Annotated in this window: 115 protein-coding genes and 1 tRNA gene (1 of these 116 running past the window's edge); 44 read left to right on the forward strand and 72 right to left on the reverse strand. The window is 65.6% G+C overall.

Going from position 1 to position 110962, the window contains the following annotated elements; genetic code table 11:
- The first annotated feature begins 60 nt into the window (after positions 1-60).
- Positions 61-1389, forward strand: a complete 1329-nt coding sequence (locus tag JN302_RS08490) for an IS4 family transposase (protein ID WP_202331169.1) — start codon at positions 61-63, stop codon at positions 1387-1389.
- A gap of 188 nt (positions 1390-1577) precedes the next feature.
- Here the strand turns inward: JN302_RS08490 and JN302_RS08495 are convergent, their stop codons facing one another.
- From JN302_RS08495 to JN302_RS08510, 4 genes are all read right to left on the reverse strand, one after another.
- Positions 1578-2513, reverse strand: a complete 936-nt coding sequence (locus JN302_RS08495; RefSeq protein ID WP_202332586.1) for a prephenate/arogenate dehydrogenase family protein — start codon at positions 2511-2513, stop codon at positions 1578-1580.
- Positions 2514-2517: 4 nt separating this feature from the next.
- A complete protein-coding gene (gene hisC / locus JN302_RS08500; protein ID WP_202332587.1) occupies positions 2518-3627 on the reverse strand; it encodes a histidinol-phosphate transaminase in 1110 nt (369 codons plus the stop codon).
- Positions 3628-3754: 127 nt separating this feature from the next.
- On the reverse strand, positions 3755-5590 hold the full coding sequence (locus JN302_RS08505) for an ABC transporter ATP-binding protein/permease (RefSeq protein ID WP_202332588.1): 1836 nt from the start codon (positions 5588-5590) through the stop codon (positions 3755-3757).
- A gap of 117 nt (positions 5591-5707) precedes the next feature.
- Entirely contained in the window at positions 5708-6442 is a 735-nt protein-coding gene (locus tag JN302_RS08510; protein ID WP_202332589.1) for a class I SAM-dependent methyltransferase, read from the reverse strand.
- Positions 6443-6538: 96 nt separating this feature from the next.
- Here JN302_RS08510 and gloB point away from each other — a divergent pair, with 96 nt between their 5' ends.
- Positions 6539-7306, forward strand: coding sequence for a hydroxyacylglutathione hydrolase (gene gloB / locus JN302_RS08515; protein ID WP_202311220.1), 768 nt, complete (start codon positions 6539-6541; stop codon positions 7304-7306).
- 69 nt (positions 7307-7375) lie between these two features.
- Here the strand turns inward: gloB and JN302_RS08520 are convergent, their stop codons facing one another.
- The 3 genes from JN302_RS08520 to JN302_RS08530 all read right to left on the reverse strand — a co-directional run bounded on the left by JN302_RS08520 (position 7376) and on the right by JN302_RS08530 (position 9625).
- A complete protein-coding gene (locus JN302_RS08520; RefSeq protein ID WP_202332590.1) occupies positions 7376-8038 on the reverse strand; it encodes a class I SAM-dependent methyltransferase in 663 nt (220 codons plus the stop codon).
- A gap of 23 nt (positions 8039-8061) precedes the next feature.
- Complete coding sequence (locus JN302_RS08525; protein ID WP_202332591.1) at positions 8062-8730, reverse strand: lysoplasmalogenase; 669 nt, start codon at positions 8728-8730, stop codon at positions 8062-8064.
- Positions 8731-8797: 67 nt separating this feature from the next.
- Complete coding sequence (locus JN302_RS08530; RefSeq protein WP_244846252.1) at positions 8798-9625, reverse strand: DUF3108 domain-containing protein; 828 nt, start codon at positions 9623-9625, stop codon at positions 8798-8800.
- Between the two features lie 232 nt (positions 9626-9857).
- On the opposite strand from JN302_RS08530, the gene rpmB reads away from it, so the two are divergent.
- Complete coding sequence (gene rpmB / locus JN302_RS08535) at positions 9858-10154, forward strand: 50S ribosomal protein L28 (RefSeq protein WP_202311224.1); 297 nt, start codon at positions 9858-9860, stop codon at positions 10152-10154.
- Between the two features lie 90 nt (positions 10155-10244).
- Positions 10245-10925, forward strand: coding sequence for a queuosine precursor transporter (locus tag JN302_RS08540; RefSeq protein ID WP_202311225.1), 681 nt, complete (start codon positions 10245-10247; stop codon positions 10923-10925).
- Between the two features lie 264 nt (positions 10926-11189).
- Here the strand turns inward: JN302_RS08540 and JN302_RS08545 are convergent, their stop codons facing one another.
- From JN302_RS08545 to JN302_RS08560, 4 genes are all read right to left on the reverse strand, one after another.
- Positions 11190-12200, reverse strand: coding sequence for an esterase-like activity of phytase family protein (locus tag JN302_RS08545; RefSeq protein WP_202332593.1), 1011 nt, complete (start codon positions 12198-12200; stop codon positions 11190-11192).
- Entirely contained in the window at positions 12197-14095 is a 1899-nt protein-coding gene (gene cobT, locus JN302_RS08550) for a cobaltochelatase subunit CobT (protein ID WP_202332594.1), read from the reverse strand. Before cobT ends, JN302_RS08545 begins: the two co-directional genes overlap by 4 nt.
- 13 nt (positions 14096-14108) lie before the next feature.
- Complete coding sequence (cobS, locus tag JN302_RS08555) at positions 14109-15095, reverse strand: cobaltochelatase subunit CobS (protein ID WP_202311231.1); 987 nt, start codon at positions 15093-15095, stop codon at positions 14109-14111.
- Between the two features lie 79 nt (positions 15096-15174).
- Positions 15175-15792 carry a J domain-containing protein gene (locus JN302_RS08560; RefSeq protein WP_202311234.1) on the reverse strand — a complete coding sequence of 206 codons (618 nt, stop codon included), beginning with the start codon at positions 15790-15792 and terminating at the stop codon, positions 15175-15177.
- Between the two features lie 144 nt (positions 15793-15936).
- Here JN302_RS08560 and JN302_RS08565 point away from each other — a divergent pair, with 144 nt between their 5' ends.
- Positions 15937-16239 carry a BolA family protein gene (locus tag JN302_RS08565; protein WP_202332595.1) on the forward strand — a complete coding sequence of 101 codons (303 nt, stop codon included), beginning with the start codon at positions 15937-15939 and terminating at the stop codon, positions 16237-16239.
- A gap of 94 nt (positions 16240-16333) precedes the next feature.
- Here JN302_RS08565 and JN302_RS08570 read toward each other — a convergent pair whose 3' ends face one another.
- The 4 genes from JN302_RS08570 to JN302_RS08585 all read right to left on the reverse strand — a co-directional run bounded on the left by JN302_RS08570 (position 16334) and on the right by JN302_RS08585 (position 19236).
- Positions 16334-16567, reverse strand: a complete 234-nt coding sequence (locus JN302_RS08570; protein ID WP_202332596.1) for a type II toxin-antitoxin system Phd/YefM family antitoxin — start codon at positions 16565-16567, stop codon at positions 16334-16336.
- 73 nt (positions 16568-16640) lie between these two features.
- On the reverse strand, positions 16641-17510 hold the full coding sequence (locus tag JN302_RS08575) for a transporter associated domain-containing protein (RefSeq protein ID WP_244846253.1): 870 nt from the start codon (positions 17508-17510) through the stop codon (positions 16641-16643).
- Positions 17507-18616: a 3-dehydroquinate synthase gene (gene aroB, locus JN302_RS08580; RefSeq protein ID WP_202311240.1), complete on the reverse strand. Its 1110-nt coding sequence runs from the start codon at positions 18614-18616 to the stop codon at positions 17507-17509. The genes JN302_RS08575 and aroB overlap by 4 nt, the downstream gene beginning before the upstream one ends.
- On the reverse strand, positions 18613-19236 hold the full coding sequence (locus tag JN302_RS08585; protein WP_202332597.1) for a shikimate kinase: 624 nt from the start codon (positions 19234-19236) through the stop codon (positions 18613-18615). The genes aroB and JN302_RS08585 overlap by 4 nt, the downstream gene beginning before the upstream one ends.
- Positions 19237-19364: 128 nt before the next feature.
- On the opposite strand from JN302_RS08585, the gene JN302_RS08590 reads away from it, so the two are divergent.
- The 5 genes from JN302_RS08590 to JN302_RS08610 all read left to right on the forward strand — a co-directional run bounded on the left by JN302_RS08590 (position 19365) and on the right by JN302_RS08610 (position 23252).
- Positions 19365-19514, forward strand: a complete 150-nt coding sequence (locus tag JN302_RS08590; RefSeq protein WP_202311242.1) for a histidine kinase — start codon at positions 19365-19367, stop codon at positions 19512-19514.
- 3 nt (positions 19515-19517) lie between these two features.
- Positions 19518-20444 carry a site-specific tyrosine recombinase XerD gene (locus tag JN302_RS08595; RefSeq protein WP_202332598.1) on the forward strand — a complete coding sequence of 309 codons (927 nt, stop codon included), beginning with the start codon at positions 19518-19520 and terminating at the stop codon, positions 20442-20444.
- A 104-nt stretch (positions 20445-20548) separates the two neighbouring features.
- The gene (locus tag JN302_RS08600) at positions 20549-21499 is read left to right on the forward strand and encodes an acetyl-CoA carboxylase carboxyltransferase subunit alpha (protein WP_202311244.1); all 951 of its coding nucleotides are present in this window, start codon (positions 20549-20551) and stop codon (positions 21497-21499) included.
- Between the two features lie 197 nt (positions 21500-21696).
- Entirely contained in the window at positions 21697-23016 is a 1320-nt protein-coding gene (locus tag JN302_RS08605) for a L,D-transpeptidase family protein (RefSeq protein WP_202332599.1), read from the forward strand.
- A gap of 2 nt (positions 23017-23018) precedes the next feature.
- Positions 23019-23252 (forward strand): sulfurtransferase TusA family protein, encoded by a 234-nt coding sequence (locus JN302_RS08610; protein ID WP_202311248.1) that lies wholly within the window; start codon positions 23019-23021, stop codon positions 23250-23252.
- A gap of 115 nt (positions 23253-23367) precedes the next feature.
- Here JN302_RS08610 and JN302_RS08615 read toward each other — a convergent pair whose 3' ends face one another.
- On the reverse strand, positions 23368-24597 hold the full coding sequence (locus JN302_RS08615; protein ID WP_202332600.1) for an MFS transporter: 1230 nt from the start codon (positions 24595-24597) through the stop codon (positions 23368-23370).
- Positions 24598-24664: 67 nt separating this feature from the next.
- On the opposite strand from JN302_RS08615, the gene JN302_RS08620 reads away from it, so the two are divergent.
- Positions 24665-25117, forward strand: a complete 453-nt coding sequence (locus JN302_RS08620) for a helix-turn-helix domain-containing protein (RefSeq protein WP_202314612.1) — start codon at positions 24665-24667, stop codon at positions 25115-25117.
- Positions 25118-25421: 304 nt separating this feature from the next.
- Here JN302_RS08620 and JN302_RS08625 read toward each other — a convergent pair whose 3' ends face one another.
- Both JN302_RS08625 and JN302_RS08630 read right to left on the reverse strand, forming a co-directional pair.
- Positions 25422-26543 carry a CobW family GTP-binding protein gene (locus JN302_RS08625; protein WP_202311252.1) on the reverse strand — a complete coding sequence of 374 codons (1122 nt, stop codon included), beginning with the start codon at positions 26541-26543 and terminating at the stop codon, positions 25422-25424.
- 7 nt (positions 26544-26550) lie between these two features.
- Positions 26551-27684, reverse strand: a complete 1134-nt coding sequence (locus tag JN302_RS08630; protein ID WP_202311254.1) for a D-alanyl-D-alanine carboxypeptidase family protein — start codon at positions 27682-27684, stop codon at positions 26551-26553.
- 214 nt (positions 27685-27898) lie between these two features.
- Here JN302_RS08630 and JN302_RS08635 point away from each other — a divergent pair, with 214 nt between their 5' ends.
- On the forward strand, positions 27899-29062 hold the full coding sequence (locus tag JN302_RS08635; RefSeq protein WP_202332601.1) for a M20 aminoacylase family protein: 1164 nt from the start codon (positions 27899-27901) through the stop codon (positions 29060-29062).
- Positions 29063-29182: 120 nt separating this feature from the next.
- Positions 29183-29259, forward strand: a tRNA-Arg gene (locus JN302_RS08640).
- 30 nt (positions 29260-29289) lie between these two features.
- On the opposite strand, the gene JN302_RS08645 is transcribed toward JN302_RS08640, so the two are convergent.
- Genes JN302_RS08645 through JN302_RS08655 form a run of 3 tightly spaced genes read right to left on the reverse strand, consistent with a single transcriptional unit; the run spans position 29290 to position 31586 of the window.
- The gene (locus JN302_RS08645; RefSeq protein WP_202311258.1) at positions 29290-30924 is read right to left on the reverse strand and encodes a TPR end-of-group domain-containing protein; all 1635 of its coding nucleotides are present in this window, start codon (positions 30922-30924) and stop codon (positions 29290-29292) included.
- 49 nt (positions 30925-30973) lie between these two features.
- Positions 30974-31225 (reverse strand): hypothetical protein, encoded by a 252-nt coding sequence (locus tag JN302_RS08650; protein ID WP_202311260.1) that lies wholly within the window; start codon positions 31223-31225, stop codon positions 30974-30976.
- The gene (locus tag JN302_RS08655) at positions 31218-31586 is read right to left on the reverse strand and encodes a hypothetical protein (RefSeq protein ID WP_202332602.1); all 369 of its coding nucleotides are present in this window, start codon (positions 31584-31586) and stop codon (positions 31218-31220) included. Before JN302_RS08655 ends, JN302_RS08650 begins: the two co-directional genes overlap by 8 nt.
- 450 nt (positions 31587-32036) lie before the next feature.
- Between JN302_RS08655 and JN302_RS08660 the strand changes: the two genes are divergently transcribed.
- The 6 genes from JN302_RS08660 to JN302_RS08685 all read left to right on the forward strand — a co-directional run bounded on the left by JN302_RS08660 (position 32037) and on the right by JN302_RS08685 (position 38743).
- Positions 32037-33647, forward strand: a complete 1611-nt coding sequence (locus JN302_RS08660) for a DUF1254 domain-containing protein (protein ID WP_202311264.1) — start codon at positions 32037-32039, stop codon at positions 33645-33647.
- Positions 33648-34095: 448 nt separating this feature from the next.
- Positions 34096-34347, forward strand: coding sequence for a DUF982 domain-containing protein (locus JN302_RS08665; RefSeq protein WP_202311266.1), 252 nt, complete (start codon positions 34096-34098; stop codon positions 34345-34347).
- 161 nt (positions 34348-34508) lie between these two features.
- Positions 34509-35729 carry a helix-turn-helix domain-containing protein gene (locus tag JN302_RS08670; protein ID WP_202332603.1) on the forward strand — a complete coding sequence of 407 codons (1221 nt, stop codon included), beginning with the start codon at positions 34509-34511 and terminating at the stop codon, positions 35727-35729.
- A gap of 10 nt (positions 35730-35739) precedes the next feature.
- Complete coding sequence (locus JN302_RS08675; protein WP_202332604.1) at positions 35740-36378, forward strand: Vgb family protein; 639 nt, start codon at positions 35740-35742, stop codon at positions 36376-36378.
- Between the two features lie 176 nt (positions 36379-36554).
- Positions 36555-37133, forward strand: a complete 579-nt coding sequence (locus tag JN302_RS08680; RefSeq protein WP_202311273.1) for a dioxygenase family protein — start codon at positions 36555-36557, stop codon at positions 37131-37133.
- Between the two features lie 287 nt (positions 37134-37420).
- Positions 37421-38743, forward strand: a complete 1323-nt coding sequence (locus tag JN302_RS08685; protein ID WP_202311275.1) for an MFS transporter — start codon at positions 37421-37423, stop codon at positions 38741-38743.
- Between the two features lie 39 nt (positions 38744-38782).
- Here the strand turns inward: JN302_RS08685 and speB are convergent, their stop codons facing one another.
- From speB to JN302_RS08720, 7 genes are all read right to left on the reverse strand, one after another.
- On the reverse strand, positions 38783-39739 hold the full coding sequence (gene speB / locus JN302_RS08690) for an agmatinase (RefSeq protein ID WP_202311277.1): 957 nt from the start codon (positions 39737-39739) through the stop codon (positions 38783-38785).
- Positions 39740-39752: 13 nt separating this feature from the next.
- The gene (locus tag JN302_RS08695; RefSeq protein ID WP_202332605.1) at positions 39753-40523 is read right to left on the reverse strand and encodes a creatininase; all 771 of its coding nucleotides are present in this window, start codon (positions 40521-40523) and stop codon (positions 39753-39755) included.
- 12 nt (positions 40524-40535) lie between these two features.
- On the reverse strand, positions 40536-41243 hold the full coding sequence (locus JN302_RS08700) for an SDR family NAD(P)-dependent oxidoreductase (RefSeq protein ID WP_202332606.1): 708 nt from the start codon (positions 41241-41243) through the stop codon (positions 40536-40538).
- Positions 41237-41992 (reverse strand): SDR family NAD(P)-dependent oxidoreductase, encoded by a 756-nt coding sequence (locus JN302_RS08705; protein ID WP_202332607.1) that lies wholly within the window; start codon positions 41990-41992, stop codon positions 41237-41239. Before JN302_RS08705 ends, JN302_RS08700 begins: the two co-directional genes overlap by 7 nt.
- Positions 41989-42762, reverse strand: coding sequence for an ABC transporter ATP-binding protein (locus JN302_RS08710; RefSeq protein ID WP_202332608.1), 774 nt, complete (start codon positions 42760-42762; stop codon positions 41989-41991). Before JN302_RS08710 ends, JN302_RS08705 begins: the two co-directional genes overlap by 4 nt.
- A gap of 10 nt (positions 42763-42772) precedes the next feature.
- The gene (locus tag JN302_RS08715) at positions 42773-43555 is read right to left on the reverse strand and encodes an ABC transporter permease (RefSeq protein ID WP_244846254.1); all 783 of its coding nucleotides are present in this window, start codon (positions 43553-43555) and stop codon (positions 42773-42775) included.
- A gap of 85 nt (positions 43556-43640) precedes the next feature.
- Positions 43641-44633, reverse strand: coding sequence for an ABC transporter substrate-binding protein (locus JN302_RS08720; protein ID WP_244846255.1), 993 nt, complete (start codon positions 44631-44633; stop codon positions 43641-43643).
- Between the two features lie 115 nt (positions 44634-44748).
- Between JN302_RS08720 and JN302_RS08725 the strand changes: the two genes are divergently transcribed.
- On the forward strand, positions 44749-45693 hold the full coding sequence (locus JN302_RS08725; RefSeq protein ID WP_202332610.1) for a LysR family transcriptional regulator: 945 nt from the start codon (positions 44749-44751) through the stop codon (positions 45691-45693).
- A 333-nt stretch (positions 45694-46026) separates the two neighbouring features.
- On the opposite strand, the gene JN302_RS08730 is transcribed toward JN302_RS08725, so the two are convergent.
- From JN302_RS08730 to JN302_RS08800, 15 genes are all read right to left on the reverse strand, one after another.
- Positions 46027-46542, reverse strand: coding sequence for a DUF1269 domain-containing protein (locus JN302_RS08730; RefSeq protein WP_202332611.1), 516 nt, complete (start codon positions 46540-46542; stop codon positions 46027-46029).
- A gap of 252 nt (positions 46543-46794) precedes the next feature.
- Positions 46795-49179, reverse strand: coding sequence for a phosphoketolase family protein (locus JN302_RS08735; RefSeq protein WP_202311296.1), 2385 nt, complete (start codon positions 49177-49179; stop codon positions 46795-46797).
- A 274-nt stretch (positions 49180-49453) separates the two neighbouring features.
- On the reverse strand, positions 49454-50539 hold the full coding sequence (locus tag JN302_RS08740; protein WP_202311298.1) for an ABC transporter ATP-binding protein: 1086 nt from the start codon (positions 50537-50539) through the stop codon (positions 49454-49456).
- Positions 50540-50553: 14 nt separating this feature from the next.
- Positions 50554-51381: a carbohydrate ABC transporter permease gene (locus JN302_RS08745; RefSeq protein WP_202311300.1), complete on the reverse strand. Its 828-nt coding sequence runs from the start codon at positions 51379-51381 to the stop codon at positions 50554-50556.
- Entirely contained in the window at positions 51378-52250 is an 873-nt protein-coding gene (locus JN302_RS08750; protein ID WP_244846256.1) for a carbohydrate ABC transporter permease, read from the reverse strand. Before JN302_RS08750 ends, JN302_RS08745 begins: the two co-directional genes overlap by 4 nt.
- 27 nt (positions 52251-52277) lie before the next feature.
- A complete protein-coding gene (locus JN302_RS08755; RefSeq protein ID WP_202311314.1) occupies positions 52278-53558 on the reverse strand; it encodes an ABC transporter substrate-binding protein in 1281 nt (426 codons plus the stop codon).
- A gap of 63 nt (positions 53559-53621) precedes the next feature.
- Positions 53622-54365: an SIS domain-containing protein gene (locus tag JN302_RS08760; RefSeq protein ID WP_202332613.1), complete on the reverse strand. Its 744-nt coding sequence runs from the start codon at positions 54363-54365 to the stop codon at positions 53622-53624.
- Entirely contained in the window at positions 54362-55120 is a 759-nt protein-coding gene (locus JN302_RS08765; protein ID WP_202311318.1) for a GntR family transcriptional regulator, read from the reverse strand. The genes JN302_RS08760 and JN302_RS08765 overlap by 4 nt, the downstream gene beginning before the upstream one ends.
- Before the next feature lie 133 nt (positions 55121-55253).
- Positions 55254-56747, reverse strand: coding sequence for an FGGY-family carbohydrate kinase (locus JN302_RS08770; protein WP_202332614.1), 1494 nt, complete (start codon positions 56745-56747; stop codon positions 55254-55256).
- A gap of 80 nt (positions 56748-56827) precedes the next feature.
- Positions 56828-57568, reverse strand: a complete 741-nt coding sequence (locus JN302_RS08775; protein ID WP_202311323.1) for a GntR family transcriptional regulator — start codon at positions 57566-57568, stop codon at positions 56828-56830.
- Positions 57569-57984: 416 nt separating this feature from the next.
- A complete protein-coding gene (locus tag JN302_RS08780; protein ID WP_202332615.1) occupies positions 57985-59172 on the reverse strand; it encodes a hypothetical protein in 1188 nt (395 codons plus the stop codon).
- A 24-nt stretch (positions 59173-59196) separates the two neighbouring features.
- Positions 59197-60780 (reverse strand): N-acyl-D-amino-acid deacylase family protein, encoded by a 1584-nt coding sequence (locus JN302_RS08785; RefSeq protein ID WP_202332616.1) that lies wholly within the window; start codon positions 60778-60780, stop codon positions 59197-59199.
- 8 nt (positions 60781-60788) lie between these two features.
- On the reverse strand, positions 60789-61799 hold the full coding sequence (locus tag JN302_RS08790; protein ID WP_202332617.1) for a succinylglutamate desuccinylase/aspartoacylase family protein: 1011 nt from the start codon (positions 61797-61799) through the stop codon (positions 60789-60791).
- 7 nt (positions 61800-61806) lie between these two features.
- Entirely contained in the window at positions 61807-62151 is a 345-nt protein-coding gene (locus JN302_RS08795; protein WP_202332618.1) for a RidA family protein, read from the reverse strand.
- A gap of 44 nt (positions 62152-62195) precedes the next feature.
- Positions 62196-63533, reverse strand: a complete 1338-nt coding sequence (locus tag JN302_RS08800) for an alanine racemase (RefSeq protein ID WP_202332619.1) — start codon at positions 63531-63533, stop codon at positions 62196-62198.
- Between the two features lie 85 nt (positions 63534-63618).
- Here JN302_RS08800 and JN302_RS08805 point away from each other — a divergent pair, with 85 nt between their 5' ends.
- A complete protein-coding gene (locus JN302_RS08805) occupies positions 63619-64563 on the forward strand; it encodes an amidohydrolase family protein (RefSeq protein WP_202332620.1) in 945 nt (314 codons plus the stop codon).
- Here JN302_RS08805 and JN302_RS08810 read toward each other — a convergent pair.
- From JN302_RS08810 to JN302_RS08825, 4 genes are read right to left on the reverse strand one after another with little or no spacing between them, the layout of a single operon-like run.
- Positions 64528-65511 carry an ABC transporter permease gene (locus JN302_RS08810; RefSeq protein ID WP_202332621.1) on the reverse strand — a complete coding sequence of 328 codons (984 nt, stop codon included), beginning with the start codon at positions 65509-65511 and terminating at the stop codon, positions 64528-64530. The genes JN302_RS08805 and JN302_RS08810 overlap by 36 nt on opposite strands.
- Positions 65508-66473 carry an ABC transporter permease gene (locus JN302_RS08815; RefSeq protein WP_202332622.1) on the reverse strand — a complete coding sequence of 322 codons (966 nt, stop codon included), beginning with the start codon at positions 66471-66473 and terminating at the stop codon, positions 65508-65510. Before JN302_RS08815 ends, JN302_RS08810 begins: the two co-directional genes overlap by 4 nt.
- Entirely contained in the window at positions 66470-67978 is a 1509-nt protein-coding gene (locus JN302_RS08820; protein ID WP_202314614.1) for a sugar ABC transporter ATP-binding protein, read from the reverse strand. The genes JN302_RS08815 and JN302_RS08820 overlap by 4 nt, the downstream gene beginning before the upstream one ends.
- A gap of 21 nt (positions 67979-67999) precedes the next feature.
- The gene (locus JN302_RS08825; RefSeq protein WP_202332623.1) at positions 68000-69112 is read right to left on the reverse strand and encodes an ABC transporter substrate-binding protein; all 1113 of its coding nucleotides are present in this window, start codon (positions 69110-69112) and stop codon (positions 68000-68002) included.
- A gap of 240 nt (positions 69113-69352) precedes the next feature.
- Between JN302_RS08825 and JN302_RS08830 the strand changes: the two genes are divergently transcribed.
- The 6 genes from JN302_RS08830 to JN302_RS08855 all read left to right on the forward strand — a co-directional run bounded on the left by JN302_RS08830 (position 69353) and on the right by JN302_RS08855 (position 75232).
- A complete protein-coding gene (locus tag JN302_RS08830; RefSeq protein ID WP_202332624.1) occupies positions 69353-70153 on the forward strand; it encodes an IclR family transcriptional regulator in 801 nt (266 codons plus the stop codon).
- Between the two features lie 466 nt (positions 70154-70619).
- Positions 70620-71885: an ABC transporter substrate-binding protein gene (locus JN302_RS08835; RefSeq protein WP_202332625.1), complete on the forward strand. Its 1266-nt coding sequence runs from the start codon at positions 70620-70622 to the stop codon at positions 71883-71885.
- A gap of 3 nt (positions 71886-71888) precedes the next feature.
- Entirely contained in the window at positions 71889-72752 is an 864-nt protein-coding gene (locus tag JN302_RS08840; RefSeq protein ID WP_202311341.1) for a branched-chain amino acid ABC transporter permease, read from the forward strand.
- A gap of 13 nt (positions 72753-72765) precedes the next feature.
- Complete coding sequence (locus tag JN302_RS08845; protein WP_244846257.1) at positions 72766-73803, forward strand: branched-chain amino acid ABC transporter permease; 1038 nt, start codon at positions 72766-72768, stop codon at positions 73801-73803.
- Positions 73800-74522, forward strand: a complete 723-nt coding sequence (locus tag JN302_RS08850) for an ABC transporter ATP-binding protein (RefSeq protein ID WP_202332626.1) — start codon at positions 73800-73802, stop codon at positions 74520-74522. The genes JN302_RS08845 and JN302_RS08850 overlap by 4 nt, the downstream gene beginning before the upstream one ends.
- Positions 74519-75232 (forward strand): ABC transporter ATP-binding protein, encoded by a 714-nt coding sequence (locus JN302_RS08855; RefSeq protein WP_202332627.1) that lies wholly within the window; start codon positions 74519-74521, stop codon positions 75230-75232. The genes JN302_RS08850 and JN302_RS08855 overlap by 4 nt, the downstream gene beginning before the upstream one ends.
- A 147-nt stretch (positions 75233-75379) precedes the next feature.
- Here JN302_RS08855 and JN302_RS08860 read toward each other — a convergent pair whose 3' ends face one another.
- Positions 75380-75862: an SRPBCC domain-containing protein gene (locus JN302_RS08860; protein WP_202311347.1), complete on the reverse strand. Its 483-nt coding sequence runs from the start codon at positions 75860-75862 to the stop codon at positions 75380-75382.
- A gap of 50 nt (positions 75863-75912) precedes the next feature.
- On the opposite strand from JN302_RS08860, the gene JN302_RS08865 reads away from it, so the two are divergent.
- On the forward strand, positions 75913-76236 hold the full coding sequence (locus JN302_RS08865) for an ArsR/SmtB family transcription factor (protein ID WP_202332628.1): 324 nt from the start codon (positions 75913-75915) through the stop codon (positions 76234-76236).
- Positions 76237-76278: 42 nt separating this feature from the next.
- Here JN302_RS08865 and JN302_RS08870 read toward each other — a convergent pair whose 3' ends face one another.
- Both JN302_RS08870 and JN302_RS08875 read right to left on the reverse strand, forming a co-directional pair.
- Positions 76279-77184, reverse strand: coding sequence for an isocitrate lyase/PEP mutase family protein (locus tag JN302_RS08870; RefSeq protein WP_342215932.1), 906 nt, complete (start codon positions 77182-77184; stop codon positions 76279-76281).
- Positions 77087-78166: a saccharopine dehydrogenase family protein gene (locus JN302_RS08875; protein WP_202332630.1), complete on the reverse strand. Its 1080-nt coding sequence runs from the start codon at positions 78164-78166 to the stop codon at positions 77087-77089. The genes JN302_RS08870 and JN302_RS08875 overlap by 98 nt, the downstream gene beginning before the upstream one ends.
- Positions 78167-78267: 101 nt before the next feature.
- On the opposite strand from JN302_RS08875, the gene JN302_RS08880 reads away from it, so the two are divergent.
- A complete protein-coding gene (locus JN302_RS08880) occupies positions 78268-78909 on the forward strand; it encodes a TetR/AcrR family transcriptional regulator (protein WP_202311356.1) in 642 nt (213 codons plus the stop codon).
- 191 nt (positions 78910-79100) lie between these two features.
- On the opposite strand, the gene JN302_RS08885 is transcribed toward JN302_RS08880, so the two are convergent.
- The gene (locus JN302_RS08885) at positions 79101-79907 is read right to left on the reverse strand and encodes an MBL fold metallo-hydrolase (protein WP_202332631.1); all 807 of its coding nucleotides are present in this window, start codon (positions 79905-79907) and stop codon (positions 79101-79103) included.
- 194 nt (positions 79908-80101) lie between these two features.
- Between JN302_RS08885 and JN302_RS08890 the strand changes: the two genes are divergently transcribed.
- The 5 genes from JN302_RS08890 to JN302_RS08910 all read left to right on the forward strand — a co-directional run bounded on the left by JN302_RS08890 (position 80102) and on the right by JN302_RS08910 (position 82876).
- The gene (locus JN302_RS08890) at positions 80102-80851 is read left to right on the forward strand and encodes a YebC/PmpR family DNA-binding transcriptional regulator (protein WP_202311359.1); all 750 of its coding nucleotides are present in this window, start codon (positions 80102-80104) and stop codon (positions 80849-80851) included.
- A 36-nt stretch (positions 80852-80887) separates the two neighbouring features.
- The gene (locus tag JN302_RS08895) at positions 80888-81178 is read left to right on the forward strand and encodes a SelT/SelW/SelH family protein (protein WP_202311360.1); all 291 of its coding nucleotides are present in this window, start codon (positions 80888-80890) and stop codon (positions 81176-81178) included.
- Between the two features lie 68 nt (positions 81179-81246).
- Positions 81247-81849 carry a hypothetical protein gene (locus JN302_RS08900; RefSeq protein ID WP_202311361.1) on the forward strand — a complete coding sequence of 201 codons (603 nt, stop codon included), beginning with the start codon at positions 81247-81249 and terminating at the stop codon, positions 81847-81849.
- A gap of 221 nt (positions 81850-82070) precedes the next feature.
- On the forward strand, positions 82071-82403 hold the full coding sequence (locus JN302_RS08905; protein WP_202311362.1) for an ArsR/SmtB family transcription factor: 333 nt from the start codon (positions 82071-82073) through the stop codon (positions 82401-82403).
- The gene (locus tag JN302_RS08910) at positions 82400-82876 is read left to right on the forward strand and encodes an SRPBCC domain-containing protein (RefSeq protein ID WP_244846258.1); all 477 of its coding nucleotides are present in this window, start codon (positions 82400-82402) and stop codon (positions 82874-82876) included. Before JN302_RS08905 ends, JN302_RS08910 begins: the two co-directional genes overlap by 4 nt.
- A gap of 38 nt (positions 82877-82914) precedes the next feature.
- On the opposite strand, the gene JN302_RS08915 is transcribed toward JN302_RS08910, so the two are convergent.
- Complete coding sequence (locus JN302_RS08915; protein WP_244846259.1) at positions 82915-84504, reverse strand: gamma-glutamyltransferase family protein; 1590 nt, start codon at positions 84502-84504, stop codon at positions 82915-82917.
- A gap of 107 nt (positions 84505-84611) precedes the next feature.
- Between JN302_RS08915 and JN302_RS08920 the strand changes: the two genes are divergently transcribed.
- On the forward strand, positions 84612-85040 hold the full coding sequence (locus JN302_RS08920) for a GlcG/HbpS family heme-binding protein (RefSeq protein WP_202311363.1): 429 nt from the start codon (positions 84612-84614) through the stop codon (positions 85038-85040).
- 94 nt (positions 85041-85134) lie between these two features.
- Here JN302_RS08920 and JN302_RS08925 read toward each other — a convergent pair whose 3' ends face one another.
- The 3 genes from JN302_RS08925 to JN302_RS08935 form a co-directional block, all read right to left on the reverse strand.
- A complete protein-coding gene (locus JN302_RS08925) occupies positions 85135-85542 on the reverse strand; it encodes a hypothetical protein (protein ID WP_202332632.1) in 408 nt (135 codons plus the stop codon).
- Positions 85543-85689: 147 nt separating this feature from the next.
- A complete protein-coding gene (gene rpmF, locus JN302_RS08930; protein WP_202311366.1) occupies positions 85690-85872 on the reverse strand; it encodes a 50S ribosomal protein L32 in 183 nt (60 codons plus the stop codon).
- Positions 85873-86056: 184 nt separating this feature from the next.
- A complete protein-coding gene (locus tag JN302_RS08935) occupies positions 86057-86815 on the reverse strand; it encodes a biosynthetic peptidoglycan transglycosylase (protein ID WP_202334233.1) in 759 nt (252 codons plus the stop codon).
- A 98-nt stretch (positions 86816-86913) separates the two neighbouring features.
- On the opposite strand from JN302_RS08935, the gene JN302_RS08940 reads away from it, so the two are divergent.
- Both JN302_RS08940 and JN302_RS08945 read left to right on the forward strand, forming a co-directional pair.
- A complete protein-coding gene (locus JN302_RS08940; protein WP_202334234.1) occupies positions 86914-87831 on the forward strand; it encodes a polyprenyl synthetase family protein in 918 nt (305 codons plus the stop codon).
- A gap of 120 nt (positions 87832-87951) precedes the next feature.
- Entirely contained in the window at positions 87952-90291 is a 2340-nt protein-coding gene (locus JN302_RS08945; RefSeq protein WP_202332633.1) for a response regulator, read from the forward strand.
- 22 nt (positions 90292-90313) lie between these two features.
- On the opposite strand, the gene JN302_RS08950 is transcribed toward JN302_RS08945, so the two are convergent.
- The 5 genes from JN302_RS08950 to trpB all read right to left on the reverse strand — a co-directional run bounded on the left by JN302_RS08950 (position 90314) and on the right by trpB (position 96867).
- Entirely contained in the window at positions 90314-91192 is an 879-nt protein-coding gene (locus JN302_RS08950) for a lytic transglycosylase domain-containing protein (RefSeq protein ID WP_202311371.1), read from the reverse strand.
- Positions 91161-92414: a flavodoxin-dependent (E)-4-hydroxy-3-methylbut-2-enyl-diphosphate synthase gene (gene ispG, locus JN302_RS08955; protein WP_202332634.1), complete on the reverse strand. Its 1254-nt coding sequence runs from the start codon at positions 92412-92414 to the stop codon at positions 91161-91163. Before ispG ends, JN302_RS08950 begins: the two co-directional genes overlap by 32 nt.
- 211 nt (positions 92415-92625) lie before the next feature.
- Entirely contained in the window at positions 92626-94509 is a 1884-nt protein-coding gene (locus JN302_RS08960) for an MFS transporter (protein WP_202332635.1), read from the reverse strand.
- 253 nt (positions 94510-94762) lie between these two features.
- Positions 94763-95614, reverse strand: a complete 852-nt coding sequence (gene trpA / locus JN302_RS08965) for a tryptophan synthase subunit alpha (RefSeq protein WP_202332636.1) — start codon at positions 95612-95614, stop codon at positions 94763-94765.
- A gap of 2 nt (positions 95615-95616) precedes the next feature.
- Positions 95617-96867: a tryptophan synthase subunit beta gene (trpB, locus tag JN302_RS08970; RefSeq protein ID WP_202332637.1), complete on the reverse strand. Its 1251-nt coding sequence runs from the start codon at positions 96865-96867 to the stop codon at positions 95617-95619.
- Positions 96868-97105: 238 nt separating this feature from the next.
- On the opposite strand from trpB, the gene JN302_RS08975 reads away from it, so the two are divergent.
- Both JN302_RS08975 and JN302_RS08980 read left to right on the forward strand, forming a co-directional pair.
- Entirely contained in the window at positions 97106-98047 is a 942-nt protein-coding gene (locus tag JN302_RS08975) for an AraC family transcriptional regulator (protein WP_244846260.1), read from the forward strand.
- A 171-nt stretch (positions 98048-98218) separates the two neighbouring features.
- A complete protein-coding gene (locus JN302_RS08980) occupies positions 98219-98923 on the forward strand; it encodes a GntR family transcriptional regulator (RefSeq protein WP_202332639.1) in 705 nt (234 codons plus the stop codon).
- A gap of 170 nt (positions 98924-99093) precedes the next feature.
- Here the strand turns inward: JN302_RS08980 and JN302_RS08985 are convergent, their stop codons facing one another.
- The 5 genes from JN302_RS08985 to ykgO form a co-directional block, all read right to left on the reverse strand.
- Positions 99094-99264, reverse strand: a complete 171-nt coding sequence (locus tag JN302_RS08985; protein WP_202332640.1) for a hypothetical protein — start codon at positions 99262-99264, stop codon at positions 99094-99096.
- A 178-nt stretch (positions 99265-99442) separates the two neighbouring features.
- Complete coding sequence (locus tag JN302_RS08990) at positions 99443-99844, reverse strand: hypothetical protein (protein WP_202332641.1); 402 nt, start codon at positions 99842-99844, stop codon at positions 99443-99445.
- Positions 99845-99962: 118 nt separating this feature from the next.
- Positions 99963-101024, reverse strand: a complete 1062-nt coding sequence (locus JN302_RS08995; protein WP_202311382.1) for an alpha/beta fold hydrolase — start codon at positions 101022-101024, stop codon at positions 99963-99965.
- 76 nt (positions 101025-101100) lie between these two features.
- Positions 101101-101691 (reverse strand): tetratricopeptide repeat protein, encoded by a 591-nt coding sequence (locus JN302_RS09000; RefSeq protein WP_202311384.1) that lies wholly within the window; start codon positions 101689-101691, stop codon positions 101101-101103.
- A gap of 99 nt (positions 101692-101790) precedes the next feature.
- Positions 101791-101916 (reverse strand): type B 50S ribosomal protein L36, encoded by a 126-nt coding sequence (gene ykgO, locus JN302_RS09005; protein WP_202311386.1) that lies wholly within the window; start codon positions 101914-101916, stop codon positions 101791-101793.
- Between the two features lie 211 nt (positions 101917-102127).
- On the opposite strand from ykgO, the gene JN302_RS09010 reads away from it, so the two are divergent.
- The 3 genes from JN302_RS09010 (at position 102128) to JN302_RS09020 (ending at position 103794) form a co-directional block, all read left to right on the forward strand.
- Positions 102128-102835, forward strand: coding sequence for a DUF805 domain-containing protein (locus JN302_RS09010; protein ID WP_202332642.1), 708 nt, complete (start codon positions 102128-102130; stop codon positions 102833-102835).
- Positions 102836-102925: 90 nt separating this feature from the next.
- On the forward strand, positions 102926-103315 hold the full coding sequence (locus JN302_RS09015; RefSeq protein ID WP_446720718.1) for a DUF6152 family protein: 390 nt from the start codon (positions 102926-102928) through the stop codon (positions 103313-103315).
- 11 nt (positions 103316-103326) lie between these two features.
- Complete coding sequence (locus tag JN302_RS09020; protein WP_202332643.1) at positions 103327-103794, forward strand: hypothetical protein; 468 nt, start codon at positions 103327-103329, stop codon at positions 103792-103794.
- 58 nt (positions 103795-103852) lie between these two features.
- On the opposite strand, the gene leuB is transcribed toward JN302_RS09020, so the two are convergent.
- Entirely contained in the window at positions 103853-104959 is a 1107-nt protein-coding gene (gene leuB, locus JN302_RS09025; protein ID WP_202311390.1) for a 3-isopropylmalate dehydrogenase, read from the reverse strand.
- A gap of 162 nt (positions 104960-105121) precedes the next feature.
- Here leuB and JN302_RS09030 point away from each other — a divergent pair, with 162 nt between their 5' ends.
- Positions 105122-106096 (forward strand): M23 family metallopeptidase, encoded by a 975-nt coding sequence (locus JN302_RS09030; RefSeq protein WP_202332644.1) that lies wholly within the window; start codon positions 105122-105124, stop codon positions 106094-106096.
- Positions 106097-106167: 71 nt separating this feature from the next.
- Here the strand turns inward: JN302_RS09030 and JN302_RS09035 are convergent, their stop codons facing one another.
- The 3 genes from JN302_RS09035 to leuD all read right to left on the reverse strand — a co-directional run bounded on the left by JN302_RS09035 (position 106168) and on the right by leuD (position 108084).
- Positions 106168-106551 (reverse strand): RidA family protein, encoded by a 384-nt coding sequence (locus JN302_RS09035; protein ID WP_202311393.1) that lies wholly within the window; start codon positions 106549-106551, stop codon positions 106168-106170.
- Positions 106552-106559: 8 nt separating this feature from the next.
- Positions 106560-107390 (reverse strand): hypothetical protein, encoded by an 831-nt coding sequence (locus JN302_RS09040; protein ID WP_202332645.1) that lies wholly within the window; start codon positions 107388-107390, stop codon positions 106560-106562.
- An 88-nt stretch (positions 107391-107478) separates the two neighbouring features.
- The gene (gene leuD / locus JN302_RS09045; protein ID WP_202311396.1) at positions 107479-108084 is read right to left on the reverse strand and encodes a 3-isopropylmalate dehydratase small subunit; all 606 of its coding nucleotides are present in this window, start codon (positions 108082-108084) and stop codon (positions 107479-107481) included.
- A 163-nt stretch (positions 108085-108247) separates the two neighbouring features.
- On the opposite strand from leuD, the gene JN302_RS09050 reads away from it, so the two are divergent.
- The gene (locus JN302_RS09050; RefSeq protein ID WP_202332646.1) at positions 108248-108556 is read left to right on the forward strand and encodes a TFIIB-type zinc ribbon-containing protein; all 309 of its coding nucleotides are present in this window, start codon (positions 108248-108250) and stop codon (positions 108554-108556) included.
- Between the two features lie 171 nt (positions 108557-108727).
- Here JN302_RS09050 and JN302_RS09055 read toward each other — a convergent pair whose 3' ends face one another.
- The 3 genes in view from JN302_RS09055 to JN302_RS09065 are tightly spaced (at most 52 nt apart) and all read right to left on the reverse strand, a layout consistent with a single transcriptional unit that may run on beyond the window.
- Positions 108728-109360 carry a hypothetical protein gene (locus tag JN302_RS09055; RefSeq protein WP_202332647.1) on the reverse strand — a complete coding sequence of 211 codons (633 nt, stop codon included), beginning with the start codon at positions 109358-109360 and terminating at the stop codon, positions 108728-108730.
- Between the two features lie 49 nt (positions 109361-109409).
- Positions 109410-110804: a selenium-binding family protein gene (locus JN302_RS09060; protein ID WP_202332648.1), complete on the reverse strand. Its 1395-nt coding sequence runs from the start codon at positions 110802-110804 to the stop codon at positions 109410-109412.
- Positions 110805-110856: 52 nt separating this feature from the next.
- Positions 110857-110962, reverse strand: partial view of a hypothetical protein gene (locus JN302_RS09065; protein WP_202332649.1) — the 3' portion only. The gene runs 53 nt beyond the window's last position; the window shows 106 of its 159 coding nt (coding positions 54-159); the start codon falls outside the window, past its right edge; its stop codon occupies positions 110857-110859.

The following is a 110962-nucleotide window of genomic DNA, read 5'->3' on the forward strand; positions in this document are numbered from 1 at the left end:
GACTGTGGCACTGTTGCGTCTTGGACACTTCAGCGACCTGCGCCTGCAAAAAAGGGGGACATGGTGCTGGAGCGCGTATGCACGCGGATCAGCACGAGCCTGCGTCAGTTGGCCGACACACGCGCCGAAAAGATCGCGTTCACGCGCTTCTTTGGCAATCCGCGCGTGAGCCCGCTGGAGATCCTGCGCACCGCGGCGGCCCGAGCCGGCGAAGCGGCGGCCGGGCGTCACGTGCTGATCATCGAGGATACCAGCGAGATCAACTATCAGGCCAAGGCCTTGCGCAAGCGCGGCCTTGGCCGGGTCGGCAACGGCACCGATGTCGGCCTGTTCGTGCATCCGGCGCTGGCTGTGGATGCCGCCGACGGCAGCGTGCTGGGCCTTGCCGGTGCCACGATCTGGCGGCGCACCAAGCCCAAGCAGGCGAACTATCAGGCGCTGCCGATCGAGGACAAGGAAAGCCACAAATGGCTCGCCACCGCCCAGGCGGCGCGCCGGGCCTTGCCCGAGACGCCGCTTGCCACGGTGATCGCCGACCGCGAGGGCGACATCTACGAAGTGTTCGCCCGGCTGCCCGACGCGCGCACGCATGTGCTGATCCGCGCCACCAAGGATCGGGCGCTTGCCGAGCACGGCCGCCTGTTCGCCGAAATCGCCAAACAGCCCGAAGCCGGCCGTCTCGTCTTCGAACTGGAGGCCCGCCCCGGCCGGCCGGGACGCACCGTCACCCTCGCCGTCCGCTTTGGCCAGGCCAGCATACGCCAGCCCAAGACCGGCGCCGACCGGCGCGATCCGCGCTCGCTCAGCCTCAACATCGTGGAGGTGCGCGAGATCGATCCGCCATCGCCCAAGGAGGCGGTGATCTGGCGGCTGCTGACCACCCACAGCGTCACCACGCTGGCCGATGCCGCCCGCATCGTCGACCTCTACCGCCGGCGCTGGACCATCGAACAGCTGTTTCGAACCCTGAAGTCGCAGGCCATCGATGTTGAGGAAAGCCTGCTTGCCGACGGCGAGGCGCTCGAACGACTGGCTGCAACCACGCTGGTCGCCGCCACAAGGGTCATGCAACTCGTCCATGGCCGCGATGCGGCCGGCGCCGCCTTCGAGGCGGCGCGGCTGTTCGATCCGGCCGAGATCACCGTCCTCGAGGCGCTGATCCGCAGGCTCGAAGGCAGGACCGAAAAGCAGAAGAACCCGCACCCCCGACACAGCCTCGCCTGGGCCGCCTGGGGCATTGCCCGGCTCGGCGGATGGACCGGCTATGCCAGCGAACGGCCCCCGGGCCCCATTACATTCACCCGTGGCCTCCGACGCTTCCACGCCATCGCCGAGGGTTTTGCCTTGGCCAGAAGCCTTCAACCACAGATAGATGTGTGCGCACGCTAGCCCACAGGGGGAGAAGGCTGGAGTCCAGTTTAGCCGGCGCTGCAAATCGCCAGCGTTTGCGACTGGCCGAGACGTTGCTGCAAGCGTTCCCTTCTCCCCCTGTGGGCCCCCTGTGGGAGAAGGTGGCCTCGCGAAGCGAGGTCGGATGAGGGGTAATCCCGCGAAGCCGAGACGAGCGTAACGCCGACCTACGCCTTCGCCGGATGCTCGATCGCCTGGCGGCCGAAGTCGGGCGCGTCGATTTCCTGGCCGGCCTCGATGATCGAACGCCGGATGGCGCGGGTCCGGGTGAAGAGATCGAACAGCTTCTCGCCGTCGCCCCAGCGGATTGCCCGCTGCAGCGAGGCGAGGTCTTCCGAGAAGCGCGCAAGCATCTCGAGGATCGCATCCTTGTTGTGCAGGCAGACGTCGCGCCACATGGTCGGGTCCGATGCGGCGAGGCGGGTGAAGTCGCGGAAACCCGAGGCCGAATATTTGATGACCTCGGACTTGGTCACCGTCTCCAGGTCGTCGGCCGTGCCGACGATGTTGTAGGCGATGATGTGCGGCAGGTGGGAGACGATGGCGAGCGTCATGTCGTGATGGGCCGGATCCATCGTGTCGATGTTGGAGCCGCAGCGCCGCCAGAATTCGGAGAGCTTCTCCAGCGCCTCCGGCTCGGTGCCGGGCAGCGGCGTGAAGATGCACCAGCGATTGTCGAAGAGGTCGGCGAAGCCGGCGTCCGGTCCCGATTTCTCCGTGCCGGCGAGCGGATGGCCGGGGATGAAATGGACGCCGGCCGGGATGTGCGGCGCCATCTGCGCAATCACGGACGCTTTGGTCGAGCCGACATCGGTGACGATGGCCCCCTTCCTCAGGGCCGGAGCGATCGCTTCCGCGACCGCGCCCGAAGAGCCGACCGGCACGGAGACGATCACCAGGTCGGCGTCCCGCACCGCTTCGGCGAGGTCGGTCGAATAGGAATCGCCGAGCTTCAGCTCCTCGGCGCGCGCCAGCGTGCCGGCGCTTCGCGTGGCGATGGCGACGTGGCCGGCGAGCTGCTCGCGGCGGATCACGCGTGCCAGCGAGGAGCCGATGAGGCCGATGCCGATCAAGGCGACCTTTTCGAAGAGGGGTATCGTCATGTCGTCACGCTTTCAGGAATTCGGCGAGAGAGGCGACCACGCCGCGATTGGCTTCCTCGCTGCCCACGGTCATGCGCAGCGCGTTGGGGAAGCCATAGGCCGCGACGCGGCGCAAGATGTAGCCGCGCGCCGACAGATAGTCGTCGGCCGCCGCAGCCGAATGCCGGCCGTCCTCGGGGAAATGGATGAGCACGAAATTGCCGACGCTCGGCGTCACCGACAGTCCGAGCCTGGGCAGTTCCTCGCTGAGCCAGTTCAGCCATTTTTCGTTGTGCAGCACGGTGCGCTCGACATGGGCGCGGTCGCCCATCGCCGCGATACCTGCCTCGATCGCGGCGGCATTGACATTGAAGGGGCCGCGCACCCGGTTGAGCGCGTCGATCACATGGGAGGGCCCGTAGGCCCAGCCGACGCGCAGGCCGCCAAGCCCGTGGATCTTGGAGAAGGTGCGGGTCATCACCACATTCTCGGCCGACGAGACCAGCTCGACGCCGGCCTCATAGTCGTTCTTGCGCACATATTCGGCATAGGCCGCGTCGAGCACGAGCAATACGGATCTGGGCAGGCCCGCATGCAGGCGCCTGATCTCGCCGAAGGGGAGGTAAGTGCCCGTCGGGTTGTTGGGATTGGCGATGAAGACGATCCTGGTGCGCGGCGTGACCGCGGCGAGGATGGCGTCGACATCGGCCGTCCGGTCGGTCTCTTTCGCAATGACCGGCATGCCTCCCGCCGCCTGGATATAGATCTTGTAGACCAGGAAGCCGTGCTCGGTGAAAACGCCTTCGTCGCCGGGGCCGAGATAGGTCTGCGTCAAGAGCCCGATGACCTCGTCCGAGCCGTTGGAGCAGATGATGTTCTCCGGATTGAGCGCATGCCGCTCGGCTATTGCCTTGCGCAGCCTTGCGGCGGAGCCGTCCGGGTAGAACTCCATCTTCTCGGCGACGCGCCTCACCGCCTCCTTGGCCGCGGGCGAAGCGCCGAGCGGGTTCTCGTTGGACGAGAGCTTGTGGATCTTCGCGACGCCGGGCGCATTGCTCTTGCCGGGCACATAGGCGGCGATGTCCATGATGCCCTGTCTCGGCACGGGGCGGACGCCAGGCGAATTCTCATCCATCGGAAGCTGCTTTCGGGGTCTAGGAACCTGCGGGTCGGCAGGCTGATACAAAGCAAAGCGCCCGGTGTCGAGAAAAAGTCCTCGCGCGCGACCACGTCCGGATCGCATCGCTCGTGTCGTTCGGCGTTCAGGTCCCCGTCGGTCGGGCCTCCTCGTGTGCCTTCATCGCCGTCCTCAGGCGCTCGTCGTCGCCGAAGCGCACCGTCCTGAGCCTGCGCCCCTCGGTATCCTTGACGAGATGCTCCACGCGCGAGAAGAAGTCGCCGTTGCGGTGGACGTTGCCGACGCTGACGACCGCGGTCTCGCGCAGATCGTCACGGAACAGCGAGAGCGCACGCTTCAGCGTGTCGCCGCCCATCGTGTCGAGCACTTCGTCGAGGATCACCCAGCGCGGACGTTGCAGCCTGATCCTGGCCAGCGCCAGCAGGCGCTGTTCGTCCTCGCTCAGCATCCGCTCCCAGCGCGCCGCCTGGTCCAGCGATCCGGCGAGCCGGTCGAGCCCGAGGCGTGCCAGCGCCGCCTTCATCTCCGCGTCCTCGAAGGTTCCATCGGCCTGCGGATAGGAAAGCACGTCGCGCAGTTTGCCGGGTGGAAAATAAGGCGTCCTGGGCACGAAGGCGATGGACCCGCCGCTCGGCAGACCGACCCGCCCGCTGCCCCATGGCCAGAGTCCGGCGATCGCCCGGAAGAACAATGTCTTGCCGGCGCGCGGATCGCCGCCGATGGCCACGTGCTCGCCGGCGCCGATCTCGATATGGGGTTCGGCGAGCTTGGTGCAGCCGCCGGGCGCGGCGATCTCGAGTTCGTCGAAGGTCAGCTTGTCCTCGTCGTTGGTCGCGAACTCGAGGCGCTTCTCCGCATCGTGCAGGACGTCGGCCTCGATCAGGGCGGAGCGGAACACGGCAACACGCAGAAGCGTGGCGCGCCAATCGGCAATGGCACCGATATTGTTGATGAACCAGCGCAGGGAAGAATGCACCTGGTTGAAGGCGCCGACGGCCATCATCAGGCCTCCGAAGCTCAGATCGCCCGCGAAATAGACGGGCGCGGCCACCAGGATGGGGGCGACCACCGTGAACCAGCCATAACCGTCGGTCACCCAGGCGAGGCGGATCTGGGCGCGGAAGATGCCGCGGATCGCGGCGAGCAGCGACGCCAGGTCGAATTCGAGCCGCCGCCGCTCGCCTGCTTCGCCGCCGGCCAGCGAAATCGCGTCGATGTTCTCGTTGACGCGCATCATCGAGAAGCGCAGATCGGCCTCGCGTGCATAGCGATCGCTATTGAGGCCGATCAGCGGTCGTCCCACGAGCCAGCTGAGGGCCGAGGCGGAGCCGGCATAGAGGATCGCGGCCCAGACCATGTAGCCGGGAATTTCGAGGGATTTGTCGCCGACATGGAAGACGAAGTCGGCTGAGAGCGACCACAACACGCCGACGAAGGAGGCGAGAAGCACCGACGACTGCAGCAGCCCGAAGCCCAGATCGGTCGACAGGTCGGCCAGGTGGCCGGCGTCCTGCTGCATCCTCTGGTCTGGGTTGACGCCGATGGCGCCGGCATTGGCGAGCCGGAAGGCACGGCGCGGCCGCATCCATTCGCCGATCAAATCGAGGGTCAGCCCTTCGCGCAGCTTCAGCCGCACCATCTGATTCAGCCATTGCTGGGCGATGTTGAGCGCCAGCAGGCCGGCCGCGATCATCGCGAAAACCTGAAGCTGGTAGAGGAAATCCGGGAGGTTGCGCCGTTCGATCGCGTCGTAGAACGGCTGGTTCCAACGATTGAGAAGGATCTGGCCGAAGGCGGTGGCCACGATCACCGCCAGGCTGGTCGCAGCCATGACCAGGATCACGTTGCGCAGCGGCGATGTGATGAAGGCGCGCAACATGAGGCCGAGCTGGGCCCCGAGGCTGCCTCCGTCGGTTGCGGCCCCCGGTGCCCGGGAAGCGGTCTCGGTCTGAGCCGTCATCGGAACGGTCCTTTCAATGCGGGTTGCGCAGCAACTGGCATAGATCTTCGGACCGCCACCCTCGAGGCCGGCAACGATCCATATTTGACCCGGCCGGCCTGTGCCGGCTGGGCCGCGTCAGGCGATCCGCCCCGCGCCCTGTGGGGTGAGTACCGGTACGAAGACCCGTCGCGAGGCACGTTGCGCCACCGGCAGGCCCTGATAGAGGCGTTTCTGTGCCGCCACGATGATCACGCCCGAGAAGATCGGCCAGAAGCGGCGTCCCGACCGCTCCAGCAAATTGTGCGAACGCATCACGAAGCGGCGCAGCGACGGCGGAAAATGCAGGGCGTCCGACCACGCCGCCGGCGTGAAGTTGGCTTCCCGCAGAAGGTCGCTCAACTGGGTGCGCGAGAAGGGTCGGCCGGTGCCGAAGGGCGTATGTTCGAAGCGGGCCCAGATGCCGCGCCGGTTGGGCACCACGATGACGACCTGGCCGGCGGGCGCCAGCACGCGCCAGATCTCCTTCAGCGTTTCTCGCGGGCTTTCGGCATGCTCAAGCGAATGGACCAGCAGCATGCGGTCGACGGACGAATCGACCAGCGGCAGTTCCTCGTCGAACACCAGGGCTGTCCCCGAGGGGCCGGCCGGCGGCCATTTCACCGCGCCTTGGGTCGCCGGCATGAAGGCGAAGACGCGCTCCGCGTCGGGCCCGAAACGATCGAGCCAGGGCAAGGTGTAGCCGAGGCCGACCAGCCGTTCGCCGGGCAGCTTGTCCCAGATCGCCGACAGCGCGGCGGCGATCGACTGCTCGGCCAGCCTGCCGAGCACCGACGCATAGAAGGAGCGGAGATCGACGATATCAGAGTTCATCCCGGGCGACGGTAGCGGCCCCCACGGCATGTTTCAAGAAAGTGGTGACAGACGAGGGTGTGGCTCCTATCGTCCGGCCCGCAAAGGAGAAATGCGATGTCCCTTGAGATCGACCAATTCATGTGCCGGAGCGACAATTTCGGGGTGTTGCTGCACGATCCGAAAAGCGGTGAGACGGCGCTGATCGACGCTCCCGAGGAGCGGGCGATCTTCGAGGCCATCCGCCGCACCGGCTGGAAGCCCACTGTCATCCTGACGACGCATCATCACGGCGACCATATCGAGGCGAATCTGGTGCTGAAACAGCAATTCGGGCTCAGGATAGTCGGGCCGGCGGCCGAAGCGTCGAAAATCCCCGGGATCGACGAAACCGTCGCGGACGGCCAGGAGATCCGCTTCGCCGGGCAGCCCGTGCGCGTGATCGCCACGCCCGGCCACACCGCCGGCCACGTCTCCTATCACTTTCCGCAATCGGCGGTCGCTTTCACCGGCGACACGCTGTTCGCCCTGGGCTGCGGCCGGTTGTTCGAGGCCAAACCGCCCGTCATGCATGCCTCCCTCCAGAAGCTTGCAGCCCTGCCCCTGGAGACCTCGGTCTATTGCGGCCATGAATATACCCAGGCCAATGCCCGGTTCGCCCTGACCATTGACCCTACCAATTCGGCGCTGCGCGAGCGGGCGGGCGACGTCAACAAGCTAAGGGCCGCCGACAAGCCGACCCTGCCGACCACGATCGGCCTGGAACTGGCGACCAATCCGTTCCTGCGCTGCCACGACCCCGTCATCCGCAAGAACCTGGGCATGGAGAAAGCGAGCGACGCCGAGGTCTTCGCCGAGATCCGCAAGCGCAAGGACGTGTTCTGACGCGCTGCAGGTTCTTGATCAGCGCATGTATTTTTCCCGAAACCGCTGCACAGTTTCGGGAGATATGCTTCAGGCCGGAATGAAGGAGAACACGGCGCCCGATCCGCCGGCGCTTGCCTGGCCGACATCGGGCACGGCGTAGTCGGCCAGAAGCCGAAGCCGCGACCGGGGCAGATGGACCCGTCCGGGATCTCCGACAAGCACGCCGATCCCCGCGGCGAGGCAGCGGTCGAGGAAGGCCGTCACCCGCCTGGCCAGCGCCTTGTCATAGAAGAGGTCGCCGACGGCCACGAGATCGACGGGAGGCGGCGGGCCGGCCATGACGTCTGCGGGAAGCGTGGCGATGTCGACCTCGTTCAGCATCGCATTGAGACCGAGGGCGACGACGGCATTGCGATCGATTTCGGCGGCCGTCACCTGCCGTGCGCCGGCCTTGGCGGCGGCGATGCCGACGACGCCGCATCCGGCGCCGAGGTCGAGCACGGACAGGCCGGCCACGATCTCGGGCATGTCGAGCAGATAGCGGGCGAGCGCGATCCCGCCCGGCCATTGATAGGCCCAATAGGGCGGTGCGGAGTCGGCACCGCCGTCGGGCCCCGCGGCAAGGCGCCACAGGCCGCTGCCGGAATGGGCCGCATGGAGTCTCAGTTCGGGCAGAAGGGGCGGGGAAACGATATGCAGCTTTTCCCGGATGAAGTCCCGCGCATCCGGATGTTGTCTTCGATCGCTCACCGTCCGCTCCCGGCCTTGTCGTCTCAGCCGAGCAGCATGCCCAGCGCGATCAGCAGTTGCGCGGCATAGTAGGTGATCCAGACGGCATAGCGCATCGGCAGCCGCACAGGAGAAGCGCCGGCCGTGAGGAAACGCTCGGTCGCCAATATGCCGTCGGAGACCATGAACAGGGTCGCTCCGGCAATGACGGCGAGGCTCTGCGTGGTGAGCGCGGCGAGGCCCATGGCGAGGATGGCCGCGACATAGACCGCGATCGGCGTTTTGAGCGCGTGCTCGACGCGCGGCAGAAGAAGCGTCGCCATGGCCGCCGCCAGAAGAACCATCGCTACAGCCAGGACCGGGCGCCACAGATCGGAAAACAGCATGCCGGCCCCGCCCGACATGGCGAAAAGCAGGATGTAAAGGACATGCGCGGCGAGGAAGCTGCCGAGCCCGGCCAGAAAGGCGCGCTCGCCGATACGCGACAGGAAGGCGTCGCCGGCCGCGCTCAGCACCAGCGCGCCGGTCAGCAGCAACGGTCCGTGTTCGACGGTGGAGATCACGGCGAGAAGCGCCACCGCAAGCGTCTTCACGGCCGACCGGCGGAGGCTCGGTTCCCGCTCGGCCTGGAACAGGGTGAGCACCGCCGCTGCGATCGACAGCAGCAGAGCGGCGTTCGCCGTCGCCTCGATGCCTCCTGAAAACGGCATCATGCTCCGGCTCCGCCAGCCGTTCCCGGTGAAACGCCCCCCAAGGTCCCCTCCCGGCGCGCCCGGCGCGCTACTCGATGGCTTCGATCTGCCGCGCGCGGAACGTGACCGTGCCGATCTGCGTCCCCACCGTGGCGTGGATCGGCGCATATACGCCGGTTTCGCCGAGCGGGGCAAATGTGATGCGGATGTCGCTGCGGTCCCTCAGGTAGCGGATCGACTTGTTGCCGGGCCGATAGCCGGCGACCGGCACGAACTTGCCGCTGCACACCGCCGCGTCGCCTTTGTAGGCGCCCATGTCAACCGGTCCGGTGCCGACCGGGGAAAGCCGGAGATCGGCACGAAGCTCGCCGTCGAAGACCTTTATGGTCCGGCGGCAGACCTGGCCGAGCGAAGGCGCGCGCACCAGCACGGCCGAGATCGGGTCGGTGACGGCGACGAGATCCTTGCCGTCGAGCGGAACCCAGTCCTTGCCGCGCTTCTGCAGAGGTGGCACGTTGATTACCTTCGACACCTTGCCGTCGGCGAAGGCCAGCGTCGTCCGCTTCATTTTCTTGCCGAATGTATAGGAAACCGAATAGTCATCGGGCAGCGTGGCGTCCTTCGAGAAGCGACCCGTGGCAACCGTGCTGGCCCTGGTATTGTCGAAGATGACGGCCAGTCCGGCGCTGGAGATCGCGCCCTCCAGCTTGAAGCTGTCGGGCGAGATGCGGCTCGTGAACTGGGAGCGCGCAACTGTCAGCCCGTAGATCGTGACGGCGTAGTCCGCCTTGAAGGCACGCGGCTGCTGCTTGGCCGCCGCATGGACCGGAACCGCCAGCCAGACGCAGGCAAGCGCGGCCAGGGCGCTTGCGGCGCATATTCGGCCGGGTTGGGAAGAGCGATGCGTGAAAGACAAGTCCGGCTCCCGATCGCAGTCAAACATCCCTCGGGGACTGGCTAGCGACCAATTCCGACGGCATTGTGAAACGCCGCAATCGCGAGGCTTCGCCAAGCTTGCGCTTGACGCATCGGTCAAATGCCACTATGGAACGCCAACTTTTCCCTCAAGGCCGCCTGACAAGCCCGCGCGCCGATCCCTGTTTGGTGCGGCTTGGACAATTGGCCCGGTACGAATTGAAGGTACGAAAATGTCTCGCGCTTGTGAACTGACCGGCAAGGCTGTCCAGACCGGCAACAATGTGAGCCACGCCAACAACAAGACGCGGCGCCGCTTCCTGCCTAACCTCGTCAATGTGACGCTTATCTCGGAAGCGCTGAACCAGAATGTGCGCCTGCGCATCTCGGCGAACGCCCTGCGTTCGGTCGAGCATCGCGGCGGTCTCGACGCATTCCTCGTGAAGGCCGATGTGGCCGAGCTTTCCCAGCGTGCCCGGCTTCTGAAGAAGCAGGTCGTGAAGAAGCTTGCCGAGCAGACTGCCGCCTGATAGCAAGTTCCAAGGCGGGGGACGACCGCCTTCCGGAGCAGTCGCCTCTCGTGGTTCCGCTCCACTGGTTCCATCACCCAGGATAAAAAAATGTCTTTCTTTTCCAAGTACCTGCCATTCGTGGCGGCTATGGCGCTCATCGTCATGGCATCCAATGTGCTTGTGCAGTTTCCCATACAGGGGCAGCTTGGCGTCCTCTCGCTCGCCGACATCCTGACCTGGGGCGCTTTCACCTATCCTTTCGCGTTCCTTGTCACCGACCTCGCCAACCGCCGGTACGGGCCGGCAATCGCGCGGCGCGTCGTCTTCGTCGGCTTCGCTGCGGCGGTGCTCTGCTCGATCGTCGTGCCGCCGCTGCTCTATCGCTACGGGCTGATCGAATTCGAGACGGCCGCGGGACGCCTGGTGCGCATTGCCGCCGCCTCCGGAAGCGCCTTCCTCGTCGGCCAGCTTCTCGATGTCACCGTGTTCAATCGTCTGCGGCGGCAGAGCTGGTGGCGCGCTCCGGTGTTCGCCTCGCTGGCCGGCTCGGTCGTCGACACCGCCGTCTTCTTCAGCATCGCCTTCTCGGCCACCTTCGCCTTCTTCGGACCCGACGACGCCTTCGCACTGGAGCAGGCGCCGCTGCTCGGCCTGTTCGGCGCGCAGGCCGAGCGCTGGGTTTCCTGGGCGCTCGGCGATCTCGGCGTGAAGCTCGTCATCGCCGTCTTTGCGCTTATTCCCTACCGGCTGATCGTGGCCCGTTGGAGCGCGCGTCTGGCGGCGGCGTAGCGGCCGGCATTTACCCCTCATCCGACCTCGCCCTTTCGGGCGAGGCCACCTTCTCCCACAAGGGGAGAAGGGAAGGCTTTCCGCGACGTCTCGGCTAATCGTTGACGTTGATGGTTTGCAGAGCCGGACAAGCCAGACACCAGCCTTCTCCCCTTGTGGGAGAAGGTGGCCTCGCGAAGCGAGGTCGGATGAGGGGTAAATGCTGGGGCGCCACGTAGCAGTGCAACCCTGCCACCGCAAAGCCGACCTTGCGGAAAATACGCCTCAATCCTCGTGCAGGCGGAACTCCAGATAGAGATTGCGCTGGAGCATGGAGTGGTTGTCGTCCGACATCAGCGACACCATCAGCGCGCCGTCGTCGCGGCGCCAGACGTCCATCGCCTCCATATTGTCGATCTGGTAGCCCATGTCGGCCGACATCAGCACCGGCCCGTCGGCGATCTGGCCCTTGGCGATCGTATCGCCCTTGATCCGGCGCAACCGCATGGCGACACCGTCGGCCATGGTGAAGCGCCGCTCCAGAAGAAGAAGGTCTCCGTCCGGCAGGAAGGCACCGTCGGTGATGTCGAAATTGTCTTGGCGCCGGATCGTGAAGACGCCTTTGCCGGGCCCTTCGAGGATGGCGGCGAAGACGTTGCCCTGCTTGTCGATGCTGCGCTCCGACACGACGATCAGGCTGCCCCGCAGCTTGCCCTCGGCAGGCGCGCGCGCGACCGTCTCGAAGCCCTTGTTCCGGCGCAGCTCGACCTTCGGCACCACGAAATCGAGCTCGTGGAACGGTGCCTTCATGTCGTCCCGATCGATGCGGAACCGGGCGATGCGATGATTGCGTTCGAAGCCCACCGTGGCGACGTCGTCGGTCACATCGAGCCCTTCAGCGTCGACGAGCCACTTCTCGCCGATCGGATTGCCGCCGGCGTCGACCATCTGCTGCATGGTGAAGCGGTCGATTCCGGTCGGGCGCCGGTCCGCATCGCGGGTCACAACGCCGAAGAACCAGAAGCCGGTATCGGCGACGCCGACGAAGTCGCCGCCTGGCGAGAGGAAGCGGAACGACGACAGCGCGCCGAAGTCACGCCCGGAAGAGGTCATCTCCAGCCCGCCGACGAATTCGAAAGGGCCGAACTGCTTGTCGTCGCGGCCGATGCGGAAGTTGGTGATCGGCCGGGCCCTCACCTCCAGCTGCTCGACCGCGGCCCGGTCACGGGCCGTCGCCGGCGGCACAGCCGCGAGCAAGCCCAGAGCGATCGCGACGAAAAGGGAGGATTTCTTCATCCGGCCCGCCGCAAACCGCTGCGGCGGATGTCCCGGGTCGATTCCTCGCCGAACAGCGAGGCGAGTTGCTCGGTCATGGCCCCGGCAAGCTCCTCGGCGTCGACGATGGTCACGGCGCGCCGGTAATAGCGCGTGACGTCGTGGCCGATGCCGATCGCCAGGAGCTCGACCGGCGAGCGCGTCTCTATCAGCTCGATGACGGCGCGCAGATGACGTTCCAGATAGTTGCCCGGATTGACCGACAGCGTCGAATCGTCGACCGGCGCGCCGTCCGAGATCATCATCAGGATCTTGCGCTGCTCGGGCCGGCCGATCAGGCGGTTATGCGCCCAAAGTAGCGCCTCGCCGTCGATGTTCTCCTTCAGCAGCCCCTCACGCATCATAAGGCCGAGATTGCGCCGGGCGCGCCTCAGCGGCGTGTCGGCGCTCTTGTAGATGATGTGGCGCAGGTCGTTGAGGCGGCCGGGATTGGCGGGTTTGCCGTCCTTCAGCCATTTCTCGCGCGACTGCCCGCCCTTCCAGGCGCGCGTGGTGAAGCCGAGAATCTCGACCGCGACGCCGCAGCGCTCCAGCGTGCGGGCCAGTATGTCGGCACAGGTCGCCGCCACCGTGATCGGCCGGCCGCGCATGGAGCCCGAATTGTCGAGCACCAGCGTCACCACCGTGTCGCGGAACTTGGTGTCGCGCTCCTGCTTGAAGGAGAGCGGCTGCATCGGGTCGATGACCACGCGCACCAGGCGTGCCGGATCGAGATAACCTTCCTCGAGATCGAAGTCCCAGGACCGGTTCTGCTGGGCCATCAGGCGGCGCTGCAGGCGGTTGGCCAGGCGGCCGACGACGCCCTGCAGATTGGCGAGCTGCTTGTCGAGGAAGGCGCGCAACCGGTCGAGTTCCTCCTCGTCGCAGAGCTCCTCCGCGCCCACCGTCTCGTCGAAGGCTGACGTGAAGACCTTGTAGTCGATCTCCTTGGGCAGGTTGACGAAGGGGTTGTCGGGGCGCTTGGCCTCGCCGGGCGTCTCTGCGTCGGCATCCTCGTCATCCGACATGTCGTCGGCCGTCGCGTCCGAAGCCTCGGTCTCTCCGGTCTCCTGCTCCTCGGCGGAGGCTTCGGCGTCGTCGGATTGGGCTTCGTCCGATCCGGAGTCCTCCTCGCCGCCCTTCTCGCTGTTTTCCTCGCCCTGCGGCTGGTCGTCATTGTCGTCCTGGGCGTCCTCGGTCTCCTCGTCGTCGCCGAGTTCTTCGGCCATCTCCATGGAGGCGAGCATCTCGCGCACGACGCGGGCAAAGGCCTGCTGGTCGTCCAGCTTGTCGGCCAGGCCGTCCATGTCGGCGCCGGCCTTGTCCTCGACCCAGTTGCGCCAGAGGCCGACCATGCGCTCGCCGCTCTTCGGCACGGCGCGGCCCGTCAGCTTCTCGCGCACGATGAGCGCGATCGCCTCTTCCAGCGGAGCGTCGGCCTGATCACGCACGTCGGCGAGATTGGCTTTGGTGTATTTGTCCTCCAGCATCATGCCGATATTGTCGGCCACACCCTGCATGGCGCGGCTGCCGATCGCCTCGCAGCGCGCCTGCTCTACAGCGTCATAGATGGCGCGGGCCTGCTTTCCATCCGGAGCGAGGCGGGTGTGGATGCGCATGTCGTGGCAGGCGCGCTTCAGCGCCATGGAATCGCCGAGCCCGCGAGTGACGGCGATGTCTGTCTTAGACGGCTTCTTCGGCAGTTCGGGAAGCCGCGCCCGGTTTCCGGCCAAAGCTGGCCGGTCCTTCGCAAAGGCGATTTCCATCTCGTTGTCGCCGGCGATCGCGCGCATGGTGACCGTCACGGCGCGCTTGAAGGCGTCCGTGTCGGTGCCGTTCTTCGGCTTGTTGCGCGTGTTGTCTCCGGGGCCCGCCATCGGTCTTACCGGTTCAGCCGAGCACCACGTTGGCCGCCGATTCCGGCAATTCCTCGCCGAAGGCGCGCTGATAGAATTCCGCGACCACGTTGCGCTCGAGCTCGTCGCATTTGTTGAGGAAGGTCAGCCGGAACGCCATGCCGACGCTGCCGAAGATCTCGGCGTTCTCGGCCCAGGTGATGACGGTACGCGGGCTCATGACGGTCGACAGATCGCCGTTCATGAAGGCCGAGCGGGTCATGTCGGCCACACGCACCATCTTGTTGACGATGTCCTTGCCCTTTTCGTTGCGGTAGTGCTTGGCCTTGGCCAGGATGATCGCGACTTCGTTGTCGTGCGGCAGATAGTTCAGCGTGGTCACGATCGACCAGCGGTCCATCTGCGCCTGGTTGATCTGCTGTGTGCCGTGATAGAGGCCCGTCGTGTCGCCGAGGCCGACCGTGTTGGCCGTGGCGAACAGGCGGAAGGCCGGATGCGGGCGGATGACGCGGCTCTGGTCGAGCAGAGTGAGGCGTCCCGACGATTCCAGGACGCGCTGGATGACGAACATCACGTCGGGCCGGCCGGCGTCGTACTCGTCGAAGCAGAGCGCGACATTGTGCTGATAGGCCCATGGCAGGATGCCGTCGCGGAACTCGGTCACCTGCTTGCCGTCCTTGACCACGATCGCGTCCTTGCCGACGAGGTCGATACGACTGACATGGCTGTCGAGATTGACGCGCACGCAGGGCCAGTTGAGACGCGAGGCGACCTGCTCGATATGGGTCGACTTGCCGGTGCCGTGATACCCCGACACCATCACGCGGCGGTTGAAGGCGAAGCCGGAGAGGATGGCGAGCGTGGTCTGCTCGTCGAACAGATAGTCGGGGTCGACATCGGGCACGTGCTCGGTCGCTACCGAATAGGCCGGCACCACCATCCTGGAGTCGAAGCCGAAGACCTGCTTCACCGACACCGTCGTGTCGGGCAGGTTGGCGATATCGCGATCCATCTTGTTCATCACTTCTCCACGCGCGAAGGTCTTCGCTTCGCCGGCAACCCATCTTTTCTTCGGGGGTGGTCTTTATCAGACCCTGCGCTCAACACAAACCTGCTTGTTTGAGCACGCGATATGCTTGGAGCACGTCGCGGAACCGATCTTCCGAACCCCTGTCACCGCCATTCGCGTCGGGATGGTGGCGCTTCACGAGTTCCTTATAGCGGGACTTGATGTCCGCGCCAGTCGCCTTTGTATCAAGGCCAAGCGTTTCGAGCGCCTTGGCCTCAAGCGGTTTTGCCTTGCGCTCGCGCGGACCGTCATGGTCCCGGCCGCCGTTGAACAGGTTGTAGGGGTCGCGAATGCGGTTGTAGTAGCCGGCGCGGCCCGAGCGCTGCTGCGCGAAATCGGGCGCGGAGCGCGCCGCGCCGTTGATGCCCATCGTCCATGTCGGCCGGTGGCCGGTCAGCGCCTCCTTCTGGAAGCGCGCGATCTCGGAGTCGGCGAGACCGGAGAAGTAGTTGAACCCCTTGTTGTACTCGCGCACATGCTCGAAGCAGAAGCGGAAATACTCGCCCTCCTTCAGCCGCCCGACCGGCGCGCGATGCGTGCCGGCCTCCGCGCAGCCGTCCCACTGGCAGCGCGGCGCGCGCGATTTCAGCTCCGCCTCCGGATCGGGCCGGACGCGGATCCGGTCGAAATATTTGGAATAGGACGTCATCGGTTCCATTTATGGGAAGATGGGGCCGCGAGACAAGAATTGACATTTCCGACGCAATCGCCCTAACCGCTGAATCGCGGCCATCGGGTGCAGTTTTTTCAGATTTTCGCGGCGGCACAGCACATATGGTGAAGGAATAGCGTGATGTCCATACAGGCGACGATGGAAGCCAAGCTGACAGAGGCCTTCCGCCCCGAAAGGCTGTCGGTGATCAACGAGAGCCATCTCCATGCCGGCCATCATCACGCGGATTCGGGCCACCACGCCACCTTCGACGGCTCCGGCGAAACGCATTTCCGGGTGCGGATCGTGTCGCCGGCCTTTGCCGGCATGAGCCGCATCGATCGCCACCGTGCCGTCAACCGGCTGCTGGCCGACGAGCTCGAAGCCGGGGTTCACGCGCTGGCGATCGAACCGGCCGCGCCGGGAGAGAAGACGCGCTGGTAAGGAAGCGCGTCAGCCGTCGAGTGATGCCGGAGTGTTCGCGACGGTCGGCCGAAACCCGTTACGACAGATCGTCGCGACGCGGGATCGGGTATGATCAAGTCCCGGCTTCCCAAACATCGTCGCCCACTGGCTCCATGGGAGCGTCGTAGCGCAGCACCGTCCCACGCAAGGTCTCCAGCGAATCCCGTCGCGGCGCGGAATAGCGGCGTATCTCGAGCTTGGGCTGGCCGCGGTCGGTAATGACGACAGGTTCCCCTGTCGTTTCGACCCGGCGAAAGAACTCCAATGCCCGCGCCTTGAACTGCGACTTCGACACATGCTCGGTCATGATCGTCCACCTCCGAAGGACATACAAAGCCATGCTCGAAAGTGGCCGGCAACAACGACCGGCATATGAACCGTCACTGCTGGTCGGCCGGCCTGATCCTGATCCGCGTGATGCGGTTCTTCTCGCGCTTCATCACGATGAAGCGCTTGGCGTGGAAGGTGAAGGCCTGCTTCTCCTCGGGGATCGATTGCGTCTCGTGGATGACGAGGCCGGCGATGGTGGTGGCCTCGTCGTCGGGAAGGTTCCAGCCGAGCGCGCGGTTCAGGTCGCGGATCGGCACGGAACCGTCGACCACGATCGAGCCGTCCGCCTCCTGCTTGACGCCTTGCATGTCGACGTCGTGCTCGTCGGCGATCTCGCCGACGATCTCCTCGATGATGTCCTCCAGCGTGACCAGTCCCTGCACCTCGCCATATTCGTCGACCACGATCGCGAAATGCGCCTTGCGGCGCAGGAAGGCGTTGAGCTGGTCCTGCAGCGAGGTCGTGTCGGGCACGAACCAGGGCTTGGTGGCAACCTTCATGATGTCGAGCTTCGAAAAGTCGTTGCCGAGGTCATGGAGCGCGCGCAACAGATCCTTGGCATGGACGACGCCGACGATGTCGTCGAGCGAGCCGCGCCACAGCGGCATGCGGGTGTGCGGGCTCTGCAGGATCTCGCGGACGATCGTCTCCCGGGGATCGTCGACATTGACGGAGCGCATGTTCATACGGTGCACCATCACGTCCGACACCTCGAGACCCGCGAGATCGGCCTGCCATCCGGCGCCGGCCGGCGCGGTCGCACCGTCGCGCTGAGCGGCATCGGGGCGCTCCTGCGCGCGCCCGCTGCCGGCCTTGTCGGGCACCGTGCCGGGCGCGAACCTGCCGCGGGCGAACAAAAGCAGGGCCCCGGCCGTTGCCAGGCCCAGCACCGCCAGCGCACCGACAAGCTCCGGGCTCATCCCGGATGGTTCTGCTTCAGGAAGGAAAGCACCTCCGAGGCGGGCACGTCCCTGGCGATGAAGGAGCGGCCGACGCCACGGGTGAGGATGAAGGTCAGCGCGCCGCGCGACACCTTCTTGTCCTGCTGGATGTAGCCAAGCAGCCTTTCGGCATCGGGGAGTTCGCCGGGGATGTCGGCCATGCGCCAGGGCAGGCCGACGGCCCGGAGATGAGCCTCCACACGGGCCGCGTCGTCCTGGCTCGCCAGATTGAGGCGCGCGGAGAAGCGGTGCGCAAGCGCCATGCCGATCGCCACGCCCTCGCCATGGACGAGACGCCCGCCGTCATAGCCGGTCGCGGCCTCCAGGGCATGGCCGAATGTGTGGCCGAGATTGAGCAAGGCGCGATCGCCGGTCTCGAATTCGTCGCGCGCCACGACATCGGCCTTGGCCTGGCAGGACACGGCGATCGCGCGCGTGCGGGCGGGACCGCCTGAAAACACCTCCCGCCAGTTGGCTTCCAGCCAGGCGAAGAAATCCGGCCGGTCGATAAGGCCGTATTTGGCGACTTCGGCGTAGCCGGCCCGGAATTCCCGCGCCGGCAGCGTATCCAGCACGCCGGTGTCGGCCAGCACGAGGCGAGGCTGGTGGAAGACGCCGACGAGGTTCTTGCCGTGGGCGCTGTTGATGCCGGTCTTGCCGCCGACCGAAGAATCGACCTGGGCGAGCAGCGATGTCGGTATCTGCACGAAATTCATGCCGCGCCGCACAATGCCCGCCGCGAAGCCGGCAAGATCTCCGATCACGCCGCCGCCGAGCGCGACGACTGCGTCACCGCGCTCGAGCCGCGCGGCCAGCACGGCGTCCACGACATCCTGCAGGGCGGCGAAGCTCTTGGTCTTCTCGCCCGGCGCGAGCGTCAGGGCAACGGACGGGACGCCGCCGGCGGCGAGGCCCGCCTCCAGCCTTGCCAAATGCACGGGCGCGACGTTCCCGTCGGTCACGATCGCGGCGCGGATGCCGGGCAGCCGGGCGGCGATCTCGGCGCCTGCCGCCTCGATCAGGCCCGGTCCGATCAATATGTCGTAGCTGCGCTCTCCCAGCCCGACGGTGACCCGCTCGCTCATGGCATCTCCTTTGCGGCGTGGGGTGCCTGGACCCCGGCCTGCGCCCCGCCGTCCAGTGCCGCGAACAGAGCGGCGATCACCTCGGCGGCGATGACCTCCTTGCGTTCGTCGCGGGTCGGCACGGTGACGTCGGCCCTGGCATAGACCGGATAACGCTCGGCCATCAGCCGCTGCATGACGGCCCGCGGATCGGGGTTCTTCAGCAGCGGACGGTTCTGCTTCTTGGACACCCGTTCCATCAGCGTGTCGATGTCGGCCTTCAGCCAGACGGACACGCCGCGCTCGGTGATGGCCTGGCGGGTATGCTCGTTCATATAGGCGCCGCCGCCGGTCGACAGGACCTGCGGTCCGCTTTCGAGGATGCGCGCGATCACGCGCTGCTCCAGCGCGCGGAATTCGGCTTCTCCGTAGCGTTCAAAAAGCTCGGGAACCGTCATGCGCGAGACGGACTCGATCTCGTGGTCGCTGTCGGTGAAGGAGAGACCGAGTGCGCTCGCCACCCTGCGGCCGATCGCCGTCTTGCCGGCGCCCATCAGCCCCACGAAAACGATCGAACGGTTGCCCAGGCGCCGAAGCACCTCGTTCGGCCGCTGCTCCATCGGGATGTGCTCGGTCGTCATCGTCTCTCGTCCTGCCGGTCGCGTATCGACATGAAAAGGCCTGTTGCGTCAAGCGCCGCGGCCGCCTTGAAATGGCGCGGTGCCCGTCGGATAAGGACCAGAATCGTAAAAGGCGCGCGAATCGACCGATGCCGACACTGTTCCGGTTGCTGATGACCCTCGCCGTTATCGCCGGCGTCGTCTACGGCGCGATGTTCGCGCTCGCCACCTTCGTCCAGCCGAACCAGGGCGAGATGATCGTCAGGATCCCGCCCGACAAGCTCAATCCGAAGAAGTAGGCGATGCGCAGCGCCGCCCGCATCGAGGCTTTCCTGGAGATGATGAGCGCCGAGCGCGGGGCGGCCGACAACACGCTCGCCTCGTACCGGCGCGACCTCGACGATGCGGCCGAGCACATGGCCGATGCGCCGGGAGGGTTGGCGGGCGCAGGAGCCGCCGACATCCGCGCCTATCTCGACGGCATCGCCGAGCGCGGCTTCGCGCCCACCTCGCAGGCGCGAAAGCTCTCCGCGCTGCGCCAGTTCTTCAAGTTCCTCTATGCGGAAGGGCTTCGCGCCGACGATCCGACCGGCACTCTCGACGCGCCGCGCAAGGGCCGGCCCCTGCCCAAGACGATGAGCGAGGCCGATACGGGCCGCCTGCTCGACCGGGCCGCGGCGGAAGCGCGCGACCCGGCAGAGGGCGGTGCGGCCCGGGTCGCGGCGAAACGGCTGCATGCGCTGGTCGAGGTGCTCTACGCCACGGGCCTGCGCGTTTCGGAACTGGTGTCGCTGCCCGCCTCCGTGGCGCAGCGCGACGAGCGCTTCTTCATCGTACGCGGCAAAGGCGGCAAGGAGCGGATGGTGCCGCTGTCCAAGGCGGCGCGCGAGGCGATGCGCGGCTGGATGGCCGAACGCGCCGCCGTGCCGCGCCTCGACGAAAGCCCCTGGCTGTTCCCGGCGTCGTCGGAGAGCGGCCATCTGCCGCGCCAGGTCTTCGCGCGCGAACTGAAGGGGCTCGCCGCGCGCACCGGCATCGCGGCGGCGAAGGTCTCGCCGCATGTGCTCCGCCACGCTTTCGCCAGCCATCTCCTGCAGAACGGCGCCGACCTGCGTGCCGTGCAGCAGCTGCTGGGCCATTCCGACATCTCCACTACGCAGATCTACACCCATGTCCTGGAGGAGCGGCTGGTCAGGCTGGTGCAGGACCATCATCCGCTTGCCGACTAGGCCTCGGATCGTTATGTGAGGGCAGCATTCCGGGCGCCGGGCCCATTTTCCCGTCAATTCCGGCGTCGTTTCGAACCGTATCCCGCGTCCTGGTCCGCTCACGAATGTATAATTACCTCGATTTCGAAAAACCCGTCGCCGACCTCGAAGGCAAGATTATCGAGCTGAAGAAGCTCTCCGAGAGCGGCGAGGCGGTGGATGTCGGCGACGAGGTCGCGCGGCTGGAAAAGCGCTCCCGCGACGCGCTGCGCGACATCTACAAGCAGCTCAATCCCTGGCAGAAGGCGCAGGTCGCCCGCCATCCCGACCGGCCGCACTGCCTCGACTATGTCGATGCGCTGTTCACCGACTTCACGCCGCTGGCAGGCGACCGCGCCTTCGGCGACGACCACGCCATCGTCGGCGGCTTCGCCCGTTTCCGCGGCGAGCCGGTTGCCGTCATCGGCCAGGAGAAGGGCTCCGACACCAAGAGCCGGCTCAAGCACAATTTCGGCATGGCCAAGCCCGAAGGCTACCGCAAGGCTGTGCGTATCATGGAACTCGCCGACCGTTTCGGCGTGCCGTTGATCAGCCTGGTGGACACGGCCGGTGCCTATCCCGGCATCGGCGCGGAAGAACGCGGCCAGGCCGAGGCCATAGCACGCTCGACCTCGGCGTCGCTCGGCCTCAAGATCCCGTCGCTGTCGGTCATCATCGGCGAGGGCGGCTCGGGCGGGGCGATCGCCATCGCTACGGCGAACCGCGTCTACATGCTCGAGCATTCGATCTATTCGGTGATCTCGCCGGAGGGTGCTGCGTCGATCCTGTGGCACGATTCGACACGCGCCAAGGATGCCGCGACATCGATGAAGATCACGGCCCAGGACCTTCTGGAGCTGAAGGTCATCGACGGCATCATCGCCGAGCCGCTCGGCGGCGCGCATCGCGCGCCCGAAAAGGTGATCGCCGCGACCGGCGACCAGATCGCCCGGACGCTGCACGATTTCGCCGGCTCCAATTCCGATTTCCGCGAGCAGCGCCGCGAGAAATACCTGGCGATCGGCCGCAGCCTGTAGGAGCCGCGCCGCACGCGGCGGACGGCCGCGTTTTCGCCACAAAATTGCCGCCAGCTTTGGTTCAATAACGATGCCGTGAGGGAAGGACGGTCCGCTTGCGGTAGCGATTCTTTAGGGTTAACGGGGCTAGGGTGTGCGCGCCCCGACAGACCGGTGGGGACAATTCAGAGACCGGCCGAGAGAGACGACGACACCAGATGATGGCCCGCATCGCACGCACCGGTTTGCTGTTCGCCGCGCTGGCATTGGCCGGCTGCAACGAAAGCTCGATGTCCGACTTCGTGCCGAATGCCGGCAAGTCGCTGCCGTCGAAGATCCTGACCGAAATGAGCGCCAAGGGCATGAGCCGCAACTCGCCGGTTCTGGCGCGCATCTTCAAGGAAGAGGGCAAGCTCGAAGTCTGGAAGCAGAAGAGCAACGGGCGCTACGACATCATAGCGACCTACGACATCTGCAAATATTCGGGAAAGCTCGGGCCGAAATTCATCGAAGGGGATCGCCAGGCGCCGGAGGGCTTCTATACCGTCCGCCCGGCCCAGATGAATCCGAATTCGAAATTCCATCTTTCGTTCAACATCGGCTATCCCAACGCCTATGACCGTGCGCATGGACGCACCGGCTCCAACCTGATGGTGCATGGCGGCTGCTCCTCGTCGGGCTGCTATTCCATGAAAGACGACCAGATCGAGCAGATCTATCTTTTCGCCCGCGAATCCTTCGCCGGTGGCCAGACCGAGTTCCAGATCCAGGCCTATCCCTTCCGCATGACGGCGGCCAATATGGCGCGCTACCGCAACGATCCGAACTACGCGTTCTGGAAGAACCTGAAGGAAGGCTACGACCACTTCGAGCTTACCAAGGTGCCGCCGAAGGTCGATGTCTGCGAGAAGCGCTACGTCTTCAACCAGGTGACGGACGGCAAGGCCTTCTCGCCGACCGGGGCCTGCCCGATCTCGACGCAGCCGCCCGCACTGGCCAGCGCCTACCAGTCCTACCAGACCCAGTACGAGGCCGCATTCGCCAGCGCGGCCGCGGACAGCGCGGCGCCGACCAAGCCGTCGATCAAGGGCATCCAGGAAGCCAAGGTCGTGCAGGACTGGACGCATCGGCGGGCGCGGGGCGAGCGCATCTCGATCGAGCCGCCGTCGCTCGCGGACGACGGCAGCGTGGTGGCGACGCCGCGCATGGGCCGTATCGATTCGCCGGCCGGTCGCCGCATGGCAGCCCTGGAGGCCGAGGCCGCCGCCAGGAGGAAGGCCGAGGAAGAAAAGCTCGCGGCCGAAAAACGCGCCGAAGAGGAAAAGGCCGCCGCAATAGCTGCAGCCAAGGCCGAGAAGGAAGCCGCGGAGGCGGCGGCCGCTGCGGCCGAGACCGTGCCGGCTGCTCCCGCCGAGGCGACGCCTGCCGAGGGCGCGACCGAGACCGCCGAAGCCCCTGCGCAGGAGGAGAAGAAGCCCGGCCTGCTCGGCTCCATCGGCTCCGTGCGCAAGCGCATCGGCAGCATCTTCGGCAGTTGAGATTGGCTTCCCGTACTGCGGTCTATGACCTCAAGGGACTGAACTGCCCCTTGCCGGTGCTCAAGGCCAGGAAGCGGCTGAAGACCATGCGCCCGGGTAGCCGTCTCTGGCTCGAAACCACGGATCCGCTTGCCGCGATCGACATCCCTGCCTTCTGCACCGAGGCCGGCCACAGGCTGGTGGAAACGGTCGTCGTCGAAGGCGGGCTTCGCTTTCTGATCGAACGTGGGGGGTAAGCGCGAGCTCTTTACGATCGTGCTGGAGCGAGGGGCCGAGCAGATTGCGCCACCCGCACCTTCCAGGATCGCCTCGCGAAGGAACTGCGGCTCGCGCCTTTGCCCGGAACACGTGTCAGGGCCTGCCGACCGATCGCGTGCGCATCCAGTTGGCACCGCCCGCAACTCCGGCTGCAACGCTCATCGCCGCAACAAGCAGAGCCGTTGCGTGGAACAGTCCTGCATAGCCGAAACTCGCGATGAGCGGCGAACTGACAAGGGGCGAACAGAACTGGCCCATGAAAATGGACGCCGTCAGAACTCCTCCGCCCAGACCTCTGTATCGCGCCGGTGCGAGCTCCAGCATCAGCGCAACGAAACTCGGCGAGGCCAGAGCGTAGCCCGTCCCGATCGCTGCAGCTGCTGCAAACAAGGACACGGTCGACGCTGCTTGGAGCAGCAGGAAGAAGCCGAGCGCCATCGCTGCATAGGCAAGGAAGAAGATGCCGGGATAGCCGGTCGCCCGCTGGATTCGAGGATAGAGCAGCGCGGAGCAGCCCCCGGCGATCATGAGGATGCCGAGGAAAGCGCCCGTCATGATCGCGCCGTCATAACCTGCGGCCTCGAGGTAGAATGACATCTGGGTCGGCATGACGAAGAAGATCATGTTGGTGGCCGCCTGAAGAATGACCAACAACAGGAGGAGTGCGACCCAGGTCGGATGCCTGTCGGCGATCTCCGCCTGCCTCGCGTCAGGGGCTTCGGGGCTTCGGGGCGCCGGGTCGACGATGACCCTCCACATCAACGGCAGAAATACGGCTGCCAGACCGTAGATGGCGAAAGGCAAACGCGGTGACAGTGCCGCGATCCATCCGGCAAGCGAGATGAAGACCAGGCCTCCAAAATTCCGCGCCGAAATCTGCAGTCCCGTGAGGGCGCTTCGGTGGTTGCCGGTGAAGTAGTCGCCGACAAGTGCGGTCTGTGCGGTCATGATCAGAGCGACCGCAACCCCAAGCACGAGACGACTGGCGAAGATCGCCTGAAGGCTCGGGAGGACCAGCCCGGCGCATCCGGCGATGATGAAGAGGATCACACCGGAAAGAAGCAGCCGACGCCGTCCGAATCGATCCGCCATGACCCCGGCGAGCGGCGCGCAAAGGGCGACGCTCAGCGAGGGAGCCGGTACGAGAAGGCGTGTCAGCAGGGCTGCATTCGGATCGTCCGCGAACAGGCGCTCGAGGCCAGGAAGCGCAGGGCTGATCGTCGCATTTGCCATCACGGTCAGCGATGCCGCCATCAACAATGCGATCGCGCGCCCGTCAACCCAGACAGGCCTCGCGCTTGTGGTCTCGTGAACGCTCTCCATGACTTACCTCTTGCAAAAATCGTCATTCCGGGAGAGCGTACGACTTCAAGTCAACTTGAGGTCAAGCATGCATTTTCTGGATATCGGGGACGTTGCGGAACGCTCGGGCGTGCCGCCGTCGACGCTGCGCTACTACGAGGAAATCGGACTGATCCGCTCGCTTGGGCGACATGGTCTGCGGCGGCAATTCGATGCGGACGTTCTCTTGAAACTGTCCCTTATCGGCCTCGGGAAGCTGGCGGGCTTTTCGCTGGTCGAGATCGCCGGCATGTTCGGGCAGGATGGCCGACCTGATATTCCGCGTGGCCAGCTGCATGCCAAAGCCAACGAATTGCAGCGGCAGATCGTGGATCTCCGGGTGCTGCGGGACGTCCTCCGCCATGTCGCCGACTGCCCGGCCCCGACGCATCTGGAGTGCCCAAGCTTTCGCAAGCTTCTCAAGGCGGCGACGCGTAGCAGGGCTGCGGATCATTCTCGCGGGCGCCGGCCAAAAAAGCTCATTCCGGCTGGAGGGCGGTAAAGCGCAGGTCGCTGTCGTCAGTGTGGATGCTGGCCAGCGATGGTGCGATCGCGCCTGGCTAACCGCACAACGGTTGCCACGCCCTCCATCCGGAAGCGGAAAGGCAGCCACGCTGAAACGCGGAGGGATGCGAGGTGTCCAGCTTCACCGTGGTGATGAAAGCTGCACTCCAAACCGCTTCGTTCACCGGACGATAACTGCACGACACGGGCAGGATCGGGCCTCGCAACGAGGCTGTGAGACCGGATTGTCGCCGTCGTTCAATAAGTGCTCGAAAGGAACTGCGACGGTAGCGCCCGCAACCTCACCGCACCCCGCCGAACCCGGCAATGGCGAGGGGGTTGTCACGCAGCGCCGCATGGTCGGGGGTATCGGGCGCCGGCTTGCCGGTCACGGCCGCGAAGAGGCGCTTCACATAGTCTTCGGGCAGGTCGACCATGATCAGCACGAGCCGCGTCCCGCGTTTCTCGTCCGGCCATGCCGGCAGCCGCGCCGGTGGATGCAGGATCTTCTGCACGCCATGCACCACCAGCGGCCGGCCTGGATCCTCGGCAAGCTCGACGATGCCTTTCAGCCGGAGCAACTGGTCGCCCTGGGTGGAAGTCAGCAGGTCGAGGAAGGTCTCGATCGCAGCGAAGGGCAGCGGCCCGTCATGCACAAGCGACAGTGAGCGCACCCGCGCGTCATGCCGACCATGGCCGTGATGCGAATGGCCATGGTGGTCGTGATCATCATGGTCATGATCATGGCCGTGATGGGCATGTTCGGCTTCGCCGAGCCAGCGCCGGACGTCGGCCGTGCGGGTGGCGGGATCGTAGAGGCCGCAGGCGACCAAGGAGGCCATGCTTGCCGCCGCCTCGCCGCCGTCGAGGATCGGCGCGCCGGGATTGATCGCCCGCAGCCGGGCTTTCAGCTCGGCCGTGCCGGGCTCCATGTCCGTCTTGGTCAGCACGATGCGGTCGGCCACGGCGATCTGTTTCACCGCCTCGACATGGGCGTCGAGGGTGGCGGCGCCGTTCACCGCGTCGACCAGGGTCACGACCCCGTCGAGCCGATAGGCTTGCAGAAGCACGGGATGGGCCATGATCGACTGCAGCACCGGAACCGGGTCGGCCAGCCCGGTCGTCTCGATGACGACGCGCTTCAGTCCGGCGATCCGGCCGGTCTGCAGCCGGTCGACGAGGTCGGCCAGCGTGTCGACCAGTTCGCCGCGCACGGTGCAGCAGAGGCAGCCGTCGGAAAGCTGGATGACGCCGTCGGAAGCCTGCTCGACCAGCAGATGGTCGATGGCGACATCCCCGAACTCATTGATGATGACGGCCGTATCGGCCATATCAGGATCTTTCAGCAGCCGGTTGAGCAGCGTCGTCTTGCCGGCGCCCAGGAAGCCGGTGAGCACGGAGACGGGGATCGGGTCGTGGCGCATGGCCGGCCTAGTTCACGCCCGCCGCGGCCTTGACCCGCGCGTCGGCCTTCGTCTCGATCGGGGTGCCGTCGACAGGGCGCGGCGTGGGAATCGGCACGTCGACCTCTTCGGCCCGGTCGCGCCAGGCCAGCGGCACCGGTCCGGTCGCCTTGCCGAGGCCGACGGCGACGAGCTTCGGATTGGCGATCTTCTCCAGCCAGCGCGATTTGACCTTCTTGGCCTCGTGGTCACCGGCGGCCTCGGACTGCGCCGCGGCCTGTTTCCGGTCGCACACTTCGGGCCGCATGTTGACGGGGCCGGGATCCTGCATGCCGTAGGCCGCCAGGCTCGTCAGGGTCTGGCTCTGCGTGCCGGTCGCGGCGAAGCCGCGCTCCAGCAGGCCGGCGGCGTAGTCGGTCCTGGTGACCGCCGACTTCTGCCCCAGCACGACCACCGCAAGCGTCCTGCCGTCGCGTGTCGCCGTGCCGACCAGGTTGAAGCCGGACTCGCAGATGAAGCCGGTCTTCATGCCGTCTGCGCCTTCGAAGCGGCCGACCAGCATGTTGTAACTCATCAGCCTCTTCTTGCCGGCGAGCAGGCCCTCGATCGAGAAGTAGGAGGCATATTCCGGAAACTCGTTGCGGATCGCCATGACGAGCAGGCCGAGGTCGCGGGCGGTGGCGTACTGGTCGGGCGAATGCAGGCCGTTGGGATTGACGAAATGCGAATCGGTCATTCCGAGCCGGGCGGCCTCGGCGTTCATGCGCGCGGCGAACGCTTCCTGCGACCCGCCGACATTCTCGCCCACGGCCATGGCGACGTCGTTGGCCGACTTGATGATCATCATCTTCAGCGCATTGTCGAGCGTCATCACCGAGCCGGGCTTGTAGCCCATCTTGCTCGGTGGCTCGCCGGCCGCATGTTTTGTCATCCGGATCGGGGAATCAAGCTGCAGTTCCCCCGCCTTCAGCGCGCGGAATGTCACATAGGCGGTCATCAGCTTCGTCAGGGAGGCGGGATGCCAGCGCTTGAAGGCATCCTCATGGGCGAGCACCTTGCCCGATTTCGCATCGAACAGGATCGATGGGCTCGCCGCCGCAGGCGCCGCCGCCAGGAGGAGGATGCCGGTGAGCGCCCGGCGAAAAAAATGCGTCCCTGCCATCGTATCCCGAACAGTCCCTGCCGCAATCCTGAGGCGAATTCCGGTCCTTGAGCTTCGGCGCGGATCGGCTATGGTTTCAAGCCCGATCGGCGCCCGGTCGACCAGTGCCGGTGCTATTTAGCCTATGTGACGCCAAAATGGCAAAGTCCGGCCGATCACGATCTCAACAGCGGACGCTTCGCGGCCCGCCCAAGCAACGAAGGCCCAGCTCTACATGCCCATCCTGAACCGCGCCGCCGAAATGCAGGACGAAGTCGCCGGCTGGCGACGAGAGCTCCACCAGATGCCGGAGCTGAGTTTCGACCTGTTCAAGACATCCGAATTCGTCGCCGACAAGCTGAGGGCCTTCGGTTGCGACGAGGTGGTCACCGGTCTGGCCAAAACAGGCGTGGTCGCCATCATCCGCGGCAATCTCGGCGCCGGCGCGACGATCGGGCTAAGGGCCGACATGGACGCGCTGCCGATCGCCGAAGCGAGCGGTGTACCTCATGCCTCGAAGCATCCGGGCGCCATGCATGCCTGCGGCCATGACGGCCACACCGCCATGCTGCTGGGGGCGGCCAAATACCTGGCCGAGACCCGCAATTTCGCCGGCTCGGTGGCGGTCATCTTCCAGCCGGCCGAGGAGGGCGGCGGCGGCGGCGGCGTCATGGTCCGCGAAGGCATGATGGAGCGTTTCGGCATCGGCAAGGTGTTCGGCATGCACAATATGCCGGGCCTTGCCGTCGGCGAATTCGCCATCCGGCCGGGACCGATCATGGCGGCCACGGCCGAATTCACTATCACCGTCAAGGGACGCGGCGGCCACGCGGCCATGCCGCACCGCTCGGTCGATCCGGTGGTGGTGGCAAGCCAGATCGTCATGGTGTTCCAGACCATCGTGTCGCGCACGGTGGACCCGATCGATTCGCTCGTGGTGACCGTGACGAAGTTCCATGCCGGCGATGCCTACAACGTCATCCCGGCGCAGGCCGAGATCGCGGGCACGGTGCGCACGCTGCGCAAGGAAGTGGCGGCGCTGGCGCGCGAGCGCATCCATGCCATCTGCGCCGGCATAGGTGCCGCGCATGCGGCGGAAATCGACGTCCGTTACGATGCCAACTATCCCGTCACTTTCAACAATCCGGAGGAAGCGATCTTCGCGGGCGATGTGGCGACCACGGTGGCCGGCGAGAAGAATGTCGACCGCGCGATCGAGCCGCTGATGGGCGGCGAGGACTTCTCCTATATGCTCGAAGCCCGGCCCGGCGCCTTCATCTTCCTCGGCAACGGCGATACCGCCAACCTCCACAATCCCGGCTACGACTTCAACGACGAGGCCATCCCCCACGGCATCAGCTACTGGGTGCGCCTGACGGAGACGGCGCTCGCCGCCTGAGCAGGCGAGACCGCGAGGGGTGGGCGCAACCACCCTTCGCCGTTCCGCATTCTCCTGTCGACGCGACGCGACGAAACGGGTTGGCGAACCGCCCCGAAGCCGCTATGAGTGGCGTCGCGTGGTCCCGTAGCTCAGTAGGATAGAGCGACAGATTCCTAATCTGTAGGTCACAGGTTCGATTCCTGTCGGGATCACCACTCGATCAGCTGCCTGGCGCAAGCAGCGCGTCATGGTGCTCTTGAACGAAGGAGGAACTGGAAGCGCGGGTGATCGCGAATGGCGTCGAAATCCACGTCATGACGTATCTGCTCTATCGCGTTCCGGCTCACGCCTCGGACAGCCCCTTCCAAGCGCCGCACCGCTTCCTCCACGTCCCCGAGTACCGAATGCACGCAGGCGGCGTTGTATTGCGTGACGAAATCGTCCGGATCGATCGTCAGCGCTCTCGCAAGCCAGGAATGTGCCTTATCGTGGTCACCGAGATAGGCGAGCGCGAGGGCTCCGCGATGCAGCGGCGCGGCACTTTCAGGATGCAGCGCCGCGGCGCGTTCGGCGCGCTCGAAACTGGTCCTTGCCCATCTCGGCCGTTCCGGATCGTCCCTTGTCAGGAAGCTCGCGACCATCAGCGGCGAATAATAGTCGTCGGGCCGGAGCCGTGCCGTCAGTTTGAATGTGGAGATCAATCTCTCTCGGTTCCCAAGGAAACGCGCCATGGTCTCCGCCGAGAAGAAGTTGGCATCGTATGAATTGGGGTCGATGGAAAGAGCTGTCCGGTATGCCAGTTCGGCTTCCTCGTATCTTTCACAGCAGAACAGAGCGAAACCCCTGGCCGCGTGAGCCTCGGCAAGGGTGGTGTCGAAATGGAGCGCCTTGTCGGCGATATCCAGGATCGCATCGGCGGCGATATCCTGACCATGGCGATTCAGCAGAAAGCAGTCGCATATCACCATCCCCGCATAGGCGCGCCCATAGCGAGGATCGAGTTCAGCCGCTTTGGCGAACATGCGTCGCGCCAACAGGAGATACGGCTTGGTGAATTCTACCATCAACTGCCGCCCGCGGAGCTCGTAGTGATAGGCTTCGATGCTGTGGGTACGGGTCTGCCGCATGGCGCGCCGTTCTTCAGGCAGCAGTTCCAGCTCCAGATGCCGGACCACCGCTTCGGTAATCTCGTCCTGGATTGCGAAGATGTCGGCGAGTTCCCGGTCGAACCGTTCCGCCCACAGAAGCTCTCCGGACTTGCCTTCGAGCAGGCGTGTGGAGACGCGTAGCTGTTGGCCGGACAAGCGGACGCTCCCCTCTAGAAGATACCCGACACCGAGTTCGCGCGCGATCTCGCCGCCGCGCAACTCGTGCTGCTTGAATGTGAAACTGTAGTTCCTCGAAACGACCCGGAGTCTCCGGCTTTTCGCCAACGCTGTGATGATGTCCTCGGCGATCCCATCCGCGAACCAATCCTGATCGGCCCCCGCGGTCTCGAACGGCAACACGGCGATCGACGGCTTGTCGTTCGGCGACTGAGGTCTTGGGGGCCCGGGCTGTCTCTGTTCCTCGATCGAGCGAAGCTGCTTCTCGTCCAGGATATAGCCGCGACGCGGCACGGTGCGGATGAAACCCTCCGCCTGCGGACCGAGGGCGACGCGAATATCCTTCAGGCACTGGCTGAGTGAATCGTCCGAGACGATGACATCCGGCCACACGACTTCGATCAGCTCGTGTTTGCCGATCACCCTGCCCGGGTTCTTGATCAGATAGGTCAGCAAGGCCAGCGATTTGGCGCGCAACCTCACGTCGCCGGCGCCATTGCGGAGCCTGCCTTGCTTCAGGTCGAGCGTATGGCCTGCGAATTCGAAAACGGACATGGATCGCTTCGCGCTATCGCTTCGGCTCGCCGGCGATCATGCCCGACAATCACCCACATTTCCACCAAGCGGACAGCCCGCTGTCCTTGCGCCGAGCGGCATTCAACGCGTCGCCCGAACGCTGTGCTTCGCTCCGTGTCTCATAGGCGAGCAACTCGCCGTCCAATGTCGCTGGAATCGAGCGAGCCCTCTCCCAGAAAAGGAAAAGACCAGCCGGGTCGGTCACCACGTCGTAACGAATGGCAGGAATCCGGAGGGCTTCCACATCGGCGACGATCCGCCTTTGATGGCCGTCAAACACGGCGGCCCACCTTCGGTGGGAGGTCGTCAGACGGAACACCGTACTCGAAATCAAAAGGTCGGCGCATTTCGTGATAGTCACGCCATGACTCGCAACCAGCGATACGTCTCATTCCAATATCGGCCAGTTGGGATTCACTCATGCTGTCGAAAAACATCCAGCTTGCCCGCGTGTTGCACCACCTCTCCCATCCGGCGACCAACACGTTCAGCCATCCGAACAGCCTGTGACCGGTACCATGATGGCTCGTTTCCAACGGCTTGATGCCAAGGATGGTCATCGCTTGCTCCTTCTCGCAGTTCGATAGCGGAGCATCGCGCCCTGCCGGCGGGATGTCTGGAATGTCGGTTGAAATTGGCATGAAATTTCGCCGATGCGTATCAGCGGCGGGCATGCGGGAAGAGTGCCCCTTGATGGATACCTCCCGCTGCAGCGGTCACCCTCAGGGTGTTGTTGGGGCCCGGGTTTTGGCGAAAGCGCCCTGCGCGGCTCTGACGGAGTGGGATAGGCAGACCGCTCCGCCAACCAGGTAGTAGTATATTCGTGGTTGCTAATGTCTCTTGTACTTGGGGGAAACTCCGCGTCAGTGGCTATAGTGGAGTACAGTTATTTACCTTCACAGGAGGTGCAACAGCGCATCAATTGGATTTCTGAAAGAGGAATCGGAGAGGAGTGGTGAGTTGGCGAGCGGGCGGCACGCAGCAAGCCCCGGGAGCCGACAGCATGTGAATGGAGGGGCGCAAAGCGCCACCACCATTGGTTAGGCTCCGCCAAGCATGGGGCCGGTCAGAGCATCAAGGGAATTTGAACAATGGTCCGCTTAGCCTTAGTCAGCAGCCTCGCCTTCGTTCTTGCGACAGGTCCAGCTTTCTCCGAAGTATCCGCCGAAACCGTCAAATCGCTCTCGGCGCCAGACACGATTGAAACACGAGCGGGCAAGCTTGATTTCCGGGACGGAGCGCCGACCGAGGAAACGGCGCGGAAGATCTACGACACCCTGGACTTCACGCGCGCGCTGAACGTCTACAACAACAGCTTCCGCGGCGCGTCCGCACTCGCCCTTGTCAAGGGCTTCGAGGAGATCGGCGCCAAGCCCGGCGAAGTGGTCATATTTCCTGAGCTGATGGATTCGGCTTCGTTGTTCCTGACCGCCAATGCCGACACGATCTACTACATGACCGGACTCGACCTGACGAAGGGCCCGGTGGTGGTCGAGCAGCCGTCGGGCGGCATCGGCACGATCAACGACATGTGGTTCTCCTGGGTCATCGATATCGGTGCGCCGGGGCCGGATCGCGGGCTTGGCGGAAAGTACCTGATCGTCGGCCCGGACTATGACGGCCCGCTGCCTGAGGGCGGCTACTTCGTCGCCCATGCGAAGACCAACTTCGCGCTCTATGCGGCGCGCGCCAACCTAGTCGACAACGATCCGAAGCCGGCTGTCGATAACATCAAGCGCAACATGAAGGTCTATCCGTACCAGCCCGGCGCCTTCGGCTCCAGCATCGCCCAGGCCCTCGACGGAAGCGTGCGCATTGCCGAAGAACCGAAGATTCCCGAGACGAAGTTCATCGAAGCGACCGGACGCTCGTTCAACACGATCCCGCCCAGCGACTTCGGCTTCTTCGAACTGATCAATGAGAACGTCCAGAACGAGCCCGCCACCAGCTACGACGTGGAACTGGCGGGCCAGCTCGCCGCGATCGGCATCGTGCATGGCAAGGAGTTCAAGCCGGACGAGCGGATGAAGAAAATCCTGTCCGAAGCCGCCGCGGTCGGGCAGGCTACGGGTCGGGCGCTCAACTGGCGGTTTGCGACGAAGCACCCCGAGTGGGCCTACTACGAGGGCTCGCACTGGGGCAGCATGCTGTGGGAAGGCGGCGCCTTCTTCGAGACGCCGCCACCCCTGTTCGAGGGCGGCGTGTTCAAACCGCTGCCGCCGACAGGCGCCCGCACCCTCGATTCGCGCGCGGCCTTCTACTACGGCTACACGCTCGATTCACCGGGCATGATCATGCGCATCCCCGGCGTGGGTTCGCAATATCTGATGGGTTTCCTGGACGCCGACGGCGAGCCGTTCGATGGTGCGAAGACCTACAAGGTGACCCTGCCCAAGGATGTCCCGGCGGCGGCATTCTGGTCTTTCACCCTCTATGACAACCAGACGCGCTCGATGCTGCAAACTCCGCAGAAGTACCCCCGTGCCGGCAGCCAGAGCTATCCGTCACCAGCAGCGGAGGCGGCCGGCGACGGCACCACAACGGTCTATTTCGGCCCCTCTCAGCCAGAAGGCGTCGCGCGCGGCAACTGGATACAAACCGATCCAAAGAAGGGCTGGTTCACGATCCTGCGCCTCTACAGCCCGCTCCCGTCGTTCTTCGACAAGAGCTGGCGTCCGAGCGAGATCGAACCGGTCGAGTGAACCGAGAAGCGGGGAACGGCGGTACACACGCTAGGAATGGCGCCGTTGGCCGTTAGACTTGCGCCCCGCCATCAGGCCGGCAATCGGCAGGAGTGGGCGGCAATGGATAGGGATCACGACCCTACCAACACCGCCCATACCTTCTTTCCGAACGCCACGAGGATCAGTCGCTCGACGTTCCCGATATGGTTTCCTTCCCTGTCGTAGACATTCGTTCCAACAACCATATCGCTCGCGATGAGTTCGTGCGTTTCCTTGACGTCGGGTTTTGTTCATCATGACGTGCTCCTTTTCGTTTCGGACAAGAGCAGCGTGCCGGCACTGCAGGCGTTCCGGTGAGGGTCCCGCCTGGAACCAAGCTGGCGCCGTCACGTTCCAAGTGCGGGACTTCTGCCGATCCCGGGTTCCATCAAGCTCCGGTGGGCCGCCGAATAGTTGATCTCGACTCATGGACGAAAAGCCCTTTGAGGAACCGGTTCTCGTCAGGTTGGAGCCGCTCGGCCCTGCCCTGCCGATCCACTCCACCAAAAAGGCGGTGGAACTGCTGACCGATGCCCGATGGCCCAGTGAGCGCGGGCCACGTCACAGAGATGCTGTCGACGCCTGTCTGAAGGTCCTGGATGGCCACAGATCCACGCTCGACGCGCGGAATGCACTTCTCGAGGCCGCACGTGAAGCCGAAATTCTTGTAGCGGTTTGAGTTGGAACCTGCGATCCATCTCGAGCGGCAGGCTTCGTCGCGACGCAACAGGTGCCTGGTATCGCGATGTTTCCTCTCGTTTCATTGCCGGCGCGGGTGGCCATGACATAGGTTCGGGACAAAGCTCGACTGACGAGGGTGACAAGTGTGACGGCATTGCGATGGACTCGCTGATCACGGCCGCCGCGCAGGCACTGGCGGCAGGAGATGCCCTCGGCGCCTTGAAACGCGTCGCCCTGCGTGACGACGCACCCGCGCTCGCGCTCCGGGGCATCGCCATGGCGCAGCTCGGCGATCTCGTTCGCGCCAAGGTCCTGCTCAAGAGCGCGGCGCGCGCCTTCGGCCCGAGGGAGACGATTGCACGTGCGCGCTGCATCGCCGCCGAGGCCGAGATCGCGCTCGTCTCGCGCGATCTTTCCTGGCCTCTGAAGGCACTCGATGCCGCGCGTGCGACATTCGAAGCACATGGCGACCGGCTGAATGCCGCGCATGTCAGGAACATCGAGGCGCGGCGGCTGCTCCTGGTCGGCCGCCTCGACGAGGCCGAGCGCATGCTCGACGGGCTCGATCCCACGGAATTGCCACCCGCCTTGCGGGCGGCGCATGAGCTGACGATCGCCGGGATCGGCGTCCGGCGCCTGCAGACGAAGGCGGCGCGCACTGCGCTTGCCCGCGCCGGACAGGCCGCACGGCAGGCGGGAATGTCCGCTCTGACGGCGGAGGTCGAAAGCGCGTCGCAGGCGTTGAACAGGCCGGCCGCGCGGTCGATCGTCAGGGGCGAGGAACGCCATCTGCTGCTGGACGAGGTCGAAGCGCTTCTGGCATCGGGGGCGCTCGTGATCGACGCGTGCCGGAACGTCGTGCGGGACGACAGGCAGGCGGTCTCGCTGGCGACGCGACCCGTGCTGTTCGCGCTCGCACGTGCACTGGCCGAGGCCTGGCCGGCCGACGTGTCGCGAAGCACGCTGCTCTTGCGTGCCTTCGGCGCCAGACATGCCGACGAGTCGCACCGCGCCCGGCTGCGGGTCGAGATCGGTCGGCTTCGCGTCGAGCTTCGCACGCTTGTCGACGTGAATGCCACGAAGCAGGGTTTTGCGCTTGCCCCACGCCGAGCGGGCGAAGTGGTTGTCCTGGCGCCGCCGGTCGAGGAGCAGAATGCCGATGTGCTGGCTTTCCTCGCCGATGGCGAATCCTGGTCGAGTTCGGCCCTGGCCATCGCGCTCGGCACGAGCCCCCGCACGGTGCAGCGGGCGCTGGAGCAACTCGCGGCCGCCGGCAAGGTCCAGTCCTTCGGCCGCGGGCGGGCGCTTCGCTGGATGACCCCGCCCGTGCCCGGTTTCCCGACAAGCTTGTTACTCCCCGGCCCGCCGCCCGGAGATTAGGATGGGAAGCATGAAACTCGCAGCAGCCGAAATCATCCGCGAATACGGGCCCTTTCCCGGCATCGACAATGTGCACGGGCTGACCTTCGACGGCCGGCATGTCTGGTTCGCGTCCGGAGATAAGCTCAACGAACTCGATCCCGACAGTGGGGAGGCGGTGCGTTCGATCGACGTCGCTGCGCATGCCGGGACGGCTTTCGACGGCCGCCACCTGTTCCAGATCGCCGATGACCGCATCCAGAAGATCGACCCTGAAACCGGGCGCGTTCTCTCGACGATCCCGGCACCGGGCGGTGGCAGCGACTCCGGCTTGGCCTGGGCGGAAGGCTCGCTTTGGGTCGGCCAGTATCGGGGGCGGAAGATCCACCAGATAGACCCCGAGACCGGTGCGGTCCTTCGCACGCTCGAATCCAACCGCTTCGTCACCGGCGTCACCTGGGTCGACGACGAACTCTGGCACGCCACATGGGAAGGCGACCAGAGCGAGGTGAGGCGGATCGATCCGGAGACGGGAAAGGTCCTGGAAAAGCTCGACATGCCCGCCGGCGCCAACGTCTCGGGATTGGAGTCCGATGGCGGCGACCGGTTCTTCTGCGGCGGCGGAAACAGCGGGAAGGTGAGAGCGGTCCGCCGGCCCAGGCGGGCTTAGAGCGTCGTGCGTCCATTGGACACGCAAGAGACGCTCTACGCTGCCGAGCGGCCGGTAACAGAAAATTGTCCGACGCGTGTGCCGGCCAATCCGTGGGCCTTCCTCCCGCTGGCGGATTGCGCCTCACTTCCGCCGAAAAGGGCCGACGACAAATCAGCGACAGTCCGGAGAAGCTGATGCCGTCCCGCCGCCAAATCCTGTCCCTGCTTGCCGCCGCGCCGGTGCTCGCGCCGATCCGTGCCTATTCGGCTGCTCCGGCGCAACTCGTGCCGACGCCGTCCTGCGCCGATGACGACGATCTGACACCGTCCCAGACCGAAGGGCCCTTTTTCACGCCGAATAGTCCCGAGAAGCAGGATTTCGCCAGCGAGGCTCCCGGTGGCGAGAGGATCACCATTGCCGGCTACGTGCTGACGCAGGACTGCCGGCGCGTCGCAAAGGCGCTGGTCGAACTGTGGCATGCGGACGAAACCGGGAAATACGACAATGATGGCTACAAGCTGCGCGGCCATCAATTCAGCGACGCCGAGGGTCGGTGGTGGTTCAACACCGTCGTGCCGGGCCTCTATCCGGGCCGGACGCGGCATTTCCACGTCAAGGTGCAGCGGCCGGGCGCCAGAATCCTCACCACTCAGCTTTATTTTCCCGGGGAGCCGGGCAACGCCGTGGACACGATTTTCAACGACGCGCTGCTGCTCGACGTAACCAGCGGAGGTGACGGCAAGTTCGGCCGGTACGATTTCGTCGTGCGGTGAACGGGGCGATAAAACAAAGGCTTATGCCCCTGTTACCGCAATCAATGTTAAGCTGTTGCCGCAAAACAACTTTCTCTGATTCGGAACCCGATGAGCTTCAACTGTGTGAGAGATCGGGGCTAGTTGACCAGGCCGGTGGAAAGTGCCGGTTGGCCCTTCGGCGCTGCGAAGGGCCAAGCCTCGGGCAATCTTCACGTGCTTAGCTGCGGTTGAAATGGCCGAGACGCTCTCGGGCCGGCACGACCCGGCGGCCCGAGCGCTCCCGGCGATTGGGAAGAAGCACTGCGATGACACTCGACTGGTCGGCCGACAGCATCGGTGAAAGAAAAAAAGCCGGCAGGGTGATCGCCGCATCGGTGATCGGCAACGCGCTCGAGTGGTTCGACTTCATCGTCTACGCCCTGCTCGCCGGGACCATATCGAAACTGTTCTTCCCGTCGGACGATCCGATGACGTCGATCCTGCTGGGCTTCGCGACATTCGGCATCGCCTTCGTGGCGCGCCCGATCGGCGGCATCGTTTTCGGCCTCTATGCGGATCGTCATGGGCGCAAGAAGGCCTTGGGGCTCATCTTCGTCATGATGGCGGTCGCGACGGGGATGGTCGCTTTCCTGCCCACCTACGCGGCAATCGGCATAGCGGCGCCGGCGCTGCTGCTGATCTGCCGCATGCTGCAGGGCTTCTCCGCCGGCGGCGAGTTCGGCAGCGCGACGGCCGTGCTCATCGAGTTCGCCCCGCGCGGGTCGAAGGGCTTCTTCGGTTCGCTTCAGATGTGCTCGCAGGCTCTGGCCGTCGTCGCTGCGGCCGTCTTCGTCTTCCTGCTCTCCAGGAACCTGTCGCCCGCCGACTTCGAAAGCTGGGGCTGGCGCATGCCTTTCCTGGCCGGGGCGATCGTCGGCCCGATCGGCTTCTACTTCCGCACCCGCCTGTCCGAGACGCCGGAGTTCGAAAGGGCTGTCAAGGCAGAGGCCTCCGCCGCCTCGGTGCCGCTTCCCGCCATGATCAAGCGTCACCGGGTCGAACTGCTCGCCGCGATCGGTCTGTTCGCCGCCGTGACCGGGCCCAACTACGTCAACACCGTCTACATGCCGAGCATTGCCATTGCCCGGCACGGCGTCGCCCAGTCGGATGCGATGCTCGCCGTTCTGGCGGTGGCGCTTGTCATGGCCGTGCTCATTCCCGTCTTCGGCTGGCTGGCCGACAAGGTGTCGCGAGTCAATCTCGCCATATCAGGCATGGCCGGCACTGCCGTCATGTACAGCGTTCTCTTTCCCTTCTACATGGCCGCGCCGAGTGCCACGTCGTTCCTTTGGCTGCAGCTCGGCTATGCCGCCGCCTATGCCGCCCTCGTCGGTGCCTCCTGCACCCTGGCGATCGAGCATTTCCCCGTGCTGGCGCGCGCCACCGGCGGCGCGACCGGATACAATATCGCGACCATGGTCTTCGGCGGCATGTGCCCGTTTTGGCTGGCCCTGCTCGACAAGGCCGGCGGCACCTATGCGCCGATGATCTACATCGTCGTGACGATGGGCATCGGTATCTTCGGTGCCGTCCTGCTCGGCAGGCAGAGCGAGGGTTCGGCGCGGCGGGCGCAGATCGGAGGCGGATGAACGGGGGCAATCGGCTCCGGAAGCCGCTCGGCTGCGCCGCTACCCCTTTGCCGCTATGGATCTGGCGATCACGCAAAGCAGCTCGAACATCATGGTGGCGCCGGCCAACGCGGTCATGCCTGCGAGGTCGAACGGCGGCGCAACCTCGACCACATCGGCACCGACGATCTTCACCCCGTCGAGCAGACGGACCATTTCCTGCGCCTCGCGGGTGGTGAATCCGCCGAGTTCGGGTGTGCCGGTGCCGGGGGCCATCGACGGGTCGATGCTGTCGATGTCGAAGGTCACATAGGTCGCGCGATTGCCGACGATTGCGCGGGCCTCGGCCATGACGGCCTCCGCGCCGCGCCTCACGAATTCCTCCATATAGATGATGCGGATGCCTTGCTCGACGGCCCAGCTGTGCTCGTCCGGCGCATAGATCGAACCGCGGATACCGATCTGCACGACACGTTCGGGATCGAGCAACCCTTCCTCGACGGCGCGCCGGAAGGGCGTGCCGTGGGTGTAGGGGTTGTCGCCGAAATAGCGGTCGTTGGTGTCGGAATGCGCGTCGAAATGGATCATGCCGATCGGCGCGTTGCGGGCCACGGCGCGAAGCACGGGCAAGGTCGTAAGGTGGTCGCCTCCGGCCGAAAGCGGGATCGCACCGGCTTCGACGATCGCCGCGATGCCCTCTTCAATGCGTTTCAGCGCGTCGGTCAGGTCGATGGGGTTGACGGAGAGATCCCCGATGTCGGCGACATTGGCGATGCTGAAGGGCTCGGTCCCCGAGACATGATGGACACGGCGCATCAGGCTCGATTGGTTCCTGATCTCGCGCGGGCCGTGGCGGGCGCCGGCCCGGTTGGTCGTGCCGCCGTCCCACGGAATTCCGACCAGCGCGATATCCAGGCCCGCGGCCGACTGGACGGCCGGCAGCCTCATGAAGGTCGAGTGACCCGCGAAACGGGGAACGATCGCCGCGTCGACCGGCTGGAAGAAGTTCGAGCTCATATGCGTGGCACCCTCAGAAGAATTCGCTTTTGACGATCTCGGCGATCCTTGTCTCGCAATCCGCGAGCAGCCAGCGGCCCTTCTCGGCCGACGATCCCTCCGTCAGCGAGAGCACGCCCGACGGCGGAACCTCTTCGGCCGGACGCGGATAGCGGTCATAGGGTCTGAATTGCGCCGGACCGTCATGGAGCGCCTTGCCGAGGTCGACGAGGTCGGGCCGCAGCGCCAGCATCATCGACGTCTCGATCACGCTCGCATGCTCGAGCTCGATCCCCGGATAGCCGTCGGGAAAAACCTTCGCCAGCGTTTCGGGGCGCACGAGCTCCCAATGATCGATGCGCAGGATCGTAAGGTCGCCGACACGATCGCGGCCGAGCGCGTCGAGCGCGAGTTCGATGCCTTCGATCGCCGGCCCGATGTTCTCGTAGTGTCCGTTGAGCACGACGATGCGCCGAACCTTCTGGCGGTAGAGGTCGCAGATCACATCCTTGACCAGCAGCGAGAAAGTATGCGCCGTGATGTTGATCGTACCGGAAAAGGCGGGTCCGCCCCCGGTCCGCGGCTGGGATCGATTGCCATAGGCGATGGGCGGCGCGACGAGTCCGCCGACCTGGCCGGCCACTTTCTCGGCGATCGCGGTCGGGATCACCACATCCACATTCATCGCCATGTGGCGGCCATGCTGCTCGGTCGCGCCGAGCGGCAGGAAGACGGGCGCGCCGGCCGCGATGCGCTTTGCGGCCTCGGGCCAGGGCAGCTCGGCCAGGAATACGGTATCCTTCATGTCGACCTCATCTCAAACCATCGCGGCGCCGCCATTGGCGCCCAGGCATTGCCCGGTGAAGAAAGTGGATTCGGGTCCGGCGAGGAACACGACGGCGGAGGCGATTTCCTCGGGCCGGCCGATCCGGCCGAGCGGATGGGTGGTCTCCAGCGCGCGCTGGCTCTCGTTCAGCTGCTCGAACCCGAGGAGCGGCGTATCGGTGGGGCCTGGCGCCACTGCGTTGACCAGGATCGAGGGTGCGAGTTCGCGCGCCCAGGAACGGGTCAGGCCGAGAAGCGCGGCCTTGGTGGCGCAATAGACCGACGCACCGGCTCGGCCGAGATAGGCAAGTTCCGAGGTGATGTTGATGATCCTGCCGCCCTCGCCGAGATGCGGCAGGACCTCACGCGTCACGATGATCGCGCCACGCACATTGACGGCGAACATGCGGTCGACATGGTCGAGCGAGATCTCCCCGAGGGTTGCCTCCTGAAGGATGCCGGCATTGTTGACGAGGATGTCGCAGCCGCCCATCCGTTCGGTGCCTTCCGCCACCGCGTGGACGATATCGCTTTCGCTGGAAAGATCGCAGGCAAGGATCGGGATCGGCCTCTCCGACGCCACGAGATCGAGCCCCAGCACGGTCGCGCCGGCCGCCTGCAAGGCCCGTGCGGTCGCGGCGCCGATGCCGCTGGCAGCGCCCGTAACCAGCGCGCGTTTTCCCGAAAGCGCAGCTACCAAGGTACTTCTCCCCTGTCGATGCCGAGCGACTGCCCGGTGATGTTGGCGGCAAGATCGGAGGCAAGGAAGAGGTAGGAACCGGCGACGTCGGCAGCCTCCATCAATCCCGGCAAGGCCTGCGCCGCGACGATCCTTTCCAAAAGCTGGTCCTCGCTGGCCGCCTCCCGCGCAGCCATGCGCCCGAGCGAGCGCATCGACGCCTCTGTCCGGACCCAGCCGGGACAGATCGCGTTGACGCGGATGCCTCGTGGGCCGAGTTCCTTCGCCCAGGTCTTGGTCAGGCCGATGATGGCGTGTTTGGACGCGACATAGGCGCCGAACCGCGCCTCTGCGACACGCCCCCAGATCGATGCCGTGTTGATGATGGATGCTCCGGCCCGCATGCGGGGCAAAGCGCGCGCGGTCATCAGCGCGGTGCCGATGACATTGATCTCGATGATGCGCCGGAACGCCGCCTCGACCTCCTCGCTGCGGTCCGTGATCGGCGTCATCAGCTCGAGGCCGGCATTGTTGACCAGCACGTCGATCCGGGACAGCGGCTGCAACGCGGCGGCGACCGCCTGCGGGTCGGCGATGTCGGCTTGCGCGCAGGAAGCTTCGAGTTCGTTCGCCCGATCCGTCACAGCCGCGTCGTCGGCGATCAGGTGCAGGCGGGCACCCGCCTCGGCGAAGCGTCTTGCGACGCCGAGTCCGATGCCGCGGCTGGCCCCTGTAATGACGACGGTCTTTCCCGATAGCGACAGGCTCATACAGCCGCCCCGGCCACGTTGCGGATCAGATGCAGGACCTTGTTGCGCAGTGCGAAGAATTTCTGGGTCTCGCGAATCTCCAGCGGCCGGTCGGAACCAAGTTCGGCCGCGACATCGATATCGGCAACCACCGTCGCCGGGCGGCGCGAGAACAGGATGATCCGGTCGGCGAGGAAAACGGCCTCCTCAACGTCATGGGTGACGAAGATGATGGTCTTGGCTTCGCGGATCTGGATCTGCCGCAGCTCGGCCTGAAGGCGTTCGCGCGTCAGCGCGTCGAGGGCTCCGAACGGCTCGTCCATCAGCAGCACGTCCGATCCCGCGGCAAGCGTGCGGGCGATGGCCACACGCTGCCGCATGCCGCCGGAAATCCGGTTGGGGTAGGAGCCGGCGAAATCGACGAGCCCGAAGAGCTCGAGATAATGGCCGGTCCGTCTGGCCTTTTCCGCAGCGTCGATGTCCTTCCGGTAGCGCATGCCGAAGCCGATATTGTCGGCCACCGTCAGCCACGGGAACGACGAATAGGACTGGAAGACCATGCCGCGCCGGCGGTCCGGTCCGGTCACTTCTTCGCCGCCGACCAGGATCCCGCCAGAGCTCGGCCGGTCGAGACCTCCCACCATGCGCATCAAGGTCGTCTTGCCGCAGCCTGAGGGGCCAAGGAAGACGACGAGCGAATTGCGATCCAGCGCAAGATCGGTCTTGCGCACCACCTCGACGGAGCCAAATGACTTTGCGGTATCGAGAAACTGAACGTAGCCGGCCGTCATGCCATGATCCTCACAGATACCGGAAGAGCCGGCGATGAAGCAGGCGCAGGAGCTGGTCGGTGACGAGACCGATCAGCCCGATGACGACGACACCAGCCATGACCTCCGGCGTCTTGACGAAACGGCGCGCGGTCCAGATGACGTAACCGATGCCGGAATCCGCGGCGACGATCTCGGCGATGATGAGATAGGTCCAGCACCAGCCGAGCGTGATGCGCAGATTGTCGATCAGCGTCGGGCCCATCCAGCGCAGCGCCACGTCGGTCATCACCTGGCGCGAATTGGCGCCGACGGTGCGGGCAACTTCGACGAACTCCTGCGGCACCCGCCGCATGTCGTCCGCGACCAGAAGCACAAGCTGAAAGAACGTGCCGAGCCACAGGAGGAAGATCTTGGTCTCCTCGCCGACGCCGAACCATATGATGGAGAGCGGCACCAGGGCCGGAACCGGCAGATAGCGGATGAAGTCGATGATCGGCTCGAGGGCTGCGCCGACGATCCGGTAGCTGCTCATCAGCATGCCGATGGGTATCGCCATCGCAGCGGCAATCAGGAAGGCCGCCCATACACGGCCGGCCGAGACCGCCGAATGCCACAGCAGGTTCTGCTCGGTGAGCATGGTCCAAAGCGCCGCCAGCACGCGGCTCGGCGACGGAAGGAACTGCGGCGCGATGATCCCGGCCCTGGCCGCGACCTCCCAGGCCGCGACAATCAAGGCCGCCGCCGCGATGCTGACGGCGACCTCCGCGGCGGGCGAAGCACGGCCGCGGAATACAAACAGATTGCTGAACAAGATGCTGTCCTTGCGGGCGTTCTTTGCCGGTTCGGCTGCCTTGGAGGCCGCCGAACGGGTTCGGCGGGTCTCCATCGGAGGCGTGCTACTTGCGCGGGAGTTCGTTGATCGCCGAATTGTCGATCTGGTCGGCGGCGACCAGCTTGTTGTCGGCCGCGCCATTGGCGAGGTTGAGGTCCATGACCGTGTCGAAGATCGTGTGGAGGGTGCCCTTTTCGCCTGCCTTGCCCATATAGGCGAGCGATTCCGAAAGTGTGGTGTAGGACAGGCTGCTTGTCACGATCTCCGAGACCTCGGTCGGAGAAAGGCCGAAATGTTTCGACGCCATCTCGGCGAACTTCTCGGGTTCTGCCCTTATGAAATCGACCGCCTCGTAGATGCAGCCCAGGAAGCGGGCATATTTGTCGGGATTGGCCTGGAAGTCGTCGTTGCGGGCTATGATTGCATCGATGATCAGACCGCGATGATCCTTCGACGACACCAGCATGCGAGCGCCGGGGCGACCGGACGCCTTTAACGCCTGCGACATGAATGGTTCGTAGGTGGCGATGGCCGCGATCGAATCGTCGACGAAGACAGCCCCCGTATCGGCGGTCGCGATGTCCTTGATCTGTAGATCATCCAATGTCAGGCCCGCCTGCTTCAATTCCATCTGAAGCAAGAGCCGCGAGGGAATATTCGGTTCAGCCGCCACCACCTTGCCCTTGAGGTCGGCGACCGACTTGATCCTGTCGTCGGTGATGACGCCGTCTCCGCCTACCGACTCGTCGATCGTTCCGATGATGATCCCAGGCGTGGAGGCGTCGCGGGGCCGGCCCTGATACTCGCCGACCGAGCGCATCTGCAGTTCGATGTCGCCGCGGGCCATGGCCGCCATGACATTGGTCAGGTCGTCCTCGAACTTGATGCTGACGTCGAGATCCTTGCCGGTGAAGCATCCGAGATCGCCGGCGATGTGGACTGGCGCAAATCCCAGCCAGGTCGGGGCCAGGATGCGGATCTGGTCGGCGCTGAAGGCGAATTGCGAACCGCCGAGCATCAGCGCGGCGCTCAAGGCAATCCTGAGTGTCGATTTCACGGTCGTTCCCCTTTGTTCGTTGGACGCAGGTTCCCGGTTTTCAACATTGATGTAAATGAGTTTGTTTGGAAGTATGCATCGAATAATGTCGATGTATCGAAGCCATGGAGAGAGCATGCGAAGGCTCGACAATATCGACATCAGGTTGCTGCGCATCTTCGTGACGCTCGCCGATTGCGGCGGTTTCGCCGACGCGCAGATCACGCTCAACCTGTCCCAGCCGACGCTGAGCACGCATCTGGCGGAACTGGAGAAGCGGATCGGCGCCCAGCTCTGCCATCGCGGGCGCAAGCAGTTCCGCCTGACGGAAGTCGGACAGGCGACCTATGACGCCGCGCAGAAGCTGTTTCGCGATCTCGACGATTTCGGGCACAGGATCAGCGCGGCGAGCGGCAGCCTCTCGGGTCGCCTCAGGATCGGCACGTCGGACGGTGTGTTCACCAGCAGCGAGCTCGGAATCCATCATGCGCTTGAGCGCTTCATGCGACCGGATTCCGACGTATTCATCGACCTGACGGTCGGCACGCCTTCAGAGCTGGAACAGCAGGTTGCCGATGGCGGCCGCGACATCGTCATCGGGCCTCTGTCGCAGAAGGCGCCGGGGGTCGTCTATCGCAGCTATTGCGGCGAACCCCATCAGCTCTATTGCGGCCGGCAGCATCCGCTGTTTGCTCTGCCCGATGCCAGGATCGATCAGAACGCGATCGATTCCGCGCGGTTTTCCGTGCGCAGCTATCGGCATTTCGACGATCTCTATCTCGTCGGGCACCCGCGCGCGAGCGCGTCGGTGGTCCATATGGAAGCGCAGCTCATGCTGATCCTCTCAGGCAACTTCATCGGCTTCCTGCCTTGCCATTTCGCCGCGCCCTGGGTGGAGGCGGGGGAGATGCGTGCGATCAAGCCGAGGGCCTATGCGTTCAGTTCGATGCACAAGGTCGCCCACCGCAAGGCCGACGCCGGCCGCTCGCTCGTCCAGGCGTTCCTGAAGGCGCTGCTCGGACCCGTGCCTGGGGGCGGCCGGGGCGAACCGGACGGCGATCAGTCAACGACGACCGGATAGGCTCTCCCCTGTTCGCTCGGGCGAATGTCCATGGCTTCGCGGGTGCCGCCGGGCTGCGGCTTCTCCACATCGAGCGGCTGGCCGAGCACACAACGGGCATGACCTCATTCGCGCAGCTTCTCCATAACCACATAGAATCGGAAATACTCCGATCGCGGAAGCGGCGACCATGCCTCCGAACACCGATGTTCCGACGGCTCGCAGAACAGAGTTCTCCGCGGTCAGCCGATCTGGTCGACTGGTTGCCGTGCTGCTGCGAACCCGGCGACCGGAACCGATCGCCGGGCGTACTCCCAGCCCGATGCGGTGCTCCGCAGCCTCCGCGAGATCAAATCAAGAGGCTGTATCCTTGGCGCTGCTTACAACGTGGCCGCCGATGGCTTCGCGCAGCGCGGCCTCCGCCTTCTCGTCGAGCGACGTGCGCATGACGGTGCCGCCGATGCCCTTCAGGTCTGCCAGAACCTTGTCCGTTGTCATCTTGCGGATCAGCAGGAACAGTCCGGCCGTCCCCGGCTGCAGCACGCCGGCGGCCTCTTTCATGAACTTGTCATCGATGCCTATGTCGGTCAGCTTGCCGCCGAGGGCGCCGGAAGCCGCACCGATGGCGGTGCCGACAAGCGGCATCAGGAAGATGAAGCCGATGAGAGTGCCCCACAGGGCGCCCGAGACGGCGCCCGCTGCGGTCGAATTGACGAGCTGGTTCAGCTTGATCCGACCGTCGGCATCCTTGACGACCACGACGGCGTCGCCGAGTTCGATCAGATATTCCCGCTGGAGGCCGAGCACTTTCTGCCGAACCTCTTCTGCCTTCTGCTCATCGGGAAAGGCGATAAAGACGAGATCACTCATGGAATCCACTCCTTCAGGGATGTTGGCCGGGATACTGGCCCAGACTTGTAGAACTTCCGTGACACGTGTGCTGCGATCCCCGGCTGCAACACTATCTGCTACCGCTGTCCGACTGCAACGCTGTCATGGCAACGGTCGATGAGATCGACTGTTGGGGCGTTTGTCGACCGCTACCACGCACGACTTCGGGCCGCGCCAGCGGCTGACGTCGCCTGGATACGTCAACATCCATGCCTGCTGGACTGGACGCGGTCAGGCCGAGGCGTTCGAGGTCCAGCGCCAGTCGCGTATCTCGGGCATGTCCTGGCCGTGAGTCCGGATATAGTCGTGATGCTCGGTCAGCCTGGCTTCCATCAGCGCCCGCAGGTGGTCGCCCGCCTCGCCCAGGCCCGGCAGCCGGCGGAGCACGCCGAGCACCAGATGGAATCGGTCAAGGCCGTTGAGCACCGTCATGTCGAAAGGCGTGGTCGTTGTCCCTTCCTCCTTGTAGCCATGCACATGGATGTTGTCATGATTGGTGCGCCGGTAGGTCAGCCGGTGGATGGTCCAGGGATAGCCGTGATAGGCGAAGATTACGGGGCGGTTCGTCGTGAAGAGGGCGTCGAAGGCCGCGTCCGAAAGTCCGTGCGGGTGCATCTCTTCCGGCTGCAGCGCCATCAGATCGACGACATTGACCACCCTCACGGCGAGATCGGGCAGGTGCTCGCGCAGGATGGCGACGGCGGCCAGGGTCTCGAGCGCCGGCACGTCCCCGGCGCAGGCCATCACCACGTCGGGCTCCGGCCGGTTGTGCCGGCAGGCCCAGTCCCAGATGCCGATACCCGCGTCGCAATGCAGCCGCGCCTCCTCCATCGACATCCACTGCCATGACCGGGCCTTGCCGGCGACGATGATGTTGATGCGGTCCCAGGTCTGCAGCGCATGTTCGGTCACGCAGAGCAGCGAATTGGCATCGGGCGGGAAATAGACGCGCACGATGTCGGCCTTCTTGTTCAGCGCGACGTCGACGAAACCGGGGTCCTGGTGGCTGAAGCCGTTATGGTCCTGCTGCCAGACATGGCTGGTCAGCAGGTAGTTGAGCGAGGCGATCGGCTGTCGCCAGGGAATGTCGCGGGTCGCGTCCAGCCATTTCGCATGCTGGTTGAACATGGAATCCACGATGTGGATGAAAGCCTCGTAGCAGGAGAAGAACCCATGGCGGCCGGTGAGAAGATAGCCTTCGAGCCATCCCTGGCAGGTATGCTCCGAGAGAATCTCGAGCACCTTGCCGTCCCGTCCGAGATGGACGTCCTCCGGCAGTATCTCCTCCATCCAGGCGCGTTCGGTCACTTCGAAGACGTCCTGCAGGCGATTGGACGCCGTCTCGTCCGGGCCGACGATGCGGAAGTTTTGCGCGGCGAGATTGGCCTGCATCACCGCGCGCAGGTAACCGCCCATAACTCGGGTCGCCTCCGCCTTGGCGGCGCCGGGCTGCGGTACGCCGACGGCATGCTTCGACAAATCGGGCAGTTCCAGAGGCTTGCGCAACTGGCCGCCATTGGCGTGGGGATTGGCGCTCATGCGCAAGGGGCCTGTGGGTGTGGTGTCCCTGATCTCTTCCTTCGGCCGGCCGGTATCGTCGAACAACTCCTGCGGGCGGTAGCTCAGCATCCACTCTTCCAGCATCTTCAGATGCTCGGGATTGTCGGCAAGGCCGGACAACGGAACCTGATGCGCCCGCCAGAAACCTTCGGTCTTGAGCCCGTCCACCTCTTTCGGGCCGGTCCAGCCTTTCGGGCTGCGCAGCACGACGACCGGCCAGGCCGGCCTCGTGCCGCCGTGCCCGGACCGGGCGGCGTCCTGGATGGCGTGGATCTTGCGCATCGCCTGGTCGAGCACGGTCGCCATGCGCTGGTGCATCGCCGTCGGCTCGTCGCCTTCGACGAACAGCGGATCATAGCCGTAGCCGACCAGCAGAGCCCGCAGCTCGGCATGAGGAATGCGGGCCAGGATCGTCGGATTGGCGATCTTGTAGCCGTTGAGATGAAGGATCGGCAGCACCGCGCCGTCATGGATGGGGTTCAGGAATTTGTTGGAATGCCAGGCCGTGGCCAGCGGGCCGGTTTCAGCCTCGCCGTCGCCGATCACGCAGGCGACCACAAGCCCGGGATTGTCGAAAGCCGCGCCATAGGCGTGCGAAAGCGCGTAGCCGAGTTCGCCGCCTTCATGGATCGAACCCGGCACTTCCGGCGCGGCATGGCTCGGAATGCCGCCCGGAAAGGAGAACTGCCGGAACAGTTTGCGCAGCCCCGCCTCGCCCAGCGGAACATCGGGGTTGAGTTCGCTGTAGGTGCCTTCGAGATAGGCGTTGGCGACCATGGCCGGCCCGCCATGGCCCGGCCCGCAGATATAGATCATGTTCGCCTTCTGCCGGCGGATCACGCGGTTCAGATGGGCGTAGATGAAGCTCAGGCCCGGCGACGTACCCCAATGCCCGAGCAGCCGCGGCTTGACATGTTCGAGCCGCAGCGGCTCGCGCAGCAGCGGATTGTCGAGCAGATAGATCTGGCCGACGGTCAAGTAGTTGGCGGCCCGCCAATAGGCGTCTATCTGTTCGAGCTCGGTCTCGGAGAGGGGGGCAGCGTCGGCGTCGTTCATGGCGTGCGGTCCTTTCATTCGAAAAGAGGGGCCAAGGGCTCGGCGGCTGTTCGCGAGTGTATTTCCACGCCGGCCGGTCGGGCAACCTGCCCGTCCGTCGCCATTGTCAAACGCTGGCGAGCCGATCGGGTTCATGATGCTACGACCTGCAAGGGCAATAGCCGCTCGGCGGTACGGAGAAATTGCGCTGGATCAAGCGCCTGCGTGCCGGCGCAGGCTGCCGACCCGCGACGGCAAAAGCGGCCGGCTCGGGTGGATCAGGGTAGGCGCGGGATCAGATCCGCCGGCCGTCTTCGCCGAACAGGAAGGCGCGCGCGGCGTCGAAATGGAACCGCGCGCTCTCGCCCTGCCGGAGGTCGGCGGCGTCGCGGCTTTCGACGGTGAGCGAATTGCCGTCGGCGAGCGAAGCGTGGACATAGGTGACGCCGCCCAGTCGCTCGATGACGGTGATGCGGCCCTCGATGCCGCTGCCTGCACTGTCCGAGACGAAATGCTCGGGACGTATGCCGAGGCTGACCGCGGTGCCCGGTGCCGGCGGCGTGCCGCGGGTCGCGACGACCGTGCCGGAGAGGCCGGCTTCGGCGGCCTCGACCGTCACGGCCTTGTCGCCGGCCCGGCCCGCCACCATGGCCGGCACGAAATTCATGCGGGGCGAGCCGATGAAGCCGCCGACGAACACATTGTCGGGGTTCTCGTAGAGTTCGAGCGGCGCGCCGACCTGCTCGATGCGGCCGGCTCTCAGGACGACGATGCGGCTCGCCAGCGTCATCGCCTCGACCTGGTCGTGGGTGACATAGATCATCGTCGACTTCAGTTCCTGATGAAGTCGCGCGATCTCGATGCGCATCTGGACGCGCAGTTCCGCGTCGAGATTGGAGAGCGGCTCGTCGAACAGGAACACTTCCGGCTTGCGCACGATGGCGCGGCCGATGGCCACGCGCTGCCGCTGGCCGCCCGAAAGCTCGCGCGGCTTGCGTTTCAGATAGGGCTCGAGATGGAGAATGCGCGCCGCGTCGGCGACCTTGGCCGCGATTTCGGCCTTGGGATGACCCGCCATCTCCAGCGGGAAGCCCATATTGGCGGCGACGGTCATATGCGGATAGAGCGCATAGGTTTGGAACACCATTGCGATGCCGCGCCGGGCCGGGTCCTCGTCGGTGACGTCGCGCCCGCCGATCACGATGCGGCCCTCGGATGTGGTCTCCAGCCCGGCGATCATTCGCAGCAGCGTGGACTTGCCGCATCCCGACGGCCCGACGAAGACGACGAACTCGCCGTCGGCGACCTGGAGGTCGACGCCGGTAATGATCTCGGTGGCGCCGAAGCGCTTCTTGACCGCGTCGAGAGCGAGGCCTGCCATGCGTGGGTTCCGTTCTATTTGACCGCGCCTTCGGTCAGGCCGGAGACGAACCAGCGGCCGACGAGCGCAAAGAGGATGACGACGGGAATGGTCGCGGCGGTGGCGCCGGCGAGCAACAGGCCCCAGTCGATCTGATACTGGCCGATGATGCCGGCGAAGCCGACGGGGATCGTACGGTGCGCGTCGGAAACGATCAGCACCGAGGCGAAGAGATATTCGGTCCAGGACGAGATGAAGGCGAAGATCGCGACGCTGGCAATCCCGGGCGCGATCAGCGGCATCAGGATGCGCAACAAGATAGTCGTCGTCGGCGCGCCGTCGACGATGGCCGCCTCCTCGATCTCCTTCGGCACCGACGCCAGAAAGGAGCGCATCATCCAGATCGAGAAGGGGAGCGCGAAGGCCACGTTGACGATGACGAGGCTCGCCCGGCTGTCGACCAGCCCGGCCTTGGAGAACAGCCCGTAGAGCGGGATCAGCACGACGACGCCGGGAAAGGCGTAGGCCAGCAGGATCACCCGATAGAGCGCGTTGCGGCCGGGAAACTCCATACGGAAGAAGGCATAGGCCGCGGGGAGCGCCAGCAGCACCGTCACGGCCGTCGAGAACAGGGCGACCAACAGGCTGTTGACGAGATAGGTAGGGAAATCGGACGACTGCAGCAGCTTCTCGAAATGCTGGAGGGTGAAGCTTTGCGGGAACATCGTCGGCATGCGCTGGATGATCTCGCGCGGCAGCTTGATAGAGCCGGTGATCACCCACCAGAAGGGCAGGCCGATGAGGAGCATCAGGAATAGCAGCCCCGCATGAAGCGACGCCGATTGCGGAAGGCTTCGTCTCATCGCGCGGCCTCGTTCGCCATCATGGCGCGGGTGGTGAGGATGGCGAAGCCCATCAGGAGGATACTGGTGATCACGGAGATGGTGGCGGCCTCGCTCAGGCGGTATCCCTTGAAGGCGGTTTCGTAGATCAGCACGGGCAAGGTCTGCGAGGCCTGCGCCGGGCCGCCCGCGGTGAGCAGCCAGATCACGTCGAAGACGTTGAAGGACAGCAGCGTGCCGACGACGCCCAGCACCATCAGCGTCGGCTGCAGCAGGGGCCAGGTAATGCGGGTGAAACGCCTGAACGCGCTTGCTCCGTCGATGCGCGCCGCCTCGTAGAGATCGCCCGGAATGCGGGTGAGGCCCGCCAGCATCATCAGCGCGGTGAACGGGAACCACCGCCAGGAATTGATCATGACGAGCGTCGTCATGGCGCCTTCGCGTGTGGCGAAGAAGCCGACGGGGCGGTCGATCACGCCGGCCTGCATCAGCAGTGGGTTGATCATGCCGCCCGATGTCGACAGCAGCCAGCGCCAGATGATGACGACGACCACGGTAGGCACGATCCAGGTCAGGATCACCCAGGTCCGGGCGATGCGCACGCCTGGGAATTTCTGGTTGAGGACGAGGGCCGTGGCGAGCGCGAGCAGCGTCTGGACCAGCGCGTTGGCGACCACCCAGACGACGCTGCGGCCGAGCGCTTTCCAGAAGCCCGCACCGCCCATCACGGCCACATAATTGTCGAGGCCGACATAGTTCCCCGCCGAGCCGATGACGCCGACATTCTGGAAGCTGAGCAGGATCGCCTGGACGAGCGGCCAGCCGAGCACGGCCAGCAGGAAAAGCAGCGCCGGGGCTACAAAGACGAAGGCCAGAGGCGTGTTCTTCATCATGGTCCGTCCCCGGCGCCACGCGTGTTATTTGGCGGTGATCTCGGCCATGCGCGCCTGGCCGGCCTTGACGGCGTCGGCGGGGCTCTGGCCGTTCACCACGATGTCCTGCAGGGTCTCGGCGATCACGTTCTGCGCCGAGATGGCGCCGATCGAGGAGAACACCTTGCCGTTGGTGAAGCCGAACAGCTTGCCGTTCCTGGAGTTGGCGACCATGGTCTCGACCTGGCTCTTGTACTTGGCCACGACCGGGTCCTTCCAGAACGAGTCCGCCTTGGCGCCGTCATCGGTGACCGGCAGGAAGAGCCCCGGCTCCATGGTCAGGAAGCGGCCATAGGTCTCGGGCTCCATCAGCCAGGACAGGAACACCTTGGCGGCGTCCTGCTTGGCCTTGTCCTTGGTGGTCAGCATGATGGCGTTGGAATATGAGATGGTCGCCGAGTCCGCCTGGCCGTCCGCGTGCGGCACCGCCGCCACGCCGAGGTCGGCGGCATCGCCTTCCGCCTGCGTGTCGTAGGTGTTGATGACGCTGAACTGCAGGATCATGCCGCAGGTCGCGCTGGCGAAGCAGGCTTCCGCCTCGCCCCATGTCCAGGAGGTGCTATCCGCCGGCGACAGCTTTTGGAGGTCCGCATAGGCCTGATAGGCGGCAACGGTCTCGGGCGTGTCGAAGGTGATCTTGCCGTCCTCGGAATAGAGGTCGGCGGCACCGTTGTTGACCATGAAGCTGTAGACGGTCTGATCGGTATAGAGCTGCTTGTTGGCGGGCAGGCCGATGCCGTATCTGCCGTCGGCGGACAGCTTTTCCGCAGCCGCCTTCCATTCCGTCCAAGTCTTCGGCACTTCGAGGCCGGCCGCCTTCAGGGCGCTGTTCCGGTACCACAGCGAAATCGCCATGTTGTAGGCCGGCACCGCCCAGACGTGATCGTCGTAGCTGTAGGGGGCGACGGTGGCTTCCACGAAGCCATGCCTGGCGTCGAGGTCCTTGACGATGTCGTCGACCGGGACGACGGCGTCGATACCCTTGAGCACGGTGGTGAAGTCGGGGATCGCGAACAGAAGGTCCGGACCGTTGCCTGCCGCGAAGGCGGCCGGCGCCTTGGCGTAGACCTCGCCCCAGCTCTGCGGCTCCTGCTTCACCACGATATCGGGATGGGCCTTGTTGAATTCGTCGAGCAGCTCCTGCATGCGCTGAACGCGATGCGGGGGCTGTTCCATATGCCAGAAGGTCAGGTTCACCGGTTCGGCATAGGCCGTCCCGGCGAGCAGTGTGGCCGCGAGCGCGGCCAAAGTCAGGGTCTTCTTCATCCTGGTTTCTCCCTCTTGTCTCGCCGCTCCCCAAAGCGACGGAATTCTCTGCCGAAAAAGCGCCTAAAGATGCGGGTTGCGCGGCCGGTAGCGGGCGACGAGCGCCTCGTTGACCTCGGCGGCGCCCGGCATATTGGCGCTGAGGTAGATCGGCGCAGCGACGCCGGACGACTGCAGCCGGGCCGCGACCTCGGCCAGCACGGCGTTCATCAGAGCGGCGCCGACCGGCGTCGAGATCGGGCCGACGCGCAGTTCGCTGTTCGGCACCGCAGTGATCGCGTCTCCGGCCGGGGCATTGTTGTCGAGCACGATGTCGGCGACGTCGGCGAGCCGGGTGCGGCCCTTCGCGGCCAGCTTCGAATAGCCCTCGGAAGTGATGGCGATGACGGTCGCGCCAGCGTCCTTGCCGATCCTGGCCGCCTCGACGGGGGCCGCGTTCACCCCGCTGTTGGAGACAATGATCAGCACGTCGTTCGACCCGATCGGGTAGCGCGCCAAGATCGGCGCCACGATGCCGGGCATACGCTCGAACACGGTGCCGGCGACCGCGCCCTCATGCACCATGGTGGTGCCCGCCAGGATCGGGACGGTGAGCGCCAGGCCGCCGGCGCGGTAGTGCGCCTCCTCGGCCATGGTGTGGCTATGACCGGTCCCGAATATATAGACGAGCCCGTCCGCCCGCGCGGTCTTCTCGATCGCATCAGCGGCCCCGGCGATGGCCTCCCCGTTCTGTTCGAGCAGCTTGCCGATGCGCTCGGTCAGTTCGCCGAGATAGGCGGCAGCGGTGGGGGTGGATGTCTTTGTCATGGTTCCTTCGTCAGCTTCAGCCTGACCCGCATGTTGAAACAGTCGCCCCGGTAGGAAGAGCGCACATATTCGAGCGGCCGACCGTCGCCCGCGAAGGTGCAGCGGGTGATGCGCAACACGGGCGCGCTGGCCGGAATGCCGAGCGCCGCTGCGGTCGCCATGTCGGGCGTGTCGGCGAAGAGGCTTTCTTCGGCCTCCGTCGGAACCTGGCCGAATTCTTCGCGCAGCACCCGATAGAGCGAATCGATCGAGAAGTCGGAGCGTTCCAGCAGGCCGGGCGCCAGCGCCACCGGGATCTCCGTGCGCTCCACGGCCACTGGCTCGGCGTCCACGAGGCGTATGCGGACCAGCCGGTGCACCGGCGTGTTCTCGGCGATGCCGAGTGCTGCCGCTGCTTCCTTGTCGGCGGCAGCCGTGCCGGCGTCGAGCACGATGCTCGAAACATGCCGTCCGCCACGGCGCATCTCCTCGGTGAAGCCGTTGAGGGTGCGCAACTGCTTCTCGATGCGCGGATAGATGACGAAACATCCGCGCCCGACGCGCGTCTCGACGAAGCCGCGCTGCTCCAGCAGCTTCAGCGCCTGGCGGGCGGTCATGCGGCTGGCGCCCAAATCCTCGGCGATCTGTCGCTCGGAGGGCAGGCGATCGCCCGTCTTGAGCGCGCCCGAGCCGATCTTGGCCTCGAGCTCGCCGGCGATGCGCCGGTAGAGCGGGACCTGATCGGGCGCCGGGCCGGCCAGAAGGCTTGACATCATTGGCGGTATATTCCGCTTGGCTGGGTGGTATGTACCACTCAATCTACTCAGGCAAGCCGCGTGCAGTCAACGAGCCGGAGCACGGCCAGATCGCGATTCGCACAGTTTCGAAAGGAGTGTGACCTGGACGGCCTTACGGGCTGAGCGCGCGATCGCGGAACCGCCGATAGGCTGCGAAGGCGCGTTCCCATTCCTGCCTGCGGTCGGGATCGGGAGCCTGGCGACGCTCGATCCGGCGCGTCGAGACCGAGGCCTCCCGGATCGAACGATGCCAGCCGATCGCGGTTGCGGCGAGCAGCGCGGCGCCCCGCGCGCCGAACTCGGTGCCGGCCGGCACGAGCACGGTCTTGCCCAGGGCATCGGCGATCATCTGCGTCCACAAGCGGCTGCGGGCGCCGCCGCCGGTGAGGAGAAGCGCGTCGTCGATCGGCGGCAGGTCGGACAGCAGGTCGCGGATCGCAAGGACCACGCCCTCATAGACCGCCCGCATCATATGGGCGCGGCCATGTCGAGGCGTGAGACCGTAGAAGCCGGCGCGCGCCTGAGCGTCGAAAACGGGGGCGATGATGCCGCTCTCGCTGAGATAGGGCAGGAAGACCACGCCGTCGCATCCGATCGGCACGGCTCCGATCATCTGGTCGAGCCGGGAGAATAAAGCAGCGTCGCGCGCCGCCTCGCCCAGGATGGTGTCGATCGCCCAGTCGAGGTTCAGCGTGCCGGCCACATTGACCATGGCGCGGAACCAGGCTTCTCCTGGCAAGGTGAAGAGCAGGCCGAGATTCGGCGGGGTGAAGATCGGCTTGTCGGAGACGACGCCGACGATGCAGGTGGTGCCGAGCACGGCCATGGCCATGCCGTTCTCCAGCGCGCTGGCGCCTGTGACGGTCGCCGGCACGTCGCCGGCGCCGATCGCCACAGGGGTGCCTTCCCTGAGGCCGGTGGCGGCCGCGGCCTCGGCGGTGATGTACCCGGCGATGCTTTCGGAGTCGGCCACCGGCGGCAGCTTTTGCGCGAGGTCCACAAGGCCGAAGAGATCGAGCATCGCAGGGCTGCGGTCACGAAGCCTGGCGTCGCCCGGCGCGACGGCCGCCTCGGTGCGGTCGGCGGCGGCGAGGCCGGTCAGCTTCATGCGCAGGAAATCCTTGCAGCTGAAGACATGGGCGGCGCGCTCGACGATGTCGGGCTCGTTCTCGCGCAGCCAGGCGAGCAGCGGCAGCGTGCAGCCTTGCTGCATCACGCAGCCGTTCGACCGGAAGACCTTGGCGTAGAAATCAGCATCGTCGGCAAGCCGTTGGTCGAGCATGGCCTGGGTCCGGCTGTCCTCCCAGTTGACGCCGGGCCGCAACGCATTGCCCGCGGAATCGACCAGCCAGATACCGACCATGGCGGCGGAAAGGCCAACCGCTGCGATGTCGTCGCCGGCGATGCCGGCTTTCTCGAGCGCATCGCGTATGGCCGCACCCGTTGCCTTCCAGGCGTCTGCGGGGTCGATCTCGCACCAGCCGGGCTGCATACGCTGGATGGCGATGCGATGGCCGCTGCCGGCGATCTCCGTCCCGTCCCGGTCGAAGACCGCGGCCTTGGTCATGGTGGACCCGGCGTCGATGCCCAGTAGAAATCGCCTCATGAGAAATCCAGTTCGAGCGAGTATGTCTGACGTAGGCAAGGTCCGCGATGGCTCACGAAATCCGTCGGGATCAAGGGCGGCTATTCCGGAAACGAAAGATCGACGACGAAATCATAGGCGTCGCCGCGGAAGACGGAATGGGTCCATTCGACCGGAGTACCATCCGCCAGTTCGGCGATACGGTGGATGTCGAGGGCCGCATGGCCTTCGCTGACCTTCAGCAGCCGGCACCAAGGACCGTCTATGGTCACGGCGGTGATGTGCTGGCTCGCCCGGACCGGCGGATGGCCCTGCGCACGCAACGCTTCGTAGAAGGAGGCGCCGACCTGCTGCGGGTCGGGCAGCAGGCTGAGCGGGCTCACCGTCCATTCCAGCGCGATCGGTTCGCCATCGGCGAAACGCAGCCGGTGCAGTCGGGCCACCGGCTCGCCGGGCTCGATGCCCAGACGGCGTGCCTCCTCCGCGCTCGCCGCGGCGATCTCGCGGCAAAGCCATGTCGTCCCCGGCTCGCGGCCGCGGGCGCGCATGTCCTCGCTGAAGGAGTAGAGTCGCGAGAGGCTCTGGGCGACACGCTGCGGCGGTTCCGCCACATAGGTGCCGCTGCCGCGCCGGCGCGTGACCAGCCCGTCCGCGACGAGCTCGTCGAGCGCCTTGCGCACGGTCACGCGCGAGATTTCCAGTTGGTCGGCGAGCTCCCGCTCGGATGGAAGTGGCATGCCGGGGTTGGCCCTGCCGTCCCTTATGGCGTCGGCGATCCAGCTTTTCAGCTGGCGATAGGCGGGTGTCGAATGGTTCAGCCTGAACCCTTCAAACGTCAGCATGCCGGCGCACTCGAATCTGGCTAATACCAAAGTGATACCACTTCGGTATCGGCTACGCCAAGGTGTTGGCGTCTATCTCTGAGCGGGGGCACATGGCCGGGCAGGGTTGGCGCCCCGTCCAGTCGAGCCTTGTCGGCATCAGAAACCCAGCTTCAGATCCGGATCGACCTTGCCTCAGGAGCTTCTGAAGATTTCAGCGAAATCGTCTTCGAGCGCGACGTTCGCAAGCGCGCACTCGATGAGGTCGGTATCCGCGTCCGTCTGCGCCCCGGGATTCACACGGGCGCCTGTCACTGGACTTTCTCGAGTTGATTTCTCAGAGCTTCTCGCCATAGCCTCACCCCTTCCCATTGCCCTCCTCGTCTGGGGCAACATATCACAAGACTTGGCCAGCAGTGGCGTTGCCGTACTCGCGCTCAGCCGCCTTGCTTGCCGAGCGCCTGTCCCACCCAGTCCAGCCGCGCGGCGGGGACGAGCCCGTAATTGTAGAAGTTGATGCCGTCGATGCCGGCCTCCAGCGCCGGCTGCACCTTGGACGCCAGCACTTCGGGACTGGACATCTCCGGATAGAAGAGCCGGTAGCCCGTACCGAGGAACTTCTCGGGCCCGAGAGCCGCGCGGCCAGCCGCAAGAAGATCGCGGACGGCTTCGGCGTGCATGTCATAGGCGCACAGGATCGCGCCGTCACAGGCCTTGCCGAGCGCGGCGAGATCGCAGCCCCCGAGCCAGCCGTCCTTCAGATCGATCATCACGACCTGTGTCGAAGGATCGGCCACTTCGCGGATCTCGGCGACCAGGCTGGTCACCGGCTCGAAGCGCCAGAGCAGGAAAGCATGGAGTTCGGGCCAGGGCGCGAAAGTGTCGAGCCCACGCGCCGGGAAGTCCGGGAACCGGCGCGCCGGCACCGGCCGCTCGCAACTTTCGGCGATCCATTGCCGGACGAGCCTTCGCGCGGGTTCCGCATCGACGCCGGCCGCCTTGGCGCGACCCACGCAGGAGGCGCAGAAGCACAGGGACAGGAGGAAGTCGTCCTCGGGTGTCAGGCCGACGCCGTCCTTCTCATGGTGGTACTCATGCGCAAAGCCCATGAAGCACGGGCTTTCGAGCTCGATCCGGTCGGGCCGATAGGTGTGCGTCACGTCCTCGACGAGTGTCCTGACATAGGTCCGCGCGTCGGCATTGGACGGACAGAGATTGTAGTAGTTGGGATCGCCGAAGGCGTTGCGGGTCACGGCATCGGGATGGAGCATGCCGAGCCGCGTATTGTGCAGGCAGACCGTCCAGCACGAGACCCGCATCCCGGTCGTCTCGCGTCGTCTGACGAATTCGCCGAGCACATCGCCGCCCTCGCGGATGACGTCGGCGACCTTCGGCTGGATCGGCAGCCCTTCCCATCGCGCGGCGGTCGGCTCGAAATAGATCGTGCCGTCTTCCGGGAAATAGGCCTTGCGGCGGGGGCTGCGCGGCTGCAGGAAGCGGCCGGCGTGATAGGACGTGGCGACGCTCACCGTGTCGAGCCCGGCCCTCTCGCGCAATTCGCGCTCGACCGTGTCGTAGCCGATGTCCTGGATATCCCAGGGATAGGTCCACATCGAAAGCTGCATGGCGAACTCCTCAGGGAATGATCTTTAGGGAATGATTTTTCCCGGCAGGCTGCCGGTCGGCTGCCCATCGGCGACGACCGCTTCGCCGGCGACAAAGACGTGGTTGACCCCGGTGGCGATCCGCACGGGGTCGTCGAAGGTCGCGGGGTCGTCGATCGCCGCGTCGAACAGCGTGAGGTCGGCGACCAGTCCCTGCCTGATGACGCCGCGATCGGTGAGGTTGAAGCGTTGCGCCGGCGCCGACGTCATGCGCCGCACGGCGTCCTCGATCGGAAACCAGCCGTCGCGCACCAGCCGGCCGGCGAAACGCGCGAAGCTGCCGAAACCGCGCGGATGCGGGCGCGTGCCGATGCGCGGCAGGCCGTCGGAGCAGGCGAGGTGCAATCGATGGGTGCAGGCGGCATGGAGGTCGCCCTCGTCGAGCTGGAACAGCACGATGCCGGTCTGGCCCTGGTCCTCGACGATGAGCCGAACCAAGAGGTCGAAAGGCGTACTGCCTTCGCTGGCCGCTGAATCGGCCAGTGACTGTCCTTCGAGATGCTTCAGCGCGGCCGTGCCGATGGCCGAGAGGCGAACATTCTCCCAGCCGATCAGCGACACTTTCGACTGGCGGTGCGGGTCGCTGCCGCCCTCTTCGATCCAGCGCCTGAGATCGTCGCGATAGGCAGCGTCCGCGAGGCGCTCGACCAGCGCGGCATGGCCGCCGGCGAGCGCTTCGGGCGGCAGGAGCTGGAGCAGATAGGTGCTGCCGGCCGGATAGGGATACATGTCGAAGGAGACGTCGAGCCCTTCGCTGCGGGCCGTCTCCAGGCGCTCGATGACCTTGGGCACGTTGCCCCAGTTCGGCCGTCCGGCGGACTGGAGATGCGACAGCAGTCCGGCGGTGCCGGCGCTGCGCAGGATCGACAGGAATTCTTCGGTCGAGGCGATCAGGCCGCCCTCGTAACTGCGGATATGAGCGGTGAGCAGCTTGCCGTGGTCACGCACCGTCTCGGCCAGCGCGACGAGCTCCGCCTGGTCGGCATGGGCGCTCGGCGGATACACCAGGCCGAGCGACAGGCCGGCGGCGCCTTGCTCAAGCTGGCCCGCCAGCAGCCGCTGCATTGCCTGCCTTTCCTCGGTCGTCGCGGCGCGTTGCTCGAAACCCATGACGGCGAGCCGCAGCGCGGCATGGCCGACCAGCGAGACGACGTTGAGCGCCGCTCCGCGTCCTTCCAGGGCGTTACGGTAGCCATCCAGATCGGCGAAGACCTCGTCATCGGCGGTGGCGCCGAGCAGGGCGCCGAAATGCTCGGCAAGCAGCCGGCGCGAGCCTGCCGCGACGGGGTAGAGGGAGAAGCTGCAATTGCCGACGACGACCGTCGTCACCCCCTGCATGATCTTCTCCAGCCGCTGCGGCTCGCGAAGTGTGATCAGGTCGTCGTGGCAGTGCGCGTCGATAAAGCCGGGCGCCAGATATCGGTCGCCCGCGTTCACAACGGTCGCGCCGTCGTCGGAAAGATGCGGCCCGACGGCGGCGATACGCCCGCCACTGATGCGCAGGTCCGCCCGGAACCAGGGTGCGCCTGACCCGTCGATGATGCGGGCGTCCCGGATCAGCGTGTCCATCGTCGTCGTCAGGCCTCAACCGGCTCGGCGACCTGGATCAGGCAGTCGCCGGCTTCGCAGTACGTGTGCAGCCGGCGCGAGATCACGATGCCGGCCTCGGCGAAGAACAGGGGCTCTTCGGGCATGTCAAGCCTTTCGAGGTCGTGGAACCAGCCGGCGATCGTGCCCGCCGCCACGCGGTCGCCCAGCCGCACGGCGGGCTCGTACCATCCGCGCCGCGTGGCGTAGATGCCCTGGCTGTGCCGGGTGAGCGAAAGAAGCTGGGTGGGGACGCCCTGTGAAGGCGGTGTGCCAAGCACGGCTTCGTCGGTGACACCGGCGGCCAGAAGCAGATTGTCGAGGGCGCGCGCGGTGACCGCCATGCTGTCGATGGTCGCCGTGCCGCCGCCGCCGAACTCGCCGCTCAATCCGATGGAACCGGCGCGCCGGGCCGCTCCCATCGAGGTCGGCGCCGCCGGGCCGTTGTCGGCGACGAAGGCGTGAGCCATGCCGAGAGAGCGCATCAGGCCGAGCGCCCGCTCGTGTCTTTCGGCATCGTCGTTTCGCTCGATGAGCGCGGTCGGCAGATGTTCCATAGAGGTGCCGCCCGAATGGATGTCGAAGACTATGTCGTGGCGTGGGAACATCTCCTTCTCCAGGAAATGCGCCAGCCGCGCCGTCGGCGTGCCGGAGGGGTCTCCCGGGAAGGCGCGGTTGAGATTGCCGCCGTCGAGCGGCGAGCAGCGCCTGGCCGCCATCACCGCCGGAGCGTTCGCCATCGGCAGGATGGTGACGCGGCCCCTGATGCGCGCCGGATCGAGCCTGCGGATAAGCTTGGCGAGCGACAGCTCGCCTTCATATTCATCGCCATGGTTGCCCGCCATCAGCAATACCGACGGGCCGTCGCCATTGCGGATGATCGAGATCGGCACCTTGACCTGGAAATACGGCGACCGGTCGATCGAGAAGGGGATACTCAGGAAGTCGAGCGTCCTGCCGTCCCGATCGAAATCGAGCTGATGGACGAGGCCGGTATGCATGGTGGTGTCAGACCGCCGCGACGGCGGTGATCTCGATCCGGAGATCAGGATCGGCGAGGCGGGCCTCGACACAGGCGCGGGCCGGCAGCCGCTCCGGATCGACCCAGGCATCGTAGATCCTGTTCATGGTCTCGAAGTCGCCGATCTGCGGCAGGAAGATGTTGACGGCCACCAGCTTCGACTTGCTGGTGCCGGCCTCGGCAAGCAGAGCGTCGATCTTGGCGAGCACGTCGGCCGTCTGGGCCTCGATGCCGGCCTTGCGGTTGTCGGCGACCTGGCCGGCGATATGCACGAGCCCGCCATAGCCGACCGCTTGCGACATACGGCTGCCGGACTGGTAATATCTGATCATGTCGGTTCCTTCTGGTTCATGGTCTCGTCGGCCGTCCCGAGGGATCAGCCGAAAAAGGTGGGGAAGGCATGGCTGACATGCCCTGTCTCGTCGACGCCGAACATCACGCGATAGCGATCGAGGCATGTGCACGGATGCGAGATCCCGAACTCGATCACGTCGCCGACCGCGATGTCACCGTCCCGGTCGGTCTCGACGCCCCGTTCCATCTCAATGAAAGCGTGCTGGTCGTTGAGCTTGACGACCCTGGCCGCGGGCGACGTCAAGCGGCGGCCGTCGCGCCAGAGCCCGAGCACGATCGGAAAACCCTGGTCGAAGGAGACGTCGCGCATGCCCATGCCGCAGATCGCGAGGCCGGGCTCGGGACGGGACAGGACTTCGGCCCATAGGCGCAGCGCCGGCCGGAAGGCTTTTCGCGCTGAAACCTCGGCGCCGCCGACGGCGAAGCCGTGGCGGGCGTCAAGCTGGTCCAAGGCGCGGTCATAGACGCCGTGGTCGTGGAAATAGATGGCGCCGCTGCGCAGCACCAGCGTCGCTTTCCCGTCCGCCGCGACAAGGGGTGCGAGACTGGCCACCACCTTGTCGAAGAAGACAGAACCGCCCGCGGTGAGGATCAGCGGCGTCTCGCCGCCCACCCGGGCCCGCACGCGCAGGAACATGTCCGCCGTCATGGACAGGAGCCCTGATATCACCTCGTCCGTGCGCTGCGGATCGGGCCGGGCGGCCGCCCCCTCATAGGTGGCAACGCCGGCCAGCAGAAGCCGTCCCTCCGCAGCCGTTATCGCATCGGCGATCGCCTCGGCATCCGAGGTGGTGCGGGCGCCGGCGCGGGCGGCGCCCGTCTCGACCAGGATGCGGAGCGGTGGAAGCTCGGCATTCTCGCGCCAGGCTCGCGCCAGGGCCGCAACCGCCGCGACCGAATCCGCGAAGACATACAGCTCGCCATGCGGGTGGGTGGCGATAAGGGCGGCGAGCCGGCGCGCCCCGCCGAGACCGCCGACCTCGTTGGCGAGAATGAGCCGGTCGAGGCCAGCGCGCAGCATCACCGAGGCCTGCCTGGTGTCGGCGACCGTGGTGCCCCAGGCGCCGGCCTCGACGAGCGAGCGCGCCAGGTCCGGCGCCATCGGCGTCTTGGCATGCGGCGCTACGGCGACGCCGTGTTCGCGGACATAGCGAAGGAAGAGGTCGCGATTGGCTGCGAAGGCCGCCGTGTCGAGCGTCAGCACCGGCAGCGACATGTTGCCGTCGGCCGGGTGCCAGCGCCTGGATGCGACCTGGCCGCCATCGAAACCCGCCGTGCCCGGCGGCACGCCGCGGATCAGATCGTCGAGCTCGACAGGCTTCGCGACGGTCGGCAACAAGAGTGGTGCGCTGGTGGTCATCCGATGATACCCCTTCGGCAAATCATGCCAACGGTCGATGATCGACCGTTGGAGCGCGCGGCGCCCATTGGAACGAGGATAAAGCGTGCCCATCTATTCCGGTCCCATCATCGATGCCCATCACCATCTCTGGGACCTCGGCATGCGCCGCCACCCGTGGCTGGAGGCCGCGGCCGGCGAACGCGGCGGGCTGGGCGACCTCGGGCCGCTGCAGCGGGACTACCTGCCGCGGGACTATCGGCGCGACGCGGCGCGGCACGACGTCGTCGCGACCGTGCATGTGGAGGCCGGCTGGCGCGCCGACGACGGCATCGGCGAGACGCGATGGCTGGAGACGCTCGACAAGGCGGGCGGCGTGGCGGCGCGTTATGTGGCGGCCGTGCCGCTGGGGAGCCCCGAAGCTGCCGGACTGATCGAAGCACAGGCCGCCTTTCCGCGGGTCGTCGGCGTGCGCGACATATTGAGCTGGGACCCCGACCCCGCCCGCCGCTTCGCGCCGCGCGACGGCATCATGGACAAGCCGGCCTGGCGTGCCGGCCTCGCCCGGCTCGGCCGGCACGGGCTCGCCTTCGACCTCATGGTGTTCCCGCGCCAGCTGGCTGATGCCGCGCGTCTTGCCGCCGCGTTCCCTGACCAGCTCTTCGTGCTCAACCATTGCGGCAGCCCGATCGACCGCGACGAGGACGGCATGCGCCGCTGGCGCGAGGGCCTGCGGCTCCTGTCCAGTCACGACAATGTGGCGATCAAGATATCGGACCTCGTCGCCTATGATCATGACTGGACCCTCGACAGCCTGAGGGCCGTGATCATGCAGTGCATCGACTGCTTCGGTCCGGGGCGCGCGATGTTCGCCAGCGACTTTCCGGTCGCCGGACTGCATGCGACCTTCGACGAGGTGTACGATTCCTTCAAGGAGATCACCGCCGATTTCTTCGAGGCCGAGCAGCGGGCGCTGTTCTTCGGCACGGCCGAGCGGGTCTATCGCATGGAAACCTCATCGCCGGGCAGCCTCCCGGCCGGACAACAATAGCAGGCCGAGGATCAGCGAGCCGAACAAAATGGCGCGCCAGCCCGGCGAGGCGTTGATGACGGTGATGAGCGCGGTGATCGTGACCAGCAGCACCGCGCCGGGAATGGTGCCGGCATAGGTGCCGAGGCCGCCCAGGATCGAGGTGCCGCCGAGCACCACGGCCGCGATCGAGGCGAGCAGGTAGGGGTCGCCGATGCCGACGTAGCCCTGACCGTTCATCCCGAGCACCAGTACGCCCGCAAGTCCCGCGGTGAAGCCGCTGATGCCATAGACGACGGTCGTCGTGGACGGCACGGGCACGCCGGAGAGCTCGGCGGCGCGCTGGTTGGCGCCAAGCGCGAAGACGCGGGCGCCGAAGGGCGTCGCATGCATCACGACCAGCACGGCGATCGAGACCACAATCCACAGGAGCACGCCTGCCGGAATGCCGGCCAGCCGCGCATTGCCGAGCCAGCTCACCAGCGGGTTCTGCAGCGAAACCGCGCTGCCGCCGGCAAGGATGATCAGCAACCCCTGAAGGAAGGTCGCCATGGCCAGCGTCATGATCATCGGATGGACGCGCAGGAAGGCGACGCCCAGCCCGTTGACGAGGCCGATACCCGTGGTCATGGCGAGCACCAGCAGGATCGCCGAGAGCCCGGTCGGATCACCCTGCCAGCCGAGCAGCGGCAGGCCGACGGCGCTGACGGTGACGATCGCCGCGACCGAGAGATCGATGCCGCCGGCGATCACCACGAAGGTCTGGCCGGCCGCGACGAGGCCGATGACGGCGGCCAGCTCGACAAGATAGCGCAGATGGCCGAAGGCGCCGAAGCCGCGCGACAGCAGGCTGGCGACGATCCAGACGAGCGCCACCACGGCGAAGGTGAGGAACGGCCGGCTGCCCAGTATGACCCGGCTGCCCGGTATGACAGGGGCGCGGCTGCGTGCCGGAACGGATTGGCTCATCTCTGCACCTTGCGGAATTGCGGCAGCGCGACGGCGCCGATGATGATCAGGCCCTGCGCGACATATTGGGCGACGGGCGTGAAGCCGAGGAAGAACATAACGCTGATCATGAGGCTGAGCAGCAGGCTGCCGGCCAGCGCCCCGCGCATCGTGCCCTGGCCGCCAAGGAAGCCGATGCCGCCGAGCACGGCCGCGGCGATCGAGTTCAGAGTGAAAGCAGTGCCGATGACCGGATCGCCCGAGCCGGTCTGGGCCGCGACGAACAGGCCCGCGCCGGTCGACAACAGGCCGCTGATGGCATAGGCGGCGATGCGCGCGGCATCGACCGGCGCGCCGGAACGATAGGCGCCGACCGGGTTCTCGCCGGCGGCATAGAGGCTGAGCCCCAGCGGCGTGGCGAGATAGAGCTTCCACAACAGGACGATGACGACGAGGATGATGAAGGCCGCCGGCGTGTTGCCGGCGAGCAGGTTCGACAGCCAGTCGGGAATGGAGCCGCCGGGCCGCGGCAGCACCAGCAGCGCGGCGCCGCCGACGATGAAGGAGCCGGCCAGAGTGACGACGATCGCCGGAAGCCTGAGCTTCACCACGATCAGCCCTGTCGCGGCGCCGATGCCGAGGCCGGTGAGCACCACAGCTGCCGTGCCGCCGACGACGCCGAGCGGTCCTGACATTGTGGTCGCCGCGATGACGGCGCCGAGGCTGACGGTCGCGCCGATGGCGAGGCTGATGCCACCGGTCAGCATGAGGATCGCTTGCGCCATGGCGACGAGCGCCAGAGGGAACCAGCTCTGCGTGAACTTGGCGAAACCCGCCAAAGTGAACAGGCCAGGGAAGAGGATGCCATAGGCGATCAGGAACAGGAGCACGACGGCGAAGAGGCCGTGCACGCCGGCATTGCGCCGCGACTGGACGGGCCAGTAGAGCGGACGGCTCTTGGAAGAAGGCTGGACGGCGCTCATGCTGCCACCTTCGAACGGTCGCTGCCGACGGCGGCGGCGACGATCGCTTCTTCCGAGAGTGCCTCGCGTTCGAGCATGGCGGCGATGCGGCCCTCGCGGACCACGGCCACGCGGTCGCAAAGATGCACCAGTTCGGGCGTGTCGGAACTCATCAGCACGACCGCCTTGCCGCTTGCTGCGAGTTGGCGGAGCATGATGTAGATCTCGCGCTTTGTCTCGACGTCGACGCCGCGCGTCGGGTCGTTGAGCAGGAGCACTGTCGGTTCATGTGGCATCCATTTGGCCAGCGCCACTTTCTGCTGGTTGCCCCCCGAAAGCGCCTGCGCCGGACGCCCCAGGTCGCCCTTGATGGCGAAGCGGGCAGCAAGGCTTTGCCCCGTCGCTTTCTCCCCGGCGCGGTTGCGCAGCTTCAGTGCCGGAAGCCGCGCGAAGGCGGGCAGCATGAGGTTGGTCAGGATCGGATGGATGAGATGCAGGCCTTCGCGCTTGCGATCGGCCGGCACATAGGCGAGGCCGAGCCGGTTGGCCTTGGGCACGCCGCCGGGCAGGCCTGTCGTACCGCCGACCGACGCCGTCGCGGCCTTGGCCGGAAGCGCGCCATAGAGGCCGAGCAGCAGGTCTTCCTGGCCCTGGCCGACGAGGCCGCCTATGCCCAGAACCTGGCCGGCGCTGATGTCGAGGTCGACGTCGCGCATCATGCCTGACGATAAGCCGCGCACCGACATCACGGTGCCGGCGGAAGGCGCGGGCGTCCATTTCGGGAACAGGTCGCCCGGGTCGCGTCCGACCATCAGGCGCACGAGCCCGGCGGCGTCGGTCCCCTCCAGCGGGCGGTCCGCCGTGCAGGTCCCATCCTTCAGCACTGTCACGTGCTGGCAGAGCGCCATCACCTCGTTCAGCCGGTGCGAGATATAGAGGATGGCGACGCCCTCGCGACGCAGCCGCTCAAGGAGCGCGGTCAGGATGCTGGTTTCCGTCGCCGACAGCGATGAGGTCGGCTCGTCGAGGATCAGCGCGCGCGGCCTACGGTAGAGCGCCTTGGCGATCTCCACCATCTGGCGCCGGCCGAGCGAGAGCTCGCCGACCGGCGTGGACAGCGGCTCGTCGAGGCCGACGAGCTTGCACGCCGCCGCCGCGCGGGCGGCGAGCTCCTTATAGTCGACCAGGCCGAAGCGCCTGGGATAGGCGCCCAGCCCGATGTTCTCGGCGATCGAGAGGCTCGCCGTGAGGCTGAGTTCCTGCTGGACGACGGCGATGCCGGCCTGCCGCGCCTCGGGGGGAGTCATACGCGGCACCTGACGGCCGTCGACCTCGATCGCGCCGCTGTCCGGCGACAAGGCGCCGGACAGAAGATTGATGAGCGTGGACTTGCCCGCGCCGTTCTCGCCGAGCAGCGCATGCACGCGGCCCGGCAGGAGCGAGATGGAGACGTCGCGCAGGACGGGGTTGCCGAAGAAAGACTTCGACACCCCGCGCGCGGCCAGGAGCGGAGCGGGACCAGCCAGCACTTTCGCGGACCTTCGGGCTTATTGCTCGGCCAGAAGCTTGTCGAACAGCGCCTGATCGTATGGCGAAAAGATATAGCCGTCAGCCGGGAAATCGGCGGCTCGGGCCAGATACTCATCGATGTTCGAGTTGTCGATGACGGGCAGCGGGATCTTGACGAAGGCCGGCACGTCCTTGCCTTCCAGCGCCTGCACCGCGACATAGGTCGCGAAGGCGCCGAGCCAGTTGGGCTGCATGGTCGCCCAGCTCTTGAGGCCCTTCTCCTTCCACAGTTCGAGGAACTGGCGCGCGTTCTCGCCCGTGATCGGAACCTGGTCGCGGCCCTGCTTGTCGAGGGCGAGCACGGCGCCGGCCGACAGCGCGCCGCCGAGCGACAGGATGCCGTCGATCTCGGGGTTGGCGAAGAGCAGGCTGGTGACGGCCTCCTGGGCGGGGGCGACGTTGTAGGCCGTGTTGGTCTCGGCCAGGATCTTGACGTCAGGGTTGGCCTGCAGCGTGGCCTCGGCGCCCTTGCGGCGGTCGTCGCTGACCGAGACGCCGGCCGGACCGTTGAGCACCAGGATGTTGCCCTTGCCGCCCATCTGCTCGATCAGGAACTTCGCCGCCTGCTCGCCCCACTGCGCCGAGTCGGTGTTGACCTTGGCGGTGACGTCGTTGCTGTCGACGAGGCTGTCGAAATTGATGATGGCGATGCCCTTGGCGCAGGCGTCGGCCAGCACGCGGGCCGGAGCCGTCGACGAGCCGGCGATCAGGATGATGGCGTCGACGTCGGAATCGATCATCGACTGGATCTGCTGGATCTGCACATTGGCGTCGCCCTGTGCGTCCGTGACGACGAGCTTGTCGACGAGGCCCTTCTTCTTGAGCTCCTCGACCTGGGCCTCGATCGTGCCCTGGGTCTGCTTCATCCAGGTCGGTACCGAATAGATGTTGGCCCAGCCGATCGTATAGGGCGCCTTGCGGTCGCCCTTGATGCAATTGGCTGCGGCTTCGGCCTGCGAGCCGGCGCCGACGGCCATCAACAGGCCGAGGCAGAGCGCGCTCGCGGACGCAAGCGCATTTCCACGCAATTCCGGACGCAAAGCCGCTGCGCACTTTTGCTGGAATTGCTCGAGGAATGACGATTTTGACATGATTGTTCCCCTGTTCAGAGTTGCGCCTCGACTGCGGGATCGAGACGAGAAAACCACTGGCTCCCACGAGATGCGGGAACCGCCTCCTCCGTCCGGTCTGCTCGCGCCAGGGCTTGCACATGTCTGATATTTCGGACACAATGCCTGTATATCGGACAAACTGGATGCTAGACGCGGTCTTGACAGATTTCAAGCGTCTTGGGAGGACAGTCGGCAACGAAATTTCCGGACGGCATCTCCATGAGCAATGAAGCGATCGATCTCGGTGGAAACACCGCCGGCGAGGCGGCGCGCGGCGGCGAGCGCCGGCGCGGCATCGACCGGGTCATCATGCTGCTCGAGGCGCTGCTCAAGCATCGTGCGCCGGTCAGGGTCGGGGACCTCGCCAAGATGATCAACGCGCCGCGCTCGACCACCTACGAGATCGTCAACAGCCTGCTCGAAGCCGAGATGCTGGAGAATGTCGGCGGCGAGGGGCATGTCTATTTCGGTCGCGCCATGCATCTGTTCGGCTGGGCCTACAGCCATCACAACGTGCATTACCGCCGCATCATCGAGACGATGGACCGGCTGGCGGCCGAGACGGGCGAGACGGTTCAGCTCTGCGGCATGCGTGGCAACAAATATGTCGTGCTGGACTGCCGCGATTCTCCGGGGCCTTTCCGCATCTCCAGCGATGTCGGCGTCGAGGTGCCGACGCCGTGGACCGCATCGGGCCGGCTGTTGCTCGGCCATATGAGCGACGAGGAGATTCGCGCTTTCGTCCCGGCCGAAGATTACAGGCTGCCTGACGGCCGAGTGATCCGCGAGGACGATTTCCTCGCCGAGGTCGCCGCGGCGCGGGCGCAGGGTTTCAGCGAGACCTCGGCGCTTGCGGACCGTTTCACCTGGTGCATGGCCGCGCCCATCCGCGACGGCTACGGCGCCATCGCGCGCACGCTCTGCTTCGTGCTGCCGATCGACACGCCCGAGCCGCGCCGGGCCGAGCTGCTGTCGCTGCTGCGCGACCGCGCCAAGGGCCTGTCTCTGTCCAACGGCTGAAGCCTTTCGAAAGTCAGCTCCTTTGTTGTTACCGATTTCGCGAGAATGGTAACAACATCGCTTCGCCTAGGTCCGTCACGACAAGGATCCCCCAAGGGCGTAGCCCTTGCGCTTTTCTCCAACATGACCTGCGTGCATCTCCAAGACGAGGGCTGTCCGAACCGCTAGGCAGAAGGCGAGCGGTCGGTATTGCGCCTGCCAGTCAAGACTGCCGGGCTTCGCAGGCAAGCGCCCGTCCCACGCCGGACTATAGTGGTCGCCCCGGCTGAGAGGTGTTCCGCGGCGCGTCGGAGAGAGCGACGCGGCGACGAAACGATGGAGAGCAAAAGGGCTCAGCCCCGAAAAAAACGCGCGACGGGGAGAACCTGTTCGAATATAGTTGGGAACCAAACTATAATTGGTGACGCCTCGGAGGCCGAGCGGGAGGAGCAAAGCCGCCGGTCCGAGGCAAAATGGGAGAAGGAAGATGCATCTGAAATCGATAGTGACCGGCGTGCTCCTGGCCGTCGGAGCCTTTGCTGCGGCCATAGGCGGGGCCGAGGCCGCGGCCAAATGCGGCGCCTCGACGGGGCAGGCGGCCAGCGGCGAGCCGATCGTGATCGGCGGCATCGTGAGCATCGTCGGCCCGGCCGACTTCAGCTCGTCGGGCAAGGCGGCCGCTGCCTATTTCAAATGCCTCAACGCCAATGGCGGCATCAACGGCCGCCCGGTCGAATATATGCTCGAGGACGACGGCTGGAATCCCGAGCAGGCTTCGCAGGTCGCCGCCAAGCTGATCAAGGACAAGGGCGCGGTCGCGCTGGTCGGCAATATGAGCTTCATCGACTGCGGCGCCAACCAGGGCATCTACGAGGCCGAGGACATCATGGTGGTGGCCGGCGTCGGCGTGCCACGCGACTGCTTCTTCCAGAAGAACTACGCGCCCACCAATGCGGGTCCGCGCGTCAGCAACACGAAGGCGCTGATCGACCTCTACAACAGCTATCCCGGCGAGATCAAAAAGGTGGTCTGCTTCGCGCCCAACATTCCCAATGTCGGGGAATGGTCGTGCAACGGCGCCATCGAATGGATCAAGTCGAATGGCGGCGACGGCATGACCATCGCCTTCGATCCCGGCAGCATGGACGCGACGTCGCTGGTGCTCCAGGCCATGGCCTTCGAGCCCGACGTCATTTCGGTGAGCACGCCCAAGGAGATCGCCGTGCCGATCTTCGCGGCAGCCGAGGAACAGGATCTCGCCGACAAGGTCCACTGGATGGGCCCGGCATCGCTTTACAATCCCGATTTCCCGACGGCAATCGGCGACTATTGGAACGGCAAGGTGACCGTCGACATGGAGATGAACGCGGCCGACGCGGGCACCCCCGATATGGACAACTGGCTGGCCGTGATGGATGAGCACGGCTCGTCCTCCGACCCGCGCGACACCTTTTCGCAGGCCGGTTATCTGGCCGCCCGCGTGACGGCCGAAACGCTGATGAAGCTCGATCCCGCCAAGATCGACAGGCCGACGGTGACGGCGGCGCTCCGTGGCGTGACCAGGTTCGAAAGCGATATCTTCTGCAAGCCCTGGTACATCGGCGATGCGCCGCGCCATAACGCCAACAATTCCGGCCCCGTGGCCATGGTGAAGGACGGCAAGCTGGTCGCCAAGCCCGGCTGCATCGACGCCGAGGACCCGGAACTGGCCGACGTCCACGAATACGAGAAGAAGATCGGTATCCGGCAGTAGGCCATGCCCGATTTCACGCCGTTCCTCGTGTCGGGTCTCGCGGTCGCGGCGACCTATGTCCTGTCGGCGGTCGGCATCGTGGTGCTCTACCGGGCCTCTGGCGTGGTCAATTTCGCCCAGGGCGCGCTCGGCGCCCTGGGCGCCTTCATCGCTTGGTCGATCGTCGAGAACGGCGGCTACCAGATTCTCGGCTGGGGCGCAGGCATCCTCGCCGCGACCCTGGCCTCGCTGTTCTATGGGCGCGTGCTGGCGCCACGGCTCGCCTATGGCGACCCGGTCATGCGCGCCGTCGGCACGCTCGCCTTCGCGCTCGTCCTGATCGGCGTCATGGGTTACGTCTGGGGCGAGGCGCCGCGGCGGCTTCGCCTGCCGACCGACACGATGAGTTTCTCCCTCCTCGGCGTGCGCATCACCGTCACCCGCGCCGGCGCCTTCGCCATAGCGGTGCTCGCCACCATCGCGGTCATGATCTTCCTCGCCAGGAGTCGGCTCGGCCTCGAAATGCGGGCTCTCGCCAACAATCGCGATCTTTCCGCCATGCTCGGCATCAAGGTGCTTCGGGCCGATGCCTGGGCCTGGGTGATCTCCGGCGTCCTGGCTGGAGTCAGCGGCCTGCTTCTCGCCGATATGCTGCGTCTGAGCGGACCGGCGCTGACCTTCGCGGTGATCCCTGCGATCGCGGCCGCCGTCATCGGGCGCTTCACCTCGCTGCCGCTGACCGTCGCCGGGGGTGTGGTCATCGGCGTCTGTGAGGCGCTGCTGACGCCCGTTCCGGTGATCGGGCCGTTCCGAACCGCGGTTCCCTTCCTGTTCGCCGTGGCGGCCCTGATCTGGATGCAGCGCCGTCCCGTCTCGATCTACCGGTGAGGGGAGGGATGCTGTGACAGATCACACCATGTCCTTCGCGCCGGCTGCCGCCTCCGCCCGCAACTGGACGCTCACAGGAGCGGTTGCCGCCGCAATCGCCCTGTTCCTCTATTTCCTGCCGGAGATGATGAGCGGCTATTGGCTGCGCACCATGATCTCGGTGACGGCGCTGGTGCTCGCCAGCCTGAGCGTAAGCCTGCTCTACGCCCAGCTCGGCATGATTTCGCTCGCCCAATATGCATTGCTCGGCGTCGGCGGCTGGTTCGCTCTGCGCATCGCCCACGGTACCGGCCTGCCTTTTGAACTCGCTCTGCTGGGCGGGGGACTGGCGGCGGCCCTCGTCGGCCTTGTGACCGGCCTGCCGGCGCTGCGCATGCGCGGCCTCTATCTTGCGATCGTCACGCTGATGACAGCCGGCGCGCTGCAGGTGCTGATCAGCGCTTTCGGATTCCCCGATGGCGGCCCCGGGATCCTGGGCAAGAGCATGGGTACGGCACGCCAGATGATGGAGCGTCCCCTGCTCGCCGGCACGGACGAGGCCTATTTCCGCTACGCGGTCGTGGTGGTCGCAATATGCTATCTGATCGTGTGGCTGCACATTCGCGGCAGACCCGGCCGGGCCTGGGCGATGATACGGCGTGGCGAAATCTGCGCGCTGGCGGGCGGTGTGAACATCGTCGCCTACAAGGTCTGGGCCTTCACGCTGGCGGGTTTCCTGGCCGGAATCTCCGGCGGCCTCCTGGCGGGCGGCGTCGGCCAGCTCGACGCCACGGCCTTCCCGGCCAGCCAGTCGATCATGCTCTTCGCCATCTCGGTGATCGGTGGGGCCTATAGCTGGATCGGGCCGATCATCGCCGGCCTGCTCCTGCGCGCCTTCCCGGCCCTGCTCAACGACTTCAGGGTCGACGGCAACATAGCCACCATTATCTTCGGCATCGGCCTGCTTCATGCTCTGACCACCGCACCGAACGGAATCGCCGGCCAGCTCGGCGACTTCGCAAAGTTGGTGGCGGCAAAAGTTCAGACCCTGTTCGGGAGGGCGCGGACATGATCGAGATCGAAGGTCTCACCGTCCGGTTCGGCGGGGTCAAGAGCCTGAGCGAGCTGAGCGCCGTCCTGCCGGAACGCATCACCGGGTTCGTCGGACCGAACGGCGCCGGCAAGACCACGCTGCTCAACGTGTTGTCCGGTTTCGTGCGGCCGGCCGCCGGCACGGTTCGCGTCGCCGGGCAGGACGTGCTCAAACTGCAGGTTCATCGCCGGGCAGGCTTCGGTATCCGCCGCACCTTCCAGAACGAGCAGGTGGTGGAGAACCTCAGCGTCGCCGACAATATCATGGCCGTGCTCGACAATGTGCCGATCGGCGGCGTGCCGGCCACGCAATTGGTCTGCAAGGTGCTCGACTATGTCGGTCTCGCCCAGAAGGCGGCCGCCCTCGGGCATGAGCTCAACGCGCATGACCGCCGCATGGTGGAAATCGCACGTACCATGTCGGGTACCCCGAAGCTGGTGATGATGGACGAACCGGGAGCAGGGCTCAGCCAGGACGAGGCCGCGCATCTCAGGGACGTGATCCTCGGCATACCCGATTTCTGCGGCGCGCAGGTGCTGCTCGTCGATCACGACGTGGATCTGATCTCAGCGACCTGCCAGGCGACGCTGGTCCTCGATTTCGGATCGAAGCTGGCCTACGGACCGACAGCCGAGGTGCTCAAGGACCCCAAGGTCCAGGCCGCCTATCTCGGCGTCTTCGAGGAGGACGCGGCGTGAGCACGGGTCTGGAGATAAAAGGGCTCGCCGTCTCGCGCGGCGGCAAGCAGGTGCTGCACGGGGTCGACCTCACCATCGAGCCGGGCAAGGTGACGACGCTGCTTGGAGCAAACGGCGCCGGTAAGAGCAGCCTCGTGCTCGCCGTCGCCGGCGCGCTCGGCGCGACTTCAGGCAGCATCGAGGCCGACGGCCGGTCGCTCACCGGCCTTCGTCCGGAGGCTGTGCGCAGCCTCGGCGTTGCGGCCGTGCCCGAAGGCCATCAGGTACTGACCGAACTCAGTGTCGAGGACAATCTGAAGGCGGCCGGCAGCCATCTGTCGCGGACCGAGCTCGCGGCGGCGATCGAGACGGCGCTCGACACGTTTCCGGAGTTGCGGGCACGATTGTCGCAGCGCGCGGGCGACATGTCGGGCGGACAGCAGCAGATGGTGGCGCTGGCCCAGGCGATCGTCTGCCGGCCGCGCTACATCCTCGCCGACGAGCTGTCGTTCGGGCTGGCGCCGGTGATCGTGGCGCGCCTGGTGCCGGTCATCACCAGGCTCGCCGAGCAGGGCGTGGGCGTGCTTTTGATCGAGCAGTTCACCCATATCGCGCTGAAGCTCGCCCATTTCGCCTATGTCATGGAGCGCGGGCGCATCCGTTTCGCCGGCGATCCGGAGCAGCTCCGCCGCGACCCGTCCATCCTGCACTCGGCCTATCTCGCGGGTTGAGTGCGTGTTCTGCCAGAGGTCGACGAGATCAGCCGTTGGAGCGCTCGACTGCGCTGCCCGCGCCACGTTGCGCGAAAACGGGCGGCCCGGAGCGGTCGCGTCCGCGATTGAGGCCGGTGGATGCGCCGGCATCCACGCCTGCTGGTTTCAGATATTGGTTTCGCGGGCGGGCTCGCCGTGCATCTCGCTGCGGTAGAAGCCGTCGCGGAGGTTGATGCCGTATTCGAGGAAGGCCTTCATCGAGCACAGCATCTGTGTCCAGCCTTCGCAGTTGAGATAGGACTTCCTCAGCCCGTTCTCGCCCTCGTGCCAGCCCGCTTCGGAGATGGTGACCAGCGTGCCGCCGTCGTCGAGTTGCTCGAAATTCATCTCGATCCGCGTCTTGTAGCCAGGCTCGCCTTCGGGGACGCTCGCATCCCAGCGCAGCACGATGCGCCTGTCCTTGGACACCTCGTCGACCTCGACGGGGACCTCCCCCCACCATGTGACCGTGGTGCCTTCGACAATCGGGGCGCTCGCCCCGCCGATCGTGGTAAAATAGCCGCTGAGCTTCTTTGGGTTTACCACTGCGTCGAACACTTCCGCGGCGGGCTTGGAAATCCGGCCCGAAATCCTGAAACCGAGGGACATGACACGCCTCCTTGCTTGCGTCTGATGACAATATGTTATAAAAATATAACATGTCAATCGAATCGAAAGACGATCATGTTTTCAAAGCTTTGGCGCATCCGCGGCGGCGTCAGATGCTCGATCGGCTGAAGGAGGCGCCCCAGACGACGGGTGCCTTGTGCGACGCCTTCCCCGACATGGACCGCTGCACCGTGATGCAGCATCTGAAGGTCCTGGAAGAGGCGGATCTCGTAATCGCCCAGCGTCAGGGGCGGGAACGCTGGAACCACCTGAACGCGCTTCCGATCAAGCAGATCCACGATCGCTGGATCAGCGGATACGCGACGCACGCCGCCAGCATCCTCGAACGGTTGAAGGCCGATCTGGAGGGCTGAGCCGGGCAGTCACTTCGATGCAGTGGCAAACACTACCAGTTGCTAGGCAAGCGGTTGACCTGGGAGGGTTCTGGTCTTTTCAAAAGCTGCTTTCGCAGCATTCTCCAGAGCGCGCATGGCGAGAAGGTATGGACCCGGTCCGTGGCTGATCCGGGCCACGCCCAACTCGGCAAGCCTTGCGGCGGGCGGCGTGCGCTCGCCTGCCATGATGTTCACCGGGAGCGCTGAACCTTCGACCAGACGGCCGATGAGCCTCTCGTCGACCAAGCCGGGAACGAACAGACAGTCAGCCCCCGCGTCGGCATAGAACCGACCACGTTGGAGGGCCGCCTCGACCATGCCCTCGTCGTGTTGGTCCGGCCCGGCCTGGAAGAAGACGTCCGTGCGGGCGTTGATGAATGCCGGGATCCCGGCTGCGTCGGCCGCGGCTTTGGCGGCCTTGAGCCGGGCCGCTTGCTCGTAGGCCTCGCGGAGCGATCCGCTTCCCGGGAAGCTGTCCTCGATGTTGCAGCCGACGGCCCCGGCCCGCAATGCGCGCAGAACCGTCTCCCCGACCGCTATGGGGTCGGCTCCATAACCACTTTCCAAATCGATCGTGACGGGAAGATCGGTCACCCCTACGATCCGTTGCAGGTTGGCAAGACAAAGGTCGAGGAGCATCTGCTCCCCGTCCGTGAAGCCGTGTGCGGCCGCGACGGACCAACTCCCCGTGGCGAGCGCCCGGGCACCGCTGGCGGCCACGGCCTTGGCGCTGCCCGCGTCCCAGACATTGAACAAGACAAGCGGGTGGCCCGGAATGTGAAGCGACCTGAGGATCCGGGCCTGGATGGACTGGTTCGACATGTCTACCTCACGGCCTGGAAAGGGGAGATGCGGTCCGGTGCTCATCGTCCGAGAGCACGAATGACAAATGTTCGAGCGGCAAGGCGTCGAGGAAGTCGCGGGCATCGAAAACGGCGCCGGGGGCCTGGGCCCCGCTGCCTCGGGCCCTGCCGTCAAGGATGCGCTGAACGGCTTCGCATATGAGCGGCGCCGAGAAGGCGTAGATGTCCCGCCCCTGCGCGGCGATCCGACGGCTGTGCACGCCGTTTCGCACGATCGCCTCGACCAGGAAGACCTGAGCGGATCGGCCTTCGTCATCCGCGGGTTCCGGCGGCGGCGTTGTGGTGTCCCTGATGTCACGAAGAGCGGTGCGATTGAGATAGGTGTGGAGCTCGGATGACCGGGTGTGTCGGGCAATCACGACGATCTCCGAGAATGGGAGCTCTACGACCGCTTGCCGTGCGAACGGCTCCGGGAAATCCCAGTCCATCTCGGCGGCGGGCAGGGGCACAGGTGAAAGCTGCCCGTTGGCGACGATCATGCGCCGGGCGGTGTTCTTCTCGCCCGTCACTCGCGTGCCTTGGGTTGGATGCCAACGGTCGAGCGCGATGCCGACCATGATCTCGTCCGCGAAATCCCAATCGCCCATGGCTGTCGTCACGAGCAGGTCGGCAAAGCCGCCATAAAAGCCCATTGCCGGAATGACGAGCACGCCGGCATTGCGCGCCGCCTTGTCGAATGTCTCGAAGGTCGCCCGTGCGCTCGGCTGCTCGGCCGTGACATCGAGATAATGGATTCCCATGCGAATCGCCGCGGAAGCCACGGCATCGGCCGTGTCGAGAAAGGGTCCGGCGCAGTTGATGACGGCCGCCGCGCCCCTGAAGGCGCGATCGAGTGAGTCCGGGTCCTCCGCCGAAGCACCCCGCACCTCGATGCCGCGTTCCTCGAATCCGAATTCCGCCAGCTTCGCCACGCTGCGCGCGACGGCGATCGGGGTAATGCCCCGGCGCAGCAGTTCCGCGACGACGAAACGCCCCGTATGGCCGGCCGCGCCGAAGACCGCGACGGCCTGATGCTGGTTCGAGGCTACCGGCAGGCGAACAGTCATCGATTTCCTCCGCGATACAGACCTGTTTGTTTTATCGATACATACAAGTCTGTAGCGCGTCAAGCGCGCCTGTGCTAGATTGCCGACATTGGAGGTACGTGATGTCGACAAGAGCGGTCAGCCCGGGCAGCAAGGATGGTGTCGACGTGCGGGAGAGAATTCTCGAAACCGCTTCATCGCTCTTCTACCAGCGGGGCGTGCGCGCCGTGGGGGTTGACCTCGTGGTCGAGGAGGCAGGCGTCGCCAAGACCAGCCTCTACCGGCATTTCGGCACCAAGGACGATCTCGTCGCCGCCTTCCTCGCGCGCGAGGATGAGGACTTCTGGGGCACTTGGGATCGTGTGGCGCAAATACACAAGGATGACGCACGGGCGGAACTCGACGCGCAGCTGGAGTGGATCGGCGAGCGGGTCGGGCGACCGAACTATCGCGGTTGCCCGCAGATCAACGTTGCCGCAGAGTTTCCGGAGGCCGATCACCCCGCGCGCAAGGTCGCGGCGGCCCACAAACGCGAAATGAGGAGTCGGTTGAAGGGAATCGCCGAGCGGCTGGGCACCGACCGCCCCGACGAACTTGCGGGCCAGCTCGCACTGCTTGTCAATGGCGCATTCGTCAGTTCGCAGATGCTTGAAGCGGGCGAAGCCGTTCCGCTCTTGCTGCAAACTGCAAGCGTGCTGATTGCCGCCGGGCTGAAGGAGGCCGCAATTCCTCTCCCGGAGACTGTCCCGCTCCCTGGCGCCTGAGAACAAGGTCAACGAAGAGCGGAGCGCGCGTGAACGCCGAGATCCGGAGGCGGCGCTGCTGCTATCGCGTGGAAGAGGGCGTGCAGCGAATGAGCAACGGGGCGTTGACGCGATCCATGCCCGCATGGGCACTCCGGCGCCCGACGTCGCGGCACCTGTGCGACTAAGCACCGCCTCTACAGAGCACAGGCCTACACGCCATCGAGGACGATGATGGTGGGACGGTCCGGCAGGGTCGCCAGCGACAAAGAGAACGACCGGCTCTCGCGGAAATCGATGGCGAAGCCTTCGCCCATGCCGAGGGTGAACTCCTCGAGCGGCGTCGAATGCCGGTGCATCGGCAGCACGACCGACGAATAGAGGCGGCGGGTAATCTCGCGCATGTTCGCCAGCGACTGCGTCATGCCGCCGTCGACCGGCACCATCACCACGTCGAGGCGGCCGATCGCCGCGTAATGCGCATCCTCCAGATCGTGATGCAGATGTCCGAGATGGCCGATGCAGAGCCCGGCCACCTCGAAGATGAAGATCGAGTTGCCGTCCTTCTCCATCTGGTCGAAGCGGCGGATGTCGGTCGGCACGTTGCGGATATAGACATCGTCCACGACCAGCCGATGCTTGGCCGGCCCGCCATCGGGATTCCAGCCGCGCAGCACATATTCGATGCCGGGATCGACAAAGTCGGTGTAGTGGGTGCGGTGCGCCTTGTTCATCGTGACGACGCGCGGCAAGGGATCACTACCGTAGACGCCGCTGAAGTCGGTGGCGATGCGCACGCCGGCCGGCGTCTCGATGATGTAGGTCGAATGGCCGGCATAGGTGAAGCGGACCTCACCACCACTAGTGGCGCCGGTGGGCGCGAAGCCGATATAGGTCGCTGCAGGCAGAGCGTTCGCCATGGCGACGCAGCTGCTCGGCACCGGATCTTCCTGGGCGAATGCATGAGGCATGCCGAAAAGCAGAGCGACAAGGGCGGCGACGGCGGTGAGCATGCGCATCGATCTGGTCCTCCGGGCGGTTTCCCCTCGCCGCGGCGCGGCTTCCGACACTATGGCAAGGACCGGCCGCCCGCGCCTCACGTTTTCGCGAGGCCGGCGTGGCGGATTTTGGCGTCCGCGACTGGACGTTTCATGGCAAAATAACTATAAGGCGCGGCATTCCAAAAGATCGAGACGACAAGAACAGGGGCTCCATGGCCGGCCATTCACAATTCAAGAACATCATGCACCGCAAAGGCCGCCAGGATGCGGCCAAGTCGAAGATGTTCTCCAAGCTCGCGCGCGAAATCACTGTTGCCGCCAAGACGGGCACGCCCGACCCGGCGATGAACCCGCGCCTGAGGCTGGCGGTACAGAACGCCAAGGCGCAGTCTATGCCAAAGGACAATATCCAGCGCGCCATCAACAAGGCCGCGGGCGGCGAGGGCGATAACTATGACGAGGTGCGTTACGAGGGCTACGGTCCAGGTGGTGTTGCCCTCATCGTCGAGGCGCTGACCGACAACCGCAACCGCAGCGCTTCGAATGTCCGCGCCGCCTTCACCAAGGCCGGCGGGGCGTTGGGCGAGACCGGGTCGGTTTCGTTCATGTGGAACCGCGTCGGCGAGATCTACTATCCGGCGACCGCGGGCGACGCCGACAAGGTCATGGAGGCCGCGATCGAGGCGGGCGCCGACGACGTACAGTCCGACGTGGACGGCCACACCATCCTCTGCGCCTTCGAGAATGTCGGAGAGGTGTCGAAGGCGCTGGAAACCGCGCTCGGCGAAGCCGAAAGCGTCAAGGTGATCTGGCAGCCCCAGAACACGGTGCCGGTCGACGAGGAGCGCGCCCAGTCGCTGATGAAGCTGGTCGCGACGCTCGAGGACGACGACGACGTCCAGAACGTCTACGCGAATTTCGAAGTCGACGAAGCCACGTTGGCCAAGCTCAGCGCCGCATGAGCAAGCTCGGCGTGGCATGAGCGAGTTCGGCGCGGCATGAGCGAGCGGCCGGAAGTCCGCATCACCTACTGCACGCAGTGCCAGTGGCTCTTGCGTGCGGCCTGGATGGCGCAGGAGCTCCTGTCGACCTTCGGCGCCGACCTCGGCGCCGTCACCTTGGTGCCGGGAACCGGCGGCGTGTTCAGCGTTACCTGCAACGACGTGCTGATCTGGGAACGCAAGCGCGACGGCGGCTTTCCCGACGCGGCGAAGCTGAAGCAACTCGTCCGTGACGTCGTCGATCCGGGCCGCGACCTCGGTCACTCCGACCGCAAGAAGGCCGAATGATCTTTCGGTGCTAGCCGTCCGGGCAATCGGGCGCTAGGCTTGCATGATCCTCAACCAGGCCGATTGCCATGCGCCGGTTCCTGCTATCTGCAATCCTTGCCGCCTGTTGCTGCTTTGGGGCGGAGGCGGGTGAGATCACGAGCACCTATACCGACCTCGATACGGGACGAGACTGCACGACCTTCGCCATGAACGCGGAGGAAGGCCAGTTCGCCAACATGGTCTGCAACGGCTACCGCGGCTATCCCGTGATCATCTATTCGGCCGATCTGCGCGAATCCGTCTTCTACGGCTTTCCGCCCGCAGGCGATCTTGCTCCGACTTGGGAGAGCTTCGCTGCCTTCAATTCAACCGGGCCGAAGGTCGAGTGGCGCATCGAGGAGAATGGCGACCTGCGCATTCCCTTCGCCACCATCCATCGATGGTCGGTCAGCAATCCGGAAGATCCCGACAGGCAGGTGGAAGTGCTCGTCGTTGCCAAGGTCGGCCAGATCGCGGAGCGGGACGGCTGCGTGGTCGGTCTCGTGATGGCGACAGGCAATACGAAAGCCAACGAGACGGCCCGCAGGATCGCGGACGAGCAGGCGCGCGGATTCGCCTGCGGCGCCGACGAACGGGTGCTGGTCGGCGGCGAACTGTCGGTGCCGGAGTTCCAGCGTCAGGAAAACTGATCGGAGCCACCGTCGGCTCGCGAGGGCGGCAACCTGCGGGTGGGTATGCGCCCGATCGAAAACAACCAAGTCCTGCTCAGCGAGTTCATGGAACGAAGCCCCGGCGGGCGTCGAGGCTTCGACCCGTCAACCATCGCCGGCATCATCTGCGCAACCGACTCTTTCCAGTTGACCATAACTAACTTGTTATATAACAAGGATGCTATTGTTAAGGAGACGGAATGGTAGATCTCGACGCAGCGTTTTCAGCGCTGGGCGACCCCACACGCCGGGCGATCCTCGCCCGGCTGGCCTTGGGCGAAGCCACGGTGATGGAACTCGCCCAGCCTTTCGCGATGTCGCAACCGGCCATCTCCCGGCACATCAAGGTCCTGGAAAGCGCCGGGCTGATCAGCCGGCGCGTCGAGGGAACCAGACGGCCGTGCCGGCTCTCACCGGTCGCCATTGCCGAGATCGATCAGTGGCTCGGCATGATGCGCAAGGCGCTGGCCGCGAATTACGACCGCCTGGATGCGCTCCTGGCGACCATGGAAAAAGGCGAAGGAAAGGAATGACGATGTCGAGACTGCAGCTTCGAACCGAAGGCGACACCCATGTCGTGGTGACCAGGCACTTCGCGGCGTCCCCCGAGGCGGTCTATCGCGCCCATGTCGAGCCCGAGCTGATCCAGAAGTGGCTTCTCGGTCCCGACGGATGGACGATGCCGGTCTGCATCAGCGAGCCGCGGCCGGGCGGCAGGATCCGTTACGAATGGACGGACGGCAGGGGCGGCGGGTTCCATCTGACCGGCGAATATCTGGAGCTGGTTCCGTTCAGCCGCATTGTCCATGTCGAGCGCATGCATCTGCCCGACCCGACGCCGGACAACCATGTCGAAAGCATCTTCGAGGCTAGGGACAGCGGGACGCTGCTGACCCTGCGCATGACCTTGCCGGACGCCGAAACGCGCACGGCCATGCTGGCGACGGGAATGGAAGACGGCATGGAGGCGAGCTACGCCAGGCTGGAATCGTCGCTTCAAGGCTGACGAGTCAGGCTATCCGGCCGGATGTCCAGCCGGGACGCCTACCACCCAAGGGCCAGCCCGTCCTTGCGCGGGTCGGAACCGGCGATCAGGAAGCCGTTCTTCTCGTCGATCACGATCACCTGGCCGCCGCCATGCGGCTTGGCCGCGTCGCGCACGGCATGCCCCTTCGCCGCCAGTGCGGTGCGGGTGTCGGCGGGGATCCCGGCTTCCGCCTCGAGCGCGTGATCGTCGCCCCAGAACAGGCGGGCATGATCGAGCGCCTCCTGCGGGTCCATGCCGTGATCGGCGAGGTTGGAGAAGACATGGGCATGGCCCATCGGCTGATAAGCGCCACCCATCACGCCGAACGAGACCACGGGCCGCCCGTCCTTCATCGCCATGGCCGGGATGATCGTGTGCATCGGCCGCTTGCCGGGGCGGAGTTCGTTCGGATGGCCTTCCTCGAGCGAAAAGCAGGCGCCGCGGTTCTGGAGCGCGATTGCCGATTTCGGTGTCACGATCTTCGAGCCGAAACCGTCATAGACGGAGTTGATGAAGGAGACGGCGCGTCGCTCGCGGTCGACCACGGTGAGATAGACCGTGTCGGAAGCCGGCGCTTTCGGGGGTGCGATGTCGGGGTTCCGGCGCGCGGGGTCTATCTTGCGGACCAGCGCCTCCGTGTAGGCTTCGCCGAGAAGCACTTCAGGCTTGACCCGCATCGCCGCGGGATCCGCCACCATGTGGTCGCGCACGGAATAGGCCAGGCGGGCGGCCTCGATCTCGAGGTGATAGCGTTCGGCGCTGTCGGGCGCGAGCCTGCCGGTGCCGAGCCTTCGCATCAGGTTGAGCAGGATCAGCGCGGTGATGCCCTGTCCGTTCGGCGGGATCTCCAATATGTCGTGGCCGGCATAGCGGGTAGAGATCGGCTCCACCCAGTCGGCGCCGACGCCAGCGAGATCGGCTTCGCTGAGAGTGCCGCCCTTGGCTTGAACGGTCGCGGCCATCTCGGCCCCGATCTCGCCTTCGTAGAAACCCTTGGCGCCGTGCCTGGCGATCCGCCTCAATGTCGCGCCGAGCGCCGGCACGGCGTGGCGGACCCCGATCCCGGGCGCCTTGCCGTCGATGAGGAAATGCCGCGCCGCGCCTTCGTCGGCGGCCAGTTCCTGGGCAAGTTTGGCCCAGTCGGCGGCCACCCGTGCGTGCACGGCGTAGCCTTCCTCGGCATAGCGGATCGCATCGGCAAAAAGCCTTTCGAAGGGGAGCGTGCCGAAACGAGCATGGAGCGTCTCCCAGGCCTTCACCGCGCCGGGAACGGTCACCGCGTGCGGACCGATCTCCGGTATGGCCCGCAGGCCCATGGCGCGCAGCCGCGCGGCATCGGCCGCGGCAGGCGCCCGGCCCGATCCGTTGAGGCCGTGCACACCGCCCCCGGGTTCGGCCAGGATGACGAAGCAGTCGCCGCCGATGCCGGTCATGTGCGGCTCCACCACGACCAGCGTCGCCGATGCGGCGAGTGCTGCATCGACCGCGTTGCCGCCTTCCCTCAGCACGGCGAGCGCCGAGGCGGTCGCCAGCGGGTGCGATGTGGCGGCCATGCCGTTCTCGGCGATAACAGGCGAGCGGCCCGGCCGGTCGAATCGTCTCGTCATGAACTTCCCTTCCCTCTGCTCGGCAAAACAGCTTCCATCAGGAAGACAGTACCGACATCCTTGTCGCTGGCCTAAACAGGACGGTTGACGCGACAAGAGGAGAAACCATGCCACGCCTGACGCTTGCAAGCTCGAACTCTATCATCGCCACAGCCTTCGCCAAGGCGAGGGAACTCGACCTGAAGCCGCTCGGTGTCGCCGTGCTCGACGCCGGCGGCCATCTCGTGGCTTTCCAGCGCCAGGACGGCGCTTCGTTCCTGAGGCCCGAAATCGCTTCCGGCAAGGCCTTCGGCGCACTCGCCACGGGCATGGGATCGCGGGCTCTCGGCAAGACGGCGGTCGAGCGGCCGCATTTCATGGTCGGCCTGTCCGGCGTCGCTGACGGCCGCATCGTGCCGGTGCCCGGCGGCGTGCTGATCCGCGCCGACGGCGAGATCATCGGCGCGGTCGGCATATCGGGCGACACGTCGGACAATGACGAAACCTGCGCCGTCGCCGGCATCGAGGCTGCGGGCTTCCAGGCCGACGCGGGCTGATCGGGCGACCCGGACGCGGGGTCTCGAGAAGCCTGGCGTTCGAACAGGCAAGGGCAACGCCGGTTCTCCGGCGTGCCTCTGCTTCCGGAGCCTGTCAGCTGCCCAGGTTGACGTCTCGTGCTGCTGAACGCAGCGAGACGGAGAAGCCGGCCAGCACGTCTATCGCGGCAATCACCATGAGGGTGAAGAACACCGAATGGGCGGCGCCGCGCACCAGCAGGAACTCGACCAGATAGGCGACGAAGACGAAGGTCGACAGGAGATGGTCGACGATCGACGCGTTCGACGTGCGCGTCGACTTCACGATCTCGACGAAGAGCAGCAACAGCGCCACGACCACGAGCGCGTCGCCGAGCGTCATCGACCACACGCCGCCCGACATCATCCGCATCGAGAATATCTCGTACGCCCATGGATCGGGCCCGGTCTCGCCAGACAACCCTGTCAGGCCGAGATTGTAGAGGATGAAGGGGATAATCAGCAGCGGAACGGCGCCGAGCATGTCTAGCTCCGGTTTTGAATGGGTCCGACGGGCGGCCCTTCTCGGCGAAGGCCGACGGCGATGCAAAGGCGGCCGAAAGAACCCTGAAATGAAAAAGACCGGCGAAGGGCCGGTCTTCCCATCATTAGCCATGCGGCCCGAAAGGCGTCAGCCTTCCTTGGGCTCCAGCACCTGACGACCGCGATACATGCCGGTCTTCAGGTCGATGTGGTGCGGACGGCGCAGCTCGCCGGAGTTCTTGTCCTCGACATAGGACGGGGCCTTGAGCGCGTCGGCGGAACGGCGCATGCCACGCTTGGACGGCGAGGTCTTTCTTTTAGGTACTGCCATGGAATTGCTCCACTACGATCGGTCAAAGCCCCGGTGTTCCCTCGCGAAAGGGCCGCACTGACGGGCCATATTTCAGAAAGTGGCGTGCCTATACACGGGCCGGGACGGTTTGACCAGCCCGCTGCGGATTTTTTTCCGGCATTGCGCCGAAAAGGGCGGGCGAGGGGGTGGCTGGGAGACCGGTCTAATCGACGCAGCCCACATAGTCGCCAGCGCGCGCGGCGCGGCGCTCGATCACGGAGGCCAGACGGCGCATGCCGGCCGAGGGTCTGGCCGGGTTGCGAATGGCCGGGTTCGGCAAGGTGACGGCGAGCAGTGCCGCCTGCCTGCGGTTCAGCTCCTTCGCCGGCTTGCCGAAATAATGTTGCGAGGCTGCCTCGACGCCGTAGATGTTAGGCCCCCATTCGGCGATGTTGAGATAGATTTCCATGATCCGATGCTTTGGCATCACGAGGTCGAAATAGACGGCCAGCGGCAGCTCGATCACTTTGCGCAGCAGCGAGCGGCCGTGCCACAGATAGAGGTTCTTGACCGTCTGCATGGGGATGGTCGAGGCGCCGCGGGTCGGCTCTCCGGCCATGGCGTCGTCGATGACGGCGTTGAGCTCGCCGAGGTCGATGCCGTAATGCGAACAGAACTGGCCGTCCTCCGACATCATCACCGAATGGACCATGACCGGTGCCACGTCCTCAAGCGGCACCCAGCGTCGGTCGTAGCCGCTGAAGGTGACGAGATCCTTCATCATCAGTGTCGAGATCGGATGGACGAAAGAGGGCAGATACAGGAAGGTCAGTACAACCGGGATCATAGCGAGCACGACGCAGGCCATGATGCCGCGCCATATCCAGCGGCGCAGGGTCTTGCCCGGCTTGCGCCCCTTCCTGCCCGACATGGCCATCCCCTCGGTGTCCGGTTCTACGATCGGCTCGGTCAGCCCGTCCATTCCCCTGGAGCCCATGGATTCCGGAAGATCTCTCATCCCCCGGCATAAAGGGACGGGGCTTCTTGCGCAATGTCGGAGTGTCGGCTACCCCTCGCCGCATGACCGGGAGCGACGCTATACCTTTCGAAATCGTGCTGGAAAGCCGCGCGCGGGCGGTGGAGGCCGTGCTCGACGGCCTGCTTGACGAGCGATTGCTGGCCGGCGAGATCGCGCGTCCGCAACGGCTGCTGGCGGCGATGCGCCATGGCGTGCTCAACGGGGGCAAGCGCCTCAGGCCCTTCCTCGTGCTGGAGAGCGCTGCCATGCTGGGTGCCGCGGACGATCCGGCCATGCGGGTGGCCGCCGCGCTGGAATGCGTTCACTGCTATTCCCTGATCCATGACGATCTGCCCGCCATGGACAACGACGACCTGCGCCGCGGCCAGCCGACGGTGCACAAAGCCTTCGACGAGGCGACGGCGATCCTGGCCGGCGACAGCCTGCTGACCTTCGCCTTCGATATCCTGGCCGACGAAGCGACCGCCCTGCCGCCGGCGCGGCGGCTCGAACTCGTCCTGGCGCTTGCCCGTGCAGCCGGCCTCGGCGGCATGGCCGGCGGCCAGGCGCTGGACCTCCAGGCCGAGCGCCAGGCACCCGACGAGGCTGGCATCATCACGCTTCAGGCAATGAAGACGGGCGCGCTGATACGCTTCGCCTGCGAAGCAGGCGCTATCGTTGCCGACGCGGCACCAGCCGACCGCGAGCGCCTCGCCGAATTCGGCTCGGCGATCGGCCTCGCCTTCCAGCTCGCCGACGATCTGCTCGATCTCACGGCCGACGCCGGCGCCATCGGCAAGGCGACCGGCAAGGACGCCGCGGCCGGCAAGGCGACGCTCGCCGGGCTCTACGGCATCGACTGGACCCGGCGACAGCTCAAGGGGCTGGTGGAGCAGGCCGAGGCGCTGCTCGATCCCTATGGCGATGCGGCTGCCCGCCTGCGTCAGGCGGCCACCTTCGTCGCGCGCCGGCGCAACTGAGCAGTGACATCCGAATCCGTTGCAGCGCTACCCTTCCCGGTAGAGGCCAGAACGTTTCTTTAATTCATATCGGTCGTAATCGGCTCCGCTCGCATGTATCGAGTTGAGCGGAGCGGAGCCTTGCCGAAGTCCTCGTCCTTCATCCGATCGATCCGGATCCGCTACATTTCCGGGCTGCTGGTCATAGCGCTCGCGGCAGGCGGCGTCATGTTCGCGCTGAACAGGATGGCCTCATACGAGCGGGAGATCGAGCAGCTCGGCGTCGGCATCGCGGCGCTTACCCGCGAGCTGCGCAATGCGAGCAGCTTCGCGGAGCAGACCTCGAATTCCTGGCGCCCCGAATCCCGCGGTGAGCTCGCCGGCGCTGCCCTCGGCCATGTCGAGCGGCTGAACGCGGCCATCGACGCCATCGGAGCAGACATCGCCGCGATCCGGCCGCGGCTGTCCGGCCCGGCGGCGGACGAGATGGATGCCGCCTCGATCAATGGCGACCTGTTCTGGTCGGCCCGCGATATGGTGCGCAATCTCGGCCTGCTGGCGGCGGCGGACAAATGGGACGAGTGGAGTGCTCGCGCCATCAAGAACCAGAACGACCTGTTCGCGCAACCCATGCTCACGCGAGCCCGTGTGGCTCTGGAGAACGAACGGCGTGCCGCCGGCGCCGAGGCCGCAAGGTTCCTGGTTACCGCCAGCGGCCTCGTGCTGCTCGTGCTTGGCGTCGTTGGGCTCTGGATCTTCCGGCCGATGGAAAAGGCGATCCGCCGGGCCATCGAGGAATCGGAAGCGCTTCTGCTCAAGGCCGAGGCCGCCGACCGCGCCAAGTCCGAATTCCTTGCGAATATGAGCCATGAGATCCGCACGCCGATGAATGGCGTGCTCGGCATGGCCGAGCTGCTCGCCAGGACCGAGCTCAACAGCCGCCAGAAGACCTTCACCGAGGTGATCGTCAAGTCGGGCAACGCGCTGCTCACCATCATCAACGATATCCTTGACTTCTCCAAGATCAATGCCGGCCAGATGACCCTCGATCCGGCGCCGTTCGGGCTCGCCGAGGCCGTGGAGGACGTCGCGACGCTGATCTGCGCCCGTGTCGCCGAGAAAGACCTCGAACTCATCGTGCGGGTCGATCCGCGCCTGCCCGAGACCCTGGTCGGCGATGTCGGACGCTTCCGGCAGATCGTCACCAACCTGCTCGGCAACGCCGTGAAGTTCACGGAGAAGGGCCACGTGCTGATCGACGTGACCGGCGAGCGACGAGAGGGCGCGGTACATCTTCACATACGCGTCGAGGATACGGGCATCGGCATCCCGCCCGACAAGCTGCAGTCGGTGTTCGAGAAATTCGCGCAGGTCGACGGCTCCTCGACCCGCCGCCACGAGGGCACCGGTCTCGGCCTGGCGATCGCCGCGCGACTGGTCGACATGATGGGCGGCCGCATCGGCGTCGAGAGCCAGGTCGGGCGCGGCTCGGCGTTCTGGTTCACCGTGCCGCTGCCCGTCCACGAAGCAGAGCCCGCATCCGCGCCGGTCCCCGTCGACGTCACCGGCGCGCGGGTGCTCGTCATCGACGACAATGCGGTCAACCGTGAGATCCTGCTGGAGCAGTTGAGGAACTGGGGCTTCGACTGCGCGGCAGCCGAAAGCGGCGCGGTCGGTCTCGCTTTCCTCGACCGGGCAGCGCAGCTCGGGGCGCGGGTCGACGCCGTGATCCTCGACTACCAGATGCCCGGCATGAACGGCGCCGATGTCGCCAGGGCGATCGCCGGGGATGCGCGCATCGCGAAGATACCCGTCATCCTGCTGACCTCTGTCGACCAGGTCGATTTCGGCCGGCTGGTGCTCGATTACGGCATCGCCGCCCATCTCACCAAGCCGGCCCGATCGGCGGTGCTGCTCGGAACGGTGATCGCCGTCATCCAGAAAGCGCGCTCGGGGGCCGGCCGCGCTGCCTTCGTCCGCCAGCCGGCGGAGCTCGCCCCGAAGCCGGCCTTCACCAAGCTCCGCACGTCGGTCGCGCCGCCTGCCGCCATCAACGACATGCGTGAGGCGGCGGCCGTGGCGGCGCAGCAGATCGACATTTTGATCGCCGAGGACAATGAGGTGAACCAGCTCGTCTTCGGCCAGATCCTCAACGGGCTCGGCCTGTCCTACCGCATCGCCGGCAACGGCCGCACGGCGGTCGAGCTGCATCGCACGCTGAAGCCGAAGCTGATCCTGATGGATGTCTCGATGCCCGAGATGAACGGCTACGAGGCTGCTCGCGCCATCCGCACGGTCGAAGCGTCGAGCGGCGCGCATACCCCGATCATCGGCGTCACCGCCCATGCGCTCAAGGGCGATCGGGAGAGGTGCATCGAGGCCGGCATGGACGACTATCTGCCGAAACCGGTCTCGCCGGACCGTCTCGGCGCCAAGATCGGCACCTGGCTCAGCGAACAGGCGCTGGCGAAGAGTGCGTGACGTCCCCGTCCGGGGCCGTTCGTTACCTGTTGCGCAGCACGACGCAGGAGCCGCCGATCCGACGGAGCTGGTTGCAGATGCCGTTGGCCTCGCCGCGATCGTCGGCGCCGATCCTGACGGCATAGATGCCGCGCCGGCCGATCGGCGTACGCACCCGGCTCACCACTGGCTCGTGGCCGGCGAGCAATGCCGGGAAACGACCCTTCAGCCGCTGCCACTGCCTGATCGCCGCGGCCTGCCGGAAGTTGCCGGCTACCTGGATGCCCCAAGGCTTGACGTTGATGGCGGCCATCGGGATCGTAGCCGACATGATGATCGGCAGCTTGCGGCAGGCGTCACGGAAAGGGAGTTTCGGGTCGAGCGGTTGCACCGTGCCGGCATGCGCCTTGTCGCTGAAGCTGTCGGCCGGCTCACCCATGATGTCGATGACGTAGTTTTCCGTCTCCAGCGGCAGGAAGCCACCGCGCGCAAGCCAGCGCGAAACCCTGGATTCGCCGGCATTGTAGGCGGCCGCCGCCAGGCCGAGATTGCCGAAGCCGGCCTTGAGCTCGCCGAGGTAGCGCGCCGAGGCCGGGATCGCCTGGTCGATATCGTAGGGGTCGGCGAGGCCGCGCATCCTGGCTGTGCCAGGCATGAACTGCGCTATGCCTTGCGCACCCGCCGGGCTCAGCGCATTCGGGTCGAAGCGGCTCTCTTTCCAGATGAGCCGTGCGAAGAAATCGGTCGGCAGCCCGTGACGGGTTGCGTGGGCCTCGATCAGGTCGCAGATGCGGTGGATGGTGGGCGGCAAGGACCGGCCCGGCGGATCGGCGCGCGCGGAGCCCCCATGGAGCGCTGCGCCAAGAAGCAGCGCCAGCCCGACCGTGGTCCTATTCAGCCGCCTGCTTGCCGCTCCGGCCATAACGCTGCTCGATATAGTCGGCGACCATCTTCTGGAAATCGGCGGCGATCCCAGGGCCGCGCAGCGTCGCGGCTTTCCGGCCGTCGATGAAGACGGGTGCCGTCGGCGTCTCTCCGGTGCCTGGCAGCGAGATGCCGATATCGGCATGTTTCGATTCGCCGGGGCCGTTGACGATGCATCCCATCACCGCAACCTTCAGTTCCTCGACGCCGGGATAACGCTCCCGCCACACCGGCATGTTCCTGCGGATGTCGGCCTGGATCTCCTGCGCAAGCTCCTGGAACACGGTCGAGGTGGTTCTCCCGCAGCCGGGGCAGGCGGCGACGATCGGGATGAACTGGCGGAAGCCCATGGTCTGCAGCAGTTCCTGCGCCACCTGGACCTCGCGCGTGCGATCGCCGCCGGGTTCGGGCGTCAGCGAAATGCGGATCGTGTCGCCGATCCCCTGCTGCAAAAGGATGCCCATGGCGGCGGAGGATGCGACGATGCCCTTGGTGCCCATGCCGGCCTCGGTGAGGCCGAGATGCAGCGCATGGTCGGAACGCTGCGCGAGTTCGGCATAGACCGCGATCAGGTCCTGCACCTGGCTGACCTTGGCCGACAGTATGATCCGGTCGCGCGGCAGGCCGATTTCCTCGGCCGCCTCGGCCGACAGCAGCGCCGACTGCACGATCGCCTCGCGCGTCACCTGCTGGGCGGTCAGCGGCGAGCCGTTTTTCTGGTTGTCGTCCATCAACCGGGTGAGCAGGTCCTGATCGAGCGAGCCCCAGTTGACCCCGATGCGCACCGGCTTGCCGTAGCGGATCGCCATCTCCACGATCGCGGCGAACTGCTTGTCCTTCTTTTCCTTGAAGCCGACATTGCCGGGATTGATGCGGTATTTGGCGAGCGCCTCGGCGCAGGCCGGATGATCTGCAAGCAAACGGTGGCCAATATAATGGAAGTCGCCGACCAGCGGCACGTCGATGCCGAGCCGCATAAGCCGTTCATGGATGCGCGGCACGGCCGCCGCGCTCTCGTCCCGGTCGACGGTGATGCGTACGATCTCGGAGCCCGCCTTGTGAAGCGCGGCGACCTGCGCCACCGTCTGGTCGATATCGGCCGTGTCGGTATTGGTCATCGACTGCACCACGACCGGCGCGCCGCCGCCGACCATGACACCGCCGACATCGACCCCGACCGAGGCGCGGCGGGGGAAGGGGGAGGAAAAATACCCGGTCATGTCGGGTGGCCTCTCGCGTTTGGGGCAATCCTGGAAGCGCCGGAACCTGTTCGGTTCGGAACCCGCGGCCGGGAATTGCGCAGAAAGATGCGGTCCGGCCCTGAGGTGGAGGAGCGCGCGCCGTCTGTCAATATGCAGCGAGGGCGCAGCCGCCAATCAAAAGCCCCGGCAGGCTCGCACCCGCCGGGGCCTCTTTCGGGGCTCGCCGGAGCTAGTCCTTGGCGTGGAGGTCGGTGCCGAGCGTGTCCTTGACGAAGATCATGCCGATGATCAGCGACATGGCCGCGATGGCGATCGGGTACCAGAGGCCGTAGTAGATGTCGCCGGCCGCCGCGCTCATGGCGAACACTGTCGCCGGAAGCAGACCGCCGAACCAGCCGTTGCCGATGTGGTAGGGCAGCGACATGCCGGTGTAGCGGATGCGGGTCGGGAACATCTCGACCAGGATCGCCGCGATCGGGCCGTAGACCATCGTCACATAGACGATGAGCACGAACAGGATGGCGATGATCATCGGCCAGTTCACGCCTGCCGGATCGGCGACCATCTTGAAGGCGCCGGCGCCGGGGATGCTGAAGACAGAAACTTCGGTCGCGCCGGCCGCTTCCTCGGCCGTGACCAGCTTGTCCTTGATCGCCTGCTCGACCGGAACCGTTGTCTTTTCTCCGCCGCGGATCGCGGCCGCGTCGAGCTTCAGTTCGGGATTGGCGGCGATGAAAGCGTCGAGCTTCTGGTCGGCGACCTTCGCTGCGTCGCGCACCAGCGGATAGCCGGCGCCTTGCAGGGCGACGTTCACAGCCTTTGCGAAGGCTGCGTCCTTGACCTTGGCCTGGTCGCCGGCGGCAACGGCGTCGAAGGACTCGATCGTCGTCTCGCCGATAGTGACGGTGGCCGCCTTGCCGGCCTCCCCAATCACCACATCATAGGGCACCGAGTTCCGGGTCAGGAAGGAGGTGGCTATGTCGCAGGAAGTGGTGAACTTCGCCGTGCCGGTCGGGTTGAACTGGAACCTGCAGTCGCCGGGAGCAGCCGTGATCTTCGCGCGGACATTCTGCTGCGCCGTGGCGAGCGCCGGATTGGCGGCCCAGGTCAGCGCCTTGAACAACGGGAAGTAGGTCATGATGGCGAGCGCCAGGCCGGCCATGATGATCGGCTTGCGGCCGACCTTGTCGGACAGCCAGCCGAACACGACGAAGAAGACCGTGCCAAGCGCGAGCGCGATGGCGATCATCACGTTGACCGACTGGGCATCGACCTTGAGCACGTTCTGCAGGAAGAACAGAGCGTAGAACTGGCCCGAATACCACACCACGGCCTGGCCGGCGGTGAGGCCGAACAGAGCAAGCAGCGCGATCCTGGCGTTCTTCCACTGGCCGAAGGCTTCCGAGAGCGGGGCCTTGGAGCCCTTGCCCTCTTCCTTCATGCGCTGGAAGGTCGGCGACTCGTTGAGCGACAGCCGGATCCAGACGGAGACGCCGAGGAGCGCGACCGAGACGAGGAACGGAATGCGCCAGCCCCAGGCCGCGAAGTCTTCCTTGCTCATCACGCCCTGGATGGCGAGGATGACGATCAGCGACAGGAACAGGCCTAGCGTCGCGGTCGTCTGGATCCAGGACGTGTAGTAGCCGCGGCGGTCGTCGGGAGCATGCTCCGCGACATAGGTCGCGGCGCCGCCATATTCGCCGCCCAACGCCAGGCCCTGCAGCATGCGCAGCGCGATCAGGATGACCGGCGCGGCGATGCCCCAACTCGCCGAGCCAGGCAGAAGGCCGACCAGGAAGGTCGACAGGCCCATGATGAGGATGGTGACGAGGAACGTGTATTTGCGGCCGACCAGGTCGCCGATGCGGCCGAAGACGAGCGCGCCGAACGGGCGGACGAGAAAGCCCGCGGCGAAGGCCAGCAGCGCGAAGATGTTGCGCGTCGCCTCGGGATACTGGCTGAAGAAGGTCGCGCCAATGAAGGCGGCGAGCGAGCCGTAGAGATAGAAGTCGTACCATTCGAAGACGGTGCCGAGCGAGGAAGCGAAGATGACCTTCTTTTCCTCCCGCGACATGCTTCGGCTCGAGCTGCCGACGATTGCCGTAACTGCCATGGGTCGTAGTCCTCCCGTGAGACCTCGGATGATCCGCTGTTCCGCGCATCGCTCATCTCACTCGGGATGCGCGCCAGTGCGCGGAGACTGTCACAGTCATCCTTGGAAAGGCAGCGATGCTTTGGGATTATGACTTTTGTCCTACACCGAAAGACCATAGCTGTCGCTCAGGAAGCCGGCGATGATCGTGCCCGCGGCCGAAGGAGGCGCGGCCGCATCGCCCAATCTTGGCCGGGCGCCGGCTGTTCGTGGACTATTGGCCGCCGGTTACGGCATTGGGAGGAGGCATCCGCGCAGCCCCGGCGGATGGAACGGCATCACGCAAGCTGCTTGCAAACGCGCTCGCCGTCGCAACGCCGGCGCCGGTTTCCATGCCGCGGGCGATGGCCCGAACCATTTCGGTGCCCACAATGGCGCCGTCGGCGATCTCGCTTAGCATCCTGACATCGGCGGGCGTCTTGATGCCGAAGCCGACGCAGATAGGCAGCGAGGTGCAGGCGCGAATGCGCTCGACCAGGTGTCGCACCGTCTTCGAATCCGGGGTCGCCGCGCCCGTGGCGCCGTATGTCGAGACGCAATAGATGAAGCCCGTGGCCCGAGCGACCAGTTGCTTCAGCCGCTCATCGCTCGCATTGGCTGCAATCAGCCTAATGAAGTTCAAGCCGGCCCTGAGGGCGGGCAGGCAGAGCTCCTCGTCCATCTCGGGCGGCAGGTCGACGACGATCAGCCCGTCGATGCCGGCTTCGAGCGCGTCGGCCACGAAGCGCTCGACCCCGTAGCTGTAGATCGGGTTGTAGTAGCCCATCATGATGACGGGCGTGTCGGCGTCGTGCCTGCGGAACTCGCGGGCGAGCTGCAGCGTCCTGGCCAGGGTCTGGCCGCCCTTCAGCGCCCGCAGCCCCGCCGCCTGGATCGCCGGGCCGTCGGCCATCGGGTCGGAGAACGGCATGCCGAGCTCGATCACGTCGCTGCCGGCCCCGGGCAGCGCCTTCATGATCGACAGCGAGGTGTCGTAGTCGGGGTCGCCCCCCATGAAATAGGTGACCAGCGCCGGGCGGCCCTCGGCCTTGAGCTTTGCGAAGCGGCGGTCGATGCGGGTCGTCATGATCAGATCTCCATGCCCATCATCTGGGCCACCGTATGCACGTCCTTGTCGCCGCGGCCCGACAGGTTGACGACGACGATCCGGTCCTTGTCCATGGCGGGCGCGAGCTTGACCGCATGGGCGATGGCATGGGCCGATTCCAGCGCCGGGATGATGCCCTCGACCTTGGTGGTCAGCTGGAACGCGTCGAGCGCCTCGTCGTCGAGGATGGGCACATAGTCGACGCGGCCGCTGTCGCGCAGCCAGGCATGCTCGGGCCCGACGCCGGGATAGTCGAGCCCGGCCGAGATCGAATGGCCGTCGAGGATCTGGCCGTCGTCGTTCTGCAGGAGATAGGTGCGGTTGCCGTGCAGCACGCCCGGCCGCCCGGCATTCATCGAGGCGCAGTGCTCGATGCCGTCGAGGCCGCGGCCGCCGGCCTCGACGCCGACGATCCTGACGCCGCGGTCGTCGAGGAAGGGATGGAAGATACCGATGGCGTTGGAGCCGCCGCCGACGGCGGCGATGACGACGTCGGGCAGGCGGCCCTCCTGCTCGAGGATCTGGGCCCGCGCTTCCGCGCCGATCACCGACTGGAAGTCGCGCACCAGCTCCGGATAGGGATGCGGCCCGGCGGCGGTGCCGATCAGATAATAGGTGTCCTCGACATTGGTCACCCAGTCGCGCAGCGCCTCGTTCATGGCGTCCTTCAGCGTGCCGTGGCCGGCCGACACCGGCCGCACCTCGGCGCCCAAAAGCTTCATGCGGAACACGTTGGGCTTTTGCCGCTCGACGTCGGTGGCGCCCATATAGACCACGCACGGATAGCCGAAGCGGGCGGCGACCGTGGCCGAGGCGACGCCGTGCTGGCCCGCACCCGTCTCGGCGATGATGCGCTTCTTGCCCATGCGCTTGGCCAGGAGGATCTGGCCGAGGCAGTTGTTGATCTTGTGCGAGCCGGTGTGGTTGAGGTCCTCGCGCTTGAAATAGACCTTGGCGCCGCCCCCGCGGCCCTTGGCCGCGGACACCTCACGCAGATGGCGCGTCAGCCCCTCGGCGAAATAGAGCTTCGAGGGCCGGCCGGCATAAAAGGTCGACAGCGCCTGCAACTCGGCGCGGAAGGCCGGGTCGTCCCTGGCTTCGTTCCAGTGCCGTTCGAGGTCGAGGATCAGCGGCATCAGCGTCTCGGCCACGAAGCGGCCGCCGAAGATGCCGAACATGCCCTGCTCGTCGGGGCCGGTGCGGAAGGAATTCGGATCTAAGGGCTTGTTCATACGTCTCGTCCTTGCTCGACGGCGATAATCACCTCGCCGGCGGGGAACAGGTCAAATGGAACCGTCATGGCGGGCGGTTCGATATTATGCTTTATTTTCAATAGCGTACTCGATCGTTCGATGAGCTGCCGATCGCCTGCTTGTCCACCCCGGCCGGATAGACAACCCGCCCCGACGTCCCTATCCTTTCGTCAAGATGGTGCCCGACCTGATCGACGCTTCAAATCGGCTGGCCAGCGTGCCGGGTCTCTGCTCCGGCAACGCAGACGAGGCTGTCGCGGCCCTGTCGACCCGCTATCGCCCACATCGGCTGTTGCTGTCGAACCGGACGGCGGGGCTCGATTTCCGCCATCACGCGATCACTTCGGGGGCCGCTTCCCTCAATCTCCTCCATTACGGTCCCGAACTCATCGTCGACGCCGGCACGTTCGACAGTTTCTACATGCTGGAGTTTCCGCTCGGCGGCGGCGTCGACGTTCGTTATGGCGACCGGCGCGTATCGTCGCGCGTCGGCAGCGGCCTTGTCCTGTCTCCAGGCGCCTATGTGCGTTCCACATGGCGTGCCGACACCACGCAGGTGATGTTGAGGCTGGACCGTGGTTTCGTTGAACAGGCCTGGCAACGCTATACGGGCGAGACCACGCGGCGGACACCGGTCTTCCAGGCCGAACTCGACCTCCAGACACCAGCCGGGCGACGTATCGCGCGCCTGATCGGATTGATGGCCGCGGAACAGATAGAGGCAGGCTCGGCGGTGCTGTCGCCAATGCCCCTCGTCCATGCGGTGCTCGATACCCTGTTCGATCAAGTTCCCGTCACCCCGGTCGCTACCGTCGAGGCGGCGATGGCCGGACCCCTGCCGGCTCATGTCAGAGGCTTCCGCAGATTGCTCGACGACCCCCGGCAATTGCCGGCGACGGTCACGGAACTGGCGCGACGGCTGGATGTCTCGCCGCGGACGCTGACGACAGGCATGCGGCGCTTCACCGGTCTCTCGCCCCACGAGTACTTGACGATGCGGCGAATGGAACACGCCCGGAAGCTGCTGGACCGCGGCGGGATGTCGATTGCCCGTGTCGCCGAAAGCGTCGGTTATGCCCATGCCGGGCGATTTGCGGCCTCCTTCCGCGCCTATTGCGGCGTCAATCCATCCCGCTTGGCCGGTCAGGGAGACTTCTGACCGGGACATTTGCGGAACCGGCGGTCCGTTTCGGGAAGGGGAACCGGGCTGAGCCGCGCGGTGAGGTTGACAAGACCGGGCCCGGGCCTGCACCTGACCACGGGGATGGAGGTGTAGATTGCGCGGCAGCGGCCTGTTCGTGATTGACGCCGGCACAAGGGTTTGCCGGCCTTGAACGTCGAGAGGAAGCAATTCGCCTACGACCGCATCGCGCGGGCCATAGCGGCGGAGTTGACGAACAGCCTGTGGCGCAGCGGCGACCCGCTTCCATCGGAAATCGAACTTGCTTCCCATTTCGACGTTACCCGCAGGACCGTGCGGAAGGCCTTGGCTTTGATCGAGAAACAGGGGCTGATCGTCAAGGGTCGTGGCCGCCGGACCCTCTATCGCGGAAGGGTCATAGACTGGTCTCACGACATGGTGGTCGATCTCCCGACCGCTGCGCGCCGGGCGGGTTTCAGGCTGTCCACCCGGGTACTTCGCATCGGCGAGATCGGCGCCGGAATCGGCGAGGCACGCGCCCTTGGCGTTCCGCTGGGCGAACCGCTCGGCGAAATCTGCCGCCTGAGGCTGTTCGACGGCAAAGCGGTCGTGCAGCAGCGATCGATGCTCCCGCTCGACATCGCGCTGCAGATCCCCAGCGTCGAACTGGAACGCCGCTCCCTCTATGAACTGATCCGACGCAGAAGCGGCGCCGGCTACCTCTTCATTGCCGACGAGCATTTCGCGCCGTCACATGCCACGGAGCAGGAAGCGCGTCTTTCCGGGATCGAGGAAGGCAGGCCTGTCTTGCGCGTGACGCGCGTCGTCGGCGAGACGGGACGGGCCGTGGAATACTCCAACGCGATCCTGCTGGCCCCCTATTTCCGCTTCTGATCCCGGGTTGCGGTCGGAGCGTGGTCGCTTGGCCGGGGGCAGCCAGGCGTCGCGGCGGTCGCTGTGCCACGCAGTCAAGGTCGACTGACGGTCGATGCGCTCCCGGGGCGGCCGTCATCGGCCCGAAAGCCGCGCGGGATTTTCGGGCCGATGCGGTGGCGTCCCTCGGATCAGGCGGCCTTGTCGATTGCGTCGCCGAGATAGCCGCGCTCCTTGAGCCAGCGCGCGATGACGAGCTCGACGAGCGAGGAAACGGAACGGTGGTCGTCCTTGGCGGCCTTGACGAGGGCTTCCTTGATTTCTCGCTCGATGCGGAAGCCGAGGGGGTGTGTTTTCGACATGTGTGGTCCCTTCAAACAACCGAGCCTGCAAGGCGCCGACTTGGTCCCGTGCGGCGGGACAGGCTTCGGTGGGGCAGAAGGATGCGACGACCCGCATCCTGTGGACGGCCGGTCCCGCCTGGGAAGGAATTTCGTGATGGTGGCAGGCCGGCCGGAGATCGGTGGGTGGACGGACAGATCAGGCGAGGGCCGGCGGTGCTCGGGAACTGAAGCCCGTGGCGGTGTTCTGACTGGTCTGGTCGGCGGCGCGGAAGGACAGGGTGACCAGCACTCTGCTCGCGACCGCGGGCGGGGCAGGCAAGACGACCGGTGCGGCGTCGTCGCAATCGCCGCGCGGATCGTTCTTCCAGGCACGCTCGGTCTCGGCCGGCGCGACGAGAGCGGACGCGTCGGCGATATGACGCAATGGACCTTCGGAAGGGCCGATTTCGCGCAATGTCCGCACGCCGCCGGATTCTTCTGCGGGGCTCGCCACGATCGGCGTCGCAGCGGCCGCGAATGCGGCGAACAGCCAGGACAGAAGGCTTTGGAACAGCCTCCTCTCGCTGAACTTGCTCTCTGGCTTGACGGTTGCTTCCATCTGACAGGCGCCGCCGAATCCTGAACATCCGCAGGGAATTGCAGACAAATGTCATATTATCGCTCGGGCTGCCAGTTCAATAGCGCCGGGAGTGAATGCCGGCGGCTTGCGCCGGCTTTCAGCGCGCTGCGAATGCCTTCGTCGGAGCCTTCGCGTCGACGCATTCGACGTCGAGGATGTCGCCGGCCATCCTGGCCTCGGCCAGAGCTGCTATCGCGCGCAGGTCGCGCTCCCTGCCTGCCACCTTCTCGATCGCCGCTGCGACGAGCTCGGGTGCGTGCCAGTCGGGCTTGTGGCCGAGGTTGCGCACCCAGACGAGCTCCGCGCCGGGAATGTCGCGCGCCAGGCCGACCGAATGGATTTCCTCATAGACGACCGTGTCGCGGTCGCCCGAGATGACGACGGTGGGCACGGCGATCTCGCGATAACGCGGTGCCGCCGTCGAGACGTGGCGATAAAGGCCTTCCACGTCGACGGCGTTGAAGCGGAAAGCGGATGGGCGCAGGACGAGAGGGATGGCGGCCGCCTGCAGATAGGCGTCGGGTACCTTGTTCGGGGCAAAGACGCATTCCGTGGCGGCGGCAACGCGGCGCGATCCGGCCGGATTGGCGATCGTCTCGACGAACAGGCGGCCGAGCCACGGCCGCGCCGCGATGCTGTAATACCAGGAGGTCCCGCCGCCGGGCCAGGGATGGGTGGCGGCGGAAACGAACACCAGCCCGCTCGTCCTTTCGGGCCGGGTGAGGGCGAAGCCCGCGGCGACGGCGCCGCCGAAGGAGTGGCCGACGATGACTGCCCTGTCGATGCCGAGATGGTCCATCAGGGCCGCGATCGTCGCGGCCTGCCCGTCGGGCGTCTCGTTGCCGGCGCCGCGCTCGGACCAGCCATGACCCGGCCGGTCGACGAACAGTAGCTCGGCGCGGCCCTCCAGCAGCGGGCGCAAGGGCACCATCTGGTCGTTGAGATTGGCGCTGGCGCCGTGGATGAAGACGATTGGCGGCAGGTCCGCATCTGGGGACGCCGGCACGTGAACATAGTGGATGCGTGCCCCTCCGATCTCGGTGAAGCTCCCCACCGGGGGATGGCGGCGCTCGATCAGCCAGCTGCCGATGCGGGTGATACCGGCGAGCACGAGCAGAAGCGCGAGCGTGAAGGCCGCGAAGGCATAGAGAAGGTTCATGCGGGGCGAGACGAAGCAAGGAAAAAAGTGCGAAAGGAGCCTTGGCGCAGGGAACTGGCGCGACGGCGTCCTTCCATCAAATGCCTTCGCCCGCCAGTTCCTCCGACAGCGTCGCCACTTCGTTCTGGGCGCTGCGCATCATCGGGTAGATTTCCAGTACGCGCTGATAGGCATTGAGCGCGAGCTGCTTGCGACCGGTGTTCTTCAGGACCTGCGCCATCCCCGAGAGCGCACCGAAGTGGCGCGGCTCGAGCTCCAGCGTGTGTTCGATGTCGGCCATCGACTTGGCGTAGTTGTTCATCATGAAGTGAACGGTGGCGCGGCGATTCCAGCCTTCCGGATAGTCCGGGTCGAGCGTCACCACCTGGTCGAGGAAATCGAGCGCGACGTCGAACTTCTTGGCTTCGATCGCATCATTCGACCATGACATCATCAGGTCGATGGAAGCGCTGCCCGACTTGAACCATTCCTGCCAGATCCTGCCCGCGATTCGCTCGGCGGCCTTTTCATTGCGTTCGCGCTTGAGCTGCGCGAACAGCCCGTCGAGGCGGTTCTCATCGGTCTGGACGATTGATTGGCCGGATGCATCGCTGCCGGAATCAGCAGCCATTGCCGGCCCGGCGCCGGCAAGAATCAGAAACAGAAAGCAGGCGAATGCGCTCCGCATGCCCGGAGTCTAACTTCGCTCGGCGGAAGGTCAAACTGAAATCCGCGTGATGCGGGATTGCCCTCGCCGATCCGGAAGCAAAACGCCTCCGGCGGGAGATCAGCCCTGGCGCGCCTTGTAGCGGGGAGCCGACTTGTTGATGATATAGACGCGGCCCTTGCGGCGAACCATGCGGTTGTCGCGGTGACGGCTCTTCAGTGCCTTGAGCGAATTCTTGATCTTCATTGGTCTAGCCCGTGGGTCAGGGCCCGTCGAGGGCCGAACATTAAGGGCGCGCCCGAGGACGCGCCCGAATTTGCGACTGGCTCATAGACGAGGAGTCTCGTCCATGTCAACCGTGCCCGATGTCATTGACAAAGATCCATCGGCGAATGAGCCTTCCTGCTGGAGATAACAGGAAAGCCGTCAGGCTGAGCGGCGGTCGGGGGGAGTGATCATGCGCGGGGAGGTGCTGCATTTCGACGAAGAACTGGGAATCGGCTTCATAGCCGGCGCTGACGGCAAGCGTTACTCCTTCGACCGTGGCGAGTTGCGCCAACATGCGCCGATCGGCAGGGGCACGCCGCTCGAATTCCTGCCGGACGGCGACGCCGCCCGCGAGATTTTCATCACGCGGGACGAAATGCCGGGGACAGGCGCTGGCGCCGTGGGCCGATTCGGCCGGTCTGCAGCGGCAAGCGATGCGGAGGACACGGGGCTTTGGGGCTATTTCTGGAGAGGGATCACCAGAAACTACGTGAATTTCAGGGGACGCGCGCGCCGCAAGGAATTCTGGGGCTACGTCCTGTTCTACTGGCTCGGCCTGTTCGCGGTGTCAGCCGCCGCTGCGGCGGCGGATTTCGGGCTCGGCAATTTCCAATCCGGCAGCGAATGGCCGGTCGTCAGCGTCGTTCTGGTTGTGGTGGTCCAGCTTGCCACCTTCCTGCCCACGCTCGCATTGCTGGTCCGCAGGCTGCACGACATCGGCCTGTCCGGATGGTTCTCGCTCCTCCCGATCGTGCTGTCGGTCGTGTTCAGCATCGTCGGCGCGATCGTAACATTCGTGTTCGGCCTGGTTCCCTCGCAGAAGCACGAGAACCAATGGGGACCCGTGCCGACGGGCGTCCGGTTCGACACAGTTCCGGTCGAAACGCCGGATGCCTGAAAGCTCGGAACTGGGGACGGCCTCCTTTCTATGTGATTTGACCATGCAGCCGCGGGCCATAAGTTCCTTGCATCTCGCAGGGAGACGACCATGACGACAATGCTGGCAAATGTCCGCCTGATCTGCCTCGCTCTCGCCCTGTCCGGAGCGGGCGCCGTCCCCGCGCTCGCCCATCACGGCTGGTCCTGGACGGTGGAAGAACTGTCCGAATTGAAGGGCGTCATCCGCAAGGTCTATGTCGGGAACCCGCATGCAACGCTCGATGTGGATGTCGACGGAGAGATCTGGAAGGTCGAGCTCGCCCCGCCCCGGGCCACCGAGCGGGCAGGCTTCACGGAAGCCTCGGCCAAGCCGGGCGATGAGGTTACGGCGATCGGCAACCGTTCGCTCGACAAGGCGGAACGGCGGATGAAGGCGGTCCGCATCATTGTCGGCGGCAAGACCTACGACGTCTATCCCAACCGGGCGCCGTCAGACTGATCCGGTCGGGAATGGCCGATATTCTCGCGGCGATCGAGGGGCTGCCGCCGGTTTTGGCGCTGAAGAGCTCCTTTGTCGCCTACCCGCTCGTCAACGCACTGCACATCCTGTTGATCGGCGCCCTGGTGACCAGCGTCCTGTTGATGGATCTCAGGGTGCTTGGCGCCTTTGGTTCTGTCCCCGCCGCGCCGTTCGTCGCCCTGCTGCGGCGTGTGGCATTTGTCGCCTTCGCCGGCGCGGTGCTGACCGGAGCGACCTTGTTCGCCGTCAGGGCAAGGGACTACGCGGCCTCGCCGGTGTTCCTGTTGAAGATGGTCCTGGTGGCGATCGCGATCCTCAACTTCCTGCTTTTCCGCCGGCTCGAGGCACGGGTCGCCAAGTCCGGCAATCTTCCCGCCCCCTTGCGGCTGCAGGTGATCTTCTCGGCGGCGCTCTGGCTCTGCGTGCTGGTCGCGGGCCGTTTCATAGGCTTCTATTAGAAAAGGGCCGGAAAACGGCTTTCCGGCCCTCTTTCTGTAAGAGCGTTATCCCCCGCGCTCAGGCGGCGCGGAAATGCGCGACGATGGCGTCACCCATCGCGGCTGTGCCGATCTCGGTCTTGCCTTCCGACAGGATGTCCCTGGTGCGCAGGCCCTCGTCCAGGACGGCCGAGATCGCCGCCTCCAGCCGGTCGGCTTCGGCGACCATGCCGAAGGAGTAGCGCAGGCACATGGCGAAAGACGCGATCATGGCGATCGGATTGGCGACGCCCTTGCCGGCGATGTCGGGGGCGGAACCGTGCACCGGCTCATACAGCGCCTTGCGGCTTCCGGTCCTGGCGTCGGGCGCGCCGAGCGAGGCCGAGGGTAGCATGCCCAGCGAACCCGTCAGCATGGCAGCGACGTCGGACAGCATGTCGCCGAACAGGTTGTCGGTCACGATCACGTCGAACTGCTTGGGCCAGCGAACGAGCTGCATGCCGCCGGCATCGGCCAGCATGTGGGTGAGCTCGACGTCGGAATATTTCGCCTTGTGGGTCTGGGCCACGACCTCTTTCCAGAGCACGCCCGACTTCATCACATTGTGCTTCTCCATCGAGCACACCTTGTTCTTGCGCGTGCGCGCCAGCTCGAAGGCGACGCCCGAGATGCGCTCGATCTCGAAGGTGTCGTAGACCTGCGTGTCGATGCCGCGCTTCTGGCCGTTGCCGAGATCGATGATCTCCTTGGGCTCGCCGAAATAGACGCCGCCGGTCAATTCGCGCACGATCAGTATGTCGAGACCCTCGACCACCTCCTGCTTCAGCGACGAGGACGCGGCAAGCGCGGGATAACAGATCGCCGGCCTCAGATTGGCGAAGAGCTGCATGTCCTTGCGCAGCCGCAGCAGGCCGGCCTCAGGACGGACCTCATAGGCGACGCCGTCCCATTTCGGCCCGCCGACCGCGCCGAACAGCACGGCATCGGCGGCGAGCGCCTTGGCCATGTCGTCCTCCGAGATGGCCTTGCCGTGGGCGTCGTATGCCGACCCGCCGACCAGGCCTTCCTCGGTCTCGAAGCCGGCGCCGAGATCGGCATTCATCACCGCGATCAGCTTCTTGACCTCGGCCATCGCCTCGGGACCGATGCCGTCGCCGGGCAGGAGGAGAAGTTTGCGCGATGCCATGGAGAACCCTCTTCGAAATTCTGCGGAAAACCGCGCTCTTGCTAACCGCGCGGGCCCCGATGCGCAAGGAGGAAACGGTCCATCTTCTTTCGGCGATGCCGGTTCCCTCCGTTGCGGAACCATTCTACCTTCCCCCGCATGAATAGGACGGCAATCATTCGATTGCTGGCCGCGTGCGGCCTCGTGCTTTTGAGCGGGCGGGCCGTATTCGCGCTGGACCTGGACCTGCCGGCCTTGTGCCGGATCGGGCAGGATTGCTTCGTCCAGCAATATCCAGACATGGAGAAGGGTTCGGCCGCCGTCGACCCGTTCTGCGGGACCGCCACCTATGACGGCCATGACGGCACCGACCTGCGCATCCTGTCGATGGCCGACGTCGAACGCGGCGTTCCTGTGGTGGCCATGGCCGATGGCAAGGTACTGCGGCTGCGCGACGGCGAGCCCGACCGGCTGGTGACCAGCCAGGCCGACCGCACTTCCGTATCCGGCAAGGAGTGCGGCAACGGGATGATCGTCGATCATGGCGAAGGCATCGAGGTCCAGTACTGTCACATGCGCCAGGGCAGCCTCTTGGTGCAGCCGGGCGAGACCGTGAAGCGGGGCCAGAGGCTGGGTGCGGTGGGCGCGTCGGGCCTTGCCCAGTTCCCGCATGTCCATGTCACGGTGCGCAGGAACGGCGAGGACGTCGACCCGGTGACGGGCAAGCCGCTCGCCGCCGGCTGTCTCGTCGAGGGCGAGGCCAGGCATCCGCTGTTCTCGGCCGAAATCGTCGACGCACTCGGCGAAGCGGGTCCTCAGATCATCGCCCTCGGCCTGGCCGGTGGGCCGATCGATCATGCGGCCCTGTCGGTTTCCGGGCCGCCGCCCGCGGCCAAGGCGTCGTCGCCGGCGATTGTCGGTTGGGCCTGGTTCATCAATCTCCGCCGGAGCGACAGGGTCGTCGTCAGGCTCGTCGGCCCGGACGGACAGGAGATCGCGCTCACCCGCAGCGACCCGATGGACCGCAACAAGGCGGACTATTCGGCCTTCGGCGGCAAGAAGGGTGCGCCGGCGTCCGGCGTCTATCGCGTCACGGCAGGCGTAGAGCGCGACGGCAAGGCTCTGTTCAATAAGAGCGGGGAGTTCAGAGTGGAGTAGCAGAAGCGGACGCCGGGCGATGGGAGTTTGGCGTCCGATCCGCGATGGCAAGCGCGGCCGGCGAGAGCCGCCTACGCCGTCCGCCGCAGCGCCGTCACCTCGATCTCGATCTTCATTTCCGGCTTGTTGAGCGTGCATACGATCATGGTCGCCGCCGGCCGGATGTCGCCGAAGATCTCGCCGAGGATCGGGAAGACCCGGTCCACATAGGCCTGGTCGGTGATGTAGTAGCGGGCACGCACGACGTCGGCCATATCGAAACCGCCGTCCTTCAACGCCTTGGCGATGGTCGCAAGACAGTTGCGGGTCTGGTCCTCGACGCTGTCCGGCATTGTCATGGCTGCATAGTCGTAGCCGGTCGTGCCGGCGACGAAGCACCAGTCGCCCTGCACGACGGCGCGCGAATAGCCGGCCGTCTTCTCGAAGGGCGACCCGGTGGAGATGAGCTTGCGCATAGGTCCTCCTATTGCGGCGGATTGAACGCGGTGTGCATCGCCTGCTTCAGATCGGCCGGCCATCCGTCGAGGGCCGGCCACGTCCGTGGCTCCGGCTGGTCGCTTTCCTGCGCGAAGTAGAGTTTCTGGCCCCTGGCGTCGATGGCCATGAAGGCGTCGGCGCTGCCACAGGCGTGCGGCACGCAGCCGCTGGCATGGATGATGCCCGAGGGCAGCATCTGTGGCCCGCCGCCCACAAGCAGGCCCGTCATGACCTCCGTCAATGACGAGCCGAGCAGCTTCTGTGCGTCCCGGTAGATCGCTTCGTTGCGCAAGGCGTCGATGATGTTGTCCAGGCCGGACGGATCGAGATCGGACCATTGGGTGCCCGGCTGCGGCGTGAAGGTCAGCGTACCGGCGACCCTGACGCCTTCATCGGGCGACCAGACTTCCGCCAGCGCGGATTCGCCTGGGACGAGATAGGGCACGAAATAGATGCTGTCGCCGGTGACGGCGGCCGGCGGCGAACCGCAGTCCTCGCCGACGATGTCGCTCCTGATGTCGCCGCTTTCCGGCTTCCAGGCGATCACGGTCGCCGTGCCGCAGGCATTGCCGCCGTCTCCGACGGAAAACAGCGCCACCTGCCGTCCGCCTATGGTGACGGTCCGATCGTGATAGACGACATAGTTGCGGGCGATCTCCTTGCCGTCAAAGGCAAGGATCTTGTCCTGGTCCGCGGTCTCCGTGATCGTGAACCTGCCGCCCTCGAAGGGGATCTCTTCCGGCGCCGCCTGCTGGGCGTGAGCCGTCGCCGACACCAACAGGCCGGCCGCAAGCGCAAGGCGGTTCAGAGCCCGCATCGTCGTCTCCGGATCGAGGGCGGGTCCATGCCCGCCGGAAAGGTCGGTCCAAATGCCGCGAGGAATGCGGCGCAAAGCGTCGCGGCGGTCAGGCCCAGGGGCGGCTCGTGGCAGCCTTCTGCTCATAGGCAGCGATCGACGAGGCCTTCTCCATGGTGAGGCCGATGTCGTCGAGCCCGTTGAGCAGGCAATGCCGCTTGAAGTCGTCGAGGTCAAACTTGATGACGCCGCCGTCGGGGCCGCGGATCTCCTTGGTCTCGAGGTCGACCGAGAGCGTCGCGTTGGAGCCGCGGGACGCGTCGTCCAGCAGCTTGTCGAGATCCTCGGGGCTGACCGTGATTGGCAGGATGCCGTTCTTGAAGCAGTTGTTGTAGAAAATGTCGGCGAAGCTCGTCGAAATCACACAGCGGATGCCGAAATCGAGCAGCGCCCAAGGCGCATGCTCGCGGCTGGAGCCGCAGCCGAAATTGTCGCCGGCGACGAGAATCTGCGCATTGCGGTAGGCAGGCTTGTTGAGCACGAAATCCGGGTTCTCGGTTCCATCCTCGCGGAAACGCATCTCCGCGAACAGGCCGGCGCCGAGACCGGTGCGCTTGATCGTCTTCAGATAATCCTTCGGGATGATCATATCGGTGTCGACATTGACGATCGGCAAGGGGGCGGCGACGCCGGTGAGCTTGGTGAATTTGTCCATTGCGTAGACCCGTCGGTTGCGTTCCGGGAAATTGTCCTGGCCCGCTTTACACAAGGCCGGAGCGGAATCAAAGAGCCAGCGCAAGCGTCTCGCTCGCACATAGCCTTGAATGTTGCCTCCGCTTCCTTATCTCCCGAGCGCAGATGCTCAAAGAGGAACGACGATGAAGTGTCCTATCGACAATGCCGATCTGGTCATGGCCGAGCGCCAGGGCATCGAGATCGACTATTGCCCGAAATGCCGCGGCGTCTGGCTCGACCGTGGCGAGCTCGACAAGATCATCGAGCGCTCGGCGCCCGAGGAGCGGCCGCGTGCCGCCATGCGCGACGAAGGCCGGCAGCCGCCGCGTGACGAGGGCCGGTACGAGCGCCGGGAGCATCGCTCCTACGACAGCGACGACCGGCATCGGGGCGACCACCGTCCCTACAAGAAACGCAAGTCGCTGCTCGGCGAGCTCTTCGACTTCGACTGATAGACAGAGGCGGTGTGAGGGGCGTTGCCGGTGTAGTGAATGGTGAAATGGTGAATGGTGAATGGTAGTTTTCTGGATCCCGGAGGCCAAGTTCTGACTTCGTCGTTGGCCTTCTCGGGGAACTACGATCTATTCTTCACCATTCACCATTCACCATTCACCATTCACCATTCACCAAACAACCAGTAGCGCCCCGCTCGCCACGAGGGCCGCGCTCCAGAGATAGTCGAGATTGATCCAGCTTCTCCGCAGGAACTCCAGGCCGAGCCATTCATAGACCAGGACCGAGATGGCGGCGATCACCGCCAGCATCGCGCCGGTATGGACGCCGAGGGCGGCAAAAGCCGTGCCGATCGAAGCCTGCGCGGTGATACCGGCTGCCGGTGTCCCCGAGAGGCACAGCGGCATCACCACCGGCAGCAGCATCAGGCCGGCGCCATGCGCGCTCGCCATCAGCAGCGACCAGATGGCGAGGCCAAGGAAGCCCGTCTGCATGCCGATCCGCACGCGGCGGCGATGGCCATAGGCCAGATGCCAGGCCGCCCAGCCGATCAGTACCGCGCCGGCCAATGGGCCGAGCCGGCCGTGATCGATGACGATCCCGAAAGCGAGCACGGCGGCCAGAACCGCTGCCACTGCCAAAGCGTGGCCGAGAATGATCGGCCCGAGCGAGGCAAATACCGTCGCCCGGCTCTTGCGATGCATGCCGAGGGCGACTGCGAACAGCCAGCCCATCGCCGGGTTCAGCCCGTGGAATGCGCCGAGCCCGGCAATGGCGAGCCACGGCGCCAGGCTCGACGTCATCTCTCTGCCCTTTGGGTCATCCCGATGCCCTGTGGGTCATTTCCGCGCCCTACGGAAAGCAGTAGGAATCGGAGGAGCAGTCACCGCCTTCCAGCCTGATCTGGTGCGGCAGATGGCCCTTCGGCCAGTCGACGAAGAATTTCTCGTCGAAGGCGAGGCCGCCATCGGGCTTGGCGTCGAGTTTCACCATCCAGCCGTCGAAGCCGCCCTCGTAGAACTGTGTGTCGATCACGCCATAGAGGGAGTTGGTGAAATAGACCCGTCTGCCGTCGCGGCTGACCTCGACCATTTGCGGGCCGCCGCCGAGCTTGCCGTTGTTCGCGCCGGGATGACCGGCGCGCGAGACGATGCCGCCGATCCTCACCTTGCCGGCAAGCTTCGGATTGAACGGATCCGAGACGTCATATTGCAGCATCTCGCCGGTCCCCCAGCAGGCGACATAGAGGAAGCGATCGTCCATGGACAGGTCGATGTCTGTAACCAGCGGCGGCACAGCCTTGAAGCCCTTGAGCAGCGGCGGCAGGTCGTCCTCGCTCGCCGGCTCAGCGGGAATCGAGATGATCTTCCTCACCGCCCATTTGTCGCCGTCGCGGTACCAGGTCCAGATCGACGACGACAGGTCCTTGAGGCTGATGACGCAGTTGACGAAACCATAGGCCTTGGTCGGGTCGTGCGCGGGCCTCAGTTCGAAGACGAGTTGGTTCTCCTCGCCGAAATCGATCTCCTGCAGGTGCTTGCGCTTGTTCAGGTCCCAGAAATGCAGGCGGCGGCCATATTTGGAGCCGAGCAGGATCTCGGGCACGAGCCCGTCCTCGAACATGTCGGGCGTGCCCCATTCGCTCGTCACCAGAGTATCGTGCCCGAGATGCCACCAGCCGTCATAGGCGAATTGCTGCGGTCCCCTGTCGATCTCCCAGCGGCCGAGCGGCTCGAAGCTCTCATGGTCCATCAGGAAGATGCCGCCGGGCGCCTTGCCCTCGGCATTGCCGAGCGCCGTGACATAGATGCCCTCGGGCCCGCAATGGATCGTGTGCGGCCGTGTGTAGCCGGTCTTTTCCGCGATCTCTTCGGGCTCGATGACCTTGACGATCTTCGGTTTCCTGGGATCGGGCTTGGTGTCGATGATGTGGATGCGCGACGAGCGCAAGCCCGGCACGACCAGATAGCGCCGCTCGACGTGGGGATGGGGAGCGTTCGGGCACAGCACGGAGGAACAGGCGTTCCAGCCGAAATGGTGAAGCTCGTCGCCGGCATTGGGCATGGCGACCGATCCCACGATCTTCGCATAGGAGCGGCTCGACGGATCGACATCCACCACGGCAATGCCGTCAGGTGTCTTTCTCTGGGGATCGAACATCGCGACATAGGCGATGCTCTCGGGCTTGGCTTTCTCCGCCATGCGCGGCGACGGGTAAAAGCTCGCATCTGGACGCCAGCTTGCCATGTAATCCTCCCTTTCGTTTCCTCCATGCTGCGGCCGTAGCGCGGCCGGATGTTCAAGCCTTGATCGTGGCGGCGTCCGTGCGGCGCTCGACATGGCGCCAGCTCCCAGACGCAGCCGTGGCGAGGATGCTTGGCCGTGACGCAGGGGCGGCGATGACG

It is taken from the genome of Mesorhizobium sp. L-8-3, assembly GCF_016756615.1.
Classification (GTDB): Bacteria; Pseudomonadota; Alphaproteobacteria; order Rhizobiales; family Rhizobiaceae.

Coding starts and splice junctions, on each gene's coding strand:
- JN302_RS08800 (WP_202332619.1), bottom strand. CDS start 63,533: ATGACCACCAGCGCACCACTCTTGTTGCCGACCGTCGCGAAGCCTGTC.
- rpmB (WP_202311224.1), top strand. CDS start 9,858: ATGTCTCGCGCTTGTGAACTGACCGGCAAGGCTGTCCAGACCGGCAAC.
- JN302_RS08860 (WP_202311347.1), bottom strand. CDS start 75,862: ATGTCCCTCGGTTTCAGGATTTCGGGCCGGATTTCCAAGCCCGCCGCG.
- JN302_RS09035 (WP_202311393.1), bottom strand. CDS start 106,551: ATGCGCAAGCTCATCTCCACCGGGTCGCCCTTCGAGAAGACGGCCGGC.
- JN302_RS08790 (WP_202332617.1), bottom strand. CDS start 61,799: ATGCATACCGGCCTCGTCCATCAGCTCGATTTCGATCGGGACGGCAGG.
- JN302_RS09020 (WP_202332643.1), top strand. CDS start 103,327: ATGGCCGATATTCTCGCGGCGATCGAGGGGCTGCCGCCGGTTTTGGCG.
- JN302_RS08775 (WP_202311323.1), bottom strand. CDS start 57,568: ATGCTGACGTTTGAAGGGTTCAGGCTGAACCATTCGACACCCGCCTAT.
- JN302_RS08680 (WP_202311273.1), top strand. CDS start 36,555: ATGCCGTCCCGCCGCCAAATCCTGTCCCTGCTTGCCGCCGCGCCGGTG.
- JN302_RS08725 (WP_202332610.1), top strand. CDS start 44,749: ATGCGAAGGCTCGACAATATCGACATCAGGTTGCTGCGCATCTTCGTG.
- JN302_RS08890 (WP_202311359.1), top strand. CDS start 80,102: ATGGCCGGCCATTCACAATTCAAGAACATCATGCACCGCAAAGGCCGC.
- JN302_RS08585 (WP_202332597.1), bottom strand. CDS start 19,236: ATGACGACCGAGCACATCCCGATGGAGCAGCGGCCGAACGAGGTGCTT.
- JN302_RS08505 (WP_202332588.1), bottom strand. CDS start 5,590: ATGACGGCTCAGACCGAGACCGCTTCCCGGGCACCGGGGGCCGCAACC.
- JN302_RS08625 (WP_202311252.1), bottom strand. CDS start 26,543: ATGCGCCACGACCCGATCCCCGTCTCCGTGCTCACCGGCTTCCTGGGC.
- JN302_RS08815 (WP_202332622.1), bottom strand. CDS start 66,473: ATGAGCGCCGTCCAGCCTTCTTCCAAGAGCCGTCCGCTCTACTGGCCC.
- trpA (WP_202332636.1), bottom strand. CDS start 95,614: ATGACGACCCGCATCGACCGCCGCTTCGCAAAGCTCAAGGCCGAGGGC.
- JN302_RS08635 (WP_202332601.1), top strand. CDS start 27,899: ATGCCCATCCTGAACCGCGCCGCCGAAATGCAGGACGAAGTCGCCGGC.
- JN302_RS08695 (WP_202332605.1), bottom strand. CDS start 40,523: ATGAAGGATACCGTATTCCTGGCCGAGCTGCCCTGGCCCGAGGCCGCA.
- JN302_RS08795 (WP_202332618.1), bottom strand. CDS start 62,151: ATGATCAGATATTACCAGTCCGGCAGCCGTATGTCGCAAGCGGTCGGC.
- ispG (WP_202332634.1), bottom strand. CDS start 92,414: ATGACCGGGTATTTTTCCTCCCCCTTCCCCCGCCGCGCCTCGGTCGGG.
- JN302_RS08560 (WP_202311234.1), bottom strand. CDS start 15,792: ATGACGTCCTATTCCAAATATTTCGACCGGATCCGCGTCCGGCCCGAT.
- JN302_RS08925 (WP_202332632.1), bottom strand. CDS start 85,542: ATGCTCGGCGCCGTTCCGCTGCTGATTATCCCCTTCATCCTCTACAAT.
- JN302_RS08540 (WP_202311225.1), top strand. CDS start 10,245: ATGTCTTTCTTTTCCAAGTACCTGCCATTCGTGGCGGCTATGGCGCTC.
- cobS (WP_202311231.1), bottom strand. CDS start 15,095: ATGAACAAGATGGATCGCGATATCGCCAACCTGCCCGACACGACGGTG.
- JN302_RS08730 (WP_202332611.1), bottom strand. CDS start 46,542: ATGAGTGATCTCGTCTTTATCGCCTTTCCCGATGAGCAGAAGGCAGAA.
- JN302_RS08985 (WP_202332640.1), bottom strand. CDS start 99,264: ATGTCGAAAACACACCCCCTCGGCTTCCGCATCGAGCGAGAAATCAAG.
- JN302_RS08785 (WP_202332616.1), bottom strand. CDS start 60,780: ATGGACACGCTGATCCGGGACGCCCGCATCATCGACGGGTCAGGCGCA.
- JN302_RS08935 (WP_202334233.1), bottom strand. CDS start 86,815: ATGGACGGGCTGACCGAGCCGATCGTAGAACCGGACACCGAGGGGATG.
- JN302_RS09040 (WP_202332645.1), bottom strand. CDS start 107,390: ATGCGGGCTCTGAACCGCCTTGCGCTTGCGGCCGGCCTGTTGGTGTCG.
- JN302_RS08960 (WP_202332635.1), bottom strand. CDS start 94,509: ATGGCAGTTACGGCAATCGTCGGCAGCTCGAGCCGAAGCATGTCGCGG.
- hisC (WP_202332587.1), bottom strand. CDS start 3,627: ATGGATGAGAATTCGCCTGGCGTCCGCCCCGTGCCGAGACAGGGCATC.
- JN302_RS08810 (WP_202332621.1), bottom strand. CDS start 65,511: ATGAGCCAATCCGTTCCGGCACGCAGCCGCGCCCCTGTCATACCGGGC.
- JN302_RS08915 (WP_244846259.1), bottom strand. CDS start 84,504: ATGACGAGACGATTCGACCGGCCGGGCCGCTCGCCTGTTATCGCCGAG.
- JN302_RS08995 (WP_202311382.1), bottom strand. CDS start 101,024: ATGAACCTTCTCTATGCCTTCGCGGCCTTCACGCTCGCGCTTCTGCTC.
- JN302_RS08570 (WP_202332596.1), bottom strand. CDS start 16,567: ATGACCGAGCATGTGTCGAAGTCGCAGTTCAAGGCGCGGGCATTGGAG.
- JN302_RS08920 (WP_202311363.1), top strand. CDS start 84,612: ATGCCACGCCTGACGCTTGCAAGCTCGAACTCTATCATCGCCACAGCC.
- JN302_RS08760 (WP_202332613.1), bottom strand. CDS start 54,365: ATGACAAAGACATCCACCCCCACCGCTGCCGCCTATCTCGGCGAACTG.
- JN302_RS08645 (WP_202311258.1), bottom strand. CDS start 30,924: ATGTCCGTTTTCGAATTCGCAGGCCATACGCTCGACCTGAAGCAAGGC.
- JN302_RS08875 (WP_202332630.1), bottom strand. CDS start 78,166: ATGACTGTTCGCCTGCCGGTAGCCTCGAACCAGCATCAGGCCGTCGCG.
- JN302_RS08615 (WP_202332600.1), bottom strand. CDS start 24,597: ATGGAGAGCGTTCACGAGACCACAAGCGCGAGGCCTGTCTGGGTTGAC.
- JN302_RS08525 (WP_202332591.1), bottom strand. CDS start 8,730: ATGATGCCGTTTTCAGGAGGCATCGAGGCGACGGCGAACGCCGCTCTG.
- JN302_RS08870 (WP_342215932.1), bottom strand. CDS start 77,184: ATGCCCGCGACTTCCTCGACGCCTTGCCGCTCGAACATTTGTCATTCG.
- JN302_RS09010 (WP_202332642.1), top strand. CDS start 102,128: ATGCGCGGGGAGGTGCTGCATTTCGACGAAGAACTGGGAATCGGCTTC.
- JN302_RS08565 (WP_202332595.1), top strand. CDS start 15,937: ATGTCCATACAGGCGACGATGGAAGCCAAGCTGACAGAGGCCTTCCGC.
- aroB (WP_202311240.1), bottom strand. CDS start 18,616: ATGAGCGAGCGGGTCACCGTCGGGCTGGGAGAGCGCAGCTACGACATA.
- JN302_RS08605 (WP_202332599.1), top strand. CDS start 21,697: ATGATGGCCCGCATCGCACGCACCGGTTTGCTGTTCGCCGCGCTGGCA.
- leuD (WP_202311396.1), bottom strand. CDS start 108,084: ATGGACAAATTCACCAAGCTCACCGGCGTCGCCGCCCCCTTGCCGATC.
- JN302_RS08705 (WP_202332607.1), bottom strand. CDS start 41,992: ATGAGCCTGTCGCTATCGGGAAAGACCGTCGTCATTACAGGGGCCAGC.
- JN302_RS08990 (WP_202332641.1), bottom strand. CDS start 99,844: ATGGAAGCAACCGTCAAGCCAGAGAGCAAGTTCAGCGAGAGGAGGCTG.
- JN302_RS08840 (WP_202311341.1), top strand. CDS start 71,889: ATGCCCGATTTCACGCCGTTCCTCGTGTCGGGTCTCGCGGTCGCGGCG.
- JN302_RS08590 (WP_202311242.1), top strand. CDS start 19,365: ATGCCGACACTGTTCCGGTTGCTGATGACCCTCGCCGTTATCGCCGGC.
- JN302_RS08595 (WP_202332598.1), top strand. CDS start 19,518: ATGCGCAGCGCCGCCCGCATCGAGGCTTTCCTGGAGATGATGAGCGCC.
- JN302_RS09060 (WP_202332648.1), bottom strand. CDS start 110,804: ATGGCAAGCTGGCGTCCAGATGCGAGCTTTTACCCGTCGCCGCGCATG.
- JN302_RS08950 (WP_202311371.1), bottom strand. CDS start 91,192: ATGGCCGGAGCGGCAAGCAGGCGGCTGAATAGGACCACGGTCGGGCTG.
- speB (WP_202311277.1), bottom strand. CDS start 39,739: ATGAGCTCGAACTTCTTCCAGCCGGTCGACGCGGCGATCGTTCCCCGT.
- JN302_RS08830 (WP_202332624.1), top strand. CDS start 69,353: ATGAGCAATGAAGCGATCGATCTCGGTGGAAACACCGCCGGCGAGGCG.
- JN302_RS08600 (WP_202311244.1), top strand. CDS start 20,549: ATGTATAATTACCTCGATTTCGAAAAACCCGTCGCCGACCTCGAAGGC.
- JN302_RS08735 (WP_202311296.1), bottom strand. CDS start 49,179: ATGAACGACGCCGACGCTGCCCCCCTCTCCGAGACCGAGCTCGAACAG.
- JN302_RS08880 (WP_202311356.1), top strand. CDS start 78,268: ATGTCGACAAGAGCGGTCAGCCCGGGCAGCAAGGATGGTGTCGACGTG.
- JN302_RS08655 (WP_202332602.1), bottom strand. CDS start 31,586: ATGCCAATTTCAACCGACATTCCAGACATCCCGCCGGCAGGGCGCGAT.
- JN302_RS08495 (WP_202332586.1), bottom strand. CDS start 2,513: ATGACGATACCCCTCTTCGAAAAGGTCGCCTTGATCGGCATCGGCCTC.
- JN302_RS08865 (WP_202332628.1), top strand. CDS start 75,913: ATGTCAATCGAATCGAAAGACGATCATGTTTTCAAAGCTTTGGCGCAT.
- rpmF (WP_202311366.1), bottom strand. CDS start 85,872: ATGGCAGTACCTAAAAGAAAGACCTCGCCGTCCAAGCGTGGCATGCGC.
- JN302_RS08765 (WP_202311318.1), bottom strand. CDS start 55,120: ATGATGTCAAGCCTTCTGGCCGGCCCGGCGCCCGATCAGGTCCCGCTC.
- JN302_RS08750 (WP_244846256.1), bottom strand. CDS start 52,250: ATGAAGAACACGCCTCTGGCCTTCGTCTTTGTAGCCCCGGCGCTGCTT.
- JN302_RS08885 (WP_202332631.1), bottom strand. CDS start 79,907: ATGCGCATGCTCACCGCCGTCGCCGCCCTTGTCGCTCTGCTTTTCGGC.
- JN302_RS08940 (WP_202334234.1), top strand. CDS start 86,914: ATGACCGGGAGCGACGCTATACCTTTCGAAATCGTGCTGGAAAGCCGC.
- JN302_RS08835 (WP_202332625.1), top strand. CDS start 70,620: ATGCATCTGAAATCGATAGTGACCGGCGTGCTCCTGGCCGTCGGAGCC.
- JN302_RS08910 (WP_244846258.1), top strand. CDS start 82,400: ATGACGATGTCGAGACTGCAGCTTCGAACCGAAGGCGACACCCATGTC.
- JN302_RS08740 (WP_202311298.1), bottom strand. CDS start 50,539: ATGGCAGGCCTCGCTCTCGACGCGGTCAAGAAGCGCTTCGGCGCCACC.
- JN302_RS08675 (WP_202332604.1), top strand. CDS start 35,740: ATGAAACTCGCAGCAGCCGAAATCATCCGCGAATACGGGCCCTTTCCC.
- JN302_RS08665 (WP_202311266.1), top strand. CDS start 34,096: ATGGACGAAAAGCCCTTTGAGGAACCGGTTCTCGTCAGGTTGGAGCCG.
- JN302_RS08900 (WP_202311361.1), top strand. CDS start 81,247: ATGCGCCGGTTCCTGCTATCTGCAATCCTTGCCGCCTGTTGCTGCTTT.
- JN302_RS08825 (WP_202332623.1), bottom strand. CDS start 69,112: ATGTCAAAATCGTCATTCCTCGAGCAATTCCAGCAAAAGTGCGCAGCG.
- cobT (WP_202332594.1), bottom strand. CDS start 14,095: ATGGCGGGCCCCGGAGACAACACGCGCAACAAGCCGAAGAACGGCACC.
- JN302_RS09050 (WP_202332646.1), top strand. CDS start 108,248: ATGAAGTGTCCTATCGACAATGCCGATCTGGTCATGGCCGAGCGCCAG.
- JN302_RS09015 (WP_446720718.1), top strand. CDS start 102,926: ATGACGACAATGCTGGCAAATGTCCGCCTGATCTGCCTCGCTCTCGCC.
- JN302_RS08575 (WP_244846253.1), bottom strand. CDS start 17,510: ATGAGCCCGGAGCTTGTCGGTGCGCTGGCGGTGCTGGGCCTGGCAACG.
- JN302_RS08770 (WP_202332614.1), bottom strand. CDS start 56,747: ATGAGGCGATTTCTACTGGGCATCGACGCCGGGTCCACCATGACCAAG.
- gloB (WP_202311220.1), top strand. CDS start 6,539: ATGTCCCTTGAGATCGACCAATTCATGTGCCGGAGCGACAATTTCGGG.
- trpB (WP_202332637.1), bottom strand. CDS start 96,867: ATGAACAAGCCCTTAGATCCGAATTCCTTCCGCACCGGCCCCGACGAG.
- ykgO (WP_202311386.1), bottom strand. CDS start 101,916: ATGAAGATCAAGAATTCGCTCAAGGCACTGAAGAGCCGTCACCGCGAC.
- JN302_RS08620 (WP_202314612.1), top strand. CDS start 24,665: ATGCATTTTCTGGATATCGGGGACGTTGCGGAACGCTCGGGCGTGCCG.
- leuB (WP_202311390.1), bottom strand. CDS start 104,959: ATGGCATCGCGCAAACTTCTCCTCCTGCCCGGCGACGGCATCGGTCCC.
- JN302_RS08630 (WP_202311254.1), bottom strand. CDS start 27,684: ATGGCAGGGACGCATTTTTTTCGCCGGGCGCTCACCGGCATCCTCCTC.
- JN302_RS08660 (WP_202311264.1), top strand. CDS start 32,037: ATGGTCCGCTTAGCCTTAGTCAGCAGCCTCGCCTTCGTTCTTGCGACA.
- JN302_RS09055 (WP_202332647.1), bottom strand. CDS start 109,360: ATGACGTCGAGCCTGGCGCCGTGGCTCGCCATTGCCGGGCTCGGCGCA.
- JN302_RS08895 (WP_202311360.1), top strand. CDS start 80,888: ATGAGCGAGCGGCCGGAAGTCCGCATCACCTACTGCACGCAGTGCCAG.
- JN302_RS08510 (WP_202332589.1), bottom strand. CDS start 6,442: ATGAACTCTGATATCGTCGATCTCCGCTCCTTCTATGCGTCGGTGCTC.
- JN302_RS08850 (WP_202332626.1), top strand. CDS start 73,800: ATGATCGAGATCGAAGGTCTCACCGTCCGGTTCGGCGGGGTCAAGAGC.
- JN302_RS08745 (WP_202311300.1), bottom strand. CDS start 51,381: ATGAGACGAAGCCTTCCGCAATCGGCGTCGCTTCATGCGGGGCTGCTA.
- JN302_RS08670 (WP_202332603.1), top strand. CDS start 34,509: ATGGACTCGCTGATCACGGCCGCCGCGCAGGCACTGGCGGCAGGAGAT.
- JN302_RS08780 (WP_202332615.1), bottom strand. CDS start 59,172: ATGCAGCTTTCGATGTGGACCTATCCCTGGGATATCCAGGACATCGGC.
- JN302_RS08490 (WP_202331169.1), top strand. CDS start 61: ATGGTGCTGGAGCGCGTATGCACGCGGATCAGCACGAGCCTGCGTCAG.
- JN302_RS09000 (WP_202311384.1), bottom strand. CDS start 101,691: ATGCGGAGCGCATTCGCCTGCTTTCTGTTTCTGATTCTTGCCGGCGCC.
- JN302_RS08710 (WP_202332608.1), bottom strand. CDS start 42,762: ATGACGGCCGGCTACGTTCAGTTTCTCGATACCGCAAAGTCATTTGGC.
- JN302_RS08755 (WP_202311314.1), bottom strand. CDS start 53,558: ATGAAGAAGACCCTGACTTTGGCCGCGCTCGCGGCCACACTGCTCGCC.
- JN302_RS08545 (WP_202332593.1), bottom strand. CDS start 12,200: ATGAAGAAATCCTCCCTTTTCGTCGCGATCGCTCTGGGCTTGCTCGCG.
- JN302_RS08685 (WP_202311275.1), top strand. CDS start 37,421: ATGACACTCGACTGGTCGGCCGACAGCATCGGTGAAAGAAAAAAAGCC.
- JN302_RS08905 (WP_202311362.1), top strand. CDS start 82,071: ATGGTAGATCTCGACGCAGCGTTTTCAGCGCTGGGCGACCCCACACGC.